The sequence below is a fragment of the Bradyrhizobium sp. th-b2 genome, assembly GCF_000426785.1.
GTDB lineage: Bacteria > Pseudomonadota > Alphaproteobacteria > Rhizobiales > Xanthobacteraceae > Bradyrhizobium > Bradyrhizobium septentrionale.
This window is the reverse complement of the sequence record NZ_AUGA01000022.1, coordinates 1-113581: the sequence shown is the minus strand read 5'-3', so window position 1 is coordinate 113581 and position 113581 is coordinate 1. Positions and strand designations below refer to the sequence as shown.

Annotated in this window: 108 protein-coding genes, 1 tRNA gene and 1 pseudogene (1 of these 110 cut by a window edge); 54 read left to right on the top strand and 56 right to left on the bottom strand. The window is 63.3% G+C overall.

Annotated elements, in window-relative coordinates; genetic code table 11:
• Positions 1–688, top strand: partial view of an AEC family transporter gene (locus tag K359_RS0125665; protein WP_029081877.1) — the 3' portion only. It extends 266 nt beyond the left edge of the window; the window shows 688 of its 954 coding nt (coding positions 267–954); its start codon lies off the left edge, out of view; the stop codon is at positions 686–688.
• A 63-nt stretch (positions 689–751) separates the two neighbouring features.
• Here K359_RS0125665 and K359_RS0125660 read toward each other — a convergent pair whose 3' ends face one another.
• A complete protein-coding gene (locus K359_RS0125660) occupies positions 752–1936 on the bottom strand; it encodes a UbiH/UbiF family hydroxylase (RefSeq protein ID WP_029081876.1) in 1185 nt (394 codons plus the stop codon).
• A gap of 133 nt (positions 1937–2069) precedes the next feature.
• Here K359_RS0125660 and pcsA point away from each other — a divergent pair, with 133 nt between their 5' ends.
• The 3 genes from pcsA to K359_RS0125645 are packed head-to-tail and all read left to right on the top strand — an operon-like array spanning position 2070 to position 4575.
• Positions 2070–2798 (top strand): phosphatidylcholine synthase, encoded by a 729-nt coding sequence (gene pcsA / locus K359_RS0125655; protein WP_029081875.1) that lies wholly within the window; start codon positions 2070–2072, stop codon positions 2796–2798.
• Entirely contained in the window at positions 2795–3541 is a 747-nt protein-coding gene (locus K359_RS0125650; protein WP_029081874.1) for a TerC family protein, read from the top strand. The genes pcsA and K359_RS0125650 overlap by 4 nt, the downstream gene beginning before the upstream one ends.
• Before the next feature lie 59 nt (positions 3542–3600).
• Positions 3601–4575, top strand: coding sequence for a quinone oxidoreductase (locus K359_RS0125645; RefSeq protein WP_029081873.1), 975 nt, complete (start codon positions 3601–3603; stop codon positions 4573–4575).
• A 101-nt stretch (positions 4576–4676) separates the two neighbouring features.
• On the opposite strand, the gene K359_RS0125640 is transcribed toward K359_RS0125645, so the two are convergent.
• The 3 genes from K359_RS0125640 to rimO all read right to left on the bottom strand — a co-directional run bounded on the left by K359_RS0125640 (position 4677) and on the right by rimO (position 8839).
• Positions 4677–5873: an acetylornithine transaminase gene (locus K359_RS0125640; RefSeq protein ID WP_029081872.1), complete on the bottom strand. Its 1197-nt coding sequence runs from the start codon at positions 5871–5873 to the stop codon at positions 4677–4679.
• Positions 5874–6121: 248 nt separating this feature from the next.
• Complete coding sequence (locus tag K359_RS0125630; RefSeq protein ID WP_029081871.1) at positions 6122–7372, bottom strand: tetratricopeptide repeat protein; 1251 nt, start codon at positions 7370–7372, stop codon at positions 6122–6124.
• 141 nt (positions 7373–7513) lie between these two features.
• Positions 7514–8839: a 30S ribosomal protein S12 methylthiotransferase RimO gene (rimO, locus tag K359_RS0125625; RefSeq protein WP_029081870.1), complete on the bottom strand. Its 1326-nt coding sequence runs from the start codon at positions 8837–8839 to the stop codon at positions 7514–7516.
• Positions 8840–8959: 120 nt separating this feature from the next.
• Here rimO and K359_RS0125620 point away from each other — a divergent pair, with 120 nt between their 5' ends.
• The 3 genes from K359_RS0125620 to K359_RS61530 all read left to right on the top strand — a co-directional run bounded on the left by K359_RS0125620 (position 8960) and on the right by K359_RS61530 (position 11187).
• Positions 8960–9550, top strand: coding sequence for an ANTAR domain-containing response regulator (locus K359_RS0125620; RefSeq protein WP_029081869.1), 591 nt, complete (start codon positions 8960–8962; stop codon positions 9548–9550).
• Positions 9547–10704, top strand: coding sequence for a CmpA/NrtA family ABC transporter substrate-binding protein (locus K359_RS0125615; RefSeq protein ID WP_029081868.1), 1158 nt, complete (start codon positions 9547–9549; stop codon positions 10702–10704). Before K359_RS0125620 ends, K359_RS0125615 begins: the two co-directional genes overlap by 4 nt.
• A 330-nt stretch (positions 10705–11034) precedes the next feature.
• Entirely contained in the window at positions 11035–11187 is a 153-nt protein-coding gene (locus K359_RS61530; protein WP_165123581.1) for a hypothetical protein, read from the top strand.
• Between the two features lie 74 nt (positions 11188–11261).
• On the opposite strand, the gene K359_RS0125605 is transcribed toward K359_RS61530, so the two are convergent.
• The 4 genes from K359_RS0125605 to pxpB all read right to left on the bottom strand — a co-directional run bounded on the left by K359_RS0125605 (position 11262) and on the right by pxpB (position 14408).
• A complete protein-coding gene (locus tag K359_RS0125605) occupies positions 11262–11690 on the bottom strand; it encodes a hypothetical protein (RefSeq protein ID WP_029081867.1) in 429 nt (142 codons plus the stop codon).
• A 151-nt stretch (positions 11691–11841) separates the two neighbouring features.
• Positions 11842–12615, bottom strand: coding sequence for a LamB/YcsF family protein (locus K359_RS0125600; protein ID WP_029081866.1), 774 nt, complete (start codon positions 12613–12615; stop codon positions 11842–11844).
• A 30-nt stretch (positions 12616–12645) separates the two neighbouring features.
• Complete coding sequence (locus K359_RS0125595; RefSeq protein WP_029081865.1) at positions 12646–13680, bottom strand: biotin-dependent carboxyltransferase family protein; 1035 nt, start codon at positions 13678–13680, stop codon at positions 12646–12648.
• Complete coding sequence (gene pxpB, locus K359_RS0125590; protein ID WP_029081864.1) at positions 13677–14408, bottom strand: 5-oxoprolinase subunit PxpB; 732 nt, start codon at positions 14406–14408, stop codon at positions 13677–13679. Before pxpB ends, K359_RS0125595 begins: the two co-directional genes overlap by 4 nt.
• Before the next feature lie 212 nt (positions 14409–14620).
• On the opposite strand from pxpB, the gene K359_RS0125585 reads away from it, so the two are divergent.
• Complete coding sequence (locus tag K359_RS0125585) at positions 14621–15319, top strand: ribonuclease activity regulator RraA (protein WP_029081863.1); 699 nt, start codon at positions 14621–14623, stop codon at positions 15317–15319.
• A 40-nt stretch (positions 15320–15359) separates the two neighbouring features.
• Entirely contained in the window at positions 15360–15764 is a 405-nt protein-coding gene (locus K359_RS0125580) for a cupin domain-containing protein (protein ID WP_029081862.1), read from the top strand.
• A gap of 69 nt (positions 15765–15833) precedes the next feature.
• Here the strand turns inward: K359_RS0125580 and K359_RS0125575 are convergent, their stop codons facing one another.
• Together K359_RS0125575 and K359_RS0125570 are read right to left on the bottom strand one after the other, a co-directional pair.
• Positions 15834–16679 (bottom strand): DUF2147 domain-containing protein, encoded by an 846-nt coding sequence (locus K359_RS0125575; protein ID WP_029081861.1) that lies wholly within the window; start codon positions 16677–16679, stop codon positions 15834–15836.
• Between the two features lie 187 nt (positions 16680–16866).
• A complete protein-coding gene (locus K359_RS0125570) occupies positions 16867–17640 on the bottom strand; it encodes a transporter substrate-binding domain-containing protein (protein ID WP_029081860.1) in 774 nt (257 codons plus the stop codon).
• An 86-nt stretch (positions 17641–17726) separates the two neighbouring features.
• On the opposite strand from K359_RS0125570, the gene K359_RS0125565 reads away from it, so the two are divergent.
• A complete protein-coding gene (locus K359_RS0125565; RefSeq protein WP_029081859.1) occupies positions 17727–18251 on the top strand; it encodes a DUF1993 family protein in 525 nt (174 codons plus the stop codon).
• On the opposite strand, the gene K359_RS53035 is transcribed toward K359_RS0125565, so the two are convergent.
• The 7 genes from K359_RS53035 to K359_RS0125530 all read right to left on the bottom strand — a co-directional run bounded on the left by K359_RS53035 (position 18248) and on the right by K359_RS0125530 (position 26020).
• Positions 18248–18898, bottom strand: coding sequence for a hypothetical protein (locus tag K359_RS53035; RefSeq protein ID WP_051346407.1), 651 nt, complete (start codon positions 18896–18898; stop codon positions 18248–18250). The two genes, K359_RS0125565 and K359_RS53035, sit on opposite strands and share 4 nt — an antisense overlap.
• A gap of 183 nt (positions 18899–19081) precedes the next feature.
• A complete protein-coding gene (locus K359_RS0125555) occupies positions 19082–20506 on the bottom strand; it encodes an amidase (RefSeq protein WP_029081858.1) in 1425 nt (474 codons plus the stop codon).
• 67 nt (positions 20507–20573) lie between these two features.
• Positions 20574–21563, bottom strand: a complete 990-nt coding sequence (locus K359_RS0125550; protein WP_029081857.1) for a hydroxyacid dehydrogenase — start codon at positions 21561–21563, stop codon at positions 20574–20576.
• 29 nt (positions 21564–21592) lie between these two features.
• Positions 21593–22693, bottom strand: coding sequence for an ABC transporter ATP-binding protein (locus tag K359_RS0125545; RefSeq protein ID WP_029081856.1), 1101 nt, complete (start codon positions 22691–22693; stop codon positions 21593–21595).
• 20 nt (positions 22694–22713) lie between these two features.
• The gene (locus K359_RS0125540; protein ID WP_029081855.1) at positions 22714–23625 is read right to left on the bottom strand and encodes a carbohydrate ABC transporter permease; all 912 of its coding nucleotides are present in this window, start codon (positions 23623–23625) and stop codon (positions 22714–22716) included.
• Positions 23625–24563 carry a carbohydrate ABC transporter permease gene (locus K359_RS0125535; RefSeq protein ID WP_029081854.1) on the bottom strand — a complete coding sequence of 313 codons (939 nt, stop codon included), beginning with the start codon at positions 24561–24563 and terminating at the stop codon, positions 23625–23627. The genes K359_RS0125540 and K359_RS0125535 overlap by 1 nt, the downstream gene beginning before the upstream one ends.
• A gap of 116 nt (positions 24564–24679) precedes the next feature.
• The gene (locus K359_RS0125530) at positions 24680–26020 is read right to left on the bottom strand and encodes an ABC transporter substrate-binding protein (RefSeq protein WP_029081853.1); all 1341 of its coding nucleotides are present in this window, start codon (positions 26018–26020) and stop codon (positions 24680–24682) included.
• Positions 26021–26473: 453 nt separating this feature from the next.
• On the opposite strand from K359_RS0125530, the gene K359_RS0125525 reads away from it, so the two are divergent.
• Complete coding sequence (locus tag K359_RS0125525; protein WP_029081852.1) at positions 26474–27232, top strand: Spy/CpxP family protein refolding chaperone; 759 nt, start codon at positions 26474–26476, stop codon at positions 27230–27232.
• 258 nt (positions 27233–27490) lie between these two features.
• Here K359_RS0125525 and K359_RS0125520 read toward each other — a convergent pair whose 3' ends face one another.
• Genes K359_RS0125520 through K359_RS53030 form a run of 3 tightly spaced genes read right to left on the bottom strand, consistent with a single transcriptional unit; the run spans position 27491 to position 30348 of the window.
• Positions 27491–27892, bottom strand: coding sequence for a VOC family protein (locus tag K359_RS0125520; protein ID WP_029081851.1), 402 nt, complete (start codon positions 27890–27892; stop codon positions 27491–27493).
• 24 nt (positions 27893–27916) lie between these two features.
• Positions 27917–29104 carry an acyl-CoA dehydrogenase family protein gene (locus K359_RS0125515; RefSeq protein WP_051346404.1) on the bottom strand — a complete coding sequence of 396 codons (1188 nt, stop codon included), beginning with the start codon at positions 29102–29104 and terminating at the stop codon, positions 27917–27919.
• 11 nt (positions 29105–29115) lie between these two features.
• Positions 29116–30348, bottom strand: coding sequence for an MFS transporter (locus K359_RS53030; protein ID WP_198031183.1), 1233 nt, complete (start codon positions 30346–30348; stop codon positions 29116–29118).
• Between K359_RS53030 and K359_RS63400 the strand changes: the two genes are divergently transcribed.
• From K359_RS63400 to K359_RS0125500, 3 genes are all read left to right on the top strand, one after another.
• Positions 30335–30598 (top strand): hypothetical protein, encoded by a 264-nt coding sequence (locus K359_RS63400; RefSeq protein ID WP_198031182.1) that lies wholly within the window; start codon positions 30335–30337, stop codon positions 30596–30598. The genes K359_RS53030 and K359_RS63400 overlap by 14 nt on opposite strands.
• A gap of 191 nt (positions 30599–30789) precedes the next feature.
• Entirely contained in the window at positions 30790–31041 is a 252-nt protein-coding gene (locus tag K359_RS0125505; RefSeq protein WP_029081849.1) for a PilZ domain-containing protein, read from the top strand.
• Positions 31042–31119: 78 nt separating this feature from the next.
• Positions 31120–31851: an adenylate/guanylate cyclase domain-containing protein gene (locus K359_RS0125500; protein ID WP_035977103.1), complete on the top strand. Its 732-nt coding sequence runs from the start codon at positions 31120–31122 to the stop codon at positions 31849–31851.
• A 149-nt stretch (positions 31852–32000) separates the two neighbouring features.
• Here K359_RS0125500 and K359_RS53025 read toward each other — a convergent pair.
• Positions 32001–34071, bottom strand: a pseudogene (locus K359_RS53025) (ATP-dependent helicase).
• Positions 34072–34183: 112 nt separating this feature from the next.
• Here K359_RS53025 and K359_RS0125490 point away from each other — a divergent pair.
• Complete coding sequence (locus K359_RS0125490; RefSeq protein ID WP_029081847.1) at positions 34184–34441, top strand: hypothetical protein; 258 nt, start codon at positions 34184–34186, stop codon at positions 34439–34441.
• A 173-nt stretch (positions 34442–34614) separates the two neighbouring features.
• Here the strand turns inward: K359_RS0125490 and K359_RS0125485 are convergent, their stop codons facing one another.
• Both K359_RS0125485 and K359_RS53020 read right to left on the bottom strand, forming a co-directional pair.
• Positions 34615–34869, bottom strand: coding sequence for a hypothetical protein (locus K359_RS0125485; protein ID WP_029081846.1), 255 nt, complete (start codon positions 34867–34869; stop codon positions 34615–34617).
• Positions 34870–34987: 118 nt separating this feature from the next.
• Positions 34988–35188 (bottom strand): DUF3072 domain-containing protein, encoded by a 201-nt coding sequence (locus K359_RS53020; protein WP_035977071.1) that lies wholly within the window; start codon positions 35186–35188, stop codon positions 34988–34990.
• 115 nt (positions 35189–35303) lie between these two features.
• Between K359_RS53020 and K359_RS53015 the strand changes: the two genes are divergently transcribed.
• On the top strand, positions 35304–35672 hold the full coding sequence (locus K359_RS53015; RefSeq protein WP_035977070.1) for a hypothetical protein: 369 nt from the start codon (positions 35304–35306) through the stop codon (positions 35670–35672).
• A gap of 29 nt (positions 35673–35701) precedes the next feature.
• Positions 35702–35920, top strand: a complete 219-nt coding sequence (locus K359_RS0125470) for a hypothetical protein (RefSeq protein WP_029081845.1) — start codon at positions 35702–35704, stop codon at positions 35918–35920.
• A gap of 32 nt (positions 35921–35952) precedes the next feature.
• Here K359_RS0125470 and K359_RS53010 read toward each other — a convergent pair whose 3' ends face one another.
• Positions 35953–37941 (bottom strand): PAS domain-containing sensor histidine kinase, encoded by a 1989-nt coding sequence (locus K359_RS53010; RefSeq protein WP_051346418.1) that lies wholly within the window; start codon positions 37939–37941, stop codon positions 35953–35955.
• 284 nt (positions 37942–38225) lie between these two features.
• Between K359_RS53010 and K359_RS0125460 the strand changes: the two genes are divergently transcribed.
• The 3 genes from K359_RS0125460 (at position 38226) to K359_RS0125450 (ending at position 47508) form a co-directional block, all read left to right on the top strand.
• The gene (locus K359_RS0125460; RefSeq protein ID WP_035977066.1) at positions 38226–44516 is read left to right on the top strand and encodes a HAMP domain-containing protein; all 6291 of its coding nucleotides are present in this window, start codon (positions 38226–38228) and stop codon (positions 44514–44516) included.
• A 16-nt stretch (positions 44517–44532) separates the two neighbouring features.
• Positions 44533–46026 carry a sensor histidine kinase gene (locus K359_RS0125455; protein ID WP_035977064.1) on the top strand — a complete coding sequence of 498 codons (1494 nt, stop codon included), beginning with the start codon at positions 44533–44535 and terminating at the stop codon, positions 46024–46026.
• Between the two features lie 138 nt (positions 46027–46164).
• Complete coding sequence (locus K359_RS0125450) at positions 46165–47508, top strand: sorbosone dehydrogenase family protein (RefSeq protein WP_029081842.1); 1344 nt, start codon at positions 46165–46167, stop codon at positions 47506–47508.
• Between the two features lie 37 nt (positions 47509–47545).
• Here the strand turns inward: K359_RS0125450 and K359_RS0125445 are convergent, their stop codons facing one another.
• Positions 47546–47803 carry a hypothetical protein gene (locus tag K359_RS0125445; protein WP_029081841.1) on the bottom strand — a complete coding sequence of 86 codons (258 nt, stop codon included), beginning with the start codon at positions 47801–47803 and terminating at the stop codon, positions 47546–47548.
• Positions 47804–47902: 99 nt separating this feature from the next.
• On the opposite strand from K359_RS0125445, the gene K359_RS0125440 reads away from it, so the two are divergent.
• On the top strand, positions 47903–48097 hold the full coding sequence (locus K359_RS0125440; RefSeq protein WP_371261183.1) for an aminoglycoside phosphotransferase family protein: 195 nt from the start codon (positions 47903–47905) through the stop codon (positions 48095–48097).
• Positions 48098–48110: 13 nt separating this feature from the next.
• On the opposite strand, the gene K359_RS63395 is transcribed toward K359_RS0125440, so the two are convergent.
• From K359_RS63395 to K359_RS63390, 4 genes are all read right to left on the bottom strand, one after another.
• Complete coding sequence (locus K359_RS63395) at positions 48111–48275, bottom strand: hypothetical protein (protein WP_165123591.1); 165 nt, start codon at positions 48273–48275, stop codon at positions 48111–48113.
• 711 nt (positions 48276–48986) lie between these two features.
• Positions 48987–49454 carry a peptidoglycan-binding protein gene (locus K359_RS0125430; RefSeq protein WP_051346402.1) on the bottom strand — a complete coding sequence of 156 codons (468 nt, stop codon included), beginning with the start codon at positions 49452–49454 and terminating at the stop codon, positions 48987–48989.
• 350 nt (positions 49455–49804) lie between these two features.
• The gene (locus tag K359_RS0125425) at positions 49805–50278 is read right to left on the bottom strand and encodes a hypothetical protein (protein WP_156928663.1); all 474 of its coding nucleotides are present in this window, start codon (positions 50276–50278) and stop codon (positions 49805–49807) included.
• Positions 50279–50527: 249 nt separating this feature from the next.
• Positions 50528–50728: a hypothetical protein gene (locus tag K359_RS63390; RefSeq protein ID WP_165123593.1), complete on the bottom strand. Its 201-nt coding sequence runs from the start codon at positions 50726–50728 to the stop codon at positions 50528–50530.
• Between the two features lie 130 nt (positions 50729–50858).
• On the opposite strand from K359_RS63390, the gene K359_RS0125415 reads away from it, so the two are divergent.
• The 3 genes from K359_RS0125415 to K359_RS57390 all read left to right on the top strand — a co-directional run bounded on the left by K359_RS0125415 (position 50859) and on the right by K359_RS57390 (position 54253).
• Complete coding sequence (locus K359_RS0125415; protein WP_029081837.1) at positions 50859–51155, top strand: calcium-binding protein; 297 nt, start codon at positions 50859–50861, stop codon at positions 51153–51155.
• Positions 51156–51373: 218 nt separating this feature from the next.
• Positions 51374–51952 (top strand): calcium-binding protein, encoded by a 579-nt coding sequence (locus tag K359_RS53005; protein WP_051346399.1) that lies wholly within the window; start codon positions 51374–51376, stop codon positions 51950–51952.
• A gap of 261 nt (positions 51953–52213) precedes the next feature.
• Positions 52214–54253, top strand: a complete 2040-nt coding sequence (locus K359_RS57390; protein ID WP_051346398.1) for a hypothetical protein — start codon at positions 52214–52216, stop codon at positions 54251–54253.
• 158 nt (positions 54254–54411) lie between these two features.
• On the opposite strand, the gene K359_RS0125400 is transcribed toward K359_RS57390, so the two are convergent.
• From K359_RS0125400 to K359_RS0125380, 5 genes are all read right to left on the bottom strand, one after another.
• A complete protein-coding gene (locus K359_RS0125400) occupies positions 54412–54861 on the bottom strand; it encodes a BLUF domain-containing protein (RefSeq protein WP_029081836.1) in 450 nt (149 codons plus the stop codon).
• A gap of 360 nt (positions 54862–55221) precedes the next feature.
• Positions 55222–55344 carry a hypothetical protein gene (locus K359_RS65855; RefSeq protein ID WP_256375174.1) on the bottom strand — a complete coding sequence of 41 codons (123 nt, stop codon included), beginning with the start codon at positions 55342–55344 and terminating at the stop codon, positions 55222–55224.
• 102 nt (positions 55345–55446) lie between these two features.
• A complete protein-coding gene (locus K359_RS0125390) occupies positions 55447–56157 on the bottom strand; it encodes a response regulator (RefSeq protein ID WP_029081835.1) in 711 nt (236 codons plus the stop codon).
• A complete protein-coding gene (locus tag K359_RS0125385; RefSeq protein WP_029081834.1) occupies positions 56150–57670 on the bottom strand; it encodes a DUF4118 domain-containing protein in 1521 nt (506 codons plus the stop codon). The genes K359_RS0125390 and K359_RS0125385 overlap by 8 nt, the downstream gene beginning before the upstream one ends.
• 460 nt (positions 57671–58130) lie before the next feature.
• The gene (locus K359_RS0125380) at positions 58131–58736 is read right to left on the bottom strand and encodes a hypothetical protein (RefSeq protein ID WP_029081833.1); all 606 of its coding nucleotides are present in this window, start codon (positions 58734–58736) and stop codon (positions 58131–58133) included.
• Positions 58737–59153: 417 nt separating this feature from the next.
• On the opposite strand from K359_RS0125380, the gene K359_RS52995 reads away from it, so the two are divergent.
• The 8 genes from K359_RS52995 to K359_RS0125335 all read left to right on the top strand — a co-directional run bounded on the left by K359_RS52995 (position 59154) and on the right by K359_RS0125335 (position 69086).
• Entirely contained in the window at positions 59154–60788 is a 1635-nt protein-coding gene (locus tag K359_RS52995; protein ID WP_084518506.1) for an outer membrane beta-barrel protein, read from the top strand.
• Positions 60789–60852: 64 nt separating this feature from the next.
• Positions 60853–61596, top strand: coding sequence for an outer membrane protein (locus tag K359_RS0125370; RefSeq protein WP_029081831.1), 744 nt, complete (start codon positions 60853–60855; stop codon positions 61594–61596).
• A gap of 52 nt (positions 61597–61648) precedes the next feature.
• Positions 61649–61819 carry a hypothetical protein gene (locus K359_RS0125365; protein ID WP_156928662.1) on the top strand — a complete coding sequence of 57 codons (171 nt, stop codon included), beginning with the start codon at positions 61649–61651 and terminating at the stop codon, positions 61817–61819.
• Between the two features lie 376 nt (positions 61820–62195).
• A complete protein-coding gene (locus K359_RS0125355) occupies positions 62196–63386 on the top strand; it encodes an efflux RND transporter periplasmic adaptor subunit (RefSeq protein WP_245284714.1) in 1191 nt (396 codons plus the stop codon).
• Between the two features lie 39 nt (positions 63387–63425).
• The gene (locus K359_RS52990; RefSeq protein WP_051346387.1) at positions 63426–66584 is read left to right on the top strand and encodes an efflux RND transporter permease subunit; all 3159 of its coding nucleotides are present in this window, start codon (positions 63426–63428) and stop codon (positions 66582–66584) included.
• 12 nt (positions 66585–66596) lie between these two features.
• A complete protein-coding gene (locus K359_RS0125345; RefSeq protein ID WP_035977061.1) occupies positions 66597–68015 on the top strand; it encodes a TolC family outer membrane protein in 1419 nt (472 codons plus the stop codon).
• A gap of 22 nt (positions 68016–68037) precedes the next feature.
• Positions 68038–68292, top strand: a complete 255-nt coding sequence (locus K359_RS0125340) for a hypothetical protein (RefSeq protein ID WP_029081826.1) — start codon at positions 68038–68040, stop codon at positions 68290–68292.
• Positions 68293–68324: 32 nt separating this feature from the next.
• Entirely contained in the window at positions 68325–69086 is a 762-nt protein-coding gene (locus K359_RS0125335) for an enoyl-CoA hydratase-related protein (RefSeq protein WP_029081825.1), read from the top strand.
• Positions 69087–69203: 117 nt separating this feature from the next.
• Here the strand turns inward: K359_RS0125335 and K359_RS61515 are convergent, their stop codons facing one another.
• On the bottom strand, positions 69204–69521 hold the full coding sequence (locus K359_RS61515; protein WP_156928661.1) for a hypothetical protein: 318 nt from the start codon (positions 69519–69521) through the stop codon (positions 69204–69206).
• Between the two features lie 320 nt (positions 69522–69841).
• Positions 69842–70135, bottom strand: coding sequence for a hypothetical protein (locus K359_RS0125315; protein WP_156928660.1), 294 nt, complete (start codon positions 70133–70135; stop codon positions 69842–69844).
• Positions 70136–71403: 1268 nt separating this feature from the next.
• Here K359_RS0125315 and K359_RS59055 point away from each other — a divergent pair.
• From K359_RS59055 to K359_RS0125285, 7 genes are all read left to right on the top strand, one after another.
• Positions 71404–71766, top strand: a complete 363-nt coding sequence (locus K359_RS59055) for a hypothetical protein (RefSeq protein WP_084518505.1) — start codon at positions 71404–71406, stop codon at positions 71764–71766.
• A gap of 52 nt (positions 71767–71818) precedes the next feature.
• Positions 71819–72190 (top strand): hypothetical protein, encoded by a 372-nt coding sequence (locus K359_RS61510; protein WP_156928659.1) that lies wholly within the window; start codon positions 71819–71821, stop codon positions 72188–72190.
• A gap of 113 nt (positions 72191–72303) precedes the next feature.
• Positions 72304–72483, top strand: coding sequence for a hypothetical protein (locus K359_RS52985; RefSeq protein ID WP_035977060.1), 180 nt, complete (start codon positions 72304–72306; stop codon positions 72481–72483).
• 585 nt (positions 72484–73068) lie between these two features.
• Positions 73069–74316 carry a site-specific integrase gene (locus K359_RS0125300; protein WP_029081821.1) on the top strand — a complete coding sequence of 416 codons (1248 nt, stop codon included), beginning with the start codon at positions 73069–73071 and terminating at the stop codon, positions 74314–74316.
• A gap of 126 nt (positions 74317–74442) precedes the next feature.
• On the top strand, positions 74443–74829 hold the full coding sequence (locus K359_RS59050) for a response regulator (protein WP_084518504.1): 387 nt from the start codon (positions 74443–74445) through the stop codon (positions 74827–74829).
• Between the two features lie 369 nt (positions 74830–75198).
• Entirely contained in the window at positions 75199–76125 is a 927-nt protein-coding gene (locus tag K359_RS52975) for a formylglycine-generating enzyme family protein (RefSeq protein WP_035977057.1), read from the top strand.
• 200 nt (positions 76126–76325) lie between these two features.
• A complete protein-coding gene (locus K359_RS0125285; protein WP_371261184.1) occupies positions 76326–77939 on the top strand; it encodes an arylsulfatase in 1614 nt (537 codons plus the stop codon).
• A gap of 2165 nt (positions 77940–80104) precedes the next feature.
• Here the strand turns inward: K359_RS0125285 and K359_RS0125275 are convergent.
• Both K359_RS0125275 and K359_RS52965 read right to left on the bottom strand, forming a co-directional pair.
• Positions 80105–81472 carry a HEPN domain-containing protein gene (locus tag K359_RS0125275; RefSeq protein ID WP_156928657.1) on the bottom strand — a complete coding sequence of 456 codons (1368 nt, stop codon included), beginning with the start codon at positions 81470–81472 and terminating at the stop codon, positions 80105–80107.
• Between the two features lie 142 nt (positions 81473–81614).
• Positions 81615–81875 carry an excisionase family DNA-binding protein gene (locus K359_RS52965; RefSeq protein ID WP_198031180.1) on the bottom strand — a complete coding sequence of 87 codons (261 nt, stop codon included), beginning with the start codon at positions 81873–81875 and terminating at the stop codon, positions 81615–81617.
• A 187-nt stretch (positions 81876–82062) separates the two neighbouring features.
• On the opposite strand from K359_RS52965, the gene K359_RS0125265 reads away from it, so the two are divergent.
• Positions 82063–82851, top strand: a complete 789-nt coding sequence (locus tag K359_RS0125265) for a hypothetical protein (RefSeq protein WP_029081818.1) — start codon at positions 82063–82065, stop codon at positions 82849–82851.
• Positions 82852–82870: 19 nt separating this feature from the next.
• On the opposite strand, the gene K359_RS52960 is transcribed toward K359_RS0125265, so the two are convergent.
• The 4 genes from K359_RS52960 to K359_RS61495 all read right to left on the bottom strand — a co-directional run bounded on the left by K359_RS52960 (position 82871) and on the right by K359_RS61495 (position 85552).
• On the bottom strand, positions 82871–84604 hold the full coding sequence (locus tag K359_RS52960) for a P-loop NTPase fold protein (RefSeq protein ID WP_051346382.1): 1734 nt from the start codon (positions 84602–84604) through the stop codon (positions 82871–82873).
• 215 nt (positions 84605–84819) lie between these two features.
• Positions 84820–84909: transfer RNA gene (locus tag K359_RS0125255), tRNA-Ser, on the bottom strand.
• Positions 84910–85058: 149 nt separating this feature from the next.
• Positions 85059–85229 carry a hypothetical protein gene (locus K359_RS52955; protein ID WP_156928655.1) on the bottom strand — a complete coding sequence of 57 codons (171 nt, stop codon included), beginning with the start codon at positions 85227–85229 and terminating at the stop codon, positions 85059–85061.
• A gap of 59 nt (positions 85230–85288) precedes the next feature.
• On the bottom strand, positions 85289–85552 hold the full coding sequence (locus K359_RS61495; protein ID WP_156928654.1) for a hypothetical protein: 264 nt from the start codon (positions 85550–85552) through the stop codon (positions 85289–85291).
• A 467-nt stretch (positions 85553–86019) separates the two neighbouring features.
• Between K359_RS61495 and K359_RS63385 the strand changes: the two genes are divergently transcribed.
• The gene (locus K359_RS63385) at positions 86020–86196 is read left to right on the top strand and encodes a hypothetical protein (RefSeq protein WP_198031179.1); all 177 of its coding nucleotides are present in this window, start codon (positions 86020–86022) and stop codon (positions 86194–86196) included.
• Between the two features lie 177 nt (positions 86197–86373).
• Here K359_RS63385 and K359_RS59045 read toward each other — a convergent pair whose 3' ends face one another.
• On the bottom strand, positions 86374–86592 hold the full coding sequence (locus K359_RS59045; RefSeq protein WP_245284713.1) for a hypothetical protein: 219 nt from the start codon (positions 86590–86592) through the stop codon (positions 86374–86376).
• 797 nt (positions 86593–87389) lie between these two features.
• Here K359_RS59045 and K359_RS52945 point away from each other — a divergent pair.
• Entirely contained in the window at positions 87390–87797 is a 408-nt protein-coding gene (locus tag K359_RS52945; protein ID WP_084518514.1) for a low molecular weight phosphatase family protein, read from the top strand.
• Between the two features lie 26 nt (positions 87798–87823).
• Here K359_RS52945 and K359_RS65850 read toward each other — a convergent pair whose 3' ends face one another.
• Together K359_RS65850 and K359_RS59040 are read right to left on the bottom strand one after the other, a co-directional pair.
• Positions 87824–87949: a hypothetical protein gene (locus tag K359_RS65850; protein WP_256375173.1), complete on the bottom strand. Its 126-nt coding sequence runs from the start codon at positions 87947–87949 to the stop codon at positions 87824–87826.
• On the bottom strand, positions 87946–88254 hold the full coding sequence (locus K359_RS59040; RefSeq protein ID WP_084518502.1) for an NUDIX domain-containing protein: 309 nt from the start codon (positions 88252–88254) through the stop codon (positions 87946–87948). Before K359_RS59040 ends, K359_RS65850 begins: the two co-directional genes overlap by 4 nt.
• Positions 88255–88899: 645 nt before the next feature.
• Here K359_RS59040 and K359_RS0125215 point away from each other — a divergent pair.
• Entirely contained in the window at positions 88900–89832 is a 933-nt protein-coding gene (locus K359_RS0125215) for a septal ring lytic transglycosylase RlpA family protein (RefSeq protein WP_084518501.1), read from the top strand.
• Between the two features lie 33 nt (positions 89833–89865).
• Here the strand turns inward: K359_RS0125215 and K359_RS0125210 are convergent, their stop codons facing one another.
• A complete protein-coding gene (locus K359_RS0125210) occupies positions 89866–90801 on the bottom strand; it encodes an alpha/beta fold hydrolase (protein ID WP_029081816.1) in 936 nt (311 codons plus the stop codon).
• 161 nt (positions 90802–90962) lie between these two features.
• Between K359_RS0125210 and K359_RS0125205 the strand changes: the two genes are divergently transcribed.
• The 8 genes from K359_RS0125205 to K359_RS52935 all read left to right on the top strand — a co-directional run bounded on the left by K359_RS0125205 (position 90963) and on the right by K359_RS52935 (position 99058).
• Positions 90963–92222: a D-alanyl-D-alanine carboxypeptidase family protein gene (locus K359_RS0125205; RefSeq protein WP_198031178.1), complete on the top strand. Its 1260-nt coding sequence runs from the start codon at positions 90963–90965 to the stop codon at positions 92220–92222.
• A gap of 1 nt (position 92223) precedes the next feature.
• Complete coding sequence (tmk, locus tag K359_RS0125200) at positions 92224–92910, top strand: dTMP kinase (RefSeq protein ID WP_029081814.1); 687 nt, start codon at positions 92224–92226, stop codon at positions 92908–92910.
• Positions 92907–93947 (top strand): DNA polymerase III subunit delta', encoded by a 1041-nt coding sequence (locus K359_RS0125195; protein WP_029081813.1) that lies wholly within the window; start codon positions 92907–92909, stop codon positions 93945–93947. Before tmk ends, K359_RS0125195 begins: the two co-directional genes overlap by 4 nt.
• A 72-nt stretch (positions 93948–94019) precedes the next feature.
• Positions 94020–95987 (top strand): methionine--tRNA ligase, encoded by a 1968-nt coding sequence (gene metG, locus K359_RS0125190; protein WP_084518513.1) that lies wholly within the window; start codon positions 94020–94022, stop codon positions 95985–95987.
• A 14-nt stretch (positions 95988–96001) separates the two neighbouring features.
• Positions 96002–96796, top strand: a complete 795-nt coding sequence (locus K359_RS0125185) for a TatD family hydrolase (protein ID WP_029081811.1) — start codon at positions 96002–96004, stop codon at positions 96794–96796.
• Positions 96793–97599: an MBL fold metallo-hydrolase gene (locus K359_RS0125180; RefSeq protein WP_029081810.1), complete on the top strand. Its 807-nt coding sequence runs from the start codon at positions 96793–96795 to the stop codon at positions 97597–97599. The genes K359_RS0125185 and K359_RS0125180 overlap by 4 nt, the downstream gene beginning before the upstream one ends.
• Before the next feature lie 252 nt (positions 97600–97851).
• Positions 97852–98610 carry a nitroreductase family protein gene (locus K359_RS0125175; RefSeq protein ID WP_029081809.1) on the top strand — a complete coding sequence of 253 codons (759 nt, stop codon included), beginning with the start codon at positions 97852–97854 and terminating at the stop codon, positions 98608–98610.
• Positions 98591–99058: a MarR family winged helix-turn-helix transcriptional regulator gene (locus tag K359_RS52935; protein ID WP_051346380.1), complete on the top strand. Its 468-nt coding sequence runs from the start codon at positions 98591–98593 to the stop codon at positions 99056–99058. Before K359_RS0125175 ends, K359_RS52935 begins: the two co-directional genes overlap by 20 nt.
• Before the next feature lie 10 nt (positions 99059–99068).
• Here the strand turns inward: K359_RS52935 and K359_RS0125165 are convergent, their stop codons facing one another.
• From K359_RS0125165 to K359_RS0125125, 9 genes are all read right to left on the bottom strand, one after another.
• Positions 99069–100718 (bottom strand): acyl-CoA synthetase, encoded by a 1650-nt coding sequence (locus K359_RS0125165; RefSeq protein WP_029081808.1) that lies wholly within the window; start codon positions 100716–100718, stop codon positions 99069–99071.
• A gap of 24 nt (positions 100719–100742) precedes the next feature.
• Positions 100743–102629, bottom strand: a complete 1887-nt coding sequence (locus K359_RS0125160) for a TRAP transporter large permease subunit (RefSeq protein WP_029081807.1) — start codon at positions 102627–102629, stop codon at positions 100743–100745.
• 22 nt (positions 102630–102651) lie between these two features.
• A complete protein-coding gene (locus K359_RS0125155; protein ID WP_029081806.1) occupies positions 102652–103671 on the bottom strand; it encodes a TRAP transporter substrate-binding protein in 1020 nt (339 codons plus the stop codon).
• A gap of 430 nt (positions 103672–104101) precedes the next feature.
• Positions 104102–105271 carry an acyl-CoA dehydrogenase family protein gene (locus tag K359_RS0125150; protein WP_051346378.1) on the bottom strand — a complete coding sequence of 390 codons (1170 nt, stop codon included), beginning with the start codon at positions 105269–105271 and terminating at the stop codon, positions 104102–104104.
• Positions 105272–105295: 24 nt separating this feature from the next.
• Positions 105296–107263, bottom strand: a complete 1968-nt coding sequence (locus K359_RS0125145) for an amino acid adenylation domain-containing protein (protein ID WP_035977049.1) — start codon at positions 107261–107263, stop codon at positions 105296–105298.
• A 50-nt stretch (positions 107264–107313) separates the two neighbouring features.
• On the bottom strand, positions 107314–108300 hold the full coding sequence (locus K359_RS0125140; protein ID WP_029081803.1) for a thioesterase domain-containing protein: 987 nt from the start codon (positions 108298–108300) through the stop codon (positions 107314–107316).
• A gap of 57 nt (positions 108301–108357) precedes the next feature.
• A complete protein-coding gene (locus tag K359_RS52930; RefSeq protein ID WP_245284712.1) occupies positions 108358–109032 on the bottom strand; it encodes a 4'-phosphopantetheinyl transferase superfamily protein in 675 nt (224 codons plus the stop codon).
• A 239-nt stretch (positions 109033–109271) separates the two neighbouring features.
• On the bottom strand, positions 109272–110372 hold the full coding sequence (locus K359_RS0125130) for a S1/P1 nuclease (RefSeq protein ID WP_051346376.1): 1101 nt from the start codon (positions 110370–110372) through the stop codon (positions 109272–109274).
• Between the two features lie 74 nt (positions 110373–110446).
• Entirely contained in the window at positions 110447–111253 is an 807-nt protein-coding gene (locus K359_RS0125125) for an enoyl-CoA hydratase/isomerase family protein (RefSeq protein ID WP_029081801.1), read from the bottom strand.
• Positions 111254–111327: 74 nt separating this feature from the next.
• Here K359_RS0125125 and nthA point away from each other — a divergent pair, with 74 nt between their 5' ends.
• Genes nthA through K359_RS0125110 form a run of 3 tightly spaced genes read left to right on the top strand, consistent with a single transcriptional unit; the run spans position 111328 to position 112993 of the window.
• The gene (gene nthA, locus K359_RS0125120) at positions 111328–111960 is read left to right on the top strand and encodes a nitrile hydratase subunit alpha (RefSeq protein ID WP_029081800.1); all 633 of its coding nucleotides are present in this window, start codon (positions 111328–111330) and stop codon (positions 111958–111960) included.
• The gene (gene nthB / locus K359_RS0125115; protein WP_029081799.1) at positions 111957–112616 is read left to right on the top strand and encodes a nitrile hydratase subunit beta; all 660 of its coding nucleotides are present in this window, start codon (positions 111957–111959) and stop codon (positions 112614–112616) included. Before nthA ends, nthB begins: the two co-directional genes overlap by 4 nt.
• Positions 112616–112993, top strand: coding sequence for a nitrile hydratase accessory protein (locus K359_RS0125110; protein WP_029081798.1), 378 nt, complete (start codon positions 112616–112618; stop codon positions 112991–112993). The genes nthB and K359_RS0125110 overlap by 1 nt, the downstream gene beginning before the upstream one ends.
• A 346-nt stretch (positions 112994–113339) precedes the next feature.
• Here K359_RS0125110 and K359_RS0125105 read toward each other — a convergent pair.
• Positions 113340–113581: transposase (locus K359_RS0125105; protein WP_029081797.1), on the bottom strand; the 242-nt coding region annotated here is incomplete at its 5' end.

The following is a 113581-nucleotide window of genomic DNA, read 5'->3' as shown; positions in this document are numbered from 1 at the left end:
GCTCTCGCTGCGCGAGGCGACGCTCGCGGGCCTGTCGGGCGCTTACGGCAATATCGGCTATATGGGCCCTGGCCTCGCGCTCGCCGTGCTCGGCACCAAGGCGGCGGCGCCGACCGCGCTGATCTTCTGCTGCGACAGCATCTTCCTGTTCTCGATCGTGCCGCTCCTGATCGAGCTCACCGACCGCGACCATCCCTCGCTGCTGCACGCCTTCGGCGTGGTGCTGCGGCAGATCGTGCAGAACCCGCTGATCATGTCGGCCGTGTTCGGAGCGCTGGTCGCCGCATTCCATATTCCGCTGCCAGTCGCGCTCGACCGGACCATCCAGTTCCTGGAAAACGCCGCGGCACCAACGGCGCTGTTCGTGCTTGGCATCACCGTGGCGCTGCGGCCGTTCGAGCGGGTGCCGTGGGAGGTGCCCGGCGTGGTTGCGATCAAGCTCCTGATCCACCCCTTGCTGGCATTCGGGCTGATGCTGCTGTTCGGCCCGTTCGCGCAGCCCTGGGCTGCGACCGCGGTGCTGATGGCCTCGCTGCCGCCGGCGCTCAATGTCTTTGTGATCGCACGGCAGAACGACACCTGGATCGAGCCGGCGTCGGTCGCGGTCTTGATCGGCACCTTCGCCTCGGTGGTCACGCTGACCAGCGTGATGTGGTTCATCCAGAGCGGACGGCTGGTGTTTCCTTAAGACTCTTGTTTGACGCGTTTTCTTAACGCGAACCGGTAGCCACTTCGCTTGAAAACGCTTTGGTCAGCGCCGCCATGACGGCGCGAGGCCTTCGCGCATCGCGAGCCGTCGCAGCGGACCGAATGCGCCGATCAGATGCAGGCCGGCAGCGCGGGCCGTCTGCACACCGAGGAAATCGCTCAGCAGCGACCGGTTGGCGATGTCGATCGCCCAGATCCGGCTGGCGACGTCAGGGCGCCGCGCCGCCTGATAGCGCGACAGCACATTTGGCGCGCCGGGATCTTCGCCCCGCGCGATCGCCTGACCGGTGATCTCGGCGATATCGGCGGCGTCGCGCAGTCCCATATTGAGACCCTGCGCGCCGATCGGCGGCAGCACATGCGCAGATTCCCCGACCAGCGCAACACGGTCTTTGGCAAATTGCCGGGGCCGTTCAATGGCGAGCGGAAACACGTGTCGGCCGGGCTGGACCTCGACGCGGCCGAGGATCGAATGCGACTGCCGCTCGGCCGCATCGGACAATTCGCTGTCGCCGAGCGCCATCAGCCGTTCGGCCTCCCTGGGCGCCGAGACCCAGACCACGCTGCTCCTGTTGCCGGCAAGCGGCACAAACACGCAGGGGCCGTGCTCGGTGTGAAACTCGGTCGAGATGTTCCGGTGCGGCCGACTATGGGTGATGTTGAAGGTGAGGGCGGATTGTCCGAGCTCGCGGCTGACCACCTCGATGCCGGCGGCCTCGCGGGACAATGAATTGCGCCCGTCGGCGCCGACCACGAGCCGGGCCCGAAGCGCCTGACCCTGCCGCGTCACCACGGCGACCGCGCCACCATCCGGCTGCACCGAGGCGGCCTCGTCGTCGAACCGCGTCAGCGCGGCCATCTCGCTGGCGCGGTCCTCGAGCGCTGCGACCAGCGAGCGATTGTCGATGTTGAAGCCGAACTGCTCGCGGCCGATCTCCTCGGAGGTGAAGCGCACCTCGGGCGCGCGGATCAGCCGGCCGGTGTCGTCGACGAGGCGCATGGTCTTGAGCGCCGCCGCCTTGTCGCTGCAGCGCCGCCAGACGTCGAGCCGGTCCAGGATCTCGGTCGAGGCGCCGAGCAGCGCGGTGGTCCGGTTGTCGGCATAGGGCACGCGGCGGGCCAGGAGCGCGGTCCGCGCGCCGGTATCCGCCAAGGCGATCGCGGCCGTCAATCCGGCCGGACCGCCGCCTATTACGATAACGTCATAATCCTGCGTGCTGTCGGTCATATCAGGACAATTGACATGGTTGGCCCGATTTTCAAGCCATCGGTAACCACCAAAAGTTTCCAACGGTTTGCGCGGCGGAACGCCGCAAGACTGCATATGCAAAGCGGGCCGATTCCTGATAGCACTTCGGCCGATGGACCACACCAGCGAGGGGGATGCGTTGCGAGAGCGGATGCGGACCGCCGCATTCTCCGTTCATATTTTCACGGCGCTCGGCGCCGGGGTCGCGCTGTTGGCGATGCTGGAAGCCGTGCGCGAGCACTGGGCCAACATGTTCGCCTGGCTCGGGATCGCGCTGATCATCGACGGGATCGACGGCCCGCTGGCGCGCCGGTTCGACGTGGTGCGGCTGCAGCCGAACTGGTCGGGAGAGGTGCTCGACCTGGTGGTTGATTTCGTCACCTATGTGTTCGTGCCGGCCTACGCGATCACCGCGAGCGGCCTGCTGCTGCCGCTGGCCGCGCCGATCCTCGGCATCGGCATCGTGGTGTCGAGCGCGCTGTATTTCGCCGACCGCCGCATGAAGGCCGACGATAACCATTTCCGTGGCTTCCCGGCGCTGTGGAATGCGGCGGCGTTCTATCTGTTCCTGCTGCATTTGCCGCCGGTGCTGTCGACGATCGTGGTCGCGGCGCTGATCGCGCTGACCTTTGCCCCGTTCCATGTGCTGCACCCGCTCCGCGTGGTGCGGCTGCGCTGGCTGACGCTGTGGCTGCTCGGCGCCTGGGCGCTGCTCGGCGCGTACACGCTCGCCAACGATTTCGTGGTCGGAGCCCCGATCACCTTCGGTCTCTGCGCCATTGCCGTCTACATCGTCGGCAGCGATACCGTGATCCGCCGGATGAAAGCCTTCAGAGCATGATGCAATTGATCACCAGCCCGGAAGCCTGGGCTGCGCTGTTGACCTTGACTGCGCTCGAGATCGTGCTCGGCATCGACAACGTCATCTTCCTGTCGGTGATCGTGTCGCGGATCCCGCCCGCGCAGGCCAAGCGCGCGCGGCAGATCGGCCTGATCCTGGCGCTGGTGTTCCGCATCCTGCTGCTCAGCATCCTGGTCTGGCTGATCGGGCTGACGCAGCCGGTGATCACCATCAAGGACGTCGCGCTGTCGTGGCGCGATATCATCCTGATCGGCGGCGGCCTGTTCCTGATCGCCAAGGCGACCCACGAGATCCATGGCGAGGTCGAGGCGCGCGAGGCGGAGGCCGACGACAAGCCGAGCGCCAGCGCGTTCTTCTGGGTGATCGTGCAGATCATCATCATCGACCTGGTGTTCTCGCTGGATTCGATCATCACCGCGATCGGCATGGCGCAGGATATCGAGATCATGATCGCGGCGGTCGTGATCGCCTGCGCCATCATGTACATCTCGTCCGGGCCGGTGGCGCGGTTCGTCGCGCAGCACCCGACCACCAAGATGCTGGCGCTGGCGTTCCTGGTGCTGATCGGCGTGGCGCTGGTGGCCGACGGCTTCCAATTCCACATTCCTCGCGGCTACATCTATTTCGCGATCGTATTCTCGGTCGCGGTCGAGATGTTCAACGTGCTGGCCAAGCGCAACCGCAGGAAGGCGGCGCGCCAGGGTTCCGGGCCGCTTGGTTGACAAGCCGGCGCCGATGGCATTCGCTCGCGTGACGCTGATATCTGAGGGGAGCGACCGACATGACCAAGGCTGTGCGCGTGCACAAGGTGGGGGGCCCGGAAGTCCTGACCTATGAGGACGTCGAGGTCGGCCCGCCGGGGACGGGCGAAGTCCGGATCCGCCAGCACGCGGTCGGGCTGAACTTCATCGACGTCTATTTCCGCACCGGCCTCTACAAGGCGCCGGGCCTGCCGTTCATCGCCGGCAACGAGGCCGCGGGCGAGGTTTTGGCGGTCGGCCCCGGGGTGACCAATTTCCATGTCGGCGACCGCGTCGCCTATTACTACAACCTCGGCGGCTATGCCTCCGAGCGCGTCATCCCGGCGGACAAGCTCGTCAAGCTGCCCGACCACATTACGTACGAGCAGGGCGCCGTGCTGATGCTCAAGGGGCTCACGGTCTGGTATCTGCTGCACAAGACCTTCAAGGTCGAGCAGGGCCATCGGGTGCTGATCCACGCCGCGGCCGGCGGCATCGGCCTGCTGGCCTGCCAGTGGGCGCACGCGCTCGGCGCCAATGTTATCGGTACCGTCGGCTCCAAGGCGAAGGCCGACATCGCGCTCGCCAATGGCTGTGACCACGTCATCCTCTACAACGAGGAAAATTTCGTCGAACGCGTCAAGCAGATCAGCCGCGGCGAGCTCTGCGACGTCGTCTATGACGGCGTCGGCAAGACCACCTTCCCGGGATCGCTGGCCTGCCTCAGGCCGCGCGGCCTGTTCGTCTCGTTCGGCAATGCCTCCGGTCCGGTGCCGCCGTTCGCGCTCGCGGAGCTCAACAACCACGGCTCGCTGTTCGCGACGCGGCCCAAGCTCAACGATTATGTCGGCACCCGCAAGGAACTGCTCGAAGGCGCCGACACGCTGTTCGCGGCCGTCATCAACGGCAAGCTGCACGTGCCGATCAATCACGCCTATGCGCTGAAGGATGCCGCGAAGGCGCATATCGAGCTGGAGAGCCGGGCGACCACGGGCGCGGCGATCCTGCGGCCGTAGTTTTCGTCATTGCGAGCGTAGCGAAGCAATCCATGTCTCCACTCGGGGATATATGGATTGCTTCGTCGCTTCGCTCCTCGCAATGACGAGCGTAGTGGCTGTTAAGCCACCCGTCGTGCCGCGCCCACCTTCGTCAGCACCGTATCCAGGCAGTCGGTCATCGCAAGAATCTCCTCCCGCGTGACGTTGAGCGCCGGCATGAAGCGCAGCGTGTCCGGCTGCGGCGAGTTGATCAGCACGCTGGCGGCAAACGCCTCGGCGACGACGGCCGCGCCGATCGGCATCTTGAGATCGAGCGCGAGCAGGAGGCCACGGCCCCTGATGTCGCCGAGCCCGTGCCGCGCCGACAGCCGCTGCAATTCGCGCTCGAGCAGCAGGCCGGCGTCAACAACCGATTTCAGGAAATCGGGCTGGCCGACCTGATCGAGCACGACAAGGCCGGCGGCGCACATCAGCGGATTGCCGTTGAAGGTGCCGCCCTGATCGCCATGATCGAAACACGAGGCATGCTCGGTCGCGAGCAGCGCCGCCAGCGGCACGCCGCCGCCGATGCCCTTGCCGAGCGTCATGATGTCAGGCGTGATCCCGGCATGCTCGTAACCGAACAGCTTTCCGGTCCGGCCCATGCCGGTCTGGATCTCGTCGACGATCAACAGCAGCCCGCGCTGCTGGGTGAGCGCCCGCAAATCCCTGAGAAACTGATCCGTCGCGGGCCACACGCCGGCTTCGCCCTGGATCGGTTCGAGCATGACCGCAACCGTGGACGACGTGATCAGCTGCCGCACCGACTCGATGTCGTTCAGCTTGGCTTTGCGGAAACCCGAGACCTTCGGCTCGAACAGCGGCTCGAACGCCTTCTTGCCCGAGGCCGACATGGTCGCGAGCGTGCGGCCGTGGAAGCCGCCCTCGAAGGTGATGATCTCGTGCGCGCCGTTCTTGTACTTGGCACCGTATTTGCGCGCGAGCTTGATTGCGCCTTCATTGGCCTCGGCGCCGGAATTGGCGAAGAACACCTGGTCGAAGCAGCTCTTGTCGACCAGCATCTTCGCCAGCTTCAGGCTCTGCTCGTTGTAGAACGCCGGGCTCGGCGTCAGCAGCCGCCTGGCCTGCGCGGCGAGCGCATCGGCAACGATGGTCGGCGAGTGGCCGAGGGGATTCACCGCCCAGCCCTGCACGAAATCGAGAAAGCGGTTGCGGTTGTGGTCCCACAAATACGAGCCGGCGCCGCGCACGAACACGACTTCAGGGCGGGCGGTGATTTCCATCAGCGCGTCGAACGGATGCGTGGCGTTGGTCATGTCGATCTCCTCTGGGGTCGGTGTGGGGATTAAGGGCAGGCCGAAAAGCGAGAAGGCCGCGCTTTGGGGGCGCGGCCTTCTCGAAAACCTTGGCTGATCTAGCTAATCAGCGCTGGCGTCGGACATGGCGCAGCCCATCATCGTCGCGGGTGCGACGACGGCGGATGGCCTGGCGGTGGGTCCGGTTCAGCTTCATGGCGCAGGGCCATACAGCGGGAGGGCAGGCGATGTCAAGCGCCGACAGCGCGTCACTCGACGCCGTAGGGCGCGAATTCCCTGGCGATCTTGGCTTGAATTGCCTGGGCGGCCGCGATGTCGGCCTGTGCCGCGTCGGCGTCGCCCTTCTTGCGCCGTGCGACGCCGCGGCCATAGAGAGAGCTCGGCAGTTTCGGGTTGATCTTCAGCGCCGCATCGAAATCGGCGATCGCGGCGTCAAGCTCGCCGAGCTTCATGCGGCAGATTCCTCGGCTGTCGAGCGTGTAGGGATCGTCCGGCTTCCATTGCAGCGACTGCTCGCAATCCGCGAGCGCCTGCTGCGCCTGGCCCAGGATCACGCGCGTCAGGCAACGCGCGTTGAGTGCTGCCGCGTATTTCGCATTGAACTTGATCGCGTTGCTGAAATCGTCGAATGCGCGCGGGTAATCCTGCCGTCCAAGATGCAAATTGCCACGCGCGTAATAGTCGCGGTAGCCGGCCGGATCGAGCCGCAGCGATTGATCGAGATCGGCCAGTGCCCGATCGATATCGCCACGATCGCGAAACAGCCGGGCGCGGTTGCCGTAAGCCGGCGCATAGCGGGGATCGAGCCGGAGCGACGTGTCGTAGTCGGCCAGCGCGTGTTCGAGATCGTCGCGGCCGCGATAGGCATTGCCGCGATTGAAATAGGCGAGCGCGAATTTCGGATCGAGACGGATGGCGCGATCATAGTCGGCCAGCGCGCGGTCCGGTTGTTTGGCGTCGATGTAGGAGTTGCCGCGATTGTTGTAGTACCAGGCATCCTTCGGGCTGAGGCTGATTGCTTCGTTGTAGTCGGCGATGGCGAGATCAGGTTCGCCACGGTCGCTGTGGGCGATGCCGCGGTTGTAGTATGCGATCGCATCCCTGGGATCGAGCGCGATGGCCCGATCGAGATCGGCGATCGCCGCAGCGACATCGCCCTTGCGGCGATAAGCCTCGCCGCGGTTGGCCAGCCCCTTCGCGCGCATCGGCTCGTACTTGATCACGTCCGTGAAGTCGGCGATCGCGCGGTCGAGATCGTTGCTTTCGAGAAAGGCGCCGCCGCGGTTGAGGGAGGCGCCGGCGCGCTGCTTCTCCCGCAACTTGCGCAGGGCGAGGAGGAAGCTGCAGCCCCCGATGCGCTGTGCGGGATCTTTGTTGCCGAAGCACCAGGCCTGTGCGGTGGCTTCGGATGATGGCTGAGGCTCGGCGAGAGCAGCCGTGGCGGCGAGCCCCGGCGCCAGCCAGATCAGGACGGCGGCCGCCAGTCGGCCGCGTACCAACAGTCGCTTCCATGATCGCCGCAAGACCAGGCTCCGTACGACCGAATGGCCGCCACTGCTTTGTGAGCCCAGGCTGCCGCCGGGTTCACTCGAACGGGCGATGCCCGGCACCCGTGGAGGTCTTGAAGGAATGGCCTGGAGCTAGAATCCGGCGACGCTGCCGTGCAGGTCGTACTGGTCAGAGCGCTCGATCTTCGCGGTGACGATCTCGCCAACCTTGAGCGGCCGGCGGCTGGTGAGATAGACCGCGCCGTCGATCTCGGGCGCATCGGCCCTTGACCGGCCCTTGGCCACGGTCGGGCCGACCTCGTCGATGATCACCTGCTGGCGGGTGCCGACCTTGCGCTTCAGGCGCCGGGCCGAAATCTTCTGCTGCCGCGCCATCAGCGCATTCCAGCGCTCCTGCTTGACCTCGTCGGGCACGGCATTGCCGATCGCGTTCGATGTGGCACCGGCCACCGGCTCGTATTTGAAGCAGCCGAGGCGGTCGATTCCGGCCTCATCGAGCCAGTCGAGCAGATAGGCGAAATCGGCATCGGTCTCGCCGGGGAAGCCGACGATGAAGGTCGAGCGCAGCGTCAGCTCGGGGCACTGCTCACGCCATTTCTGGATCCGCGCCAGCGTCTTCTCCTGCGCGGCCGGCCGCTTCATGGCGCGCAGCACGTCGGGGCTCGCATGCTGGAAGGGGATGTCGAGATAGGGCAGCACCTTGCCCTCGGTCATCAGGCCGATGACCTCGTCGACATGCGGGTAGGGGTAGACATATTGCAGCCGCACCCAGGCGCCGAGCTCGCCGAGCTCTTTTGCGAGGTCGAAGAACTTGGCGCGGACGCTGCGATCCTGCCAGGGGCTCTCGGCGTATTTCAGGTCGACGCCATAGGCCGAGGTGTCCTGCGAGATGACGAGCAATTCCTTGACGCCGGCCTTCACCAGCCGCTCGGCCTCGCGCAGCACGTCATTGGCCGGCCGCGACACCAAATCGCCGCGCAGCTTCGGGATGATGCAGAAGCTGCAACGGTTGTTGCAGCCTTCGGAAATCTTCAAGTACGCGTAGTGCCGGGGCGTCAGTTTGACGCCCTGCGGCGGCACCAGGTCGAGGTGCGGATTGTGCGCCGGCGGCAGCGCGCGGTGCACGGCGTCCAGCACGCTCTCATATTGCTGCGGCCCCGTGATCGAGAGCACGCCGGGATAGGCGCTCTCGATCTGCTCCGGCTCGGCGCCCATGCAGCCGGTGACGATGACCTTGCCGTTCTCGGCCATGGCCTCGCCGATCGCGGCCAGCGATTCCTGCTTAGCGCTGTCGAGGAAGCCGCAGGTATTGACGATGACGATGTCGGCGCCGTCATGCTTGCGCGCGAGCTCATAGCCTTCCGCGCGCAGCCGGGTGATGATGCGCTCGGAATCGACCAGCGCCTTGGGGCACCCCAAGGACACAAAGCTCACTTTCGGCGCGGCCGCCTCTTGCATATCTACCCAAATCTGCCTGATTGATGGGCAGGAGCTAGTCCCAATTGCCGAGAATTACAACCCTTTCCAGGGGCTTCCGGCATGTTATGGATGGCTTTGCCGGGTCCTTAAGAGTCGTCGATGAGCGCTGAGTCGTCTCCCAAGATCGTCATAGTCGACGAGAGCCCGATCCGCGCAGCCATCCTTGAGGAGGGGCTGCGGGAGGCCGGCTATACCGACGTCGTCCATATCAGCGAGATGCAGAGCCTGCTCTCGCGGATCTACGCGCTCGACCCCGACATCATTGTCATCGACCTTGAGAACCCCAGCCGCGACGTGCTGGAACAGATGTTCCAGGTCAGCCGGGCCGTGCGCCGGCCGATCGCGATGTTCGTCGACCAGAGTGACGCCGCCTCGATCCAGGCGTCGGTGGAGGCGGGCGTCTCGGCCTATATCGTCGACGGCCTCAAAAAAGAACGCATGAAGCCGATCCTCGATCTCTGCGTCTCCCGCTTCAATGCCTTCTCCAAGCTGCAGGACGAGCTCGACCGGACCAAGCATGCGCTGGAGGAGCGCAAGGTGATCGACCGCGCCAAGGGCATCCTGATGAAGGTGAAGGGGCTGACCGAGGAGGAGGCCTATGTGCTGATGCGCTCGACCGCGATGCGCGAGAAGAAGAAGATCGGGGAGATCGCGCAATCGATCCTGACGGCGTCGGAGCTGCTGAAATGACCACACCCTTGCGCATCGGATTCATTCCGCTGGTGGACGCTGCCGCGCTGATCGTAGCTGTCGACAAGGGTTTTGCCGCGGCGGAAGGCCTCGACGTCACGCTGGTGCGCGAAGTGTCGTGGTCGAACGTCCGCGACAAGCTCAACATCGGCCTGTTCGACGCAGCCCATCTGCTGGCGCCGGTGGCGATCGCCTCGAGTCTCGGGCTTGGCCACGTCAAGGTGCCGATCGCGGCGCCGTTCAATCTCGGGCTCAACGGCAACGCCATCACGGTATCGCCGGCGCTGCATGCAGCACTGATGGAAGAGATCGACGGCGACCACTTCGACCCGATGGCGACCTCGCAGGCGCTTGCCCGTGTGGTGGCGAAGCGGCGGAAGAGCGGGGCGGAGCCGTTGACCTTCGGCATGACCTTCCCGTTCTCGACCCACAATTATCAGCTGCGGTTCTGGATGGCGGCCGGTGGTGTCGATCCGGACGAGGACGTCCAGCTCGTGGTGCTGCCGCCGCCCTATATGGTGGACAGTCTCGCCAACGGCCATGTCGATGCGTTCTGCGTCGGCGCGCCCTGGAATTCGGTCGCGGTCGATCTCGGCATCGGCCATATCCTGCACTTCGTCTCCGACATCCTGCTCAGTGCGGTCGAGAAGGTGCTGGCGGTCCGCCAGGCCTGGTCGGAGAAGCATCCCGACGCCGTGGCGTCGCTGGTGCGCGCGCATCTGCGCGCCGCGGAATTCATCGAGCGGCCCGAGAACCGATCCGAGGTGGCGCGTATCCTCGCCCAGCCGGAGCGGATCGGCGTCGACGCCAGCGTCATCCAGCGCACGTTCGATGGCCGGCTGAAGATCGCGCCTGATGGCACCATGCGCGAGAGCAACCGCTACCTCCTGGTCGGGCGCGAAGCGGCTGCGCGGCCGGACCCGGGGCAGGCGGCATGGCTCTACGCCCAGATGGTTCGCTGGGGCCAGACGCCATATCGGCCGGAGGCGCTGAAGTCCGCCATGGCCGTGTTCAGGCCCGACCTCTTTGACGCCGCGTCCGGCCGCCCGACAGGAGCCCCCAACTTGATCGGCGCGTTCGCCGGTCCACCGTTCGATCCGAGCGACGTTCCGGGCCACCTGGCGGCGTTCAAGATCGGGCGCTGGAAGCCCTGAGCGCGACGCAACGGCGGCTCCGCCGGGACGCGCGGCCGGTACTTTTGTTGCTGGGCAAGGATGAGCAACAGACGCGGCAGCGGCTCAGCTATCCACCTCCGGCTACTTTGCATGGGGTTGTTTTCGAGATTTTCGGTTATTGCGGGACTGGCGCTGGTTCCCAACGCCTCGAATTGCAACGAATAAGATTCTCGGGGGAAACCACGAGGAAGAATATTCCACTCGGAACCCAGTTCCCCGAGGTGGCGGCATCGCTATTTTCGCCGCCCGCTTGAATCCCGGAGCGAACGCTATTCCATATGCCCGAGAATGGGGCGTTGGAGATCGACCATGCGCGAGCTATCGGCGGAAGCCCGCCTGCACTTTTACGCGCGACAAGTTTCAAGGAAGTCCGGAAGCGGAATTCATACCGCGGCGCTCTACAGCGCCTTTGCGGTGATCGCGGCCATCGTGTTCGGCACGCTGTCCGTCCATCCGTTCTGACGTCTTCAGAAAATTCAAAAGCCGCCGTCTGATGTCCTCAGGCGGCGGCTTTGTGTTGGCGGGATGCTGATCGTTCAGTATCCGGAGCCGTATCCATATCCGTAACCGTAACCGTAACCGCCGCCACCGCCGCAGGTGTTGCAGGTCGGCTGCACCGGCGCGTAGTAGGAATAGCCCGGCGACACCATCTGGGTGCGCTCCTGGGTGGCGTATTGCGGCGCGATGCGCTCATAGGCGACGCCCCCCGGCGCGACCATCACCGTCCTTGGTACCATCACGGTCCGATACTGCGCCGGCGTGCGATGCGCGATCACGCGGCCCGGCGCCACCATCACGGTTTCCTGCACCGTGCGATATTGCGGCGGCACGCTCTGCACCTGATAGCAGGTCGTGCAGGGTTGGGGCGGCGGCGTGTAGCAGCTGGAGCAGCCGGCGGATGCTGCGCTGGTGAAGGCGGCCGTGGCAACCGCGGCAACTGCGAGGGAGAGGCTGGTGCGGAACATGCTTTCGTACCCAATTTTCCTGAGAGGACAATCAAAGGCTCGGAAGCTGCACCTAACAATCAAACGGCAAGTTTGGGTTTAAGAAGACTCTTAACGGAATCTAAAAGGGCCGGCGCGACGGCCGGCCCTTGTCAGTCGATGCGATGGTGGCTCAGTGCGCGGTCTTGAAGGGCGCTACCGTGATGCCGGCCTTGCTCAGCGCCTCGCGCAGGCCGCGCGCGATCTCGACGGCGCCATGCGTGTCACCATGGATGCAGACGGTATCGGTCTGCATCTTGATCACCTTGCCGGTGACCGACACCACTGCGCCATCCTGCACCATCCGCACCACGCGCTCGGCGATCGCCTTGGGATCGTGCAGCACCGCGCCGGGCTTCTTGCGCGACACCAGATTGCCGTCGTCCTCATAGGCGCGGTCGGCGAACACCTCATGCGCCATCCTGAGATTGGCGGCTTCGCCGGCGCGCACCAGCTTCGAGTTCGCCAGCACCACGAAGATGAGATTGGGGTCGACCGCCTTGATCGCATTGGCGATCGCCCGTGCGGTCATGTCGTCCTCGCAGGCAACGTTGGAAATCGCGCCGTGCGCCTTCACATGGGTGACCTTGTGGCCGGCCGCGGTCGCGATCGCCTGCAAGGCGCCGATCTGGTAGGCGATCAGGTTCTCGATCTCCGAGGAACTCAGTCCCGGCATCGGGCGGCGGCCGAAGCCGTGCAGATCGCGATAGCCGGGATGGGCGCCGACGCTGACGCCGCGCGCCTTCGCCAGCTCGACCGTCTTGCGCATGATGTCGGCATCGCCGGCATGGAAGCCGCAGGCGACGTTGACCGAGGTCGCAAGCTCGATCATCGCGGCATCATTGCCCATTTCCCAGGGCCCAAAACTTTCGCCGAGATCGCAATTGAGGTCGATGGTTGAGGTCATGACGATCGATCCGTTGTTGTTGGTTTGATTCTACGGGACGGCGACCTGCCAGGTCGCGGCGTCGATGGCGCTGACCGCCTGGCCCGCGACGTTAGCATCTCTCAGCGCCTCGATGTTGAGGCCAAAGTCCTCAATGCCGCGGAGCCGGTCGGGCAGGGACCGCAGCAGCTGATGGAACTTGATCGCCTCGGCCTGCGCTTCGGCCATTGTCACCGCCTTGAAGCGGAACGGCCGGCCAGCGGAGATTTGCGCGAAGCGGCCGAAATCGGCCGAGATCACGGTCGCGATCTTCGGATAGCCGCCGCTGGTGCCGCGGTCCGGCATCAGCACGATCGGCTGCCCGTTGCCGGGCACCTGAATGCTGCCGTTCACGGTGCCGTCGGAAACGATGTTGTGGCCGTCGAGGTGTTTTATCACCGGGCCTTCGAGGCGGTAGCCCATCCGGTCGCTGGTGGCCGAGATCTTCCACTCGCTGTCGGTGAACAGCTTCTTGTTTTCTTCGGCGAACTCGTCGTCCTGCGGGCCGAACACGATGCGGATCGGCGCATCGGTGGCGGCCGGCAATTCGATGCGGCGCTCGGGTGCACTGCTGGCGGCCTGCGTCTTCAGTTCGTCGCCGCTCTGCAGCGGCCGCGGATACGGGCTGCCGAGCCCGGCGCGGGCGTTGACGGCGAGGCTGCCGAACATCGGCTCACCCTCGATGCCGTGCTCGATCGCGAGATAGCTGAACGAGCCGCCGCGTGCGAACCCGAGATTGAGCGTCTCGCCCTCGGCGAGGGTGGCCGTACTGTCGAAGGCAACCGCGCGGCCGCCGATATCGGCATTGCGCGGCGCGCCGGCGAGCCCGACGCGCACGGCGCCGCCACGCGCGGTCAAGGCCGCGCCGAACGGGCCGATCTCGATTGCGGCGGCGAGCTGGTCATTGCCGACCAGCGTGTTGGCGGCAGCGAGCGAAAGCCGGTCCATCGCGCCGCTCGGTGTCAGGCCGTAGCGCTGCGAGCCCGGACGCCCGCCGTCCTGCACCGAGCTTGCCGGGCCAATCGAGCTGACGACGAGTTTGCTCATGGCGTCACCAGTTCTGCGACGAACTCGCCGGCCTCGGCGGCGCGATCCTGTTCGGCAAAGGTCTTGGCATCGACCGCCGCGAAGGTGATGGCATCGCCCGGCTCCAGCAGGAAGGTCGGATCGCGATGCAATTGATAGGTGCGCACGGGGGTGCGGCCGAGCAGGTGCCAGCCGCTCGGGCCAGCCAGGCACTGCACGCCGGTCTGGATGCCGCCGATCGAGATGGTGCCGGCCGGGGTCAGCAGCCGCGGGTCCTTGCGCCGGGGCATGTGCAGGAATTTCTCCAGCCCGCTGAGATAGGACCAGCCGGGCGTGAAGCCGATCATGGCGACGCGATAGTCGCCGGCGACATGGCGGGCCACGATCTCATCCGGCGTGGTCTTTAGCGCCTTCGCCACATCCTCGAGATCGATGCCGTGCTCGCCGCCATAGGTGACCGGGATGCGCCAGCGTCGCGTTCCGGTTTCGCTCGGCGGCGCCTTGGCGGCGCGCGCGAGCAGTTGCTCGCCGAGCACATCGAAGGTGATCTGCACGGGATCGTAATGCACCAGCAGCGAGCGGTAGGTCGGCACGGTTTCGGTGATGCCTGTGATCGGCTCGGCTGCGATCAGGCGGTCGAGCGCGAGCACGCGCCGGTTGGCGGCGTCGTCGATGGTGCGGCTGAATTCCACCGTGATGGCGCTGTCGCCACTCGGCAAAAGGCGGGGAGGAGCTAGCGTTTCGGCCATTGGATCAAACGGACTCGTTGGCTATCAAGCTAGCGTGTTTTGCAGCGAAACGGAATTCGTCTCGTGCAAAAAGATACAGCAACTTCAATAAATTAATCGGCATGCCAGCGATAAATGCAGATGATCGCAGCATTTTCGCGCAGCCCTTGACGCAACGCCTTTGCCCGGCAACATGCGCCGGTCTCTTCCTCCCATCGGAGCAACCTTTCCAGATGTCACTGTCCGCCGAAGCGATCGCGACGCTGTCGCACGTGTCCACCGCCACCATCACCACCGTCCTGCTCAAGAAGGGCCTGCGCAACATCTGGATGCGCGGCACCAAGCCGCTGAAGCCGGGACAGAAGCGGCTGGTCGGACCCGCCTTCACGCTGCGCTTCGTGCCGGCCCGCGAGGATCTGGCGACGCCGGAATCCTGGTCGTCGCCGATCTCGACCCGCACCGCGATCGAGGCGATGCCGGCGGGCTGCATTGCCGTGATCGATGCCATGGGCATCACCGACGCCGGCGTTTTCGGAGACATCCTCTGCGCGCGCATGGTCAAGCGCGGGGTGACGGCGCTGATCACCGACGGCGTGGTGCGCGACGTCGAGGGCGTGCTCGGCACCGGCCTGCCGGTGTGGTGCGACGGCTACGCCGCGCCACCGTCGGTCGCAGGCCTGACCTTCGTCGGCTGGGGTGAACCGATCGCCTGTGGCGGCGTTGCCGTGTTTCCGAACGACGTGGTGGTGGCCGACCAGGACGGCGCCGTGCTGATCCCGCAAGCCTTCCTCGATCATGTACTGGCCGAAGGGCCGGAGCAGGAGCGGATGGAAGCCTGGATCGTCAACGAGGTGAACAACGGCGCGCAGCTGCCGGGCCTGTATCCGATGAACGCCGAGACCAAGGCGCGCTACGCCGCAAGCAAGAAATAACGTCAAGCAAGAAATAACTTCAAGAGAGGGAGGTAACCCCATGGATATCCACGTTTCCGGCTCGCGGCCGACCCGCCGCGCGCCGAAGGAGAACTTCACCGGCAGCGTGCTGCAGGACCCGATAAACATGGCACCCGCACCGGCGCGCCTGAACGCATCGCGCGTGTCGTTTGAGCCCGGCGCCCGCACGGCCTGGCACACCCATCCGCTCGGACAAACGCTCTACGTGATATCAGGCATCGGCCGGGTGCAGGCCAAGGGCGGCCCGATCAGGGAAATCCGCCCCGGCGACGTCGTCTGGATTCCGCCGAACGAGAAGCACTGGCATGGCGCGTCCCCCGGCAACAGCATGACCCACATTGCCATGCAGGAGGCGCTCGACGGCGTGTTTTCGACCTGGATGGAGCACGTCACCGACGAGGAGTACAACGGCAAGCTCGGCTGATACGTCGCAGCCAGCCAAGAGAAAAGCCCCGCTCATGAAGCGGGGCTTTTGCTTTTCCAATGGAGGCGATCAATTCACCCGCGTCCAGGTCTGGCCGCCGCAGAACATGCCGCCGAACGCGCAACCCTGGACGCGCAGTGTATCGGAGCTCTTCAACGCGATCGTGGAATCGTAGGTGCTGCCGCTGTTGGGGTCGAAGATGCGGCCGCTCCACTTGTCCTTGCCGGGCTTCATGTTGATCAGAATCTGTTCGCCGTTAGCGTTCGACTTCTTGTCGACGGCGTAGCCGCAGAGATTGGCGCCGCATTGCTCGATGCGGACCTTTCCTTCCTTCTCTTCGGTCAGCCAGACGCCGAGCGGTGAATTGGCGGTCAGCACGGGATTCGCTGCCGACCTGGGCGCCGCGGCCGGAGGTTGCGCGACGGCGCCGACCGTAGACGCCGCGGCGGGCCTTGCCGCCGGCGCAACGCTTTGCTGCACAACTGGCGGAGCGGGTGGCGGCGGGGGCGTGGTCGCTGCCGCAGCCGGAGGCGGCGTGGCCGCGACGCTTGTCTTGGCTGGCTCCGTAGCTGTCGCTGGCGTGGGCGCCGCCGGGGCAGTTGCCTGATCAACGGCAGGCGGGGCGGGCGCTGCAGCCGCAGGCGGCGCGCCGGGCGCGGGCTGGGGATTTGTCGTGGGAGCTATCTTGGCGTCAGTCTTGGCTTCCGTCGGAGCCGGCTTGCGCTTCTGCCCGGTGTCCTCGCCCTTGGTGCGCTTGGTGCGGCGGGGGGTATTGTCGTAGACGCCGGGAATCGAAACCGTTCCGCGATCCGGATCGATCCGGATGGTACGGCCGTCATAGTCGAAGGTGTATTGCGCCTGCGCTGCCGCCGTGCCCGCCAACAAAAGCGTGGCGATCGCGAGAAGCTTCCTCATCTCGACCTCCAGTGCAGGGAATTATTCCCAAGGCTACGTGGCGACCCGCTCCGTTGAACGTGCCCCAATCACGGTCAAAACATGAGTCGTGTCCTCGGGACTTTGGTTCAAGTCACTGGATTGCGGCCTGGTTTCAGGCCGAGCGCGTCAACTTTGTGGGCGCTCAAACAGGCGCGTTTGCCGCAAGCTACTCGAACCACGCAGCATAGATTTTCGCGTAGCTGCCATCCTCGCGCGCGATATGGAGCCACTGGTCGACGAACGCTTTCAAGGCGACGTCGCGCTGTATCCAGTAGGCCTTCTCCGCGAAGTCGAACGGCTTGTCGGGGTGCACGGCGCAGAGCACGCCGGGATGCAGCTTCTGCTGATAGCGCGTCTCGGACGCATCGGTCATCATCAGGTCGGCGTCGCCCGTGGCGATCTCGTCGAAGATTTTTGTATTGTCGTTGAAGACGCGGATCTCGGCGGTCTTCACATTGGCGCGGGCAAAGCGCTCATTGGTGCCGCCGGGATTGACGATGACGCGGGTGCCCGGCTTGTCGATCTCGGCGATCGTCTCGAACTTGTCCTTGTCCGCGCAGCGCGCGATCGGGGTCTTACCCTCGCGCATGATCGGGGTCGAGAACAGGCCCTTCTTCTGCCGGTCGAAAGTGATGGAGACGCCGCCCATCGCGATGTCGAAACTGTCGGCCTCGAAATCCTTCATCATCTGCGGCCACGATGTCGGCACGAACTCGACCTTGACGCCGAGCGCCTTGCCGAGCGACTGCGCCATGTCGACGTCGAAACCGCGGAACGTCTTCGTTTCCTTGTCGAGCGCGGTGAAGGGCAGGTAGTCGCCGGTCATGCCGACGCGCAAGGTGCCGCGCTTGACGATCTCGTCGAGCCGCGACGGCGCCTGCTGCGCATGCGCGGCAGACAGGAGCAAAGCGAGAGCGAGGCCGGCCAGCGCGCGAAACATCTGATGTCTCCGTCAATTCCCATGACATGTCGCTGCGGAGCATTTAGACCAGATGGGACGATCGAGCCAGCAAAGCGGGCGCAAAAGTGACCATCTCGCTCCATGAAGCGTCCGTCGGTGTCTATGTGCCGTATCTGCGCAATCTTTCCGCGCTGCTCGATCGCGCGGAGGCCCACGCCAGGGCTCGCAACATCGATCCTGACGTGCTGCTGGCGACGCGGCTTTCGCCTGATATGTACAGCCTTCGCCAGCCGGTCGGAGAGGCGAACCGGCATGTCGTCCTGAGCTGCGCGTTGCTGGCGGGCTGCGCGCCGCCGGCCTTCGCCGAGGCGGAGCCCGACATCGCCGAGCTGAAAGCACGCATTGCGGCCACGATCGATTTTGCGCGGAGCCTGCCGCAGGCGACGATCGACGCCGCTGGCGACAAGGACGTGGTCTTCACATTCCGGAGCGGCGCGACCAGGCCCTTCACCGGCAAATCCCTGATTCTGACCTTCAGCGTTCCGCAGTTCTTCTTCCACGTCGCAACGGCCTACGACATCCTGCGCCATGCCGGCGTCAATCTTGCGAAGAAGGACTTTCTGGGACCACCAAGGCCGCCGCAGGGCTAGCCCTCGTTGCTGTCCTTGCTCGCCCGAAGCGTGGTCGCGCTACGGCTGATCATCTCGTGCTTGAAGTGCTCGAAGCGCCGCCGCGCTTCGGCCTCGCGTTCGTCGACAAACTTGATCGCGGCGTCGCCGTCCATCGGGCCGTTGACGTGAGGGCTCGATCCTTCGCCGACGGTCTCGTCGACATAGTAGCGGCCGTCATCCTCGCGCACCGTCCAGCGGAAGCGCAGCGCGGCCATCGGGCCTGGGCCCGACTTGGAATAGCCGTTGGCCTCGATCGGTCGCGGTGGTTGGTCGGGCTCCGGCTTGCTCGGCTCCGGTTCGACTGACTCTGCTTCGACTGACTTCGGTTCGATTGACTCCGGTTCGACCGGCTCGGGCTGCTCGATCGGCGGCGGCTCGACGGGCGCGACCTCGACGGACACGGCTTCGATGGAGACGACCACGGATTCGATGGAGACGACTCCGACGGACGATGGCAAGGGCGGTGGCATCGCCACGGAGACCGGCGGCTCCTCGACGGCCTCGGCTGCCTTGTCCGCAGTCTTGTCGGACGACTTGTCGGCCGATTTGGCCGTCTCGGGAGGCGTCGTCGTTTGATCGAGAATACTCGCGATTGCGGCGAGCGCATTGTCGGTCGGGTCGCTCACGGTTCGGTCTCCTAGGCAGGACGCCGGCGGAATCGTGCCGGCGCCCTTCCTATCTACCTGATCGGACTACCCTTTGTCAGCCTGGAGCTTCGGCTCTGATTGAATCAGAGCCGAAGCTCCAGGTTTCTTTATCGGACGCGTTTTCTTGACGCGAACCGGGAGCCACTTCGCTCGAAAACGCTATTAGGCCGAGACCGGCGGGCGGCGGTCCTTCCAGGGGCGGACCTGTTCGAGCTGGCTGGCCAGCCGGAACAGCAGACCTTCCTGGCCGAGCTTGGCCGCGAACATCATGCCGAGCGGCAATCCGGCCTTGTTCCAGGCCAGCGGCACCGACATCGCCGGTTGCCCGGACATATTGAACATCGAGGTGCCAGGCATGTAGCGGCGCAGCACCGGTGCGATGTGGGTCAGATCCTCGGACATCGTGTTCAGCTCGCCAAGGCGGAGCGGCGGCGCGCACAGTGTCGGGCTGAGGAAGATGTCGCAGCCTTCGAAGAAGGTCGCGAGGGCGCGCGAGATCTGGAATGCCGCAAGCTGCGCGGCGACGTAGTCGACCGGTGTCAGCTTGACCGAATTCTCCGCGCTCGCCAGCGTCAGGCGCTCGACGTCATCGGAGGTCAGCTTGCGCCCAACGCGCTGCTCGAGCAGGCGGATCGTCAGCGCCGTGTTGCCGCCGACGATCGTCGTCATGGTCACTGCCGGATCGGCCGCAAGCGGCGGCGCGCGCTCCTCGACATGATGGCCGAGGCCCGCCAGCAGCTTGGCAATGTCGCGGACCGCCGCGGCGATCTCGGAATCGATGGCGTCGCCATAGGGCGACTTGCCGGTGAAGCTGATGCGCAAATGGCCGGGATCGCGGCCGACCTCCTGGGAGAACGGCCGCTCCGGCGCCGGCGCGACGTAGAGGCTCGACGGCTCCGGGCCATGGATCGCATCCATCATCACCGCGCTGTCGCGGACGCTGATGCTGAGCACATGACCAACGGAAAAGCCGCCCCAGCCTTCGCCGCGGTCGGGACCACACGGGTTGCGGGCGCGCGTCGGCTTCACGCCGAACACGCCGGAGGCCGAAGCGGGGATCCGGATCGACCCGCCGCCATCGCTGGCGTGTGCGACGGGCAGGATGCGTGCCGCGACCGCAGCCCCCGCGCCGCCGGACGATCCGCCGGAGGAATGGTCGAGATTCCAGGGATTGCGGGTCGGGCCGAACAGGCGGGATTCCGTCGTCGGCATCAGGCCGAACTCGGGGCTCGCGCTCTTGCCGAAGATCGTGAGGCCGGCATCGAGGAAGCGCTGGGCCAGCGTGCCGTTGTGATCGGCGACGAAATCTTTCAACAGGCTCGCGCCCGACGTGGTGCGCGTGCCCTCGAGCAGGTCGAGGTCCTTGAGCAGGAACGGCACGCCGGTGAAGGGACCGTCAGGCAATCCCTTGGCAATCTGGCGTTCGGCGTAGTCGTAATGCTTGACGACGACCGCGTTGATCTTCGGATCGACGGCGGCTGTGCGCGCGATCGCCTCGTCGAGCAGCTCCTTTGCCGTCACGTCCTTGTTGCGGACGAGCTCGGCCAGACCGACTGCATCGTAGTTGCCGAATTCCTTGAAGGCCATGTGGGTGCTCCGCATCGCCGGGCCGATCGCAAGGATCGGCCGCGGCGCAAAGAGGAAGGCTGAGCGCTCAGCCGAGGACGTCCTGGTTGATCACATTCTGGCGCAGCGGATTGCCGTCCAGCACGCTCAGGATATTGCGCGCGGTCTGCTCGCTCATGCGATCGACGGCCTCGACGGTGACACCCGCAACATGCGGCGCCATGATCACGTTGGGCAAAGCGTGCAGCGGCTGACCAACCGGCGGCGGCTCGACCTCGAACACGTCGAGGCCCGCGCCGGCGATCTTGCCCGATACCAGCGCGTCGTGCAGCGCCGTCTCATCGACGATGCCGCCGCGGGCGGTGTTGATGAGATAGGCGGTCGGCTTCATCAGCCTGATCCGCGCCGCGTTGAACATGCCGACGGTCTCGGGCGATTTAGGGCAGTGGATCGTGACGAAATCCGCCTGCGGCAATGCCGCCTCTAAGCTCGGCACCGCCTCGCAACCGGCCGCCGTGATCTCGCTGGCGGGCTTGTAGGGATCATAGACCAGCACGTTCATTTCCATCGCAAGGCAGCGCTTGGCGGTGCGGGTGCCGATGCGGCCGAAGCCCACGATCAGCGCCGTCTTGCCGTAGAGATCGAACGGCAGCACGCCGAGCCGGCTCGCCCAGGTACCGTCCTTGACCATCGCGTGCATTTCGTTCGCGCGCTTGGCCAGCGTCAGCATCATGAACAATGCCTGCTCGGCGACGGAGGGCGAGTTCGCGGTGCCTGCGACCATCAGCGGCACCTTGCGGCGGGACAGCGCCGGCACGTCGACGGCGTCGTAACCGACGCCGATCCGGGTCACCACCATCATGCCCTTGGAGGCTTCCAGCTCTGCCTCGCCGAACCGGGTGGCGCCGAGCGCCACGCCATGGACCGGCGCATGCTGCTCCAGCATGGACTGGAAGTCCTTGGCCGAGATCAGGTTGGGAAATTCGATCAGTTCGACGTCGTCCCGCTCGTTGAGGAGCACCCGTGCCCCCGGTGACAAAGTCTGGGTGATGAAAATCTTCTTCTTGTTGGTGGCCATTTCCTGCCCTTGAGGTTTCTTGTACGCCGTCAAAGGACGACGCCGGTCACCTCATTTAGCAAATGCATATTGTTGAGGTCCACAGCCAATCGGAGCGGGCTGCCATCTTGCGCGCCGGCATTGGGATTGACCCGGCCGCAGAGCTGGGAGCCCTCGAGCGTGAAATAGACCAGCGTCTCCATCCCCATCGGCTCGGTGACGTCGAGCACCGCATCGAACGGCTCGATACCGGGCTCGGCATGCGGGCGGGCCTCCATGACATGCTCGGGCCGGAGGCCCAGCAACAACTTGTCGGTGCGGGAAAGCGCCTGGTAGCGGGCGGCGCGCGCCGGCGGCAGCGGGAAGGTGAGGCGATCGGTCAGCCGCACGTTGAGCTTACCGCCGACATCCTCGAGCCGGCACGGCACGAAGTTCATCGCGGGCGAGCCGATGAAGCTGGCGACGAACTTGGTCGCCGGCTTGTGATAGAGCTCGTTGGGCGTGCCGATCTGCTCGATCCTGCCGTGGTTCATCACCACCACGCGGTCGGCCAGCGTCATCGCCTCGACCTGGTCATGGGTCACGTAGACGGTCGTGGTGCGGACCTTCTGGTGCACCTTCTTGATCTCGATCCGCATCTGCACGCGCAGCTTGGCGTCGAGGTTGGACAGCGGCTCGTCGAACAGGAATACCTTCGGGTTGCGCACGATGGCGCGTCCCATCGCGACCCGCTGGCGCTGGCCGCCGGAGAGCTGCTTGGGCTTGCGGTCGATCAGGTCGGTGATGTCGAGCATGCGGGCGGCTTCGGTGACCCGGCTCTTGATCTCGGCCTTGGGATAGTGCTTCAGCCGCAGCCCGAACGACATGTTCTCGGCGACCGTCATGTGCGGGTACAGCGCGTAGTTCTGGAACACCATCGCAATGTCGCGGTCCTTCGGCGGCACGTCGTTGACCACATCGCCGCCGATCATGATGTCGCCGTCGGAGATATCCTCGAGGCCGGCGATCATCCGCAAGGTCGTCGACTTGCCACAGCCGCTTGGGCCCACCAGCACCACGAACTCATGGTCGGCGATATCGAGGTCGATGCCGCGCACCGCCTCGACCTCGTCGTAACGCTTCACCACCTTACGCAAACTGACGTCAGCCATGAGTCCTACCTTTGTCGCGTTCAACCCTTTGTCGCACCGGCGGTCAGGCCGGCAATGTAGTAGTCCATCAGGAAGGCGTAGATGATCAGCGGCGGCGCAGCGCCGAGCAGGGCGCCGGTCATGATCTGTCCCCAGTTGAAGACGTCGCCCTTGATCAGGGTCGTGATGATGCCGACCGGCAGCACCAGCTGATCGGTCGAGGTCGTGAACACCAGCGGATAGAGGAACTGGGCCCACGACACGGTGAAGGCAAAGATCGTCGCCGCGATCAGGCCGGGCAGGGCGACCGGGATGAAGATCCGCGTCAACGTCTGGAACCAGCTCGCGCCGTCGATGATCGCGGCCTCGTCGAGCTCCTTCGGGATCGAGGCGAAATAGCCGATCATGATCCAGGTGCAGAACGGCACCGTCAGCGTCGGATAGATGAACAGCAGGACGTACCAGCGATTGATGAGCTGGATGCCGGTCCAGTCGCCGATCACCGCGAACATCTTGAACAGGGGGATGAACAGCAGGCTGTCCGGAATAAGATAGGTCAGGAACACTCCGGTCGCGAGCGTCGCCGAGCCCCAGAACTTCATCCGCGCCAGCGCAAAGGCCGCCGGCACGCTGATCAGCATCGTGATGGTGACCACGATGATCGAGACCCACGCCGAATTCCAGAAGAAGCGGAGGAACTGGTTCGAGGTCAGCAACTCAGCGTAGTTGGAGAGCGTCGGATGATATACCCACCACGGGTTGGTCGCCGCGGAAATCTCCGCACTGCTCTTCAGCGAGGTGATCAGCATGTAGAGCGGCGGCACCAGCGAGAAGATCGCAAACAGCGTGAGAAAGAAATAGGACCAGCGCAGCGCCCAGGTCCGATCGCGGCTCATGCTGCCGTATTTGACCTTGCGGGTCGGTCCGGACTTGTCGATCGTCATCGTGCTCATCAGGATTCGTTCCCGCGTTTGGTGATGTCGCGCAGGATGAAGATCGCCGCGACCGCGAGGATCGGCACCATGAACAGCGAGACGCTGGCGCCGAGCGGAATGTCACTGCCCTCGATGCCGACGCGGAACGCCCAGGTCGCAAAGATGTGGGTGTGGTCGAGCGGCCCGCCGGCGGTCAGGATGCGCACGATGTCGAAATTGGCGAAGGTCACGATCAGCGAGAACAGCGTCGTGATCGCAATGATGTTGCGCATCATCGGCAAGGTCACATACCAGATGCGCTGCCACCAATTGGCGCCGTCGATCGCGGCCGCCTCATAGAGCTGCTCGGGCACCGATTTCAGCGCCGCCAGATACATGATCATGAAGAACGGCGCACCGTACCAGACGTTGACCAGGATCACCGAGAAACGGGCCCACATGGCGTCGCCGGTCCACGGGATCGGCCCGATGCCGAAGAACGAGAGCGTGTAGTTGAAGGCGCTGTAGGACGGATCGAACAGCCACAGCCAGGCCAGCGTGCTCATGGCCGGCGGGATCACCCATGGCACCAGCAGCATGCCGCGCCATTTGCGCTGCTTGTTGGCCGGCACGTTGTGCACGAAATGCGCGACGATGAAGCCGATCAGCGCTTTGAAGACCACTGCCGAGATCGCGAAAATGCAGGACTGCTTGACCACCAGCCAGAAGGTCTCGCGCTTGAACAGGAACTCGAAGTTGCCAAGGCCGACGAACTTGGTCATCGCCTTGTTCAGCGTCGCCAGATGCAGCGAGTAGATGGCCGGATAGATCACCAGCACGCCGATCAGGAGGATCAACGGCAGCGCCATCAGGAACGCGGACATCGATTTGCGCCGCAGCGCATTGCGCAGACCGGTGCGCCGTCGCCCGCTCGGAGCTGCGGCTGTGCGGTTGGATTGGAATGCGACGTCAACCATAACGCAGGTCCCTCGCGCGGGTTGGTTGCACGGCTCGCCGGTTCGGCGGTCGGGATGTGAAGACGAGACCTCGCGCGGCCGGCACTACGGGCGGTCGCGCGAAAGCTCGCTTGTCGTCAGCTTCGCATGAAGCCTTCACACTCGCCCTCGGCCCAGGCGAGCGTCTTTTCCATGCTTTCACCCTGGTAGTAGCGCAGGCACATCTTGGTCAGGGTGGCCTGGAAGTAGATCTGCTGCGCGACCTTGGGCGGCGCAGGCGAGGCCGCCATCGACAGCGTCTGGTGTTTGAAGGGGTTCGGGTAGTGGTAGAGCGTGCCCTTGGGCGGCCCTACCTCTTCCCAGATCTTCAACGTCGTGAGCTTTTCGTAGGCCGGCAGGTCGTAGCCGCCGCTCGCGACCACCATCTTCTCGATCGATGCCGGTTGCGACAGATGGGACAGCAGGCTCTTGGCCGCTTCCTTGTTCTTCGAGAACGACCAGATCGACCAGAAGAACGGCAGATAGGGCGCGAAGCGTCCCTTGGGTCCGGCCGGGAAGCCGTGGGTCCAGCATTGCTCCGCGACTTGCGGGGCATCGCGCTTGGCGACCGCCCACGCGCTCGGCGGGTTCATGATCATCGCGCCCTTGCCAGCGACCAACCACTTGTTGTTGGAGGCATCGTCCCATGCGGAGACGTCGGGCGGCAGGAAAGCGAGCAGCTTCTTGTAGAACTCGAGCGATTGGCGCACCGCATCGGTCTTGACGGTGAGGTTCCCCTTGGCGTCGACCAGCTGCGCGCCGAACGAGTTGAAGATCGCGCCGGCGGTGTCGACATTGTCGCTGGTTTCGCCGAGACCGATGCCGAACGGGAAGCCGGCCTTGTGGCAGGCCTCGGCCGCCTTGAGGAACGTATCGAGGGTCCAGTTGTCCGCCTTCGGCGGGCTTCCGGCCGGGTACATTTCCTGGACGTCGATGTTGGCGTGCTTCTTCATCAGATCGATGCGCGAGCAGGGGCCCTTGATCTGGCTGCCGACGCTGGCGGGAACACCGAGCCATTTGCCGTCGGCCTGGCCGAGATATTTCACCGTGCCGTTGACGTCGCCGTTCAGCTTGATGAGCGGGTCCATGATGTCGTTGACCGGCTCGAGCAGCTCGGCATTGGCCTGTGGCCACCAGGTCGGCATCTGGAAGATATCGTGACCGGATTTCGCCTGCGCCTCGGCGGCGATGGTGACGATGTTCTTGTTGCCCTGGCTGGTGATGTAGTCGATCTGGACCTCGACCTTTTCCTTGGCGGCCCATTCATTGACCAGCTCGGTGGAGGCACTGTTCGCGCCCGGCACCCAGTGATCCCAGAAGCCCATCGAGAGCTTGCCGGCTGCGTAGGCGCCACGCACGTAGGGGGCTGTAATGAGCGCCGCCGATGACAGCGCTGTCGCTGCAACGAATTCTCGGCGCGAAAGCTTCTTCCGTGACATGGCATTCCCTCCCTGGTAGCCAACGGACAAAAGACTTTTTGAATCCCGATGTTCTTTTTTGTGCGTCGCGTTCGCGCGACATCGCGGGATTTCGTTGCACCAATCAGAACAGAATTGCCGGCCGCTGTCGAGAAACGTAATGCCTGTGCCACGTAGAACTAACGTTGTGGTCAAATCGCGGGCAGTGTCGTCAGCCTCACTGCAATTTCCGGCGGTTTGCTGCACGCCTTGCGATCATGTTGCGACGCACGCACGAGTTGCCACTGATACATTCACGGACGGTGCGCCGTTGCGCCGCAGGCTTCCGGTCAAGCCTGATCGAGCCGTGTTCCGTCATGTTGATGCCCCGCGCGAGCAATAGACTTGCCGAAGCTGGAAACGATAAAGTCCGGATTCGTCGAACCTACCCCCGCGTCAGTTCTGCAATCCACCATCGATCACGGAGACCCGATCATGCTCAACCCGGTAGCGAAGCTGCGAGCGCAATGGCGATTGTGCGCCGCGGTTGGGGCCGCCACCGTCATGCTGCTTGCAGTGCCTCGTATCGGCGATGCGCAGATCGTGCAGGGCGTCGAGAAGGGCGCGCGCGAGGGCAACAAGGCCGCCGGACCGGTTGGCGGCGTTCTGGGCGGTGCGATCGGCGGCGTCGTCGGGGTGGTGACCGGCGTGACCGGGGTGTTCACCGGCAACAATGCCAACAACCCCAGCCCCAATGCTGGCGGCGGCAAGAATGCACAGGCTCCGGCCCCCAGTGACAAGCAGGGCGCCAAGGGCACCAAATCGGCCAAGGCCGCCGCCAAGGACAAGGGCGCGAAACAGCAGACGGCCGTGCTAACCCAGGATGGGGCGCCGCAGCTCACGGCTGAGCAGATGGTCGCCAACAGCGACGCCAACATCGAGCGGATCAAGACGGAGCTGAATCTAACGCCGGAGCAGGAGAAACACTGGTCCGGTTTCAACAGCGCGATGCACTATCTCGGCCACAACGGCGCCGACCGCCTCAACCTGCGCATTGCGCGCGCACAACGCGATCCGCCTGACGACATCATCGAGCAGATGCGCAATGAGGCCCAGTTCCTCAACGACCGCGCGGTCGATCAGCGCAGCGTCGCCGACGCCGCGGAGCCGCTCTTTGCGAGCCTCGACGACAAGCAGAAACAGATCTTCATCAGCGAAATGGTCCGCCTCAGCCACGAACGCGGGCTCGACTAAAGATCCATCGTCGGCGAAGTGGGGACGAATAGCCGGGCCACCAAGCCCTGGGGTAGGTTAAAGGCGCAGCACCCGGCTATTCTGCCGCAGCGGCGCGGCTCGGTTAATTCGTCATTCAATGTTGAAGAAAAACGGACCGGATCGCGCCCGAGTGATGGCCGAGTCAGGGCCTTGTCGGGAACCGCTTGCGCGACATGAAAATTGGCCGACGCACGCGCCGGCCAATTGTTGAGCAGGGGTGATCCGGCGAAGGCCGGTTCAGCTCTTCAGGAAGTTCAGTTCCACCCCGACGCCGTCGGGATCGTAGAGGAAAATCTGAGTGTCGCCGGTGCGCGGCACGATCTGCTCGCGGAACGTGACGTTCCTCGACTGCAGGCGCTTGCGCACGGCTTCGACGTCGGTGGCGGCAAAGGCGATATGGTCGAGGCGGCCGGTGTCCTCATATTTCTTCTCGGTGCCGCGCACCACGATGCCGTCGCGCGGCTTGCGGGTGCCCATTAAATGGACGGTAGCCTGGCCGCCCGAATAGAGCCAGTAGCCGGGGAAATCGAGCGGCGGCCGGTCGCCGTTCTCGAGCCCGAGCACGTCGCAATAGAACTGCTTGGTGCGCTCGAGATCCTGCGGCTCTATGGTGTAATGCTGTAGTCCGCCCAATGGCATGGTTCTTCTCCTTGAGAAATCGGGTTAAACGAAGCTGAGGTCGGCATCGACGCCGAGCATCCAGGCGCCGACGGTCTCGAAATGGCTGAACCGGCCCTGTAATTGCTGGGTCACGGTGTGGATGTCGCGGAAGCGCCGCTCCAGCGGATGGCCGTCGAAGATCGCGGTGGCGCCGGCGGCATTGTAGGCGAAGTCGACCGCCTCCCGCGCCTTGTGGATGGCATGTGTGGCCGCCATCCGGATCGTCATGCGCTGCGCGACCGTGATGCTGTTGCCGGCAACCAGGTCCTTCCAGATGTCGGCCATCGATTGCAGCAGGAACGCGCGGGCGGCGCGCAGATTGACCTCGGCCTGTGCGAGGCCGGATTGCACGACCGCGTTGTCCCGCAACGTCTTCTTCATGCCGCGCGGCACCTTGTTGCGAGCGACGTCGACGAAATTGTCCAGCGCGCTGCGGGCAATGCCGCAGGCGACCCCGGCAAAGCCGATCTGGTAGCAGGTGTGGTTGCTCATCCGGTAGAGCGGGCCGTGCTCGCGGCATTCGCGGTCGAACTCACGGGTGATCGAATGGTCCGAACGGACGAAGAGATCGTTGAGCGCGAACTGGTCGCTGGCGGTGCCGCGCAGCCCGACCGTGTTCCAGATGTCGGTCCATTCGACGTCTTCGGTGCGCACCAGCATGGTGCGTTCGACCTGCTCGCCATTGGCGTCGCGGCGCGGCGAGTCGTCCGCGGTGTAAACCGGGCAGTGGGCGCCGAGCCAGGTGGCATGCCGCCCGCCGGAGGCAAACGACCAGACCCCGGTGACGCGGTAGCCGCCTTCGCACTCGATCGCCCTGACCTTCGGGCCGGGACCCCAGGCGAGCACCGCGCGTGGGTCGGCAAACACCTCCTGCGCAACCGGCAGGTCGAGATAGGCGGCCGACATCGCGCAGCCGCCGGCCTGGCTCAGGCACCACGCCGTCGAGGCATCGCCTTTGGCGATGGTCTCAATGACATGGAAGAAGGTGACGGGATCGGTCTCGATCCCGTTGGTCGACCGCGGCAGCAGCAGGCGGAACAGCCGCGCCTCATGCAGCCGGTCGAGCAGGTCGGGCGGCAGGCGGCGCGTCATCTCGATATCGTTGGAGGCGGCCGCGACCGCTTCCCTGATCGCCTCGGCGAGCGCGATCACGTCGCGATCGCCCGCAAGATCGGCAGAAGTCACGCTCATCTTCGTCTCCCTCAGGCGCGCCGGATCGTTGCGGACGCCGCGACGTCAGCCGTCGCGTTGAGCTCCTTGTCGATCTGCTCGATCGACTTGCCCCGGGTCTCGAGCCCGAAGAACAGATAGACGGCGCCCGCCATCAGGAACCAGCAGCCGAGATAAACGAAGGCGGTCGGGATCTGGGTTAGCGGCACGTCCGGCTTGAGATAGTTGTTCGAGCCGACGATCAGGGCAAGCCCGACCGGCCCGATGATCTTGCCGATGCCGCCGAAGCCATAGGCCGAACCCATGCCCGTGGTGCGCAGATGCGACGGCCAGACCTCGGCCGCATAGGGTCCGACGATCGCAAAGCCGCCGTCGGCGAAGAAGAAGGCGGCAGCGAGCAGCAGCCAGAACGCCGACATCCCGAACAGCGTCACGTCGTAGTGATAGCCGGCAATGATCGTCAGCGCCCCGGCCCCCAAGCCGAGCAGGCCGCCGGCGACGCGCCGTCCCAGCAGTTCCGAGAACCAGGAGAACGAGATGCGGCCGAGGAAACCGGTGACGCTGAGCAGGATCATCATCTTGGCGGCCTCCTGCGGCGTCACCTTCAGGAGCAGCACGAACAGCGCGGGCGCCCAGAGTGTGATGCCGTAGACGCCGGTCTGCGCGCCGGCATTGCCGAGCCAGGAGACGATCAGGCTGCGCGGATATTTGAACAGGTCGAACCAGCTCGTCTTGACGATCGGACCGGCGTCGGCTGCGCTCGGCAATGGCAGCTCCGACGGCGACATCTGCAGGGCCCAGGCCAGCGATTTGCGGGCTTCGTCATAGCGTCCCTGTCGGCACAGCCAGCGCGGCGATTCCGGAACCCAGAGCCGGACCAGCAGCACCAGGACCGCCGGCAGCACGCCGATCGCAAACAACAGCCGCCACTGGTCGGTGCCCATGATCGCTCCCAGCACCGCGCCGAGGCCGACGCCGAGCGGGATCACGCAGGTCACGAGCCCGCCGACCCAGCCGCGCTTGTGCGAAGGCATGAACTCCTGCACCAGCGGCAGGTCGACACAATAGAGACCGCCGACGCCGACACCGACGAAGAAGCGCAGGATTGCGAGATAGACCCAGCCATTGTCGGGTGTGAAATAGAGCAGGCCGGTCGCGATCGAGAAGTTCAGAACGGTGCCGATGAAGACGATGCGGCGGCCGATCCGGTCGGCGAGCCAGCCCCAGAGATAGGCGCCGATGATGGCGCCGATGCCGGAACTCATCAGCACGGTGGCCGACTGGCCAAAGGTGAGTTTCCACGGTCCGATCAGGAACGCGAAGCACAAAGCCGATCAGAAAGTAGTCGAAGAATTCCAGCGCATCGCCGATGATGGCCGCCGCAAGGATCTTGATCTGGTTGCCGGTCAGAGTCGTCCGGCGATCGAGAATCTCGAACATGGCGCGTTTTCCCCATGGCGCCTGTTCATTGTTATCAGGAGCGTGCGTCGCGCCAGCGCTTCGCCCATAAGGTGAGGCTATCCTCGCGCCATCGCGAACGACAAGCCCGCGCTGACGCGGGGCTCATCTGCACTGACGCGATAAGCAATTCGGCCTACCGCTGCGCACAAATCGTGGTGCGAAAGCCCGATCCGGCCTGTCGGAGCCGTTGACTTCGGCAATGCCGATCGCCCACGCTTGTGTGAAGGAAATTGGGGGGAGGCTGGGTGGACGAAAAGCGCAGGCATCCGCGAACCGAGGTCAATGAACCCGGCTACGTCTCATCGGGCGGTTCGGTCATGCATTGCACGATCGTGAACATTTCGCCGGAGGGAGCCGCGATCGAGGTCGAGAATCCGGCCTTCGTCCCGCATCGCTTCCGCCTGGTGATGGCCAAGGACGCCTCTGTTGTCTACGAGTGCCAGGTGGTCTGGAGCAAGAAGACGCGGATCGGACTGAGCTTCGTGACGCCGACCTGAGCGCGGTGCGCTGCAAATCCCGGCCCCGACGTCCTGGATCGCCCGGGTTTCGTTGCTGGAACAACTGGTGGTGTGCCGATGACTCCGGAACCTGCAACGATCTGCCTCGGCTGCTGGCAAAACCTGCATATGCCGATTCCGCTGCGCGGCCCGTTGTCGGCGCCGTTCCGCCTGTTTGGCGTCAAGCCGAGCCGCATGAACCCGAACACCTGCACGCTCTGCGAGATGGCCTTCTCGAAGATCATGAAGGCGCGCGCCGTGACCATCGACGCCACCATCCTGTTCGCCGATCTGCGCGGCTACACCACGCTGACGCAGACCATCGCGCCGGACGGACTGACATCGCTGCTGGATGCGTTCTACGATGACTGCGCCGCAGCGATCTGGCGCTATGACGGCATTCTCAACAAGACGATCGGCGATGCCGTGTTCGCGATCTTCAATTTTCCGGTGCGGCGGGACGACCATGCGGTGCAGGCCTTGCTGGCCGCGCGCGACATCCAGCGCCGCTTCCAGGAAAGGCACGACGCGCTGGTGCGGACGATCGGCGCCGGCGACATCGAGATCGGCATCGGAATCGGGATGGACAGCGGGGACACCAATTTCGGTGAATTCGGCCAGACCCATCGCGACCTGACGGCGGTCGGCACCGTCGTGAACCGCGCCGCGCGCGCCCAGGCGGCGGCGAAATCCGGCGAGATCCTGGTCACGACGGCGGTGCGGGAACGAACCGGCGACATGATCACGGCAACCGGTTCCGATTACGCGCTGAAGGGCTTCGACCAGCCCGTCAGATTGTTTCCTGCGTGAATTGACGCGGCGCAAAAAAAACGACGGCTCCAGCGCGAAACTCCGCGCCGAAGCCGTCGGGGATGGTCGCTTGCCGATTACGAACGCGGCTTCAACGCGAGGCCGGCGGCTTCGTTCCAGGCCGTCTGAAAAATCTTTCGCAACCGGCGTCAGCGCCACATGCCGCGCATCCGGGCTCCGATGTCGATCGGCGGCGCGCGGCTGGCGGACGCGGTCTGCGCGGCGGCGGCGCGCGGCCAGGTGGTCCGCTCGAACATCGGCAGCAGCCGTTCCGGGATGAAACGGGTGCGCGAGGCGTACATGTGGCGGTCGCCCTTGGCAGCCTGGCCGTGGACGAAAAAGCGCTGCGGCACCAACAGGTGCAGATCGTCCTTGGCGCGGGTCATGGCGACATAGAGCAGGCGGCGCTCCTCCTCGAGTTCCGCCGATGTGCCGGCGCCGAGATCGGAGGGCATGCAGCCATCGACGACATTGAGCACGTAGACCGACTTCCATTCCTGCCCCTTGGCGGAGTGGATCGTCGACAGGATCAGGTAATCCTCGTCGAGCAGCGGCACGCCGGCCTGGTCGCTGGTTGCGTCCGGCGGATCGAGTGTGAGTTCGGTGAGGAAGCGTTCGCGTGACGGATAGCCGGCGGCGATCTGCTCTAGCTGGATGAGGTCGGCGCGGCGGACCTCGCTGTCCTCGTGGATGCGGTCGAGATGCGGCTCGTACCAGTGGCGCGCGCGTTCGATGTCAACAGGCCATTCCGAATAGCGGAGGTTCTCGATGGCCTCGACGAACAGCCGCCAGTCGGCACCGGCGCGGGGCGGGGCGGGCAGTGCTGCGAGCGCTGCGATCGGATCGGCGGCCTCGGCCATGCGGTCGAGCACGCGCTGCGCCGAGGCCGGCCCGACGCCGGGCAACAGATGCAGGATCCGAAAGCCAGCGACCCGGTCGCGCGGATTGGCGGTGAAGCGCAGCAGCGCCAGCATGTCCTTGACATGCGCTGCGTCGAGGAATTTGAGGCCGCCGAATTTCACGAACGGAATATTGCGGCGGGTCAGCTCGACCTCCAGCGGTCCGCTATGCGAGGAGGTACGGAACAACACCGCCTGGTGCTTGAGCAGCGCGCCTTCTTCGCGGTTGGCCAGCACCTGCTCGACGATGTAGCGCGCCTGATCGGCCTCGTCGCGGATCGTGACGAGCAGCGGCTTGCGGGTCGAGGTGCGGTCGGTCCACAGGTTCTTGGTGAAGCGTTCCTTGGCGAGCGAGATCACGCCATTGGCGGCCGACAGGATCGGCTGCGTCGAGCGATAGTTGCGGTCGAGCGTGACGATCTCGGCAGCCGGGCTGAACTGCGACGGGAAGTCGAGGATGTTGCGCACGGTGGCGGCACGGAACGAATAGATCGACTGCGCATCGTCGCCAACCACGGTGAGCCCGTGCCCCCCAGGCTTGAGCGCAAGCAGGATGGAGGACTGCAGGCGGTTGGTGTCCTGATATTCGTCGACCATCACATGGTCGAAGCGGCCGCCGATCTCCTCGGCCAGCGCCGTGTCCGTCACCATCTGCGCCCAATAGAGCAGGAGGTCATCGTAATCGAGCACGTTCTGCCGTTGCTTGGCTTCGACATAGGCCGCGAACAACTGCTTCAATTCGCTGGCCCAGCCTGCGCACCAGGGGAAGAACTGACCGAGCACGGTCTCGATCGGCATCTCTGCGTTCAAGCAGCGCGAATAGATCGCAAGGCAGGTACCCTTGGTGGGAAACCGGCCTTCGGTGCGGGAGAAACCGAGGTCGTGGCGGACCAGGTTCATCAAATCGGCGGAGTCCTCACGATCATGGATCGTGAAGGCCGGCTCGAGGGCGATGCGTTCGGCGAATTCCCGCAGCAGCCGCGCGCCGATGCCGTGGAACGTGCCGGCCCAGCTTAGCGCATCGGTCATGATGGAGGCGCGATCGCCGAGCACGCGCCGAGCGATGCGCTCGACGCGGGCCGGCCATCTCTGAGGCGGCGCGCCGCGAAAAGGTCATCAGCAGGATGCGGCGGGGATCGGCGCCCGCGACGATCAGATGCGCGACGCGATGGGCGAGCGTGTTGGTCTTGCCGGAGCCCGCGCCCGCGATCACCAGCAGCGGGGCGCCGACGATGCAATCCTTGCCGACCCCGTGCTCGACCGCACGGCGCTGCTCGGAATTGAGCGCATCGAGATAGGCTGTGTTGGCAAGTTCAGGCACGAATCACCCCCACAAAACGCTAACAGACATTGCGATTCAGTGGAGCCGATGCACCGGGGCGGATGCAGAGAAATTAGATTGACATTAACGCGGCGCGGCGCACAACCGCGCCATGGGTGACGTATCCAAATCCGACACGCCGCTGAAGGCGACGTTCAAGGTGCGGCTGAACGGCGAGACGGTGACGCTTGCGACCGTCGGTCAGGCCTACCGCTTCATCAGCAATCTCAGCGCCGTCGAATGGATGGAATTCCGCTCGCTGCATGACGAGGCTTTGGTTGCGCTGGAGAGGGCGGCCGGGAACGCCATGCTGACGGTGCAAGCAACCAACGCGTTGCGGACGCTGTTCGTCCGCGCAAAATTGCTTTGAAAGAAAATGGGCCGCCTTGGCCTTCCTTTGGCCTTCCGAGGCGGCCCTAGATTAGCGGCCGTAGCGCAATCCGCATCCGGCCGTCGCGTGTACCGCCGTTACCTTGTTTGCGGCCATAACGAACAGCGACTTACGAGACCACCGCCGATTCGGCTGTAGCCGCCGCACCACAATCAGGGGCCGACGTCGTCGACGAGGCGGTCATACACCAGGGCGGACCGCAGGTTCATGGTCGCGATCTTCAGATAGCCCGGTTCGCGCATGGCGTTGTTGAACATCATGATCGCCGTCTTCCAGTAACCCCGCTCGCGCTGATCGATATTCAGCGTCGACAAATAGTCCGCGGCGTCGCCGACGGTCGCGAGCGTTCGCCCGTTTTTCAGCGCGATCGGGAACGCTAGTGGCGATCGCTTCTCCAGCTCCAGCACGTAAGGCTCCCCCAAGCAAAGCAGCGATAAAGACAAAGCAGCAACGACAGAAACAGAACTAGCTGCGCCGCTATATCAAAGCCTTAAGGGGGTGTCCGGCCCGGTCGGGATGGGCAGCTCAGAAAGAGTCCGCCAGCGCGATCTCGGCCCTGAGGGCATCGATGCGCCGTTCGGCTTCCTCGGACGTCAGGTCGCGCGCGTACTGGTTCGGCTGATACGCCTCCTCGGCAAGGTTCCTCAGCCGCAGCGCCTGGGCACGGGTCATCAGCCCGCCAAGGCGCTCCGCAACCCCGCCAAACCTTACCGCTGCCATGCTCATTGCCTACCTCGTTTGCTGGATCGTGACTTGACAGTATGTTCTATTTTTGTTCTAACAAGCCATGGACAACTAGATCAATGAAATTCGTCGGAGGATCAGCACCTTGCGGGCTGAAATGACCCTGATCGAGGCGTCGATCCGGGATCAGATCAACCGCGACCTCGATTGCAGCGAGGCGTCATGCCGGCTGATGGCGATGCGGGCCGAAGTGGCTGAGCTCATTGGTCGATGGAAAGCCTCCGGCGGCGGCGACCGCCTCCCGACAGTGCGGGAGCGGCTGAGCCGAAGCTTTGCGGACCGCCCTGTTGCGACCAGTCAAGCCGACCCCCGTCAACTCGAAGAAGGGCACGCCCAAGCCGGCCCACAGCAACGCGAAGGTTTGATCGACCTGCCCGAGCTGGAGGGCGCGCCTCAGACCGGCTTGAGCCCAAATCTGGTTTCGAGGCGGGAACCGGAGCCACGGATGGGCATTTTCTTGTGGTGAGAGCCAATTCCATAGCATCGTCCAGCGCCATGATCGCCGATCCGACCGCGCCACCGCGGGCATCGATGAATGACGATCGCAGCCCGTTGCTGACGCTGATTTCCTGTATCAGCTGCATCAGGACGATGCGGCTTGAGAGCAGCCACCCGGGCACCGAGGGCAGGGATATTCTCCAGTACCGCTGCGAGCAGTGCAGCCGCATCGAGCGGGTGCAATTGGTGCGGCGAAGCTGGCCGGCAGAACGCTAGCCCTTGGTTTTTTGAGCTATTGGATTTTCGAACTAGGAGTGCGCTTTTGCCTTTGGTCTGAGCGCAACGTCCCGCGCGGCGGAATCGAACTCCTCCACAGCGCCTGCGGACGGGTTGCCCATGACGCCGCCCGAGCCTTGTCCGGTCAGTTTCGAGAGTTCGCGGCTGAGATCATGGATGCGGTACGGCTTGCGCAGGACGGGAAAGTCGGACCTCACGTCGCGTGCACTCTTGTTGTAACCGGTCGTCAGCAGGATCGGCAGCTCGGGCTTCCTGTCCCGGATCGCGCGCGCCAGCTTCAGCCCATCCATCCTGCCGGGCATCACGATGTCGCTGAACACCACATCGACCCCGTTGGCGTCGATTTCCGATAGGGCAGCTTCTGCGTTCGACGCCCAGCGCACGGTGTAGCCGAGCTGTTCGAGGAGGCCCGTGCTCGCATCGGCGACAGCGGGATTGTCCTCGATCAGCAGGACGATTGCGGAGCCGCGCACGCTGTGGTCCGCGGTCGTACGCTTTGCGGCAGCGGTCCCGCGGGGCAGGTAGATGCTGACCGTCGTGCCCTTGCCGAGCGTGCTTGCGATCTCGACCCGGCCGTCGGCCTGGTGCGCAAAACCGTGGACCTGGGACAGTCCGAGGCCGGTCCCTTTGCCGACCGGCTTGGTGGTGAAGAACGGGTCGAAGACCTTGCTCAGCACGTCCCCGGGAATGCCTTCGCCGGTATCGGCCACGCTGACGGCGACCTCGACGGTCTCGGGTACGTTGCGGGCCGAAACGGTCAGCGTACCGCCATTAGCCATCGCGTCCCGTGCATTGACCACAAGGTTGATCAGCGCGGTCTCAAACTCGTTCGGGTCGACGAACACCGTCCAGAGATCCGCCTGGATCTCCATGTTCAGCTTGATCGCGCCGCCGAGCGCGCTGCTCAGGACCTCGCGCACCGCGGCGATCCTGTCGGCGACGTCGACGGTCTGCGGATTGACGCTCTGACGGCGCGCGAAGGTGAGCAGCTGGCTGGTCAGGGAGGCGGCACGCTCGGAGGCGGTGTCGATCGCGCTGAGCGCGAGCTGGCCGCGCTCGCTCGTCACCTCGCGCTTGATCCGGTGCAGATTGCCCGAAATGATCATCAGCAGGTTGTTGAAATCGTGCGCGACGCCGCCGGTCAATTGACCGAGCGCATCCATCTTCTGCGACTCCGCCAGCTGGCGCTGCACCAGTTCGAGCTTCTGTTGCGCCTCACGCCGCTCGGAAATGTCCCGTGTGATCTTGGCAAAGCCGACCAGGCTGCCGTCGCTGTCGCGGATCGGATCGATCACGACGCTGGCCCAGAAGAACGAGCCGTCCTTGCGGACCCGCCAGCCATCCTCCTCGTAGTGCCCGGTGTCTTCCGCGATCTTGAGCGCGCGGGCCGGCTTGCCCGCCGCCTGGTCGGCCGGCGTATAGAACCGCGAGAAGCTCTTGCCGATGATCTCGTCTGGCGAATAGCCCTTGATGCGCTCGCCGCCGGCGTTCCAGTTGGCGACGATGCCGGCCGGCGTCAGCATGTACAGGGCGTAGTCGGTGACGTTGCTCACCAGCAGGCGGAACTGGCTTTCGCTGGCATCGAGATCCGCGCGCGCTTGCTGCCGCTCGGTGATGTCGCGGGTGACCATGGCGTAGCCGACCAGCTTGCGCTTCTCGTAAATCGGGTCGATGACGACAGAGGCGTGGAATTGCGATCCGTCCTTGCGAACGCACCAGCCCTCCGCCGCGGCATGCTTTTCCGTCCGCGCCATCTGCAGGGCCTTGGCGGGAAGGCCGCATGCGCGATCCTCAGCGGGATAGAGGACCGAGAAGTGCTTGCCGAGGATGGCTTTGGCCGAATAGCCCGTGATGCGCGCGGCGCCCTTATTCCAGTTGGTCACCCGTCCATCGGGAGCGAGCATGCAGATCGCGTAGTCGATCACGCCTCCGGCTAACAGCCGAACGTCGCGCTCGCTGTCGAAAATGCCGCGCTTGAGTCGATCCGATTTCTTAACCATCACAAATCCTGCCATCGGCCGGAACGTTTCGGAGAGGCGAATGTTCCAATGCGATCACATGCGACCGTGAGGACCAGGCAATACGAACGGCTTACGCCGCTTTGCGAAGAAGTTCCAATCCGCGTTGGAACTTTAGGTTCCATTAGCGATTAAGCTACTCGCTTTGCGTCACAAATGGCGGTTTTGGCGTTTTCCCGCTTGAATTGAACACGGGCAGTCATTCTTATGGTCACACTGGCTTTTCCGAGTCTCTCGACAGGGGGCCAGCGCGTAGGGGAAATTCCATGACCGATCTCGGTTCGCCGCCTCGTCCCCGTGCCGATACCCGCCGCGCCCAATCATCCAACGGAAGCCTCGATTCCTCGCACGACCTGCTGCAATCCCTGCAGGCGATGCGCGGCGGCGACTTCTCGGTTCGGATGCGTGGCGACTATCTCGGGATCGACGGCAAGATCGCCGACGCCTTCAACGAAATCGCCGCGGCGAACGAGCGCATGGCGCAGCAATTGGCGCGCGTCGGACAGGTCGTGGGCCGCGAGGGGCAGACCCGCCAGCGCGTCAATTTCGGCCTCGCCAGCGGCGCCTGGGCCGATATGGAAAGCTCGGTCAATACGCTGATCGACGATCTCTTGTGGCCGACCCGCGAGGTCACGCGGGCGGTCGCCGCGGTGGCGCAGGGCGACCTGCTGCAGACCGTGCAGCTCGACGTCGAGGGCAGGCCGCTGCGCGGCGAATTCCTGCAGTCGGCGAACATCGTCAACACGATGATCAAGCAACTCTCGGTATTCACCTCGGAGGTCACGCGCGTGGCCCGCGAAGTCGGCACCGAGGGCAAGCTCGGCGGCCAGGCCCAGGTGCCGGAAGTGACCGGCGTCTGGAAGGACCTGACCGAGAGCGTCAACTCGATGGCCAACAATTTGACCGGCCAGGTCCGCAACATCGCCGAGGTGACGATCGCGGTCGCCAATGGCGACCTGTCCAAGAAGATCACGGTCGACGTCCGCGGCGAGATCCTGCAGCTGAAGGAAGCCATCAACACGATGGTCGATCAGCTCCGCTCGTTTGCCTCGGAAGTGACGCGCGTGGCGCGCGAGGTCGGCACCGACGGCAAGCTCGGCGGCCAGGCCATCGTGCCCGGCGTCGCCGGCACCTGGAAGGATTTGACCGACTCGGTGAACGCGATGTGCGGCAACCTGACCGCCCAGGTCCGCAACATCGCCAACGTGACCACGGCGGTGGCGCGCGGCGACCTGTCACGCAAGATCACGGTCGACGTCAGCGGCGAGATCCTCGAGCTGAAGGACACCATCAACACGATGGTGGACCAGCTCAACTCGTTCGCCTCGGAAGTGACGCGCGTGGCGCGCGAGGTCGGCACCGAAGGCAAGCTCGGCGGCCAGGCGCAGGTGCCCGGCGTCGCCGGCACCTGGAAGGACCTGACCGACAACGTCAACTTCATGGCGTCGAACCTGACCGCGCAGGTCCGCAACATCGCCGACGTCGCGACCGCGATCGCCGGCGGCGACCTGTCGAAGAAGATCACGGTGAACGTGTCGGGCGAGATCCTTCAGCTGAAGGAAACCCTCAACACGATGGTCGACCAGCTCAACGCCTTCGCGTCGGAAGTGACGCGCGTGGCGCGCGAGGTCGGTACCGAAGGCAAGCTCGGCGGCCAGGCCAACGTGCTCGGCGTCGCCGGCACCTGGAAGGACCTGACCGACAACGTCAACTTCATGGCGTCGAACTTGACCGCGCAGGTACGCAACATCGCCGGCGTCACCACCGCGGTCGCCAATGGCGACCTGTCGAAGAAGATCACGGTGGACGTGCGCGGCGAAATCCTCGAGCTGAAGGACACCATCAACACGATGGTGGACCAGCTCAACGCCTTCGCCGGCGAAGTGACGCGCGTGGCGCGCGAGGTCGGCACCGAAGGCAAGCTCGGCGGCCAGGCCGAGGTGCGCGGCGTTGCTGGCACCTGGAAGGATCTGACCGACAGTGTCAACTCGATGGCCTCGAACCTGACCGCGCAGGTCCGCAACATCGCGGAGGTTGCGACCGCGGTCGCGAAGGGCGACCTGTCTAAGAAGATCACGGTGAACGTGTCGGGCGAAATCCTTCAGCTGAAGGAAACGCTCAACACCATGGTCGACCAGCTCAACGCCTTCGCCGGCGAAGTGACGCGCGTGGCGCGCGAGGTCGGCACTGACGGCAAGCTCGGCGGCCAGGCCGAAGTGCCCGGCGTCGCCGGCACCTGGAAGGATCTGACCGACAGCGTCAACTCGATGGCCGGTAACCTCACGGCACAGGTCCGCAACATCGCCGAGGTCGCGACCGCGATCGCCGGCGGCGACCTGTCGCGCAAGATCACGGTCGACGTGCGCGGCGAGATTCTTCAGCTGAAGGAAACGCTGAACACGATGGTCGACCAGCTCAACCGCTTCGCGGGCGAGGTGACGCGCGTGGCGCGCGAGGTCGGCACCGACGGCAGCCTTGGCGGCCAGGCCAACGTGCCCGGCGTCGCCGGTACCTGGAAGGATCTGACCGACAGCGTCAACTCGATGGCCGGCAATCTCACGGCGCAAGTCCGCAACATCGCGGAAGTGACGACCGCCGTGGCGCGCGGCGACCTGTCACGCAAGATCACGGTCGACGTGAAGGGCGAAATCCTCGAGCTGAAGAACACCATCAACACGATGGTCGACCAGCTCAACGCCTTCGCCGGCGAAGTGACGCGCGTGGCGCGCGAAGTCGGCACCGAGGGCAAGCTCGGCGGCCAGGCTGAAGTGCCCGGCGTCGCCGGCACCTGGAAGGACCTGACCGACAACGTCAACTTCATGGCGTCGAACCTGACCGCGCAGGTCCGCAACATCGCCGAGGTCGCGACCGCGATTGCCGGCGGCGACCTGTCGAAGAAGATCACGGTGGACGTGCGCGGCGAGATCCTGCTGCTCAAGGACACCCTGAACACGATGGTCGAGCAGCTGCGCTCCTTCGCCGCCGAAGTGACGCGCGTGGCGCGCGAGGTCGGCACCGAGGGACGGCTGGGCGGCCAGGCCGTGGTGCCCGGCGTCGGCGGCACCTGGAAGGACCTCACCGACAACGTCAACCTGCTGGCCGCGAACCTGACCACGCAGGTCCGCAACATCGCCGAGGTGACCACCGCTGTGGCGCGCGGCGACCTGTCGCGCAAGATCACGGTCGACGTGAAGGGCGAGATCCTCGAGCTGAAGAACACCATCAACACGATGGTCGACCAGCTCAACGCCTTCGCCGGCGAGGTGACACGCGTGGCGCGCGAAGTCGGCACCGAGGGCAAGCTCGGCGGCCAGGCCGAGGTGCGCGGCGTCGCCGGCACCTGGAAGGATCTCACCGACACCGTCAACGTCATGGCGGCGAACCTGACCGAGCAGGTGCGCGGCATCGTCAAGGTGGTGACCGCGGTCGCCAACGGCGACCTGAAGCAGAACCTGACGGTGAAGTCGAAGGGCGAGGTGGCCGCGCTCGCCGACACCATCAACAACATGACCGAGACGCTCGCGACCTTCGCCGAGCAGGTCACCAGCGTGGCGCGCGAGGTCGGCGTCGAGGGACGGCTCGGCGGTCAGGCCAACGTGCCCGGCACCGCCGGCACCTGGAAGGATCTGACCGGCAACGTCAACCTGCTGGCGGCGAACCTGACCTCCCAGGTGCGCGCGATCGCGGAAGTAGCGACCGCCGTGACCAAGGGCGACTTGACGCGCTCGATCCAGGTCGACGTACGCGGCGAGGTCGCCGAGCTCAAGGACAACATCAACACAATGATCGGCAACCTCCGTCTCACCACGGAGCGCAACACCGAGCAGGACTGGCTGAAGACCAATCTGGCGCGCTTCACCAACATGCTGCAGGGCCAGCGCGATCTTGCGACCGTCGGCCGTCTGCTGCTGACGGAGCTGGCGCCGCTGATCAACGCGCATATGGGCGTGATCTACCAGGTCGACAATCCCGAGAATGCGCAGCTGCGGCTGTTGTCGGCCTATGCCAGCGACAGCAGCAACCCGCATCCGCAAATCGTCCAGTTCGGCGAGGGATTGATCGGTCAGTGCGCGCTCGACAAGCGGCAGCGCTTTGTCTCCGATATTCCCGGCGATGCGGTGCCGATCAATTCGGCGTTGATGCGGGTCATGCCGAAGAACCTCGTCGTGTTCCCGGTGCTGTTCGAGAACCAGGTCAAGGCGGTGATCGAGCTGTCCTCGATCTCCTCGTTCACGACGTCGCAGATCACCTTCCTCGAACAGCTCACCGACAGCATCGGCATCGTGCTCAACAGCATCGAGGCGACGATGCAGACCGAGGCGCTGCTCAAGCAGTCGCAACAGCTCGCCGGCGAGCTGCAGACCCAGCAGAAGGAATTGCAGCAGACCAACGATCAGCTCGAGCAGAAGGCCCAGCAGCTCGCCGAGCGCAACGTCGACGTCGAGCGCAAGAACCAGGAAATCGAGCAGGCGCGGCGCGCGCTGGAAGAGAAGGCGACCGAGCTGTCGCTGACCTCGAAGTACAAGTCCGAATTCCTCGCCAACATGTCGCACGAGCTGCGGACGCCGCTGAACTCGATCCTGATCCTTGGCCAGCAACTCACCGAGAATCCAGACGGCAATCTGACCGGCAAGCAGGTCGAGTTCGCCCGCACCATTCATGGTGCCGGCACCGACCTGTTGAACCTGATCAGCGACATCCTCGATCTCTCCAAGATCGAGTCCGGCACGGTGACAGTCGATGCCGAGGAAATTCTGACGTCGAGCCTGCTTGAGACGGTAGGACGGCCGTTCCGGCACGAGGCGGAGAACCGGCATCTCGCCTTCAGCATCGATGTCGACGCCAATCTTGCGCGCAGCATGGTCACCGACTCCAAGCGGCTGCAGCAGGTGCTGAAGAACCTGCTCTCGAACGCGTTCAAGTTCACCGCGGAGGGCGGTGTCAGCCTGACGGTGTCGGCCGCGCTCGGCGGCTGGAGCGCCGAGCATCCGATCCTCAACGCGGCGCCCGCCGTCGTTGCGTTCGAGGTGTCGGATACCGGCATCGGCATTCCCCAGGAGAAGCAGAAGCTGATCTTCGAGGCGTTCCAGCAGGCCGACGCCGGCACCAGCCGCAAATATGGCGGCACCGGTCTTGGCCTTGCCATCAGCCGCGAGCTGGCGGGCCTGCTTGGCGGCGAGATCCATCTGCGCAGCGCACCAGGCAAGGGCTCGACCTTCACGCTCTATCTGCCGCTCAAATATGCCGGACCGTCGGCCGGGCTGCGCCCGCAGGCTCAGCCGCTACAGATGCCGCACACCACGGCACCGTCGCTGCAGGCAGCGGGCACGCAGGAGCGTGTGATCGAGCAGCTTCCGGATGACCGGCTCAATCTCGAGCCCGGCGACACCATCCTTTTGATCGTCGAGGACGATCCGCATTACGCGCGCGTCCTGATCGATCTGGCGCGCGACAAGGGCTTCAAGGTTCTGGTCGCAGCCCGCGGCGCCGAGGCGCTCGATCTCGCCAAGCAGTTCCAGCCGAGCGCGGTCTCGCTCGACGTCTTCCTGCCGGACATGCTGGGCTGGACCGTGCTGAGCCAGCTCAAGCACAATCCACTGACCCGTCACATTCCGGTCCAGATCATTACGCTCGACGAGGACCGGCAACACGCGCTGGCCCGCGGCGCCTTCTCCTTCGTCAACAAGCCGACCACGACCGAAGGCGTCAGCGCAGCGCTGTCGCAGATCAAGGAATACGCGAGACCCCGCCGCAAGCGCCTGCTGATCGTGGAGGATAATGCGGCGGAACAGCTCAGCATCACCGAGCTGCTCGGGCACGAGGATATCGAGATCGTGACCAGCGGCACCGGGGCAGGGGCGCTCTCGACGCTGCGCGAAAATCCGTGCGACTGCGTCGTGCTCGATCTACGGCTGCCCGACATGAGCGGTTTTGAGGTGCTGGATCAGATCCGCCAGGACGAAATGCTCTCCAATATTCCCGTTGTCGTGTTTACGGGCCGGGAACTTTCGGCCGAGGAAGACGCGGAACTGCACACGATGGCGCGCAGCATCGTCGTCAAGGGTGTGGAATCGCCGGAACGGCTGCTCGATGAAACGTCACTGTTCCTGCACCGTGTGATCACGGAATTGCCCGTCGAAAAACAGAGAATGCTGGAGAAGCTCAACAGTTCCGATGAGGATCTGATTGGCAAGACGGCGCTGCTGGTCGACGACGACGCCCGCAACATCTTCGCGCTGTCGAGCGTGCTGGAACGGCGCGGTATGAAGGTGTTGACCGCGACAACGGGTCATGAGGCGATCTCGCTGGTCGAATCCAACCCGAAGATCGCGATCGTGCTGATGGACATCATGATGCCGCAGATGGACGGTTACCAGACCATCGGCGCTATCAGGCAAAATCCCGCCTTTTTGCGGTTGCCGATCATTGCGCTGACCGCGAAGGCGATGAAGGGCGACCGCGAGAAATGCCTGGAGGCAGGCGCGTCCGACTATCTGGCGAAACCCGTCAACACCGAGCAACTGCTGCTGGCGATCCGCATGTGGCTGCACCGCTGATCGGCGATCGAATATGATGGACCATGAAAAGGTAAACATCCTTCTGGTCGATGACCAGCCGGCCAAGCTGCTGGCTTATGAGGTGATCCTGAAGGAGCTCGGCGAAACGCTTGTCGCCGCATCGTCGGGCCGCGAAGCGCTCGAATTCCTGCTCAAGAACGAAGTCGCGGTCATCCTGGTCGACGTCTGCATGCCCGAGCTCGACGGCTTCGAGCTCGCAGCGATGATCCGCGAGCATCCGCGTTTCCAGAAGACCGCGATGATCTTCATCTCGGCGATCCAGGTCAGCGATATCGACCGGCTGCGCGGCTACGAGATGGGCGCGGTCGATTACGTGCCGGTGCCCGTCGTGCCCGAGGTGCTGCGGGCGAAGATCCGCGTGTTCGCCGAGCTCTACCGCAAGACCCGCCAGCTCGAACGCCTCAATTCCGAGCTCGAGGACCGTGTGCGCGCGCGCACCGCCGAGCTCGAGCAGTCGACCACGCGGCTGGTCGAAAGCGAGGCGCGCCGCAGCATGGCGATTGCCGCCGGCAAGATGGGCTCGTGGGACTGGGATTGGGTCAACGGCGACTGGATGTGGGACGAGGGGCAATACAAGATCTTCGGCGTTGACCCGAAATCCTTCGCGCTGACCTCCGACAATATCCAGGCGCTGTTTCACCCCGACGATGTCGAAGAACTACGGCAAGCCTGGGCCGGGTTCGGTGACGGGCAGACGTCGTATGAAGCCGAATTCCGCGTCATGCGGCCGGACGGCGAGGTGCGCTGGTGTGTCGGCACGGCTGCGGCGACCAGCGACAGGAATGGCAGGGTGGTGCGGGTCAGCGGCGTCACCGTCGACATCACCGATCGCAAGAAGGCCGAGGAACGGCAGACCCTCCTGACCCGCGAGGTCGACCATCGCGCCAAGAACGCCCTCGCGCTGGCGCAATCGATCGTGCGGCTGACGCGCGCGCAGAACGTCACCGCCTATGTGCGGGCGGTCGAGGGCCGCATCACGGCGCTGGCGCGCGTCCATACTGTGTTGTCGCTGTCGAGCTGGCAGGGCGCCGAAGTCCGCCGGCTAGTGACCGAGGAGATCGCGCCCTATTCCGAGGCCGGCCAGATCCAGATCGCCGGCGGCGAGGTGCAGTTGCAGCCCGCGACCGCACAGACGCTGGCGTTGGCGCTGCATGAGCTCGTCACCAACTCCGCGAAATACGGCAGCCTGTCGGTGTTGTCGGGCCGGCTCGCGATCACCTGGGAAGTGCACGACGAGACGCTGATCCTGGCTTGGGTGGAATCCGGCGGGCCGCTGGTGACCAAACCGAAGCAGAAAGGTTTCGGCACGCGAAGCGTGATCGCCAGCATCGAGACCCAGCTCGGCGGACGGGCCGACTTCGACTGGCGCGCCGAAGGCCTAATATGCCGGCTCACGGTTCCTCTCAAGCCGCCGCTTGGAGAGACGCCGGCGTTTCGCGAGCCGTCGGCAGCCGAGCGCAAGCCTGTGGTCATTTCCAGAGCCGTGTAGCGCAACTCGCGAAGCGCGCGTCGATTGATGTGACGACGTCTCCCCAACGGACATTGATGCGACGACATTGTGAACGCGGCCGGCGGTCGAATTGCGCTATGAGCAGCACGACTGACAGGGACATCGCGCGAGGAGCTTATGCGTAAGGCCAATCTTGCCGGCGTCAGCGTTGCCGCCGTTATCCTCGCAGCCATCAGCATCACGCGATCGGGCGCCGAACCCGTGCTCAGAGGTGCCGAGGCCTTTGGCGACTGGCAGCGCGACAAGCCCGGCACGGTGCGCCTGATCACACCGCAGGACCTGCCCAGGCCGGGCGCAACGGCCTCCAGCAGCAATTCGTCGCGCGTCGTGCAGCGACCCACCTCGGCGGTGCTGCAGGTGCCGGGAGGGTTCAAGATCGAGTTGTTTGCAAGCGGGCTGAACGGGCCGCGGATCATCCGGACTGCGCCCAATGGCGATATCTTTGTCGTGGAGACCAGCTCCGGCCGCATTCGTATCCTGCGCGGCGCCGACGGCGCCACCAAGCCTGCGACCAATGACGTCTACGCAACCGGATTGAACCGGCCGTTTGGCATCGCGTTCTTTCCAAGCGGCGACAATCCGCAATGGCTCTATGTCGCCAATACCGACAGCGTCGTGCGCTTTGCCTACCGCAACGGTGACCTCAAGGCGTCGGGAAAGCCCGAGACCATCGTCGCAAATCTTCCGCACGGCTACGACCATTTCACGCGCGACATCGTGTTCACGCCCGACGACAAGCGGATGCTGGTATCGGTCGGCTCTGCCGGCAACGCAGGCGAGGGTCTTGGCCGGCCTCCGGATGGCATCGAGGCCTGGAGCCGCGACCACGCACTTGGCGCGGCCTGGGGGGCCGAGACCGACCGCGCCGCGGTGCTCGCCTTTGATCCTAACGGCAAGAACCAGAAGCTGTTCGCCACGGGAATCCGCAACTGCGTGGGCCTCGCTATCCAGCCCGGAAGCGGCACGCCGTGGTGCTCGACCAACGAGCGCGACGGCCGCGGCGATAACCTCGTTCCCGACTATGTAACGCGGGTCCGCGAGGGCGCGTTCTATGGCTGGCCGTGGTACTACATCGGCGCCAATGAAGACCCGGCGCATGCCGGCGCGCGACCCGACCTCAAGGACAAGGTGACGGTGCCCGACGTCCTGCTGCAGGCCCACTCGGCCTCGCTCGGCTTGACCTTCTACACCGGCAGCAGCTTTCCGCCTGAATATCGCGGCGATGCCTTTGCGGCCGAACACGGTTCGTGGAATCGGTCGAAGCGTACCGGCTACAAGGTCATCCGCATCAGGCTGAAGGACGGGGTGCCGACCGGCGAGTACGAGGATTTCGTCACAGGCTTTGTCATCGGCGACAATCAGGTCTGGGGCCGACCGGTCGGGGTGACCGTGGCGCGTGACGGCGCGCTGCTGGTCTCGGAAGACGGCAACGGCACGATCTGGCGCGTTAGCCACGAATAGCGGTTCGATAGTCAGTCAGCCGCTGCGGCACCGGCAGCTATCCCAGTCCATCCTTGAGGCCGTATTCCTCGTAGATGGTCAGCGGATCGGTATCCGGAAACAACCGGCACTTGGCCTGCGCAAGATGCAGCGTGACGGCGCCGGCTTCACATCTCGAGGTCAGGATTTTCCGGACATCCTCCATATGCGCGCGCGGCTGATGTTTCGACGGCAGCTGCTCGAGCGCGACCAGCGCCGTGGCCAGGGCCTCCGTGACCACCCAATCGTCGTGTCCGGTAATTCCCTTTCGCGGCATCACCACACCCTCCGTAGCACCGGCTGCGACATTGTAGCGCGAGATGGGTGGGGGCTGTCATCAGCCAACATGGGCAGGCGGCGGGGGAACCGGTTCGAGTTGGGCCTGCGCTTTGCGCGGCGTCTCGACATCGTCGTGGAGGCCGCACGGCTCGATCGCCGGCGCCTGCTGTCATGGATCGTCGCCTGGACCGGCTTGTCGGCGGCCTGGTTTCTCGGTGACGGCGATCCGTTGGCCGAGATCGACCTTGCGATCGCACCGCTTGCCGCCGCCGAACTCGACCGAACAGGCTAGCGTTTGTGGAAGCTTACGCGGCCATCGCGGCGGTGGTCAGTGAAACACTGAGAATCCGCCACTTCGAGGTGTCGAAGAAGTAGGCGGCCTTGATGTGCGCGGAGGCTGAATCAGGGGCCTGAATCACCGTGTGGAATTTCCGCGTCCCATCACTCAGCGAAATCCGGAATGTCTGCATTGGTCATACCTCCACGCGCGGATGCTGCGGCAAGGAGGGTTAATATCCGGTTGCCATTGACGGAGCGTGCGCATCGCGCTCGCTTCCTACGCGGTTGCTTTCCTAAGTCGACGCCGATGTCGGGCATTGCCGCTTCAAGGATGCCCCCGAGGCTGTCGCGAGGCGGATCGCGGAGTTCATCCGCGAGACATGATCGCGCGTGTGCTAGGCCGAGGGCAGGCTCGCGATTTCGCTGAGGCGACTTTCAGCTTCGCCAAGTCTGGCTCGCGATCGCGGCAACTGAGAGCACAACGGGAAGGGACGGCCGTAGGTCACGTGACGTCACCGGCCGTCAGAACGGCAGCCGCCGCGAAACCGATCTCGACGCCCGCAAATCTGAGGTGATGAGACAGTCGCGTGGAACATGAGATGGTCGTCTGATGGAAAGAGAGTGGCTTCATTGCCGAACAATACAGCGACGACATTGAAATTCCTGGCACCGTCGGAGCAGCTAGCCGCAAATGGTCGCCGTTTCAACGGCTCTATGGCCGAACGAATTTCGTAAAATGCCGGGCGCCAACAGGATGACGAAGAGAGCGCTATGATCTCCATGTGTGTGCGCAAGGCGCACACACATGGATCGGATCGGCCTTAAGCGATCCCGCTATCTTTGCAAAAGCTGCATGATATGGAGCATCGCGAGGAGGCCGAGCCGAGGTTTCGCATGCTTGATCAACTCCAGAGTGCGGTCCACGTCTTCGGACCGACGATGCCGTCGACCTTCAAGGGGTTACCATCGAAATCAACACCGAATCCCTGGAACGCTTTCACCGCGGCCTCAGTGAGCGGGCCGAAATCGCCGTCAACGGGCCCAGGATCAAGATTGGGGTCCGAGAAGGATTTGAGTATATCCTGCAGGAGTCTCACGCCACTACCCTTCGAGCCCTTCTTGACCGTGTCGGGCGTTAGCCTGTGCCAAGTTTGCTGACCCACGATGCCGTCAATGACCAGGGGAAATGAGAAGGCGTTGAAATGCCCCACGGAGCGATCATTCTGATAACTCCTGACGGCAAAGTCGGTCACATGACCAAAGATGCCGTCGTCTGTTCCGACGGCGAGGTAATATCTTTCGATCAAGGCTTTCTGTGCCTTCTTAACCGCATCACCTTTCGAGCCTAACTTGATGATAGGATCGGCCATAGCAATCACTCCATTGGTTACAGGTGCAATGATTGGTATTTTAGCCAACTTAAGCGCGTATAATACGCGTCTACTATCTTAGCGTGGGGACGAACGATCTACAACCTTCAGCTAACGGGCCGATCGCAAGCACATGGTGGTGTGCCGAATCTAGACGCCGGTTTGTGGGTGAGGGAAGAAATGGCGAGCTCTGATCCAACAAGACAGTCTCCTGCCCAAACGGTCTGCTGCCCATGTTGGCACCTGCGCACATCGAGAGGCGACGCACGAGTGCGGACGGCTTCAGATGTGCGAAGTGCGCCGCCGCCTATCGGCTAGTTGTGGCGAACGGAGACGTAAACTAGACGACCCTAAGAATTCACGACCTGGCTGGAAGCACAGCCATATGTCTCTCGCAACCGTTGAAGCAGCACGCCCTCCGTTTGGCGCTGTTCGAATTCATCACCTGCAAGCCACTCATCAATCGTTCGCACGCGCCCGAACTGAGCACGGAAGCCCGACTCATGCTCCCAAATGGTGCCCCACATAGAGATCGTGCCGATTGCAAGAGCTACTGCACTTCGCTGGTCGGCGGACGGAAGCAGCGGAGGCGACCGCCACATCCTGGCGAGCTCTCTTCGTGCTGATGCGCTCGCAAGGAAGCTATTGACCAAGTCCTTGGTCTTGAGCGCAAACACACCGGCATGACCGCCACGGCTCAAATTGCCACCGGACATCGGTTCTTCAGGGTGCCAATGGCGCCAGCTGTGGGGGCCAAACAGGTTCCCGCCCCAAGAGACAACCCAATACCGGTGGCCTACAATCTCGCCGACAGCAAAGCTCATGCAGGTTCCTTTTCTGGAACTTTCGTCGGGGCCGCAGGGACACCCGGCGGTTCAGGGTTGATCACGGGCTCATTCAAAGGGACGACTTCATGTCGCCGAAGAGGTTCACCGATATCGGGTTCCATCGCTATTGCCTACTTGTTCCGCTAATGCGGAAAAAGTTGTCAAACTGGGTTGGTTCTTAAAAATTACTCCGCAAATCTCGTGCCAAATATGTTGTATTAAATGGTAACGATTTGAGGCGATAGGTCAAGCAGTGACGCCATCCGCGGCATGCCGGTGCTTGCGATCTGGGGCGAAGCCGATGGCACGTTGCACGCCGAACAATTCCTGCCGCCGTTTTCCGCGATCTTCCCCGCGGCGCGGGTCCAGCCTCTCGCGGGCGTCGGGTATTGCTGCTTCGACCTGATCGTGGAGTTCATCCGGCAGACCTGACAGCACGTCGATCAACGAGGGCACGGAGTTCCACGAGAGCACGGACGACAACTCCGGAGCCCGGTTGTGCCTCGGACGACACTCGCGTCGAGGCCATCTCGCTGCTAACCTTTCGGCATTACTTTCAGCTCCGGAAGGAGATTTTGTGACCACCTACATTGGAACGCTCGGCGACGACAACCACACGGCCGCTGCTGGTGAGGACGTCCTTTACGGTCTGGACGGCAACGATACGCTCGCCGCGACGATGACCGGGAGCGTTGTCTATGGCGGCAATGGCAACGACAGTCTCAGTTCGAGTTCTTTTCATAACGACACTGTCTATGGTGGCGAAGGCAATGACACGCTTTCCGGCTACGACGCCACCTTAACGGGAGATGGCGGCGACGACTCGATCCAGGCGTCGGGGGCATCGCCTACGGTGGCGAAGGCAATGATATAATCTCAACGGGCTGGGATGGTTTTTTCGACACGGGTCGCGCTTATGGCGGCCTCGGTAACGACACCATCACTGGACACGGCTCCGCGATCGACGGCGGTGGCGGCGACGACACGATCGGTGACGGGCCCATCGGCCTAAGCGGCCTCATTGTCATCCAGGGTGGCGACGGAAACGACGCGATCATCATCAGCGGGTCTGGGTCATCCAACGAAACCGTGATGGCCTACGGAGGACAGGGCAACGACAGCATCTACGGCGGACAATCTGCGGACATCCTCATCGGTGATCAGGGCGTCGACCTCCTCGAAGGCAATGCGGGCAACGATTATCTCTACATGCCTTCCGGCGGCGGCACCGCCTATGGCGGCGACGGCAACGACGTCGCCGTCGGCTCCAACGCCTACGACGTTCTGATTGGCGATGCCGGCGACGATACCGCCTACGGCTACGAAGGTAACGACTACCTCTACGGCGGGGCCGGCAACGACGTGATGTATGGCGGCGCCGGCGTGAATTACTATTTCGGCGGAAACGGCGGCGGTCCGGGCACCGGCGTGGGCAACGACACCTTCGTTGTCACCGACGTTCCCGGGGTGCAGGTCGTGCAGGACTGGACGCCGGGCTTGGACGTCGTGCAATTGAACGGCTCCGGCTTCGCGTCCTTCGCCGACGTGCTCTCGCACTCATATCAGAACGGCGCTTACTTCGTGGTCCAGATTGATGCCGACACCGCGATCTGGCTGAACGGTGCAACGGCAGCTACGGTCACGGCGGCGAACTTCAACATCGTGAGCTAGCGGACCGCTGATCGATCACGCCAACAACAGGATCACGTTGCATCTGGCCGAGAGCTCACCGGCGCGTTGGCGTTGTGCCGGCCGGCGCCTCCTGCTGCGCTGATACTCGCCGGCGACCACCGGACATCGGCGACGACCCGGCCATCATTCGGAGCAGTGCGATCCGGCCCTGGCTTTTCTCCCCAGCCGCCGGGATCGCGCTTGCGAAGCAGGGGGCCCGATGAAATAGTACGCATTTTAAGGTTGCATTCGGGGGTATTTATGACGGTTGTCAGCGACTTCACCGCAATTTTGTCCGGCAACTCATGGTGGGGCAATTCGGTTTCGGGAGCGTCGCTTCCTGGCAGGCCTGCATTCGTCAGCTTTTCGTTCGACACAACCATTTCGGCGGCCGAGCTTGCTTCGTCAGATACCCAGGCCTTCAAGAACAGCCTTCGACCCTTTACCGAGGACGAGAAGGCCGTCGCGCGGGCGGCGTTGCAACAATGGGCGGCCGCAAGCGGTCTGGTTTTTCTCGAGGTGCCCGCAGGTCTCGGCGATATCCGATTCACGACGGCAGATTTCTCTACCGACCCCAAATACGCCATTTACAGCGGATTTGGGTATTACCCGAACGTATCGATCAACTACGACTACGACAATCAAATCGGCGGCGACGTGTTCGTCCAGTATGGCCGCGTCGCTATCGGGCTAATGCTGCATGAAATCGGACACGCGATCGGCTTCAAGCATCCGTTTGATGGCGATCCGACGCTGACGCCGAGTCTCGACGATAAATCCCAGACGGTGATGAGCTATACCGGTACGCAACCGACGCACCTCGGACCGCTGGACCTTCAAGCGGTTGCATACCTGTACAATGGACCAGGCACCGGCGGATCCCAGGATTCAGCCTGGCAATGGACCGGCTACGCCACACTCATTCAGGTCGGGACGGGCGGTAACGACATCTTTCGCGGCTTCAACACGGGTGACGTTATCTCGGGAGCCGCTGGCGACGACGTTGCCATGCTCAACGACGGCAACGATCAGATGTTCGGTGGCCTCGGCAACGACAGCATCCACGGTGATGCGGGCAACGACCTGCTGTCGGGCGACGACGGCAACGATACTCTGTTCGGCGATGCCGGGAATGACGCATTGCGGGGCGGGGCGGGAGCCGACGTGCTCTACGGAGGCGACGGCCTCGATGTGATCGACGCCGGATCGGGCAACGATGTCGTCTATGGCGGTGCAGGTGACGACACACTCACGGGCGGCGACGGAAACGATGTCCTCCAGGGCGACGCCGGCACCGACTTTTTCAATTTCTCCGCGCCCCGGGCGGCCTACAGCATTTCGATCTATGGTGGCACCACCGTGGTCGTCGATGGCGTCGACGGCACGGATACGGTCTACAGCGGGGAGTATCTGAATTTCGCTGACGGCAATTATGCCGTCGGCGGCCTGGTGGCCAACACGCTGTTTTCCCCGGTCGATCCCTCGGGGCCGGCAACGAACGACCTTCTCTACGGCGGCGCGGGCAACGACACCCTGGCAGGCGGGGCTGGAGCTGACGTTCTGGTCGGGCTGGCCGGCAACGACACGGCTTACGGCGGCACCAGCAACGACTACTTCTACGGCGGCGACGGCAACGACGTGTTCTCCGGCGGCGCCGGGGTCGACGTCCTTGTGGCCGGCAACGGCAATGACGTCGCCTATGGTGGCGACGATCAGGACTACCTCTATGGCGGCGCCGGTAACGATGTTCTGGTTGGCGGCGGCGGCGTCGACGTGCTGCTTGGCGAAACCGGCGACGACTACCTATACGGCGGAGACGGTGGTGACTATTTCTACGGTGACGTCGGCAACGACACCGGCTTCGGCGGAGGCGGCAACAACATCTTCGTGATGGCGGCAGGCAACGACGTCGCGACCGGTGAAGATGGTCAGGACTATTTTTACATGGGAGACGGCGACGACATCATGTACGGCGGCGCCGGCGTTGACGTCCTGCTCGGCGAGGCCGGAAACGACACATTCGATGGAGGCGCCGGAACTGACTACCTGTTCCTTGGCCCCGGCGGGAATGACAAGGTGCTGTTCAATGCGAATTCGGGCGTCGATGTCGTGAATGACTTCGAGGTCGCAAACGACCTGATCGCGCTTCAAGGAACGATGCTGACGAGCTTTGATCAAGTGCTCGCCGCTACGACGGACTACGGTTCGTTCTCCATTGTTACGGCCGACGCGAACACGGCCATTTGGCTGATCGGCGTGAACAAGAGCCAGCTCCTGGCAACGGACTTTACGTTCTCCTAGGGCGTTTTCGAGCGAAGTGGCTACCGGTTCGCGTGAAGAAAACGCGTCAAAACAAGAATCTGGAGCCTCGTTCCGATTCCATCGGAACAGGGAAAATGCCTCTACAGGGGCGGAATGCGGAAGCGCGTCATGCGCGCGCTCTCGCAGCGACAACCCGTCTAAGGGCCATCGATCTCCTGCTGTCTGACCAGATCTGTCATCAAGACGAGCAATTCACGGCCGAAACGATCGCCATCGATCGCCGATGGGTTGGCAAGCAGACCTTCCATCTTGTGGGTCCAATCCGGGCCGGCAGAGAAGCCGGCATAGGCCATCGACCAATCCGGGAAGCGCCGCGGTGTCGAAGGCCTGAAGGTCAGAAGGGTGATGTCCCGGTGCCTGACATCGCATTCGATCGCGTTGAAGATTTCCTCGACAGCAGCCCGCTCACCTTCGAGGACCTGGCAAAAATAACCCTCGCTGAAGAGCAGTGCGCCGGTCACGCCGAGCCTGGCATTCTTCGAGCGCGACTGCGCGAGTATGCTGCGAATGATCTCGCTCGCGGAACTGTCGCGCACATTGCTGTTGCTGCGACTGACATAGATTAACGCATGCTCGGATTGCGACATCGATAGGTGCCTCCGGAGGATTCGCGGCTCACATGAAAAGCGGCTGCGTCACGCCGGCGCACCGTACGGAAATCTGAAACAGTCGATCTTGATGGAAACCAACCGCTGACTTTTTGGCTGTTAGCGCGTTTCAACACCAAAATGGATTCCGGGGAACCACGGGGGAGTGGCGGAAGGGGGGGCCGGTCAACCGATTTGACATCGCAGTTCTTTTTGTCACAGCTGGATCAAAATCCACGGTCCCGGCTACGGACGCGCAACTGGCACCACGTGATTCGATGAGAATTTAGCCGCCCCAAGCCTTTCAACGTGTGCAACGCGCGCGCTGACGCAAAGCATCGCACTTCAGCCGCAAGGGGACTAGACGCGATCCCGTGTCGCCCAGACGAACAGCACAAACGCGACGACCACGCCCACCACGATCAACATCCAGTTCTGGCCTTCGAACCCAAGGATGTGGAATGGCTGTATTAGAAATTGCACCGGACGCCCCTTTTTAGGGCACAGTACGGTCTTTTAAGCCGGAAATATACTATTTGTGTATTTCTGTTCGAGCGAACGATCCTGCCTGTATTACTATGCCGCTCAATTCACCTCGGTCTCCAACCGGTTCTCGAGTCGATAGCCAACCCCCGATTCGGTGACCAGCAGGCGCGGCTGGTTGGGATCGGTCTCGATCTTCTGGCGCAGCTTGCGTACCAGGATACGCAGGTACTGAATGTTGTCCCGCTGATTGCCCGTCCATATCTCCTTAAGCAACTGGTCGTGCGTGACCACCAGACCGACATGCGTCGCAAGTACGTGAAGCAGCCGGTACTCCTTACGCGTCAGTTTGATTCTGGCAGTATTGAGCTCGACGGTCCGGCTAACGAGATCGACGGAGAGCGGCCCGACCACAACGACGGGATTCTCCGTCGCGCTCTTGAAGTAGCGGCGCAAGGCGGCGTCACTGCGCGCAAGCAGTTCAGCCATGCCGAACGGCTTGACGACGTAGTCGTCCGCGCCTGCCTGCAGCAGGCGGACCTTTTCAGTTTCGTCGGCTTCGACGGAGAGTACGATCACCGGGACGTTTGACCACGAGCGCAGCCGTTCCAGCGTTTCGCTGCCGTGCAGGTCGGGCAGAGCCAGGTCGAGGATCACGAGGTCGGGCGCGTTGAATGTCGCGATCTTCAGCCCCTCGGCGGCGTTCTCGGCCTCGGCCACGGAGAAGCCGTGGATCTCGAAGCCCGCACGCAGGAAGCGCCGGATCTTGGGCTCGTCGTCGATCAGCAGGACGAGATTCCGAGAATTACTCATCGTCGTAGGTCGCCAGTTCCCGGTCCGAGGTCTGCAACGCCGGTAGCAAGATCGATGCCGTCGTCCCTAGACCCTGGCCGCGACTCATCAATTCAACGCTACCGCCATGCGCCCTGATGAAGGTCGATGCGATCCAGAAGCCGAGTCCCGAGCCGGGGACGCTTGTCTGATGGCGTGGGCTTCGGAACGACTTGCGGCCGAGCTGGAGCTGCTCGTCGGGCGTGACGCCGATCCCCTGGTCGATGATCGACATCACGACGCGCCCGGAGGCATGCCGGGTCTGCACGGAAATTGTCGACCCGGACGGAGAGTATTTGGCGGCGTTTTCCAGCAGCTGGCCGCAGGCCTCCTCGATCAGACCGGTATCGACATTGAGCAGCGGGAGGTCGTCGTCGAATCCGATCTCGATCCGGTGCGCCGCCAGCCGCCGCGCACGGGTCTTGAGTGCGGCGTTGACGATGTCGCTTGGGTCGGACCATTCGAGACGGGGCGTCAGCCCGCCGGCCGTCACGCGCGTTGCGTTCAGCAGATTGCGGATGTAGCCGTCGAGCCGGGCGACCTCGTCGGTGACAGCTTCGACCAGCGAGCCGAGCCGATCGTCGGTAGCGACGGCCGGCATCGCGCTCATGACGCTGACCGATCCCTGAATGGCGGCAAGCGGCGAGCACAGCTCGTGCGAGAGCGTGCCGTGGAAGGCGTCCCGCAACAGTTCGGCCTGCAGATGCAGCCGGGCATCGTCCATCGCCTTGCCGATATCGAGCCGCTGCAGCGTCAGCGAGACCTCCTCGAGCACCGCCTCGATCCTTGCGGTTCGGCTTCCGATCGCATCGCGCGGGCTGCGCCCGACATTGATGGCGATGACGCCGTGCACCACCGTGTTCGAGCCGATGGCGCGCAGCAGCCAGACATCCTGTGTCGGCTCATCGACGATATTGCCCGCCGTCTTGGTGGCGGTGGCCGTCATGGCCGCGACAGCTTCCTGGACCGCGGGCGGGGTGAGCCCCGACTCCGGCAAGGATTCGAAATGCCCGTCGGAAGATGCGACGAACAGTGCCGCGCGCTGACCGAGCGTGTTCGATAAATAGTGGCTGATAGCGTCGATCAGATCGGAGATGGTGAAACAGGCGGCGAGTCGCTTCGAGAGTTCATAGAGGTGCTGGATTTCCCGCTCGCGACGCCGCAGCCGCTCGGTCTCCTGGCGCAGGCGCGATGCCAAATTGCTGCTTGCCAGTGCGACGACGAGGAAGACGAGGAGGTCGATGGCTTCCTGCGGATTGTCGACCCGAAGGCTGTAAAGCGGGGCGAAAAAAAAGAAATCCGCCGCGGCGATCGCCATCAGCGACGCCAGCGTGCCCGACCAGACGCCCCACCGGGTCGCCGCAAAGATGACCGGGATCAGATAGGCGATCGGGACCAGATTTGCCGCAACCGGCCCCTCCAGCACGAACATGACTGCCGTGACCGCGCCGATCAATCCGGTCGACCAGAGCAGAGGCAGGAAATCCCGCCGCATCACCGACGATGGTCGTTCATCGGATTTCGATACGAATGGTAGCCCGGCTTCGCCCGGGCGCGCGCTAACGTCTGCGAGCCGTTGAAGCAGGGGCAGGGAATCAATCAAGGATTTCGCCTTCGTAGAGAAAGACACCGGAAGATCCTCGCAATGGCCTTCCCGGCCAGCACGAAATCCACCCCGGCAACATCCGACAGAAACGTGGGGGCGAGGGCGTTGCGCCGTCAAAACGGCCGGGGCCCGCACACAATATCCAACGCTTGACTGTCGGTTGCTGCCCCGATGTCGCTAACTACCCAGCGATCGGAGCATCCTCCGGAACGAGGTAGAAAAGCTATGCTGTTCGAGGGCGCAGGAAATATAAAAGTAATAGCCGCGGCCCGGCGTTCGTGGCCGGCCGCGGCGGATTGGACGGGGGCACCCCCTGGCACGGTGGCGACAACGGCGCGAGGCGGCGGCTTCAACGCTGGTGAAGCAGGGGCGAGGCATCATCCGACTTCTGGAGTATCGCGTTGACATAGCTGAGGGCCAACCGCACCCCCGCAAGCTCCGGCTTCGACGCCTGGTACAGGCCGGCCTCGCCGGTCTGGCTGGCCCGGGGCGGCGTCAATTTGCTGATCGCCGCCGAGCTGATGTATTTCGGCGGATAGAGATAGAAGTCCATCAGCGGGGTCAGCGAGCAACCTGACTGCCGCTTCAGGATTGCGAGGGCCCGCGCACCGGCGTCGGGATAGAGCGCACTCCAGCCGGCAAAACTGCTCGCCAATATCTCCAGCGCCAGGATCGCGGTCGCGATTTCGACAAAGCCCTGGTTGGATTTCTTGGCGCTTCGGGTGGTCGAAGCCTTCCGCAGCCATTGCCGGAATTCGCGATGCCGTTCGATGAACGGCCCGAGCCGCGCTCGCCACAGCATGTCGGGCAGGCAGGCGTAGCCATGAACGTCGTGATAGCTCTCGATCAGATTGCGGCACTGCGCCGTGAGATTGGCCGGCAGAAAGCCAAGATCGACGTCGTTGACCTCGTCGGCGAGAGCGACGTCGTTCGCACCATTCGTAACGTTCGCCACGACGCGGAGCGCTCCATTGCACTCGATGCGAAAGATTCGCTCGATGCCGGGAGATTAGCCACGGGGCGCGTATATCTTCGATCTCCATTCAGGGCGATCTGCATAGCAATAAAATAGCGCACGGATCGGATGCGGACCGAGCTATGGCGGAAATGACACAGAGTTCTGGAAATCTATCGCAATGCAACCAGCGAATGTCACAAAACAGCAAGATATTCGCCGAGTTCTTGAGCAAGCGCGCGAGCAACTGATGTTTCTGCGAGCAAACGACGCGACGAGAAGTGTTTCGGATATTTTATCTTAATGAAAGCGCGGGGAGACCCGTATCGCCTTTTTCTCAGCGCCCTACGAATGATTACGCAGACGTTACACGCGACAGCGTTCCAAGCGTCGGTAGCAATATCTTGGGGCAAAATCATGAAGAGACTCTTTTTGGCGGGCGTATCGTTGACGGCGGTGAGCCTGTTCAACGCGGCTCATGCAGCCGACGCCAATCCGCCGTTGTTGAAGGCGCCGGCCTCCACGTGCGATCCCTACAAGAATTACTCCTGCCTCGACAGCTATCTCGGCAGCGACTTCTTTACGCGGTTCGTCAACTATTACCGGCTGGAATGGGGCCACGATGCCGCGCCGTCGGATCCGAAGGCGCCGCCGTCCCGCCGCGCCTACTGGCCGACGACGCCGCAGAGCACGCCGCCGATGCCGTTCGCAGACTGGCCGTATGGTGGCTCGACGAACATCGGCGACACCCGGCCAAGCTCGGTCGACAGCCCCCTGATGGCGGCGCTCGGCAACACGCCCGCAGGTCAGTGGATGAACGATGCGCACATCCAGGTCTATGGCTGGGTCAATGCCGGCGGCAACCTCAGCAACAACACGGTCAAGGGCGGCAATTCGCCGGCGGCTTATGACTACAACCCGAACACGGTCCAGCTCGACCAGGCGGTGGTCTACATCGAACGCCTGCCGGACACCGTCCAGAAGGATCATGTCGACTGGGGCTTCCGTCTCGCGCCGATCTACGGCGAGAACTATCGCTACACGACCGCCTATGGTCTCTGGAGCAATCAGCTTCTGAACCAGAACAAGAACTACGGCTACGACCTGCCGATGGCCTACGGCGAGGTGTTCGTTCCGCAGGTGCTGGAAGGCCTGATGTTCCGCTTCGGCCGATACATCTCCATTCCCGACATCGAGGCGCAGCTCGCGCCCAACAACTACATGTATACGCACTCGATGACGTATACGTTCGACAACTATACGAACACCGGCATCAACACGACGCTCGCGGTGACCAAGAACTGGATGCTCCAGCTCGGTCTCACCGTCGGCACCGAGGCAATGCCGTGGCACGTCGGCCAGAAGATCGACAACCCGGCGCCGAATCCGCTGTTTCCGTACAGCACGATGCTGAAGGATCCCGGCGCGCAGCCCAGCGTCAGCGTGGGTGTCCGCTATACGACCGACAGCGGCAATGACGGCGTCTATGTCGTCGCCAACGGCATCAACAACGGCACCTGGGGTTACAATAACCTGCAGTGGTACGGCCTGACCTACTATCACAAGTTCAACGACCAGTGGCACATCTCGTTCGAGACCTACAACGAGCACCAGAACAATGTGCTGAATGCGAATAATCCAGCGGCATTGGCGTCCTTCCTCGCGGGAGGCACTCCGTTCTCGCCGCAGGTGATGCCCTTTAATTCGCCGTTCCTCGCACAGTGCAGCAATGCTGCGGTGTTCTCCTGCACGGCCTCGGTCCAGACCTTCCTGACCTACATCAGCTACAAGCCGACGCCGCTCGACAACATCTCGTATCGCCTCGAATGGTTCGACGACCAGCAGGGGCAGCGGACGGGCGTCAAGACCCGCTATGTCGAGACCGGCATCGGCTGGCAGCACTGGTTCTCGCCGCAGATCGAGATCCGGCCCGAAGTTTCCTACTACAGGGCACTCGACGCGGCGGCGTTCAACGGCAACTCGAATCTCGGAATTGCGCCCAACAAGAAGGACGCTCTGATCGGTTCGGCAGACATCATCATTCACTTCTGATCCAGAGGCGACGCCACGTCGACCAGATCGCGTGGCGTCCCCATCAGAAACTAGGGGATTAACAATGAAGCACGTTTTCTTCACCACCGCAGCGCTCGGAGCGCTGTTGCTTGCCTCGCCGGCGATGAGCGCAGACCTGCCGCTCTATACCAAGGCGCCGGCGATCGCTGCACCGGCATACGACTGGTCCGGCTTCTATGTCGGCGTGTTCGGCGGCGGGGGCTTCGGCAATCACAACCTCAACAATGCACTCGGACCGGCGGGCGCAGCCAACTACACCATCAACTATTCCTCGAACGGTGGAATTGCCGGTGGCGAGATCGGCTACAATGTGCAGAGCGGAAGCATCGTGGTCGGCGTGGAAGCCGACGGCTTCTGGTCCGGGATCAAGGGCAGCGACGCCTCGCAGTTCAATGCCGGAACGCTGCCGATCGGCTCCATGGATGCGACCAGTCTCCGCGACGGCTTCACCGTCCGCGCCCGCGGCGGTATCGCGGTCGACCGGTTGCTGCTGTTCTTCACCGGCGGCTGGGCCTATGGCGAATTCCAGCACACCAACACCGATCCGGTCTTCGGCATCGATCAGTTCAACGCGAACAGGAGTGGTCTGACGGCGGGCGGCGGCATTGCCTATGCGCTCACCAACAACCTGATCGGCAAGTTCGAGTACCGCTACTACGACTTCGGTCGGTACGACCGTGCAGCGCCGGCCAACGGCCAGCTCCCGTATACCGTCGACAACACGCTTTCCGTCGTGACGCTGGGCCTCGACTACAAGTTCGGCGGTCCCGTGGTTGCGAAGTACTGATCGGCGACGCGACGTGACGCCGCTGCAGACCGCAGCCGGAAGGGAGGACGGGGTGATGAGCTCGACACTGAAACGCGTGGTGTTGCGTGTCGTCGCGGTCGCGGGCCTGTGCGCCGCGGCCGCCGGCTGCGCCAGCGATGTGGCGGTGCCTGCGGGGGACGGCTCGGTCCCCCACATGCGCTATTACGGCGGCCCGAAATCGCCGATGTGGCCAGGCCAGTAGAGATCCGATGCGTGCGCGTCGCTTTCATGCAGCAGGACGTTCCGGCACCAGGCTGATGGTTCATCTTGGCGTACTGCTGTTGATTGGCTCCTGCGGCGATGCATCGGCGAAATCGACCCGTCGGCATTGGCACGCCCGCAGGCCGCATTCGCAGACGATGCTCGTAGCCTGGTCTCCGGCGCCGACGCAGCGACCGCTTCGGCTTGGACCGATGCGGTATTACGGCGGTCCGAAGTCGCCGATGTGGCGCGCGCCGGCCGAGAATTGACGGTGGAAAATCGCCGGGTTGGCCCGATGGACGGGCGTGGCACACGCGTAATCGCGGGGGTGCGGCTTTGAGATGATGATGATTGCGAACTGGACTAGGCGGTCTGCCATGCTGCTCGGCGCGGTTGCGCTGGGAGCTGCAGGATTGTTTGGCGCAAGCCGGATGTTGGTTCCGCATGCCAAATCGACCGAGACGTCGAGCCAGGCGAGAGCCAAATTGCCGCGCTATGTGCCCACCGCCGCCGAATGGGCGACGCTGTCGATCGAGCCGGTATCGGACCATGTCTTCCGCGCCGAGCACATCACCGAGGGCAAGATCGCGGTCAACGATGAGAGTTCGACCCCAGTGTTCTCGCCCTATGCCGGTCGCGTCACCAAGCTGCTGGTCAAGCCGAGCGATACGGTCGAGCGCGGCCAGGCCCTGTTCGTCGTCGAAGCTACCGACAGCGTCCAGGCGCTGAACGATTTCGTTGCGACGCTCAGCACGCTCAACACGGCGCGTTCGAAGCTCAAGCTGGCCGAGATCGTGGAGAAGCGGGCCAACGATCTCTATGCCGGCAAGGCCGTCCCGCTGAAGGATTGGCAGCAGGCGCAGGCCGATCTGACCGGCGCGCAGAACGACCTGCGTTCGGCCGAGACCGCGCTGGAAGCGACGCACAACCGGCTGCGGATCCTTGGCCGCTCCGAAGACCAGATCGCGACGTTCGAGCAGACCCGGCAGATCAGCGCCGACACGCCGATCTATTCGCCGATCGGCGGCACCGTCGTGCAGCGCAAGGTCGGTCCCGGCCAGTTCATCAGCACCGGTGCCAGCGATCCGGTGTTCGTGATCGGCGATCTCTCGACTGTCTGGCTGACTGCGTTCGTTCGCGAGAGCGAGGCCGCTGACGTCGCCGTCGGGCAGGAGATCACCTTCTCGGTCCTGGCACTGCCCGGCAAGCAGTTCAAGGCCAGGCTCGATTATGTCGCGGCGGCGATCGATCCCGCGACACGCCGGCTCCTGGTGCGCGCCACCCTCGACAACAAGGACGGCCAGCTCAAGCCCGAGATGTTCGCCAGTGTCACGATCTACAGCGGGGGCGGCCGCCCTTCGATCGGCGTACCCAGGCAGGCGTTGATCTATGAAGGCGAACACGTGCGCCTGTGGGTCGCGCGCGAAGACAAGTCGATCGAGCTGCGCGAGATCGAGCCGGGTCTCGTCAACGGAAACCTGGTCGAGGTCCGCGGCAATCTGAAGACGGGCGAGCAGGTCGTGACCCGCGGCAGCCTGTTCATCGATCGGGCGGCGTCAGGCAGCTGATCCAGTCATCCGTCCTTGTAAAAATGAAGATCTGATCGAATGGATCGCATCGTAGCTTTCGCAGTCAGCCGCCGCTATCTGATGGTGGGCCTGTTTGCCGCCGTCCTGATCGGCGGACTGGTTGCGTTCCAGCAACTGAACATCGAGGCCTATCCCGATCCGACCCCGCCGATGGTCGATATCGTCACGCAAAGCCCCGGCCTGTCGGCCGAGGAGATCGAGCGCTACATCACGATCCCGCTGGAGGCCCAGGTCGCGGGCCTCAGGAATCTGAAGGTGATCCGGACGATCTCGCTCTATGGCCTGTCGGACGTGAAGCTGCAGTTCTCGTTCGATTACACCTATGACCAGGCCCAGCAGCAGGTGCTGAACCGGCTGTCCCAGCTGGCGCCGCTGCTCAACAACGCCCAGCCGCAAATCTCGCCGCTCAGCCCGATCGGCGAGATCTACCGCTACCGTCTGGTCGGGCCGCCGAACTATTCGGTGCTCGACCTGAAGACATTGCAGGACTGGGTGCTGCAGCGCCGCTTTCGCACCGTGCCAGGTGTGATCGACGTGACCGGCTGGGGCGGCAAGACCAAGACCTACGAGCTCCAGGTCGATTTCAACAAGCTCGTCGCCAACGGCCTGACGCTGCCGCAGTTGCTGCAGGCCGTCAGCAATGCCAATGTCAACGTCGGCGGCAACACCGTCGACATCGGGCCGCAGTCCGCGGTGGTGCGCGGCGTCGGCCTGATCCGCTCGATCGACGGGCTCGCCAGCACCATGGTATCCGGCAGCGGCAGCACGCCCGTCCTCGTCAGGGACGTCGCGACCGTCACGGTCGGCGAGCAGCCGCGGCTCGGCATCGCCGGCCAGAACGAAGCCGACGACATCGTTCAGGGCATCGTGCTGATGCGCCGCGGCGAGCAGAGCTCGCCGACGATCTCCCGGGTCGAGCAGCTGGTCAGCCAGATCAACAATTCGTCGATCCTGCCGCCGGGCGTGCGGATCGAGCGCATCTATGATCGCAAGGACCTGATCGAGACCACCACGCATACCGTGCTGGAGAACATGGTGGTCGGCATCGCGCTGATCGTGTTCCTGCAATGGGTGTTTCTCGGCGATCTGCGCAGCGCATTCATCGTCGGCGCGACGATACCGTTCGCGCTGTTCTTCGCGGTCGGCATCCTGGTGCTGCGCGGCGAATCGGCCAATCTGCTGTCGGTCGGCGCGATCGACTTCGGCCTGATCGTCGACGCCACGGTCATCATGGTGGAGGCGATCTTCCGGCGGTTGTCGCACACGGTGCGGCTGTCCGCGCAGGAGCAGGCGACGATCTCCGCGAGCACGATCGCGGACATGAAGCATCATGCGATCCTGACCGCGTCCGCCGACGTGTCACGCTCGATCTTTTTCGCCGCAGCCATCATCATCGCGGCGTTCCTGCCGCTGTTCACGCTGAGCGGCGTCGAAGGCAACATCTTCGGCCCGATGGCGCGTACCTATGCCTATGCGCTGGCCGGCGGCCTGCTTGCGACCTTCACGGTGACGCCGGCGCTCAGCGCGATCATCCTGCCGGCGCATGTCGAGGAGACCGAAACGTTCGTGATGCGTTTGCTGCATCGGCTTTACATGCCGGTCCTCGCCCGCTCGCTGGCGCATCGCCGGGTGGTGTTGGTGGCGGGAGCCGGCCTGATCCTGATGACCGCACTCGCGGTCCGGCTGCTCGGGCTCGAATTCCTGCCGAAGCTCGAGGAGGGCAATCTGTGGATCCGTGCGACCTTGCCGCCGACGATTTCGCTGCAGGAGGGCAATGCCTATGTCAACGAGATGCGCAAGCTGATCGCGCAGCGGCCGGAGGTCGAGTCGGTGGTCTCGCAGCATGGCCGCCCCGATGACGGCACCGACGCCGCGGGCTTCTTCAACGCCGAGTTCTTCGCGCCGCTGAAGCCGGCCAAGGAGTGGCCGGAGCGTGAGGGCAAGGACGAACTGACCGCCAAGCTGCTCGCCGACCTGCAGGAGCGCTTTCCCGGCGTCGAGTTCAACTTCTCGCAATACCTCCAGGACAACGTCTCGGAGGCGGTGTCGGGCGTCAAGGGCGAGAACTCGATCAAGCTGTACGGCAACGATCTGCAGGCGCTGACCGACACCGCCAACAAGATCAAGTCGGTGCTGTCGACGGTACAGGGCGTCACCGATCTTGCGGTGTTCACCTCGCTCGGCCAGCCCACCGTGCAGATCGACATCGATCGGGCACGGGCGGCTCGCTACGGGCTGTCGCCGGGCGACATCAACACCACGATCAGGACCGCGATCGGCGGCGATAGCGCCGGCGACCTCTACGAGCCCGGCAGCGACCGCCACTTTCCGATCATCGTCCGCCTGGCGCCGCAATACCGGCGCAGCGCGGAGGCGATCCAGAACCTGCGCATTGGCGCCCAGGGCCCCAACGGCATCACCCAGGTGCCGCTCAGCGAGGTCGCGACCGTCAAACTGGTGTCGGGTGCGGCCTATATCTACCGCGAGCAGCAGGAGCGATATCTGCCGATCAAGTTCTCGGTCCGCGAGCGCGATCTCGGCAGTGCGATCCAGGAGGCGCAGGACAAGGTCGCGGCGCAGGTTCAATTGCCGCCGGGCTCGCATGTCGAATGGGTCGGCGAGTTCGGCAATCTGCAGGATGCGATCAAGCGCCTCTCCATCGTGGTGCCGATCAGCCTCGCGCTGATCGCGATGCTGATCTGGTTCAATTTCGGCTCGCTGATCGATACCGCGCTCACCATGAGCGTGATTCCGATGGCCGTGTTCGGTGGGATTCTCGGGCTGCTGCTGACCGGAATCCCGTTCAGCGTCTCGGCGGCGATCGGATTCATCGCGCTGTTCGGCATCTCGGTGATGGACGGCATCATCATTCTCTCGCAGTACAACCAGCTGATCGACGAGGGCATGGAGCGCGGCGCGGCGATCCTGCGCACCGGCGAGCTGCAGCTCCGTCCGGTGCTGATGACCTGTGTCGTCGCGGGGATCGGCCTGCTGCCGGCGGCGCTGTCGTCGGGAATCGGATCCCAGGTGCAAAAGCCGCTGGCGATCGTCGTGGTCGCCGGCATGTCGCTGGCGCCGCTCGTGATCCTGATCACCTTGCCGGCGCTGATCTCGATGTTCTCGCGGCGAACCCGGCCGGGTCTCGCGCCGACGCGCCAGCTTGCGCCGGCGGAATGATGGACCGGAACGATGCGTGACCGAGTGAGGCGTCAAAGCGGTTCGGGGCAGGGGGGGCGACGGCCTCGCAGGGCGATCATCGCGCTCGCCGTATTGGTGGCGCAGGCCGCGCCGTCGTCGGCCGAGACGCTGACCGAGGCGCTGGTGCAGGCCTACCAATCCAGCCTGCAGCTCAATGCGGAGCGCGCGCGTCAGCGCGGCACCGATGAGAACGTGCCGCAGGCGCTGGCCGGTTATCGGCCGCAGATCATGGGCAGCCTCAGCGCCGGCCTGCAGGCGGTGCGTAATACGCTGCCCGACAATACCATCCAGAGCGCCACGCTGCGGCCATGGACGATCGGCGTGACCGTGAGCCAGGTGCTGTTCAACGGCTTCAAGACCGCGAACAGCGTCAGGGTAGCCGAATTTCAGGTGCTGTCCGGGCGCGAGGCGTTGCGCAACACCGGGCAGGGCGTGCTGCTCGACGCGGTCACCGCCTTCATGAACGTGCTCGCCAACCAGGCGCTGCTCGAGGCGCAGCGCACCAATGTCGCGGTGCTGCGCGAGATCCAGGCCACGACCATCCGACGGCTTAGCGCCGGCGACGTCACGCCGACCGATACCGCGCAGGCCGAAGCGCGGCTGAACCGCGGGCTGGCCGATCTGAACGCCGCGGACGTGACGCTGGCCATCAGCAAGGCGACCTATGCGCAGGTGATCGGCCGGCCGCCGTCCCAGCTTGCCGCGGCCACCCCAGTCGATCGGCTGTCGCCGGTCTCGATGGCGGCGGCGGTCGAGACCGCCAATCACGAACATCCCGCGGTGCTCGGCGCCGGCTACGACGTCGACGTCGCCCAGACCACGATCAAGGTGGCCGAGAGCACGTTGCTGCCGACCGTGGCGGTCCAGGCGAGTGCCAGCCGGTCCCTGCAATCGGATTCGACGCTCAGCACGTCCGCCACGGACCAGGCCTCGGTGCTCGGTCAGATCAACGTGCCGATCTATGACGGCGGCACGGCGGCGTCGCAGACCCGGCAGGCCAAGGAAGTTACCTCGCAGAGCCGCCTGGTGCTTGAGCAGGTGCGCAACCAGTCACGCACCGCCGTGGTCAGCGCCTGGGTGTCCAATGAAGGCACCAAGGTGGCGCTGTCGGCCGCAGAGTCGGAGGTGCATGCGGCCGATGTTGCGCTGCAAGGCGTCAAACGCGAAGCGCAGGGCGGCCAGCGCACGACGATCGACGTGCTCAATGCGCAGCAGGACCTGACCAACGCCCGCTCGCGTCAGATCCTGGCGCAGCGCGATCGGGTCATCGCGTCCTACACGCTGCTCAGCGCAGTCGGACGGCTCGACGTCCATAACCTTGGGCTCAACACGCCCGACTACCTGCCCGAGGTTCACTACCACCAGGTTCGCGACGCCTGGCATGGCGTCCGCACTCCGTCGGGACAATAGGGATCAATCAGGAGATCGCGTCATGGATCAAGTCGCTGCTCTCAGGCTCTTCACCATCACGATGGCGTTGGCGGCGCTGCTGGTCGCTCCGGCTTTGTCGCAACAATTTCATTCCAAGCCGCCGGGATCGGGCTATCCTGTCGAGAACAAGCCCAAGGTTGACGAAAAGGCCTACAAGGCGGCGCTCGATCGCATCCCCGTTCCCGACAAGGCCTACGATCCCTGGGGCGGCGCGCACGCGGCGGAGGCGCCGCGCAGCGGCAGGAAGCCGAACTGAGCCTCTGATGTCGCAAGGGAGCCCGGCCGACCATGAGCGAACATGTCATCGTCAACGACGAGGAGATGGTGCGCATCATCACGATGCGGCGCCCGGAGAAGAAGAACACGCTGACCCAGGACATGTATCTGGCGATGAGCGATGCGATCGAGACCGCGCAGCGCGATCCGGCGATCCGATGCCTGATCCTGACCGGGCGGTCCGGTGTGTTCACAGCCGGCAACGATATCGGCGACTATCTGCAGGCCGCGACGGCGACGCACGAGATCGCCCGGCCGCGCAACTCGGTGATCTTCCTGCAGTCGCTCGTCCACAACGCAAAGCCGATCATCGCCGCCGTTGACGGCATTGCGATCGGCATCGGCACGACGATGGTGTTCCATTGCGACTATGTCGTCGCCAGCACCACGGCGAGCTTCTCGTCGCCGTTCATCCAGTATGGCCTGGTCCCGGAAGGCGCCACCAGCCTTCTCGTTCCCAGCATGGTTGGGCACCAGCGTGCCTTCGCAATGCTGGTGCTCGGACGGGCGATGAGCGCTGCCGACGGCCGCGAGGCGGGATTCGTCAACCAGATCGTTCCTCCCGGACATGCCGTCGTCGAGGCGAAGAAGGTCGCGCGCGAAATCTGCGCTTTGCCGGCGGAAGCGGTCGCGATGTCGCGAAAGCTGCTCAGGCTGCCGACCGAGGATCTGGTCCGCCGGATCGGTGAGGAGGATCGCAAGTTCGGCGAACGCATGCGCTCACCGGAGGCGATCGCGGCCTTCCAGCGGTTCTTCGCGCGCAAGAAGAGCTGAGCCGCTCCTCGCCGTCGGCACGAACGTGCCATCGCTTTGCCCGCTCGTGATCCGCGTTGCACCGCAGCGCGCCGGCAACATCGATTGCTCTTTTTCTTGATCGACACGGCCGACTGTCTAAATTGTCGGCATCTGCTGATTATTGTTGCGATCGGTCCGGATTGAGATCAGCATCGCCTCATTGCCAACAAGACGCCGAGCAGAGGCGCCAATCGGAAACGCCTGCGCCTGTTCGGTTGAATTCGAACCCATGGAGGGTGCGATGCTGAAATCTCTTGCCACCCTGATCGGTGCCGTTGCCGTTACGGCGCTGCTCGCTCCAGCCGCCTGGGCCGGCGCTTCCGCAAGCGCGCCATCGAAATACACCCGGGTCATGCAGCCGGCGGCGAGCACGCATTTCGTTCGCCAGGCGAAGCGGATCAATGCCCCGGACACTGACGTCTCGGCATCGGCAAGGACTGCACCGTTCCACCGCTGAAGCCAGACACCGAGATCGCCTTTGGTGCAGCAGGCGATCTCAGCCGTGGGTGGAGGCGGCGGGACCGATACTCAGGTGGTTCAATTCAAAGCCCCCCGCGAGATCGTATCGATTACGCCCCTTGGAAAGGTAGCAGATAGCGGCGGCCAGATCGCCCCGTTGATCCCGTTGCACAACGACAACGGGCGCAGGAAGAGGCCGCGGCCGCCGGCGGGGCGAGGAATTAAGCAAGATCGCCTCAGCAATCTCATGAAACGAAATGAAAGAATCGCGCGTGCTATGACTTGAGGGTCATCGGGGGACGCTCCCCCGACAACATAGGAACTGGCCCCGGCTTCTTGCTGGGGCCATTTTTTGTCCGAACCCGAGCCAGCTCAACAAGTTTGAAATCGTGCGCGCTGTTGTCAACGCGCTTCTTCTCGCGCTTCAGCTCCAAACGATCGACGCGCTCATCCATCAGTCGATTCAATTCCCTATCCTGTTGCGTATCCCTTCTATAGAGGGCGCCATGCAGGCCATAGGCGACCAGGATCAGGACGAACGAGATGACCAATAGATAGGTCCAGTTCATAGGGGTCTCCCTTGACGCCTCCATCATGACAGCAAAGGCAATGACTGTCCGTCAGTCGGAGCTTCGTGCCTTGGAGCTATGCAGGTCGACTAGAAACGAGATCGCTGGTCTCTAGAAAAAATTATGCGGTCAAACGATCTCGAGGATGCGCAGAAGGCGTAAGCCCTACGCGCTCTCCAACGTGAAGAGCGCCGCATCGAGCGAAGCGAACGGGCTGATCATAGTAAAATCCGTCAATGCGTTCAAATGATCAGTGCTCGCGCGGTCAGTTGCGTAGCGCACCCTGAGGAAGAAGTGGCAGCTGTTTCTGGGAGTAAGTTGCAATCATTGTCGGGAAAAACAGGCAATAGATGCAGCTCGGAGATCACCGAAAGTGTGTCGCGTTCGCAACGTCACAACAGATCCAATTGTGGATAGACCTCTCCCTACTTCACGGCGTTGCGAATTCATCGTCTAATCATGACGGACCTTCGGCGGCGATTTTATTTCCAAGATGTTCATTTTTGATCGGGTCCAAGAGGCCGCTGTCAGCGGCCAGCGGCCTCTTCATTTCTATTTTGATTGCAATGAAATTGTCCGACGCCAAGCGGCGTCAAATTCATGCTGTATAGTCATGGAGACAAAAATGATTGAAGGACTCAAACCTTACGTAGCATTCGGAGTCGATCCTGCTGGCGTCGCACGCGCAACGTATGAACTTCGTTGCAGTGACGACGAAGAGGCGAAGCGTCGGGCTAAGGATTATTTGGACGCACGAAATCATCGAGTTGTGGATCGACTACAAGAGGATCGCTCGTCTGAAGCGTGGGTAAGCTCGAGGTGTGCCGGCCGAGTTGTTTCCGACCAAGATCGCATCAACTCGAAAACTTGAAGTAAGTCGGCGAGCCGGAGCTTTGTGCCCTTCGGCAAGTGCCGCAGGAGCAGATGCCGGGTATTGGCCGCCGGATCCCGTCGCGCTTGATCGGATCGGGCTCGGCGTGGAAGGCTCGCATATCGGCAGCGAACCACCTGGCGACTTCCGGCGGGATCTCGATCGGCTTTCGCTTGATGGACATATAATCCAATAGCGAGCGGATAGGGGGAAGGCCGGGCCCTGGCGCAAAGGTGGTAGCGCGCCGCAGCAATCGCGGTTCGTGGTGGATGGAAATCAGAAAAGGGGCGCAATGTAACGTCGTGGGCGGAGGTTGGCCGCTACAGCCTTCGAAGCCGCGTCAGCCCCAGCTCAATCCCCTTCGAGCTGGGGCACGCCGGACGGGGAGGACGATCTTATGAAGGCAGCACTCTTGGGATTATTGCTCGTTAGCCAGCCGCCCGTACAAATATCAGACAGTGTTCCCAACTTCGATATCAAGGCGCTTTGCGCGGATGTTTCCGCTGACGATAAAGCGTCGGGACTTCCCCAGGATGCGAGTAAGTGCATGAGTGACGAGACGGATGCGCGGCAACAGCTAAACTCGATCTGGCTAACTGTCCCGGCAGGACCGCGTGAAAGTTGCGAACTCTTGGCGGGGTCAGGGCAAGTACAAAGCTATGTCGAACTCCTCATTTGCCTGAAAATGAATGACTGGGATTCGCCATCGACGGTGCCCCCGCAAAGGCGCAAGCAGGATTCAAAAACGCCAGGTAATTAAGGATTTCCGGGCCCCATCCGCAAAGTGCCCAAACGCGTCGAGGAGTTTTTGCGTGCGAGTCATACGAAATGGATTTCTATCGCTTCTGGCCTTAGGAGCGTTGACCCTGGAAGGTCACGCGCAAACTCTCGTCGCAGCATTGGAGTGCGATTTTCCGCTCGCTTCAACTGACGATTGGAGCGTGGCCGCGTCGACCCTGCAATACTACATCGATACAGCAGGAGGTTGGAGAGTGAACCAAGATTCCTTCTCCTTCGATGGCCCGATAAAAATTACTATCGGTGGAAAGGATACCGCAGCTTCGCTTTCGATCACTATTTCCCGACAGTCAGGCAAAGCTACCAAAACCCTGTCGTCGGAAGGGAAATCCCTTACAGTCAGCGGGGAATGCAAAAAAATGGAATCCTCCGGACGTAAATTCTAAGCGCCTCGAGTCGTTAGCGAGCTTTCAGCCACCGAGTGGTTGCCTCATCGATAGTTGGTGGGAGGTCGGTTCTGACATATGGCAGTTGATGGTCGCGCACGCGTGCGTTGAGAGTGTCTGAGCTGCAAATCCTGAACATGCCGGCCAAGACGCTGGAGGGCTTAAGGGCGAAGATCCGGTGTGCCGAGGCATGGTCGGGCGGAAAGATCGACAGCATCGATGGTTGCGCCGAAGAGATGGCGCTCTCGATCATCGAGGGGATCGAGAACATGGCCGCGGCCGGCACCAGTTAGATGCGCGAAACTACGCCGCCGGGCTCGAAATACGTTGTCCCGGCGGCGTCATTGTTTTCCAGCGCTGGGCCCTGAATTCCCAGTGCCGTCAATTTAGCAGGTACGTGGGCAAATGACTGTTGCAGTGCATACACAGACTTTGAGAAAGAGGAGCCGGCAGGCGGGACAGCGCGCCAGCTCCTCCGAAACGGTGACCGCAAGGCGTTCCGAAATCGGTCCCGTCCCTCCGGGAAGCCTGCGCCGACCTGCTTGCTGATTTGCTAACGGCTTCGGTTGGTCAGATGGAGAATAGATATCGTTTTCCGGCGAGGCTCGGCGGGCCCGCCCCGCGGGGATCGCTCTCGTTGTGCAGTCATTTGTGCGCTAGAAGCGCAACATCAATTATTGTTCAGTATTTTCAATTTGATATGACGGAAGGGGTGTCCTCCGAACTACCCGCGTCTAACGTCCTCCATTGTACGTCATTGTTCTGAGAGGTGCTTATTTCGCAGGGTTTTCTTGCGTAATCGATGCTCCCGTGTTCTCCATTGTCCGTCACTATCCAGCGCGAGCGCTGGGGCAGGTTGATAGGGCAGGGAAAAAACGATGGCTCGGGCAATCCACAGACTGAACGCAACATCGGCGGCAAACATCGCCAAACACGGCCGGCATGCTGACGGCGGCGGCCTCTACCTCTCGATCTCGCCGAATGGTGGCCGGCGATGGACGTTCCTCTATCGCTGGCGCGGCAAGACCATCGAGCTAGGATTCGGATCGGCGCCCAAAAAAGGAGCCGTCTCTGCGCATGTGACGCTGGCCGACGCTAGAAAGCTTGCAGCCGCGGCACGGGAAATGATTGCGAAGGGCATCAACCCGAAGGATGCGAAAAAGCCCGCGGCCGGCGCCACATTCGGCGAGTGCGCTGAACGCTTCATTGAGAACAAGGCGCCTGGCTGGCGCAACGAGAAGCACGGGGCTCAATGGCGAATGACACTGCTAGGTGTGAAGCCTGATCGCAAGGCGGCAGAGCGGGATTACTGCGCTAGGATCCGCCCGATACACGTCGACAAGATCACCACCGATGACGTGTTGGATGTGCTGCGGCCTATTTGGCAGAGCAAGCCGGAAACCGCGTCGCGCCTCCGCGGCCGGATCGAGGCCGTGTTGGATGCTGCCAAGGTTGCTGGACATCGCAGCGGCGAGAATCCGGCGCGATGGCGCGGACACTTGGAGCACAGTCTGTCAAAGCGCCAGCATCTGACGCGTGGCCATCATGCGGCAATGACCTATAACGACGTCCCGCCCTTCCTGATCGACCTGCGGGCTCGCGAGGCTGTCTCTGCGAGCGCTCTCGAATTTCTGATCCTCACCGCGGCGCGCACCGGGGAAGCGATCGGCGCACGGTGGACTGAGTTCGATCTCGATCGCGGCGTGTGGACTGTGCCGCCGCAGCGGATGAAGGCCGGTCGCGAACACCGGGTGCCGCTGGCGGCGAGGGCACTGGAGATCGTGCGGAAGATGCACGAGGTGCGAATCGGAGAGTACGTGTTCCCCGGTCAGGGCGAGAATAAGCCGCTGTCGACGATGGCTCTCGACATGGTGCTCCGGCGCATGAAGATCGAGAATGCGACGGTGCACGGCTTCCGCAGTTCGTTCAGAGATTGGGCCGGCGAGTGCACCAGCTTCCCGCGCGAGCTTGCCGAAACCGCTTTGGCGCACGTCATCGGCGATAAGGCCGAGCAGGCTTACCGGCGCGGTGACGCATTGGAGAAGCGGCGCGTGCTGATGGAAAGCTGGGCCTCGTACTGCCAGAACACGACAAACGTCGTGCAACTCCGGAGTGCGCAGCAATGAAGGGATCGAGGGCGGCGGCGCCGGCCTGCGACAAGACGGTCGGCACGTCGCGCGGCTTGTTCGGAAGGAACTGCCTGATGGCAGTCCACTCAAGGTCCGTTAGTTCTTATCTCATGATTCGAGGCCCTGGTTCGGGGGCTTGAATCATGCCTATCTCGGTGTTCGCAACGCACTCGACAGGCAACCGAACCCGAGGGCACAATCGCTCATGACGATGGCCTCTCCCCAGATTGCCGTTGTGTTGACGATGATCCAGCCGTGCTCAAGTCTTTGAGCAGACTACTGCGGTCTCGGAGCTTCCATGTTCATACATATGGATCGGGGCAGGAATTTCTCGCTTCATTAGCCAACGGTCTTCCGGGATGCCTGATTGTCGATTTCCAGATGCCCGAGATGAACGGTTTGGAGCTTCAACAGCATCTGCTCAGCAACGGCATAAAAATTCCGACGATCTTCATCACTGCGCATGGCGACGCTGTGTGCTTAAAGGATTCGGCGAAGGTGACCTTGTAGCCAGTCTCCGAAAACCTGTGCAGGACAGAGCGTTGTTCTCGGCTATCGACAGAGCGGTCGACGGCCCCGCTCAAATCTAGATGACAGGCACCTGAACATTGCCGCACCGCTCCACCGCCGCGCGAACGATTACGAGCGGATAAAGCGCAGCCTGGGCTTTTAACAGAATTGTCACAATCAGACGCGTTGATTTAGATCAAGACGGCCGATTTCCCCCCGTGTGCAGTTGCCTCATGCTCGCAGGAATGGTCCTTGACCAGCATCCCGCGATGATCACAGGGGGTGATACGTGACATGACGGCGCTCTTCTCTGCCTCCACTGCTAAGGCTGATGTCACGGTTGATGACTGCCCCTCGCAGCCTGACGGGATGATCTGGATACCCGGTGGCACATTCCGCATGGGTTCGGACAAGCATTATCCCGAAGAAGCCCCGGCGCATCGCGTCACCGTGGACGGCTTCTGGATGGACCGTCATCCCGTGACAAACCGGCAATTCAGGGAGTTTGTGAAGGCTACCGGCCACGTCACCGTCGCCGAGATTGCGCCCGATCCGAAGGACTATCCCGGAATGCTCCCGCACATGGTTTACGCGGGTTCGCTGATGTTCTCGCCGCCCAACCATCCGGTCAGTCTCCGGGACTTCAGCCAGTGGTGGACCTTCGCCAAGGGCGCGCAATGGCGGCATCCCTATGGACCCGGAAGCAACATCCGTGGGCTGGACGATCATCCCGTCGTGCATGTGGCCTTCCGCGATGCGCTCGCCTACACGACATGGGCGGGCAATGACCTGCCGACCGAAGCGGAATGGGAATTTGCGGCACGCGGCGGGCTCGACGCTACCGAATTTGCCTGGGGCGATGAATTCACGCCGGCCGGCCGCCACATGGCAAATACCTGGCAGGGCGAATTCCCCCGCCAGAACGCCAACGCGGACGGCTTCGAGCGCACCTCGCCGGTCAGCGCATTCCCGCCAAACGGGTACGGCCTGTACGACATGATCGGCAACGTCTGGGAATGGACGGACGACTGGTATTCGCCAAAGCATCAGGCGGATGCGCCGAAGGCTTGCTGCATTCCAGCAAACCCGCGTGGCGGCCGCGAAGCCGACAGCTATGACCCCCGAACGACCAACGTGAAGATTCCACGGAAGGTCATCAAAGGCGGCTCGCATTTGTGCGCGCCGAACTACTGCCGACGCTACCGGCCGGCAGCGCGCCATGCGGAGCCGGTCGATACTTCCACCAGTCACCTTGGCTTTCGATGCATCAAGCGGGGAGTCCCCGATGCATCATAAAAAGGGAGAGCGTAGCCATGTTGAGTACCATCTTGCCTGACAAGCCGCCCTTTATTGCAACACCGCCACGCAAGACGCCTGGCTTGCGGTCCTGCGCCGCGTTGCTCGGCGCGACGACGCTGGTGTCGCTGTCGCTGTCCGGACCGGCCACCACACCGGCGGTAGCGCAAACACCGCAGAAACCAAACATTCTCTTCATTATGGGCGACGACATCGGCTGGATGCAGCCGCGCATCTACCATCAAGGGCTGATGGTCGGCGAGACGCCCAACATCGACCGCATCGGACAAGAGGGCGCCAAGTTCATGCACTACTACGCCGAGCAGAGCTGCACGGCCGGGCGCAACGCCTTCTTCACCGGCATGAACCCGCTGCGCACGGGGATGATCCCGCCTCAGCTGCCCGGCAGCCCAACCTACCTGCTGCCCGGGACGCCCTCGATCGCATGGTTCTTGCGCGACCTCGGCTACAACACCGGCGAGTTCGGCAAAAATCACCTGGGTGACCACACCGACGCGTTGCCGACCGCCCACGGCTTCCACGAGTTCTGGGGCTATCTGTACCACCTCGATGCGATGCAGGGCGTGAGCTTCTTGGACATTAACAAGACCCCGACCCAGCAGACCGTCGCCCCACCCTGTAGGAACACACCGATCCCGGGTATTGCGGAAGTGCCAGGCGCGGTGGATCCGAAGATGGTAACGAAGACAAAGACCTGCCTGACGCCGCCCCGTCCGGTTCTCTGGTGCAAGTCCTCCGACGGAACGGCGAAGAACCAGACCTGCCAGGACCAGGGCCCGCTGACCCTTGAGCGTTCGAAGGGGGTGGACGAGGAAATTTCGGCCAAGGTCATCGACTTCCTCGACCGCAACGATCCCAAGAAAACCAACAAGCCGTTCTTCGTCTGGTACAACCCGGCGCGCATGCACGTCACGACCGTTCTGAACGACAAGTACATGGCCATGGTCGGCGAACCCGGCGGCAAGGACTGGGGCGTCAACGAAGCCGGCATGAAGCAGATGGATGACAATATCGGCTACGTGCTGCAGAAGCTGCAGGAGATGGGCCAGCTCGACAACACCATCGTGGTCTTCACCACCGACAACGGCGCCGAGACCTTCACCTTCCCCGACGGCGGCGTCACGCCGTTCAAGGGCTCGAAGATGACCACCTGGGAAGGCGGCATGCGTGCGCCGTGCGTTATCCGCTGGCCGGGCGTCATCAAGCCGGGCACGGTGAAGGACGAGATCTTCGCCTCGCTCGACTGGCTGCCCACGTTCGTCGACATCGCCGGTGGCCCCAAGGGCGACGGCCTCAAGGCGCAGATCGAGGCCGGCAGCTACCCGGGCATCGTCAAGACCACGCTCGACGGCTTCAATCAGCGCGACTACCTGGAGGGAAAGACCGAGAAGTCCGCGCGCGACGTCTTCTTCTACTATTCCAGCGCCCATCCTTCGGCGGTGCGCTACAAGAATTGGAAGATGTATTTCGCGATCGCGCCCGAGAACGCGACGGGTTTCGTGAACCCGGGAGTCCAGACCCAGTTCGTGGCCGGCATGGTAAACCTGAAGCGGGATCCATTCGAGATGTCGTGGGGCGATGAGAAAAAGGCTGCTTTCTGGTTCAGCGGCGCGCTCGCCGGACCGGCCACGGCTTATATATACGACTGGAACCTGCTGCCCATCGGCCAGGCGCTCTGGCTCGCGGAGCTGGAGACCTACAAGACGTTCCCGCCGATGCAGGATCCGGCGAGCTACAACTTGGATCAGGTCATGAATCAGCTCAAGAAGGGTCAGGGCCACCCGAGTCAATAGCCGACCGCGCGTAACACGACCACGCGGCGCCCCTACGGGGGCGCCCGCACACGACAGATGAAGCGAATGCGCATCCGTTGCAATCGTTGGCCAGATACGGCCAACCGCACCCATGCGTTTGGGTGGTGCTCTTGACCATGAAGAACCGATGACCATGAAGAATCGAACTGGCTGCATAATCATCGCCCTCCTGCTATGCGGGGCGGCACCGGCGCTGGCCCAGACCACACCTTCGACGCTGCAGCACGAGCTGCTCAAGACAAATCGCGGCTCTGTTACCTTGGCACGCGCTCAGACCGCCAAGCAGCAATGCACGAACACCTGTCGTGCACGTTATCGCGACTGTCGTCGTCTGAACCAATTGCCGTCGTTCGAGTGTCGGGGTGTCTACCAGGACTGCACCCGATACACTTGTACTGGTCTAGGACCAGGATGAGTACCTATTTCCGCCGTAAGCGGCAACGCCAGCCCGACCTCTCCATCACTCCAAAACTGCTGACCGCGTCGACGATCTGGCCGAATGATGCTGCGCTGCATGAGTCCGGATGTGGCCCTTTTCGGACGTGCCGGACCTGAAGGCGATGTCCGGTTTGAGTCTGCAACCCGAGCGCCAGCCAACGCATCGGCGGTCCCTCTCGGCCTCGGAAGAGGGCGTTCAAGCGCGTCCTCTCAATAGGGCGGTGCGGTCCATTGCTGCCAGGAGCGTTGGCCGGACCGCCGTGACCGCGCCGGGGGTGGTTGGTGGCGTGCCCGCTTGATCGCCCGCGCTGCATCGGCGGGGTCATCGAAGAGGCCCACGTGACGGCGCTTTGATCCGATCGTGATCTTGGCGGCCCACTTGTTGCGTTGCCCGTTCCAAGAGACGCCACGAAATCCCGATTTCTCGGGCCTCCTCAACGATTGCCCGGTCATCCGCCCGGTGTATTCGAGGAATCGCAGGGCCAATTGCTGGAAAGGCCGCGTCGCCATCCTTTGGTCCCCTTGCGCCCCTTGTCGGATTCACCGTCCGCCACATGTGGGCCCGGCGCTGCCGGATTCTCAAAGGTTTGGCGATCATGCCAAGACGCATGCCCCAGCCGCTGCCCTTATCATCGCCATCGTCTTCTCCTGAGTGTTGGTCGGTGTCGTTGCTTGATGGTGGAGGGTTCGTGACCCGGACAGACCAGACCATTCCACGCGGTGAAGCGTGGTTGGCGGTCGTCCGGGGGTCTCTTGCTCGACGGAGCCTGGGACGCTTACCGGAGGCGCTGGCTGCGGATTGCGCCAGCTACCGAAGGACTTGTTCGCTCAATCCGAGCGTGATCAGGGGCACCCTTCTTTCGACCAGACCCCGTACGGCGCTGTGATCCACTCCCATCCATCGCGCCATTGTCCACGCACCCCGGACCGGTTTCCGCATGAGGGTGCATGCTCGCCTTTGCGCGGCCGGTTGACTGGGAGGGGGTGCGAGGAAAGTCCGCGCAGCTTCACAGGCAACCGAACGCGATGGTTCGATCGAGCCCGATGACGATTTTGCTGTTGCGGAGGAGACGGACGTTGACAGAGAGCCGGATGATTCCTAACTGTCTGTCGTGTCCGATACTCAGCCTGCGAAGCTTCATCGGGCAGTCTAATACCCGGTGCCGCCTGCAAAGCAGCATCGAGAACTAGGAAACCGCGTCGGCAGCCTGTGAAACTGCCGGCGCGGTTTTCATTTGGGGCAAGCAATCGATCGCCGCAAGCCCCACAGCCTCACTCTGCACAGAGTTGCGCTTGTTCCGCGTGAGAAAAACTTGGTTACCCATCGCGGAAAAATTATCCTGCTACGTGCCATTAGAGCAGGTGTCGCAGAAGTGCCCATTTTATGCGGGTTATTGCAATTAGCGGTTTCCACGCGCCGCAGATATCTTCGCTTGTTACCCGTGAGAGACAATCATGAAGTTTATTTTTGGTCCGCGAATGTGCAGACGTGCAAAGCAAGTTGTTACCGCGTTGCCACCGCAACGATGACGCGATACACACATGCATGCCGATTGACTGCGGGTTCTCCTCTCGCGGTCTTTTGGTTCGGTGACGGTGTTGTGATGTGACGCCTTCTTCGCTCCGGCTCCGAAAGATCGGCCCGCCAGCCCTGTCGCGGGCCGGTTTTCGTTTCAGGCGCGGATCATATTCGCGACGGCGGCGTTTCAGGCGCGAGAATCGTCGGGCGCGGCACGCTTTTGTGCAAATGAGACCAGACCGTCAAACCCTTCGGCCATTTGCCTGTTCGTCAATTCGCGGTCGAAGAGCCCGTGCGCTTCAAACAGACCCAATCCCCAACAGATCACCTGTTCGATGCGGTGCAGGCAGACCGGCGCGAAGGCGCTTACTTCGGGATCGAAGGGCGATAGAGAGCCGTGGGCAAGGCGCGACCGCATCACGTAAGCTTCCGCCAGCTCGCTTTCCACTTCTTCAAACGACTTGGTGTCGGCTGGGGCATACCGGATCGCCGCACCACGCTGGCTGACCGTCTTTTTGATGCCTTCATGCTCCGAGGTTAGCACCAGCCGTTCGAGCGCCGTTACCGCCTTGATGATTTGCGCGGCAGGGGACTCCTCGCGAACCGCATCACCGAACCACGCAGCTGAGTCCAACAAGCGTGATCCAAGCGTCCGCTTGATCGCTGGGTTGACGACCGTTTCCAGCGCTTTGTTGACGGCGCGAAGTAGGACCGCCATATCCTCGCCTTCGAGAAACTTTACCCAATCATCCCCGAAACCCACCGCCGAAGTCGATGCGCTGGAGCATGAGATATAGAGGCCGTTTTTTTGATCGAGTGACATATGCGCCCGGCGGTCAGTTTCGAGGCGCGGTCCACCGATATCCATTCGGCGCGTGTGATACGACCCGAACAGAATATGCACGAGGTTGACCGCCCCGGTCACCGCCATCCGGGCACGCTCAAGCGAGGTGCCGCCGTCACAATTCAGTATGCTGACCTCGCCGACCCAGGTGAAGCCGTCATAGTAATGCCTCGCGCTGGCAAGCAATCGCTCGTTCGACTCCTTTTTCGAATCCTTGTCGCCGCGCCGTGCGAGGTCTTCGTAATGGGGAGCCATCAGTTCGTTGAAGCGTTCGAGCGTGTAGAACGTAACAGGGCCGATAGCGAAGCTGGGAGGCTCCTTGGTGCGCATCAGTCGGCAGGGGAAATAATGTGTTCGGTTCATCCGGGCTTTTTTGGCCTCTTTAACTGCCGAAGAGAGAGCACGTTCCGCCTGCTGTTCATCGAGCGGTCGACGCTCGACCGCAAAGCGCTGGACCAGGATCTTGCCGAGCGCGTTGTGCACCGGCGCGATTTCGATGGTGCCCATGGCGTCGCTGAATTTTATCGCCTGTTCGGCCAGCCGCCAAACCCGCAGATCGGCCGCGCGCCCGCACATCAGCGATCCCTTACCATCCGGACGAGGTAGGTCGCCCCACATGTCCTGTTTCGGAAGGTCCCGCAAACTGACCGCAGCCGAGAACGCCTTTTGAATCCGCTCGCATTCGGCGAACACAAACTCGATATCGGTCACCCATCCGGCATTTCGATTCGTTGCCATGAGACAATTAGATACGAAAAACACGCTCTTAGGGCAATTTCGCAAAGCGGACGTCAGTCTCGCCACTGGTTGATCCGTCCACCGGCGATGATGCGATCGTTGATACGCATGACGATCACGTCGCCTGCTGCCGCGCGAGCCAATCGGGCTTGCGATCGCCCGCGGCCAGGCGCGGCTTTGGTCTAAAGGCCGGCGGGAGGTCCCGCAACCACTGCTCAAGATCAGCGCGCAGGATACGAACGTGGCGGCCGCATTTTTTTGCTGGTAGCTCGCCGGCCTGCATGGCGCGATACAGGTAGGTCCGACCGACGTTCGCGGCCGCGCAGGCTTCGCGGATTGAAAGCGCGAGGGGCTGTTGCTGTGGTGAATCGTCCATGTGATGCATCGCTCCGCCCGGCCGAAACCGGGATTGCTCGTGATGGCAGCGCACTTCTGGACGACGTCCGAATAACCGGAAACAGTGGCGGACAGCAAGAGCTATCTCGCGGACGGTGGCGGACGGCAAGAGGCCGTTCCTGCTACTTCAACGTGGACGGCTTCAATGGTTCCGTTATCGTCGGGCGATGTCAGATGAGCAAGACGATCTACGCGCCGAGCTTTACGGCAAATACCTAGCAGCGTTGCCGCAGGTGCCCGTTGAGGGAAGAATGATGCCCTACGAGTGGGGGCGGTTGCCGAAGTCGCTGCCCTTCCCGTGGGTGATTTACGGCCAGATGTTCACGGAATACGCGATCGAGATCGCGAACGCGGTGAACAACTTAACCAACCATCTCGCTCGAATTCGAGCGTGGGACTTGGTAATGCCGTCGCTGAATGATGATGATCGGATGGAGGCATTGCTTGAATTCATCCAGCCAATCGCCACCGATGCGCTCTCCTTGCCTTACGCCATTCGATCCCGGTTTATTTTTGCCATTGCGCATCTCTCCCACCAGGCCAATCAGGCGTTGCCCAATTTCCACTGGAGTGACGACTTGCCGGAGGATGAGAAAATCGGCTTCAAGGAGGCGAAGAGGTGCGGGCAGCATTGGTTGGCTTACCCTGGCTGCAAGGACGCTTTTGAGAAGATATTCAAGGGTGACTTCGAGGCCGAGACGCTCGATTTTCGTCACAGCCACAACCATCGCTTCGCGCCCCACGTCATGATGGGGCTCTCCCAGTTCATCACCCGGAAGAAGGATGCCGAGGGCAACTTGCAGTATGTCATGGGCTACACGCAGCCCCTTGAGCTGAAGCGCATCGCGGACGCCATCGTTCCGCAGTGCCACCATTGTTATGATGCTTTCGAAGCGTTTCAGGCGCTGGTAGCAGAGCATGAGACAGCCATCATGAAGATACTGCGCAGCTCGTGATTCAGGGCAACATCTGTGCTCACGCCGTCGCGCTCGTGTCTATCCCGGCGCCCGCTGGGTTGGCTTGAGGAGTCAACTCCGCCCCGAGGTTGACCTCGTCGAAGAGGCGTTTGACAAGAGATCCGAGCCGTCCGGAGTGGGGGTCATTCACGATGTTCCGGCACGCTTCCACAAAATGATCCGCGGCCGATCCAAAGTGAGCGATGTATGATTCTCGCTGAAGTCGTATCTCCAGCATGCGTCGCACGAAAACCGCGAAATCATCGACCGCCAAGCCTTTGATCGTTGACTCGAAATCCTCAACGGTCGCGTTCTTCATTACAACCTCTTGCAAGGTGCCCCATCCACTGTGCTTGATGATGTGTATGCAGGCATCGAACACCGTAGTTTTAGCTTGGGTACGAGTTTTGATCGCCGAGATCGCGTTTATGATGTCTGGGTGGACTGGTCTGCGGTAAGGGGCGTCATGGTCGATTTCTGGCTGTCCCGCGAGGAAAGCAGCTATCCAGGTTTGCACGATTTTCTGCCCGATCGCACCACCGCCGGCCAGTTGGGTGAGAGCCTTGTCCAAATCGGTGACGGTGTAGGCGTGGAGCAGGTGTGCAACGGATACCAGCTTTTCAGCCTGTGCGACCAAATCAGCTTCCTCCGCGCGATGGTCCCAGTAAAGACGGTCTAGCAACTTATTAGCTTTGTGGTGGGCTTCCATCTTGTCGGTTTCAGCGACGTAGTGATCGATAATCGCGGTCACCTTGCTTGCGTCGAATTGGCCTGATTCCAGAAATTGCACCACCAACGTTTCGAACTCGTCGCAGCGGGTGATATTCAACTCCCGGAGCAAGAGCCGCCACCGTGCTCTACGGTTGTCCTCGGCAGTAGGCTTCTTGTCCTTGTTCGGTATGAGGTCAGCGATGTCGCTCGCGGAGCCAATGGCCAAGACAAACTGAAAGTCAGGGCCGTCATCGATGCCCTTGTAGTTGATCGCGGTGAGCAATACGATCGACGGCACAACGCGCACGAGTATTGCATCCGCGAGATTGCGCTCACCCAGTATCCGGTTCACGGACCGGATCACGCGTTGAACGACGCGAATGTTGGTCAGCCCGCAGGTGCCCGCAGCCTTCTTTATCTGGGCAGAGTAAGGGGATGGCGCGATCTTAATTGCAATTTCGAAAGCCTCTTCAGGAGTTGTGAGCAGACGGATCTCCTGATCAATCACTTTTTCCCGCAGGGTGTCCCAGACTGGTCTTTGCGCAAGCTGATCACTGTTCAAGATCAGTACGAATCGTGAGCCGTATTGCTGGCTGTACTGGTCGATGAAACCCATGACCTCATCGACACTGAGCTTTTCGTGCTTGCGCTCGATGTCGTCGATCACGATCATCTTTTCGCGCAGCATGGCGGGAGCCAACAATAGGCTCAAATCGGAAAGGGCCCCGAATCCCTTGTGAAACGATTCCAGAACCTTGATGCCAGAGTTCATCGTTCGCTTGGCGCCATCCCATAAACCTGGATGAGATTCAGCAACAGGGACCACGGACTCGATGAGCTTCCTCTTCAATTGGTCGATGTCGGACAGCCCAAACAGAGACACATACAGTGCGCCCTTCGTCGTTTCGTCGGTGGAGGCGGCCTGGACCTCGCGCCACAGATGACTTTTGCCCGTACCCCATTTTCCAGATAGCGCGATGACCTTGTTGTCCGGATCGGCGAGTAGCTGGATCAGATGATCCTTTGTTTCTTGCAGTGACATCGCTGGTACCTGTCTCTTGCCCAAGGTAGGTGGCCGCATGGCGCACCGATTCGGTCGATTCTAATTTGCGTAACCGGCCAATCTTGGGGGACGGTAAACGAGCCGACAGCGCGTCTCGAATTGACCGTCCACCTTGGCGCAACCGGGCAGCCGCTAGGGCACGGCTTGGATGACGAATAAATCTGTAGCAAATTCAATGCGATGGCGGGGTGAGCTGGCGGAAGGGGTGGGATTCGAACCCACGGTACCCTTGCGGGCACGCCGGTTTTCAAGACCGGTGCCTTAAACCACTCGGCCACCCTTCCAAACCTTGAAATAGTTAGGCTTTTTGTCGGCGTCGGCAGCACAGATCTTGAACTGTGCTACCAGCTTGCTACCAACGGTCGTCGCTTTCTATGCAGCAAGTGCTCAAACGTCAACGCGCTGTACCCCGCGCGCGTACAGGGGGGGTGGGCTAATCTTCCTTCTTTGGGCGCTCCAGGTCCAGCCGCTCGATGCGCTCATCGATCAGCCGGTTCAGCTTCTCATCCTTCCGTGTATCCCTCCTGTAGAGGCTACCATGCAGGCCAAAGGCAACGAGGGGCAGGACAACAGCAAGGACCAGGAGATAGTAGAACCAGTCCATCTCGGGCAGCTTCTCTGCACGGCCAATTGGGAGAGAGTAGGCCAATCTGCGGTGAATTTTCACGGCTTTCCGATGTCGAGCTCAAGATAGCTTTGATGAAGGCTGACCGGCGTTTTCATGCCGTCAAAGAGCACGCGAACAGCTAATTTGCTTGCCTTGCCCGCGCCCACGACCGATCCGGTCGTATAGAGGGCTCTCTTCATTCGACTAGCGCCGAGTTCGCTCAGGTGGACCCGATCGCCGATTTGAAAAATTGGCTGTTCGGTTGGCAAATGATTGAAGCCGCGCAATTGAAAAACCTCGATCCGGAATTCCCTCTCCATCTTGTTTGGTGAGGTGGGCGGGACCGTCGCTCCGTGGCCCGGAGCGGCGATCCCTTATCGCGCGATGGTCGGGGTGTGGTGTGGATGTCGGCCAATCCGCACGACTAGGGATACAGTAAATCTGCAAATGCTCGTGGCAATTGCCATTCTGAACTAGCCCCAACCAGCGGCGCGATAGTCTGGCCCGTGGCGCAAAGGTGGTAGCGCGCTGCAGCAACCGCGAATCCTGATGGATGAAATTGGAAAGAGTCGTAACGTCATGGCCGGAGGTTGGCCGCTTCAGCCTCCGGTGTCGCCGTTAGCCCCAGCTCACCCCCTGAGCTGGGGCTCGCCGCATCACTGCTTCTCGAATTTTCTCCTCGAATATTCGGATCGTATCCAGGCTCGTTGGGATCGGTGATCGCAATTTCAATTGGGAACTATCCGCCCCCCGAATGATTAACCGAGTTAATCTTGGAGACTCGAGAATGTCGGATGAAGACATCGCTCTGCAGGCCGTAAGCGCCGCCCAGGAAATTCTTGAAGAGTATCTCGAACCTCGGCCGCGCACCAATGAACGGCTGATCCTTGACCGACTGGTTGAGGTACTTGAACAGCCCAGTCTTATCGTTGCAGTAAATCGGATGCAGCACGGCTATCGCTGAGCGTGCAGTCTGTGAGTGAGTTGGGCTGCGCGAGCGCTAGCCAATCTCTGGCCAACGCAAGCCATGCGATGCGATCGTCGGCATGCCGCGCTTCCGAAGCGCGCCTTTCACAATGCGCGGCCAACTCGTGTAAACGAGCCAGATCGTCGCGTAGAACGGGGCCAGCGTAGCGCGGCATCATGGTACGCGCTCTGGATTGGATCGGGATACCTGCGCAACGAGGGATTCCGTCAGCGTTTGCTTGACGTATTCGGCCTGCTCCTTCGTTAGCTTCTCGGCGAATGGGCCGTCTTTTTTGAGTTGCGCTGGCCCCTTGAGTTCCCGATCATAAACCATCCAGTCAGCGCTTCCCCTCCGAACCAGGAACCTGGCTTGTTGATGTGCTGTGTAATGCAACGATACCTCCCAAATGGCGGTCCGCCGGTCCTAAGAATACACACCAGGTGACCGCTTATTCCCGAACCGGGACACTGAAATTCCCGGCAGCCAATCATTTGCACAGTTCATGCCACTCCAATGCGGTTAGCTTGACCACCCCAGTCACAATCTTGGCGGTTGGAAAGTCGGGTTAAACGACGTCTTGCGCAAGAAACAGCCCCGTGCGCCAGTTGTCGCAGATTGTGACCCGCACCAGGGAGCGCATTAAACGCGCGAAACCGGCGCAGCGCACATCGCTGCGCGCCGGGTCAAGTCGATGCTGCGCCCTAGCGCGCGCAAGGTGTTCGGGAACTGAGCGACCTGTCGGTCGGAATAACCCATAGGCGAAGATCAGCCAACGCGGTATTCATGTTTCAGACGGAAACATGAGGGGCCGACACATCCATCTTCAATGGGTGTGGATGGCGTCGTAGACGTGGGCGCTAAAGATAGCCGCGCTCAAAAGCAGCAGCCCGATGACTGTGGCTTCGATCATGACACTTCCCCTTATCTTTTGCCGACGGTTTACAGACCAAATGTTTCAGGCCGGTTTCGCGGGCCGGTCAAAATGGTTTCACGGGAAGACCTGATGTCTGGGAATAGGCTGGGTGCTGCGGCCGACTGCGCGCCGTGGGGATGGACAGAATGTGCCCAAGTGCAGCCGAAATGGCCGGCATGCTGGCGAACGCCATTCTGCCGGCGTCACCGAACCCGGGCTGCGGCTCATTGCGACATGCACGCAACGGCGTTGACCGCGCGCGCCTAGCTTGGCCATCATGATGTTTATGAAGCGAGTCCTCTTCCTTTGCACCGGCAACTACTATCGCAGTCGATACGCCGAGGAGCTGTTCAATCACCTTGCGAGTGGCGAACGCCTGGCGTGGCGCGCATTTTCCAGAGGCGCGGCCGAACGCGGATCGCCCGACAATGTCGGGCCGATATCAGGCTTTGCCGACGAGCGTCTCCGCGCAACGGGCATCATACCGGCGGGCGCGGCGCGCTATCCGCAGCCATGTTCACTGGCTGACTTTGGCGATGCGGACCTGGTGATCGCGCTCAAGGAGGCGGAGCATCGTCCGCTCATTGAGCGCCGGTTCCCCGAGGCTGCCGGCAGGGTGACCTATTGGCATGTCGACGATATCGACTTTGCGCTTCCCCTCGGTTGCGCTGGCCATGATCGATGACCGCGTCCGCGAACTGGTTTCAGCCCTCAGGTAATCGGTTTCCGTTTCAGGAAGATCGCCAGCGCATACTCCGCGGGGGCCGCCAGCGTACCGCTGAGACGTTCGAGCTCGTCGATGGCGACGATCGCAAGGCGGCCTTCGGTGACGGTCAACCTCTCGGCGGGCACGTCCCGCGCGAGAAACACCTCACCGCGAAGGCTGCGGTCTGGCGTTGAATAATCCGGTCCGGAATACCGGCCGATGAGCTCAAAACGCTCGAGCCGATCTCCTCGTGGACTTCGCGTACCACGCATTCCAGGAAGGTCTCGGTGCCTTCCCGGCGTCCGCCGAAAAGGCTGATCTTTCCCGGATCGGAGATGTAGGGAAGGTCGTCGCGCCGCTGCATCAGAAGGCGGCCATCCGTGCTGATGAGGAGGGCGGATGTTCCCTCTCTTACTCCTCCGCCCGCGGCGTCCAATGGGTCAGCCGAAAGCGAAGGCCAGCAGGCTCGAGCACAGCAGCACAAGGCTTGCTGCGGTCAGGGTCAGAAACCCGTCGGAGACCAAATCGTGATTACGCATGATACACCTGCCTTGATGTGATGCTCATCCGAATTGATTAAAGCTTTCCGAACATTCGCTCCAGGAAAGGGTGACGCGTCTTTCCGCCGTCCAACGGACCGTCAGGCCCGGTACCGATAGCCTTCCACGGCATGCGCCAAGAAGATCACCGCACTCACCAAGCCCATCACCGCTGTAACCGTCTCGATCATCGCAAACTTCCTTTGCGCCCCACGCCCGGGAGAAAACGATTGCAGCCTTGCACAGTCAAAAAGATTCAATTGTTGGAATCGAAGATGCGCCCCAACTGATGATTTGCTGCAACAGTGTGTCTGATCGCGGGACAGGCGAGGGCGCTTTGGACGGCGCAGGCTCCGTAGAACAACTGAGGAGGCGCAACAGGCAATTTACCAAGGTGCCATAGCCTCGCGGCTCACCGCATTTCCGCCGTGTTCCGGTTGCGATATTGTCGAGCGCTGGTGCGGAGGTGGGCCGCATCGTGACGAAAACGATCCCGACGCCTCGGAGTAGGCGAGGGTCCGGCAGAATGGTACTTGGGGCAGATGGGGACTAGACGGCCAGATTCGATGATCCGGACGGCGCGCGGCGCCGTTGCGGTGGCGACGTGCCTCGTCCTCGCCAATTGCGCCTCCTCGAACCAGTTCGCGAGCCGCGTCGATCCCAAATACGGCGTGTCGTCGAGCCCGCGCGTCGTCGCGCTCGGCGATCCCGTGCCGAAGGGTGGCGGCACCTACCGCGTGGGCAAGCCCTATGTCGTGGCCGGCCGCACCTATGTGCCGGAGGAGAACGAGAACTACCGCGCCGAGGGCATGGCGTCCTGGTATGGCGACGATTTCCATGGCCGCCTGACCGCCAATGGCGAGGTGTTCGACATGGGCTCGCTCACAGCCGCCCATCCGACCTTGCCGATGCCGAGCTACGCGCGCGTCACCAATCTGAGCAACGGCAAATCGCTCGTCGTTCGCGTCAATGACCGCGGGCCGTACCACGGCAACCGCCTCATAGACGTCTCGAACAAAGCCGCCGAACTACTTGAATTCAAAGGCAATGGCGTCGCCCTCGTCCGCGTCGAATATGTCGGCCGGGCGCCGCTCGAAGGGTCCGACGACCGCCAGCTGATGGCGACCTTGCGGACCGGTACGCCGGCGCCGTCACCGTCCATGGTGCGGGTCGCCTCGGCCCGGCCGTTCGTGCCGGAAATGACCTCCGCGGCAGGCCGTATCCGCGGCGATGTCCCGGTGCCAGAGGGACGGCCGTACAGCCTCGGCAACACCCAGGCCGACTATGCCTCGGTGAACGCCACCTCCGAAATGTCGGCCTCGAGCCGGTCGCATCGCCGCGCCCTGAACAATCCGCGCGAGGTCTCCTACGAGGGTGACGCGCGCTATGCCGCGACCCCAAGCCCGGCGGCAGCCTATGTGCCGATCGACGCGCGCGGACCGGCCGAAGTCCTGAGCGGACGCGGGCTCTACTGAATCAAGCTCTTGTGAATCGAGCTTTTGGCCTGATCATTTCAGAAACGCGATCAGCGCCGAATTGACCTCGTCAGGGCGCTCCTGCTGGATCCAGTGGCCGGCGCCCTCGATGATCAGCTTCTGCCGCAGGTTCGGCAGCACGCGCTCCATGTCGGCAACCCGCTTGGCGCCGATCAGCCCGGTAATCACCGAATCATTCGAGCCGGCGATGAACAGCGACGGCTGATGGATCTGCGCATCCTGCCAGGGCGCGGTCAGCTCCCAGTTGCGGTCGAGATTGCGGTACCAGTTGAGGCCACCGCGGAAGCCGGACTGCCGGTAGGCCTCGGCGAACTCGGCGATGTCGGCCTCGGTCAGCCAGGCCGGCAGCGGCATTCCGGTCGGCAGCTTGCCGAGAAAGCCCTTGGCCTCATCGACGAACATCGAGCTCGGATCGGAGACACCGCGCCCCAGCACCAGCCGCATGGTGTGGGCGATGTCGCGCTCGAACTCGGCCTCCGCCACGCCGGGCGGCTGGAAATACTGCCAATAGAAATTGGTGACGCCGCTCTCGCGCAGCGTCTCGAGCGGACGACCACGCCCGCGGAACGGCGGCGGCACGCTGAGGCCGGCGACCTTGGTGAAGATATCCGGCCGGAACAGGGCCGCGTGCCAGGCCACCGGCGCACCCCAGTCGTGGCCGACGATCATCGCGTGCTTCTCGCCGAGCGCGGCCACCAGCGCGACCATGTCGCCGACGGTATCGAAGATCGCGTAGGCGCCAATGTCAGCCGGTGCACTGGTGCGGCCGAAGCCGCGCATGTCAGGGGCTGCGACCCGAAAGCCGGCCGCGGCGAGCGCTGCGATCTGGTGCCGCCATGAGTAGGACAGTTCCGGCCAGCCATGACAGAGCACGACCAGCGGGCCTTGCCCGGCCTCGCGCACGAACATGTCGATGCCGTTGGCGGAGATGGTGCGGGAGGGTGACATCGCGTTTCCGCCTTGTTTGCCGGTTCTGGTGTCGTGAGCTGGTTCGAAGGATATGGGTGTTCGGTACAGCCGGCAATCCGACCGGCGGTGCACAAGCGCAGAAACCTCAGTTGTTTGCGATACTTCCACCTGTTAGAACGCAGCCTTTCAGGACATCGCCGATGGCAACCCTAACCGCAGTTCCCAGCACGTCCCTAGCTCGCGCCGGGCGCGGCTGGCGTGGGCTGGTCGCGGCTCTGGTTGCGCTGGCGATCGGCTGCGGCGGGGTCGTCTACGCCGCCAACAACAGCGTCCAGGGCGCCAAGAAGGACGAGGGCGGGTTCGACGGCGATGCGCCGACCGCGATCCTGGTCGAGGCCTCCTCGGGCAGCGTGCTGTTCGAGAAGAACGCCGACGAGCTGCGCGCGCCCTCCAGCATGATGAAGCTGATGACGGCCGAGGTGGTGTTCGACGCCATCAGGAAAGGCGACATCAAGCTCACTGACGAGTACCGGATCAGCGAAAATGCCTGGCGGCGGGGTGGCGCGCCGTCGGGGACCTCGACGATGTTCGCGGCAATCAACAGCAAGGTCTCGGTCGACGATCTCCTGCACGGCGCGATCATCCCGAGCGGCAACGACGCCTGCATCGCGCTCGCCGAAGGCATCGCCGGCAACGAGCATACATTCGCGACCGACTTCATGACCAAGCGCGCCCGCGAGCTCGGCATGACGAAGTCGACCTTCGGCAATTCCAACGGGCTGCCCGATCCCGCCAACAAGATGACGGTGCGGGAACTCGCGCTGCTGGCGCGGCACATCATCCTGACCTACCCGGACAGGTACAAGCTGTTTGGCGAGAAGGAATTCGCCTGGAACAAGATCCGCCAGCAGAACCGCAATCCGCTGCTCAACGCCTTGCCCGGCGCCGACGGATTGAAGACCGGCTACACCAAGGAAGGCGGCTACGGCATGGTCGGCTCGGCCGTGCAGAACGACACAAGGCTGATCGTCGTGGTCAATGGTCTTGAGGATTCCGAAGACCGCGCGACCGAAGCCAAGAAGATGCTGGAATGGGGGTTCCGCAGCTTCGAGACCCGGGTCCTGATCGCGGCCAATCAGCCGGTCGGCTACGCCCGAGTGTTCGGCGGCGAGAGCCGCTCGGTCAAGCTCGTCAGCCCCGATCCGATCAAGGTGATGGTCTCGAAGAACGGCAACGACAAGCTGCTGGCGCGTGTCGTCTATAACGGCCCCGTGAAGGCGCCAGTCGCAGCCGGCCAGAAGATCGGCGTCGTCCGGGTCTGGCGCGGCGGCAATGTCGCGATGGAGACGCCGGTGTTCGCGGCGGAGGCCGTCGGCACCGGATCGACGATGCGCCGCGCGCTCGACGGCGCCCAGGAGCTCGTCATCGGCATGTTCCGCGCCGGCGTCGAGAAGCTCTGACATGACGGAAGCAGCAGCCGAACGGCCGAGCTTGCGCGGTCGCTTCATCACCTTTGAGGGCGGCGAGGGGTCGGGCAAATCCACCCAGATCCGCAAGCTCGCCGAACGCCTCGATGCCGCCAAGCTGCGCGCGATCGTGACTCGCGAGCCCGGTGGCTCGCCGGGAGCGGAGATCATCCGCCATCTCGTCCTGTCGGGGATGGGCAAGCTGCTCGGGCCGGACGCCGAGACGCTGCTGTTTGCCGCCGCCCGCGACGATCATGTCCGCACTGTGATCCTGCCGGCGCTCAATCAGGGCATCTGGGTATTGTGCGATCGCTTCTTCGATTCCACGCGCGCCTATCAGGGCCAGCTCGGGCAGGTGCTGCCCGGCCTCGTCAACGCCATGCAGCGCGTCACCATCGGCGATCTCAAGCCTGACCTGACCTTCATCCTCGACGTGCCGGTCGAGGTCGGGCTGCAACGCGCCGCCGCGCGCCGCGGCGATGCGACGGCCGATCGCTTCGAGGCCGAGGGAATCAAGTTCCATCAGGATTTGCGCGAGGCGTACCAAAGGATCGCGGCTGAAGACCCGCAGCGCTGCGTTCTGATCGATGCCACGGCCGACCCTGATACGGTCGCGGCCAGGATATGGGCCGCGCTGCGCGAACATTTGCGCGCGACGTTCACGGCGGACAGTCCCGCATGAGCGCGCGCAAGGTCGAACAGGAGATTGCGGCGCGGCATCCGCGCGAAACGCCCGATCTGTTCGGGCATCGCGAGGCGGAGACCGCCTTGCTCGATGCCTATCGCAGCGGACGAATTCCGCATGCCTGGCTGATCGGCGGCGCGCAAGGCATCGGCAAGGCGACGCTGGCCTATCGCATGGCGCGGTTCGTGCTTGCATTCCGCAATCCGAAGTCATCCCAGGTTCAGGCGGCGCCGACGTTGCGGGTCGATCCCGCCGATCCGGTGGCGCGCCAGATCACCGCCGGTGCGCATGGCGGGCTGCTGGTGCTGGAGCGGGGCCTCAATGACCGCGGCGTGATGCGAACCGTGATCACGGTCGACGAGACACGGGAGACGATCCCATTCTTCGGCTCGACCGCCGCAGTCGATGGCTGGCGTGTCTGCATCGTCGACACCGTCGACGAGCTCAATCCCAACGCCGCGAACGCGCTGCTGAAGATCCTCGAGGAGCCGCCGCAGCAGTCGCTGTTCCTCCTGGTCAGCCACGCGCCGTCCCGGGTGCTGCCGACCATCCTGTCCCGCTGCCGCAAATTGCTGCTGCGGCCGCTGGAGACGGGCGACGTGGTGCGCGCGGCCTCGGCCGCAACCGACATGGCAGCCGACGATCCTGCGCTGGCTGAAGCCGCGGCAGCCTCCGAGGGCAGCGTCGGGCGGGCGCGGGCGCTGCTCGGCGGCGACGCGCTCAAGCTGCAGCAGCGCACGGCTGCGCTGCTCGCGACGCTGCCGAGCGTCGATCCGCGCGAGCTGCATGCGCTTGGCGATGCACTCGGTACCAGCGACCGCGTCGCGCTCGCCGCTTTCATCGACAGCATCGATCGCTGGATGAGCGAGCGTATGCGCAGTGGCGATGTCAATGCCAATCTGCCGCGCCTTGCACGGCTGGCGGAGGTATGGGAAAAGATCGTCCGCGCCGCACGCGATACCGAAGCCTACAATCTGGAGCGCAAGCCGCTGGTTTTCTCGGTGTTTTCGATGCTCGCGGAAGCGACCCGATAGGCGCCCCGTCTGAAGACACACCTGTCTGACAACACTCCCGAAAATCTCGTTCGATCTGCAAAGGATTCCGTGGTGGCGACCGCTAAGAAGAAATCGTCGAAGAAGGCCAAGAAGACGAAGAAGGCATCGCCAGTTCGTGGGTCGAAGAAGAAGGCCGCAGCGAAGTCGCGTGCCGCCAAGAAGGGTGGGCGCGTCACCAAGAAGGTGAAGAAGGCGGTCAAGGCCAAGACGGGAGCCAAGAAGCCGGCGACGAAGAAAGCCGCTAAAAGGACCGTCAAGAAGGCCGCGAAAAAGACAACCAAGAAGGCTGCCGCGAAGGCCACCAAGGCTCCGCCAAAAAAGGCAGCCGCGGCGGCCGTGGCACCGGCTGCAAACAAGCCAGTTCCTCCGAAGCCCCCGGCTGCCGAGAAGGCCCCGAAAGCGGCAACGGTTCGCGCGCCGAAGCAACCCAAACCGGCTGCGGCTCCGGCGCCTGCATCCGTCTCGGCGCCCGCCGCGGACCGCGGCAACGCTTTCTACATCACGACCGCGATCGCCTATCCGAACGGCCAGCCGCATATCGGCCACGCCTATGAGGCGATCGCGACTGACGCACTGGCACGCTTCCAGCGGCTCGACGGCAAGGATGTATTCTTCCTGACCGGCACCGACGAGCACGGACAGAAGATGATCCAGACCGCGCAGGGCGAGGGGATGACCCCGTACGATCTCGCGACCCGCAACGCCGCGCGCTTCAAGGAAATGGACGAGCGGCTCAATGTCTCGTTCGACCGTTTCATCCGCACATCTGAACCTGCTCACCACAAGTCGGTGCAGGAAATCTGGCGCCGCATGCAGGACAATGGCGACATCTATATCGACGCCTATGCCGGCTGGTATTCGGTGCGCGACGAGGCCTATTACGCCGAGGATGAGACCACTGTCGGTGAGGACAACGTCCGCCGCGGCCCGCAGGGCACGCCGGTCGAATGGGTCGAGGAGAAGAGCTACTTCTTCAAGCTCTCGGCCTACCAGGACAAGCTCTTGCACCTTTATGAGAGCCAGCCCGATTTCATCGGCCCGGATTCCCGTCGTAACGAAGTGATGAGCTTCGTGCGGGGCGGGCTGAAGGACCTCTCGATCTCGCGCACCACCTTCGACTGGGGCGTCAAGGTCCCCAACGATCCCGAGCACGTCATGTACGTCTGGGTCGACGCGCTGACCAACTACATCACCGGCGTCGGCTACCCCGACGAGAGCGACAAGCGCTGGCGCTACTGGCCGGCCGACGTGCACATCATCGGCAAGGACATCATCCGCTTCCACGCGGTGTACTGGCCGGCCTTCCTGATGTCGGCCGGCATCCCGTTGCAGAAGCGGGTCTATGCGCACGGCTTCCTGTTCAACAGGGGCGAGAAGATGTCGAAGTCGGTCGGCAACGTGGTCGATCCCTTCAATCTGGCAAACCAGTACGGCGTCGACCAGGTGCGCTACTTCTTCCTGCGTGAGGTGCCGTTCGGCCAGGACGGCAACTACAACCACGAGGCCATCGTCGCGCGCATCAATGCCGACCTCGCTAACGATTTCGGCAATCTGGCGCAGCGCTCGTTGTCGATGATCGCAAAGCAGCTCGGCGGCGTGCTGCCGGAGCCCGGCGAGTTCAGCCACAACGACAAGGCGATGCTGGCGCAGGCCGACGCCATGCTGGAGACGTCGCGGACCGCGATGGCGACGCAGCAGATCCATCAATGGCTCAACACGGTCTGGGCCGTGGTCGCCGAGGCCAATCGCTACTTTGCCGGCGAGGCGCCGTGGGCGCTGGCGAAGACCGATCCTGCGCGCCAGAAGACGGTGCTCTATGTCACCGCCGAAGTCGTGCGGCAGATCGCGATCATGGCGCAGGCCGTGATGCCCGAATCCTGCGCCAAGATGCTCGACAGCCTCGGCATCCCCGCGGATGCGCGTAGCTTTGCCGCGATCGCCGAGCGGATCAGGCCGGGTACGGTTCTGCCGGCGCCGGTCGGCGTGTTCCCGCGCTACGTGGAACCGACGACCGAGTGAGCGGTTCGAAATTCATGCTGGTCGACAGTCACTGCCATCTCGATTTCCCTGACTTCGCCGACGATCTCGACGGGATCGTCGGACGCGCCGAGGCCGCCGGCATCGGCCGCATCGTCACGATCTCGACCCGGGTCAAGCGGCTCGGCGGCCTGCTTGCGATCACGGAGCGCTTTCCCGACGTCTACTGCTCGGTGGGCACCCATCCGCATCACGCCGATGAGGAAGACGGCATTCCGGCCAGCGACCTGATCGAGCTGACCAAGCATCCGAAGGTCGTCGCGCTCGGCGAGGCGGGGCTCGACTATTTCTATGAGCATGGTTCGCGCGAGGCGCAGGCGCGCGGCTTCCGCGCCCACATCGCCGCGGCGCGCGAAACCGGCCTGCCGCTCGTCATCCATACAAGGGAGGCCGACGAGGATTGCGGCCGTATCCTTGAGGAGGAGGTCGCGAAGGGCCCGTTCAAGGCCGTGCTGCACTGCTACACCGGTGGCAGCGAGCTCGCGATGAAGGCGATCGCGCTCGGGCTGTCGATCTCGTTCACGGGCATCCTGACCTTCAAGAAGTCGGACACCCTGCGCGCGCTGGCGGCCGAGTTGCCGGCCGACCGCATCATGGTCGAGACCGACGCGCCGTATCTTGCGCCCGGAAAATTCCGCGGCAAGCGCAACGAGCCGTCCTATGTCGTCGAGGTCGCCAAGGTGCTCGCGGAAACCCGCGGCGTCTCGCTTGAGGAGATCTCGCGGCAGACCACCGAAAACTTCTTCCGGCTGTTCTCCAAGGTGCCGGCGCCGCCGAAGGTTGCCGCATGACGCTGACACTGACCATCCTGGGCTGCGGCTCATCCGCCGGCGTGCCGCGCCCGGCGCTCGGCTGGGGCGCCTGCGATCCGAACAATCCCAAGAATCGTCGCCGCCGCTGCTCGATCATGGCCGAACGCACCATGGAGCACGGCACCACGCGTGTCGTGATCGATACCTCGCCCGATCTGCGCGAGCAGCTGATCGACGGCAATGTCGAGCACATCGACGCGGTGTTCCTGACGCATGAGCATGCCGACCAGACCCACGGCATCGACGATTTGCGCTCGGTGGTGCTGCATCAGCGCCGCCGCATCCCGGTCTACTTCAACCAGTCGACCGCCAAGGACATCATGGCGCGGTTCTCCTATTGCTTCATCTCGCCGGAAGGCAGCGACTATCCGCCGATCCTGACGCGGCATTCGATCGAACACGGCGAGAGCCATACGGTGCAGGGGAAGGGCGGCCCGCTGAAGCTCGAGGCCTTCCTGGTGCAGCACGGCCGAATCCCGGCGCTCGGCTACCGCATTGGCGACGCCGCCTACACGCCCGATCTGCACGACATCCCTAAGGAGAGCTGGCCGGCGCTTGAGGGTCTCGACCTCTGGATCGTCGACGCCTTGCGCTATGCACCTCATCCGAGCCATTTCAGCTTGGCCGATGCCTTGTCATGGATCGAGCGCTTCAAGCCGAAGCAGGCCGTCCTCACCAACCTGCATTCCGACCTCGATTACGAGGTGCTGCGGCAGAGCCTGCCGGCGGGCGTGATCCCGGCCTATGACGGCATGCGCCTGACGCTCGATCGGGCGGGCTGAAAACCTCGACAATCCCAGGCTAGAGCATCGGTTCTGTTGAATCAGAACCGATGCTCTAGCTTCTTGTTTTGACGCGTTTTCTTCACGCGAACCGGCGTCCACTTTCGCTCGAAAACGCTCTAGCCGGACGTCGCGCGTTGACCAAGGTCACGCGCGCTTCCGCTCGAGTTGATCGCACGACCTCGCAGCCGGGTATTGACCTCTTGCGCATTTTCGATATCGTTATGATCATAACAATATCGGGAGGCTCCCATGCCGGAAGCTCTGGCTGTGCAGGACTACACCGACCGCACGCGCTATGACGCCCTGATGGACGTCGTGAGGAACCGCCTGACGACGCGAGCCTTCGATTCCAGCTACGTGATGCCGCCAGAGCATTACGACATGATCCTGGAGGCGGCGCGGCACGCGCCTTCGGGCGCCAATGCCCAGCCCTGGCACTTCATCGTGGTCACGGACCAGGACCTGAAGAACCAGATCACGGAGTATTTCCGCGAGGAGCAGGTGGCGCGCGCCCGGCTCAAGATGAAGTTTCCAACGCCTGACTATCGCGGCCTCGCGTCGGCTCCGGGCTTCATCGTGGTCGCCAGCGACTTCCGCTGGGTGAAGGCGTTTCCCGTGCTCAACGACGGCTCCGAGCTCGACATGATGTACAAGGAGAATGCCGAGCGCATCCTGCTGCAGAGCGTGGCGGCTGCGACGATGTCGGCACACCTCGCGGCAGCGGCGCTCGGCTATAACGTCTGGTGGGTGACCGCGATCGGGCAGGAGAAGGCCCAGCAGGCGATGAAGCCGCTGCTCGGCATCCCCGAAGAATTGTCCGTGCTCGACATCATGTGCTTCGGCCCGCCGGCCAAGCCGCCCTACAAGCGCTGGAAGAAGAGCCTCGCGGACATCAGCAACCGGAACCGGTTCGATGCTTCCCATTTCATGACCGAAGCTGAGATCGACGAATGGGTTTCAACCACGCGTCACAAGGTGATGTACCGGGATGCAGCGAACGTCGACTAAAGCAGCGGCGCCGGTCCGCCGCCTCGCGTCGGACTACAGGCTCGAGGATCAGGTCGGCTTCCTGCTGCGCCGGGCCTATCAGCGCGCCTCGTCCAACCTTGTCGAGCGGATCGGGTCCTACGACCTGACGGCACCGCAATATGCGACGCTGGCCCGGCTTTACGAGCGCGGGGCGCTGTCGCAGAACCTGCTCGGCCGGCTCGTCGCGATGGAGCCGGCGAATATCCGCGACGTCGTGCTGCGGCTGAAGAAGCGCCGCCTCGTCGCAACGCGGCGCGACCCGACCGACAAGCGGCTGATCCTGATCGATCTGACCGTGGCTGGCGTCGCGCTGGTCGAGCAGTTGATTCCGATCGAGCTCGAGTGCACCGCGATGACGTTGGCGCCGCTGAAAGCGGGCCAGAAGGCTTTGCTGTACGAACTGCTCGGCCGTCTCACCGAGGATTGAGCGCGGCCGCTCAGGCCGAGATCGCCTTCGCGGAGCCGACCGCGTTGCGCAGCAGGAATTTCTGGATCTTGCCGGTCGAGGTCTTCGGGATCACGCCGAACACGACTGACTTCGGCGTCTTGAAGCCCGACATGTGCTCGCGGCAATAGGCGATGATCTCGGCCTCGGTCGCCTTGGCGCCGTCCTTCAGCTCGATGAAGGCGCAGGGCACTTCGCCCCATTTCGGGTCGGGCTTGGCGACAACGGCCGCGAACAGCACGGCCGGGTGCTTGTAGAGGACGTCCTCGACCTCGACCGAGGAGACGTTCTCGCCGCCGGAGATGATGATGTCCTTGGAGCGATCCTTGATGATGACGTAGCCGTGCTCGTCGAGCACGCCGAGATCGCCGGTGTGAAACCAGCCGCCGGCGAAGGCTTCCTGCGTCGCCTTCTCGTTCTTCAGGTAGCCCTTCATCACGATGTTGCCGCGGAACATGACTTCGCCGATGGTCTCGCCGTCGCGCGGCACCTCGCGCATGGTCTCGGGATCGAGCACCGTGACGCCTTCCTGCAGCGGATAGGACACGCCCTGGCGCCGCTTCAGCTGCGCGCGCGCATCAGCCGACAATTCGTCCCAGCCCGGCTGCTCGGCGCAGACGGAGGCGGGGCCATAGACTTCGGTGAGACCGTAAACATGAGTGAGCTTGATGCCGATGCGCTCGGCGCCTTCGAGCACTGCAACCGGCGGCGCCGCGCCCGCGATCAGGCCGACGACCGGCTTAGCCTTGCCGCCCGTGGGCGCACCCGGCGCGTTGATCAGCGTGTTGTAGACGATCGGCGCACCGCACATGTGGGTGACGCCGTGCTCCGGGATCAGTTCGAAGATCTTAGCCGGATCGACCTTGCGCAGGCAGACATTGACGCCGGCGGTCGCCGCGATCGTCCAGGGGAAGCACCAGCCGTTGCAGTGGAACATCGGCAGCGTCCAGAGATAGACCGGATGCTGGCCGAGATTGCCGGCAAGGATATTGCTGACGGCGTTGAGATAGGCCCCGCGGTAATGGGTGACGACGCCCTTCGGATTGCCCGTCGTGCCCGACGTATAGCTCAGCGCGATCGCATCCCATTCGTCGGCCGGCGGCCGCTCCACGAACGCGGGATCGCCTGAGGCGACCGCCGCCTCATACTCGATCTCGCCGATCCGCTTGCCGCCGGGGAACGCGGCGTCATCAACGTCGATCACGAACGGCTTCGGGCCCTTCATCAGGGTCAAGGCTTCCGCGATCACGCCGGAGAATTCGGGATCGACCAGGATGATCTTTGCGCTGCCATGGTCGAGCTGGAACGCGATCGACGCCGCGTCGAGGCGGATGTTGAGCGCGTTCAGCACCGCGCCGGTCATCGGCACCGCGAAATGCAGCTCGTTCATCGCCGGGATGTTCGGCAGCATCGCCGCAACCGTGTCGCCATGGCCGATGCCGTGGCCCGCGAGATAGGATGCAAAGCGCTTGCAGCGCTCGTAGGTCTCTTTCCAGGTGAAGCTGCGGCCCTCATAGACCGCGCTGACATGGTCGGGATAGACCGCGGCCGAGCGCGCCAGGAAGCTCAGCGGCGTCAGCGGCACGTAGTTGGCAGGCGTCTTGTCCAACCCGATCGTGTACTGGTTTTGAGCTGCACTCATGGCTCTATCCCGTCCGCAAGGTGCTTAGAGGAAACCGATCGATATCCAGGGGAAGACGGCGACGATGATCAGGCCGATCAACAGCGCCAGCATGTAGCCCCAGATCGGCCGGATACCCTCGGCCGGATCGACGCGCCCGATGGCGCAGGCGGCATAATAGCCGACGCCGAACGGCGGCGCGAACAATCCGATGCCCATCGCCAGGATGATGACCATGGCGTAGTGCACCTCGTGGACGCCGACCTGGCGCGCGATCGGAAACAGCAGCGGTCCGAACAGCACGATCGCCGGAATACCCTCAAGCACGCTGCCGAGGATCACGAAGGCCAGGATCGAGACCGCGATGAAGGTCGCCGAACCGCCGGGCAGCCCGGCCATCGACGCCGCCAGCGCCCGCGAGAAGCCGGACTGGGTCAGGCCCCAGGCCATGCCGGTCGCGGTGCCGATGATGAAGAGGATCGCGCCCGACAGGCAGGCCGTGTCGATCAGCATCGGCAACAGCCGCCGCCAGTTGAACTTGCGGTAGATCAGAAGGCCGATGGCGAAGGCGTAGACGATGCCGATGGTCGAGACTTCGGTCGCGGTCGCGATGCCTTCGACCACGGCGTAACGGATCACGAAGGGCAGGGCCAATGCAGGCAGGGCGAACACCAGCGCCTTGCCGATCTCGCTGCCGGTGGCGCGCTGGACGTGGCTGAGGTCCTCGCCGCGGTAGCGCCACCACACAAGCCCGGACAGCGTGATTGCCAGCACCACGCCCGGCAGCAGGCCGCCGGTGAACAGCGCCGAGATCGAGACGCCGGTGACCGAGCCGATCGTGATCAGCACCAGGCTCGGCGGAATGGTTTCGGTCTGCGCGCCGGTGGCCGCGAGCAGGGCGACCAGATCGCCCGGCTTGGCGCCGCGCTCCTTCATTTCCGGGAACAGCACGGGTGCGACGGCTGCCATGTCGGCGGCCTTCGATCCGGAGATGCCCGAGACCAGGTACATCGCGCCGACCAGCACGTAATGCAGGCCGCCGCGGACATGGCCGAGCAGGCTCGCCAGGAACGCCACCATCGCGCGCGCCATGCCGGTCATCTCGATCAGGAGGCCGAGGAAGACGAACAGCGGCACCGACAGCAGGATCAGGTGGCTCATGCCCTCGTCCATCCGGCCGACCAGTACCATCAGCGGCGTCCGCGTGGTCAGCGCCAGATAGCCGAAGATCGCCATGCCGAAGGCAAAGCCGATCGGCACGCCGGCGAACACGCAGAAGCCGACCACGCCGACGAAGAAGATGATCAGGTTGAGGTTGCCGAGCGGCCGCAGCATCGGCTGCGCCAGCCAGAACACCCCGATCAACGCCGCCACAGTGAGCGCGGCCAGCAGAAAGGTCTTGAACTCGCCGACCCGCGCCAGCCGCAGCAGCGCGAACAGCGCCATCAGGCAGGTGCCGACCGGCAGCGCTGCGGCGCGCCAGGTGTTGGAGATCTGCAGCGCCGGCGTCGTGATGAAGCTTTCCTCGTAGGCGTATTCATAGGCCGGCCGCACGATCAGGATCAGGAAGGCAAGCGCGGCGCAGGTCGCGACCACGTCCAGATAGGCCCACAGCCGCGGTCCGGCGCTCGCGACCAGCGCCGTCATCCGCATGTGCTCGCCGCGGCGGAACGCCACCGCCGAGCCCAGCATGGCAAGCCACAGGAACAGGATCGACGCCAGCTCGTCCGACCAGATCAGCGGCGCATGGAGCACGTAGCGCGCCACCACGCCCGCGAACAGGATGACGACCTCGGCGACCACAAGGATCGCCGCCGGGACTTCGACCAGAAACCCGAGGGCGGCCTCGATGGAACCGAGAACGGAGCGGCGGCGAGGGGGCTCCGACGCCGCCTCGCCGCCCACGGCCGGCGTCATCTCGACATGAGCCATGGCAAGCCTCCCGCTTGATCGCTCAGGACAGTTTGCCGACCGACTTCTCGAGCAGGTCCCAGGCCTTGTCGCCGTACTTGCCCTTCCACTCGGCGTAGAAGCCGGCGGCGCGCAGCTTGTCGCGGAACGGCCCGACCTCGGGCTGGTTGAACACGAGCCCCTTGCCCGCGAGCTCCTGCTTCACGGTGGCGTTGAGCTTCTCGGTGTCCTCGCGCTCCTTGACCGCCGCCGCATTGACGTTCTTGGCGACGATGCTCTTGATATCGTCAGGCAGCGCCGCCCAGGCGCGACGGTTCATCAGGAACCAGAAGCCGTCCCACATGTGGTTGGTCAGCGAGCAATACTTCTGCACCTCGTACAGCTTCGCCGCCGAGATCAGCGCCAACGGGTTCTCCTGACCCTCGACGATCTTGGTCTGCAACGCCGAATAGACCTCGCTGAAATTGATCGAGGCGGGCGACGCATCGAACGCCTTGAACATCGAGGTCCACAGCGGCGACACCGGCACGCGGATTTTGAAGCCCTTGAGATCATCAGGACCGTTGATCGCCTTGGTCGACGACGTGGTTTGGCGAAAGCCGTTGTCCCAGATCTTGTCCATGACCTCGAGGCCGGCCTTGTTGATCTCGCCGCGCACATAGGCGCCGAGGTCGCCGTCCATCGCCTTCCAGACCGTGGGATAGTCCGGGAACGCGAAGCCGATGCCGTTGATCGAGGCCGCCGGCACCAGGGTTGCCAGGATCAGGCCGGACAGCGTGAAGAACTCGACGCCGCCGGAGCGCACCTGGCTCAGCATGTCGGTATCGGAACCGAGCTGGCTGTTCGGGAACACCTGCAGGTCGAACCGGCCGTTGGTCTCGGTCTTGATCGCCGCGGCCATCTCCCGGGCGCGCGCCACGAACGGATGCGACTCCGGCAGGTTGTTGGCGAACTTGTAAGAGAACTCGGCCGACTGGGCGCGCGCGACATGGGGCGCGCCAATCCCGCCCAGGACGGCGGAAGCGGCGGAGACCTTCAGCAGCGTGCGTCGTGAAAAGCTCATTGGTTTCTCCCAAGAGAGGCTTGTTGTTGTTCTGAGATGCCATCCTATACGCGAACCTGATGCCGCGGGGTCACCAGCGATCTCTGCACAGCTGGGGCTTATTGCAGCGTCCGTACGCCGCGGCAATATCGGCTTTCAGACGAGACGCGCGGACGTCGATCGCCGCGGCCTGGGAGCAAGCCCAACGGATCGTCGGATGGGCCTCGGGACGGCGCTAACTTGCGGACTGGTGCGAAGATTTCCCACTAAATATCTGATCTAATTGTAGATATAAATATTCCATAATATACCTTATGCGAATTACGGATATGGGCGTTTGCACCGAGGCTGAAGCCGAACAGCGCCTGACCATGGCATTGGCCGTTTGACGAAGAGCCGCGGCCGGACGCCCTCCGCGACCTCTCCCGATCGCCTCACTGCCACACGAGGTTCACGACGTCGACGCGATCACCTCGAGCATCACCTCCGTCGCGCCGCCGGCAATCGGCAGGATGCGCGCGTCACGCGCGATGCGCTCGATCGGGCTCTCGCGCATGACGCCCATAGCGCCGTGGAACTGCACGCAGGCATACGCGACCTCGTTGACGAGTTCGGCGCAGATGGCCTTCAGCATCGAGATCTCGCGCAGGCAATCGTCGTCGGCCGCCATACGCCAGGCGGTGGCATAGAGAAACGCGCGGTTTGCCTCCACCTTCGCGGAGAGTATCGCCAGACGTTGGCGGATCGCCTGCATGTCCCACAGGACGCCGCCGAAGGCGCGGCGGGTCTTCACATAGGTGAGGGTCATGTCGATCGCCGCCTCGGCCATCCCGATCGCCATGGCGGAGAGGACCAGGCGCTCGTTCTGGAAGTTGCGCATGATGGAATAGAAGCCCTGCCCCTCCGCGCCGAGCACGTTCTCGGCGGGGATCCGGCAACCGTCGAAGACGAGTTCCGCGGTATCGGAGGAGCGCCAGCCCTGCTTGTCCAGCACGCGTCCGACGCTGAAGCCCGGCGTGCCTTTCTCGACCAGGAACATCGTGATCCCGTTGCCTCCTGCCGCGGGATTGGTCTTGGCGGCGACGCAGTAGAGATCGGCGTGGACGCCGTTCGTGATGTAGAGTTTGGTGCCGTTGAGGACGTAGGAGTCACCCTCCCGCACCGCGCGCGTGCGGATGGCCTTCACGTCCGAGCCGGCATCCGGCTCCGTGATAGCGACCGCGGTGATCACCTCGCCGCTGACAATGCCCGGCATCCAGCGGATCCGCTGGGCTTTGGTCCCGTCGTGAAAGACATATACCGACGCCATGTCGGCCTGGACCAGCATCGCGTCGGCAACGCCGCCATAGGTCGAGCGCCCGAGTTCCTCGGCGAAGACCGTTGACGCGACCGCGTCCATCTCGGCACCGCCATATTCGGCCGGGTAACGGATGCCGAAGAAGCCGAGTTCGCCCATGCGGCGCAGGACCGGACGGGGAATGAACCCCTCCTCTTCCCAGCGATCCGCACAAGGCTTGATCTCCTCCTCGACGAACCGGCGGACCTGATCCCGCAACAGCTCATACTCCGCCGCCATCCAAGGCAGTCCCGGTCCTTGCGGGGGCACCCAAGCTTTGTCCATCGTGTTCGTCCGCTCTGCTAGCAGCTAGAGTTCGATTTCCTCCCTCGGCCCTGCCGAGGGTGCAGCGGCTTCGGAATCGGCCACCCAGCGCATTCCGTCGATCACTTCCGCAAGCTCGGCCAGTGTCGGGCGCTCGAACAGGTTGCGCAGCTGCACGTCGACGCCGAAGGTCTTTCGCATGCGCGCCACCGTCCGGACCACCAGCAGCGACTCGCCGCCCAGATCGAAGAAGTTGTCGTGGCGTCCGATCGACCTGACCTTCAGGAGATCGCACCACAGCGCGGCCAGCGTCTTCTCGGTCTCTGTCGAGGGAGCGACGAATTCCTGCGCTGGCTGGATGTTTTCCGCCGTCGGCTCGGGAAGCGAGGCGCGGTCGACCTTGCCGTTGGGCGTAAGCGGCATCCGTTCGAGACGAACATAATGCGTCGGAATCATCGCCTCCAACAGCTCTTCGGCGAGGTGGGCGCGCAGATCCGCCACCGTCAGAGGTTTCGACGAGACATAGTAGGCCGCAAGTCGTGCGATGCCGCCTTCGGCCGCTGACGGTTCGATGACAGCGACGGCGCATTCCTGCACCTGCGGGTGCTTGAGAAGCCGCGCTTCGATCTCGCCCAGCTCGATACGCGCGCCGCCGACCTTCACCTGATGATCGGCGCGGCCGAGAAATTCCAGTCGCCCTTCCGGGCTCCAGCGGGCGAGATCGCCCGTCTTGTAGAGGCGCAGCTTCGAATATCCGTCTCGAGGATCGATGGCGGTACGGAAGCGCTCGTCGGTCAGGTCAGGGCGATTGAAATAACCTCTCGCGAGACCGTCGCCGGCAATGAACATCTCGCCGATGATGCCGGTGCCGGTGGGCTGATAGGTTTCGCTGAGGACGTAGATTCCCGCGTTGGCGGCCGGCACGCCGATCGGCACCGATGCGGATTGATCGCGCTCGATGTCGAAACGGTGAATCATGCAGCCCACCGTGGCTTCGGTTGGTCCGTACTCGTTGTAGATCTCGACCGGATGTGGGATGGCTTTCGTGATGTCGCGAGCCAACTCGGTCTTGAAGTCCTCGCCGCCCACGATGAACTTGCGAAGTCTTGTGGTCTCGAGATCGCGGTCGCGGATCATCGCGAGATGCGCCGGCGTCAGCTTCATGATGTCGACCGCATTGTCGTCGACCACCTTGAGCGCGACCATGTTCTGCACGCCGGGATCGCCAAGATAGACCACGATGCGGCCACCGGTGATGAGTGGCGTGAAGAGCGTTGTGACGGTCAGGTCGAAAGCGAGCGATGAGAACAGAGGCCAGGCGAGGCGTTCGCCGGCGCTGTACACCTGATCACCCCACCAGATGTAGTTCACCAGGCTGCGGTGCGCGATCTCGACGCCCTTGGGGGTGCCGGTCGAGCCGGAGGTGAAGATGATATAGGCGGTACCGTCCGGCGTGGCAGCGGACGGCCGGGCTGAGTCCGGCTGATTCAAAATCGAACCGAAATCGGCGTCGAGCACAAAAATATCGGCGAGATCGGGGGAAATGACGGATTGCAGGCGCGCTTGCGTGATTGCCACCGGCGCCCGCCCGTCGGTGCCGTTGGAGATGTCCTTCAGGATTGTTGCGATGCGCCCCTTCGGCGTCGCCGCATCCACCGGCACATAGGCTGCGCCGGACTTCAGCACGCCCAGGATCGCGACAACGACCTCAATGGAGTGTTCCATGAACACAACGGCAATCCGGCCCGGCCCCACGCCGGTCGAGCTCAAATGCGCGGCAATCTGATTGGAGCGTTGGTCGAGCTGCCGGTAGGTCAGCGCTACATCGCCGAAGCGGATCGCTTCAGCGTCAGGGCTGCGCGTCACCTGGTCCCGAAAGAGATCGATGATCGTCCGGTCTGACGGGTAGTGCGCCGCCGTGGCGTTGTACTCGACAACCAGCGCCTGATGATCGGCATCCTTCGGCAGGGGAAGCGCTACGCCCTCCTCCACAATGGGCAGGACTTCATTCATGACTACGCTCCAATCGGGCAAATCAAATAATCAAATCACACGTCAATCGTTCAAATCTTGGCCTGGCGATAAAGCTCTGCGATGGCTGGCGCTTCAGGGTCCTCGAGCATGGAGGCTGCGTGACAGCCCTCGGGCCCAAAATAAAATTCGGCATGAGGCACCACGCGAAGCCATCGGCGCGGTCCTGCGCCCGATCGCAGCCAGGCCTTGTTCGGAAGGAATATGCAGACCCGACCCGAATACGGAGTGGGATCGTACCGCTGAAAAGCCGCGAGCGCCGTCGATTTGAGCCGAGCTCTGCTCGCCAGCACCGGATCTGTCGCGACCGGTTGTTTGCTTCCGAGGGCGCGGAAACGCTCGCGAACGCGGCTGCCGAAATATCGCAGACGAGCGCTCAATGTCGGCAGCTTTGCCATCTCTCGCAGCAACGCTTCGGCTGTTTCCCTGGCTGAGAAATACAGCCAACGCGGCAGTTCCTGATAGGTGGTGGGATGAAGCGGGCCAAACAGCGCAATGCATGGCACCTCTGCGCCGCGGCGTCCTAGGATCTTCGCCAGTTCGAAAGCCGTTGGAGCGCCGGAGCAATAACCGGCGATGATGTACGGACCGGTCGGCTGATATTCGACCATCTGGCGGGCGAAGTCCTCGGCGATATCTTCGACGCGGTCCATCGGCTCGCTCTGCCCATCGTAGCCGGTCGGTTGGAGTGCGTAGAATGGTTGATCGCCGCCCAGGTGCTTCGACAGGTCCGAGAATGTGAAGGGGGCGCCGACATGCCCGGGCACGGCGTAGATCGGCGTGCGTGTTCCGCGCGACTGCAGCGGAATGATTGCAGGCTGCTGCGTGGCCGCTGCCGTGGCCATGTTCAGGAACGCGATGATCTCGCCCTTCCGGTCCTGCAGCTGCCCGCGAAGCTCCGCCGTCAGTGCGCCAGCCGGGGCGTTGCAGCGCAGCCGGTCGCCTTCCACCCAGACCTTGATGTCCTTGACCGCCAGGTCTGCGAGAAGCTCCGAAAACTGCATCAAGTGCGCTGACATAGGGCCGTCCTGAATGAACTCCCGTGCAGTCCAATGGACTTCGCTGAGACACTTCGTTTAGTGCGTCGTGACATCGCGCGAACGCCAGTTCCGGATGACCACGCTCCCGATATACCCCCTTCGAGGTACGAATCTTCGAACAAGCCAATCCTTTTCATCCCAGGAAATGGGCTGTCCCAGGCCGCACCCCAACGCCTTGGAGACAGCTTCCAGCCGGGTCCAACGCCGGAAGAAACCTTCCAGGCGGTCTTCCGGACCAAGGGCGATGTAGGACCCATAATCGGCGGCGGAAAAGCAGAGCGCTGCGATCTCGTCCGCTTCGGGCACTGGAAGCACTGCCTCGACGTCCACCCCGACCTCTTGTGTGGTCGAGAGGGCGATGACCCCCACATCTCCGGAACGCGACGTGCTGAAGCGCAAATCGAAGGCGGGCATGCGGTGCGAGAGCTGAGGTTTGCCCAGTGGTCCATATTCGAACTCGACGTCGGACGGCGAGAGTCCCAGTCTGGAAGCGAGGACCCGGCGCAGCTGGCCGCGGGCCACAACAAAGCGGCGGCGGTCCCGCTCCAGCCTCAACCCCGCGGCGCGCCGACGCTCCTCGTCGTTGAGGCAAACGCCTGTCGCGCGAACGACATCCGGCTCCGCATCGAGCGCGAAGGCCAGAACCTCCAGGCCATCACTCACGAGAACCGGCATGATGATCCCGGCTCGCAGCTCGACAGCCTTGTCCAAATAGCGCGGAGTCCGCACTGCTGGCTCCCTGCCCGCGCCGGAAGCTTGGCCAAAGTCGAGCTCAGGGCAGCAGTCAGACGTCATACCTGCATTCCGATCGCAGAAGCGCTCATGCGCACAAGTCTATCGCATCCGACGAACAGCAGCGCCGTTCGCGCGGATTTCCTCGATTAAGCAATCGCATAGGCGCGAAAGCAAGGAGCGCCGGTGGCTATTCGGATGTATGGTTGGGCTACCCCTCACGGCCATATTGCATTCAGCAGCTCGGCCAATCTCGCTCCGCCCCTGGCGAGTTGCCGGCGCTTGATCGCGTCGGCGGCCTGCAGATAGGCCATGTGGCTGTCGAAATTGACGATCCATTTGGACTGCACCGGCGGCGACGTCGGGCCGAAGCTCAGGCCCTTGAACGCGTGATGCGCGACCAGCAGCGTGTCGGTCGCCCAGGCCGCCGGCCAACCGTCCGGCGTACCCGGGCTCGCCGGGGCCGCCTTCGCCGCGTCGATCAGTTCACCCGTCGCGGCATCGCCGAGGTCGGTCGGGATGTCGTCCCATTCATGGTGCAGGTTGATGGTCTGGAACGGGACCGCGACGCCATCCTGGATCGCATTGCCGCCGATCGTATCGGTCCCGGGATCGACCTGGTGACTAACGTCCGGGTCGACCGGCTGGCCGTTGGGATCGAGATAGACCGAGCCGACATGCAGCGGCTGGTGCAGGTCGCCGATCAGATGCGCGAGCAGCAGCAGCGCCTCCTTCTTGTCCTTGATCGAGAACGGGAACGGCGGCGGGATCGGCTTGTCCTGAAGTACTGCGATGGCGGCGCTGATCGCCGCGACCAGATCGTGCGGATTGGTCCCCTGCAAGCTGCGGTCGAAGGCGCTGCGCTGGATCGCGACATCGACGAAATGGAAGGTGTTGTGACAACCGCGCTCGAAGCCGTCGGGCTTGTAGGAACAGGTCGACCAGTTGCGGGCGACATAATCCACCATGCGCGCCCTCTCCCGCGCCGAGTTGAACGGCGTGCAGGGCACCTCGTAGTCGAGATGTTCGGGGTCGACCTCGTAATGAAACCGGCCGTCGTCGTGCCGGGCGACGCTCTTCACGCAATCCAGCCAGGGTCCGGACTTGCGCAGGTCGATGCCATGCGTATCGCCCTCGTTGAGGAGTTGCTGGACCTTCGCCTTCGCGGCGGGCTTGAGCAATTGGTCGGCGATCGCACCGACGACGCGATGGCCCTCATAGCCCCAGGCCGACGCCGCGGTCGGATAAAGCGCAATGGCGCCAAGCCAGCCCAACAAGGCGCCCAGGAACCAGCCCGACGCAACGATCGTTCTCGACATCGCGCGACCTCGCAATTGTGCCAAACTTCCTGTGGTTGTCCGATACTGGCGCAACAATCGTACGACAATGCGCGTCAGCGTCCCCTGAAGCGGGGCGTCCGCCGTCCAAGGAACGCCGCGACGCCCTCCTTGTGATCTTCGGTCAGGCTCGCCAGCGCGAACTGGTCGAGATCCATGTGGCTGGCGAGATCGTCGAGCGCATGCGCCAGCCGGTTGACCGTCAGCTTGGTCATCGCCACCGAAATCGGCGGCTGGGCGGCGACCTTGGCCGCGAGCGCCATCGCAGCGTCATAGGATTTGCCGGGATCGGTCACCTGCTCCACCAGGCCCCATTCATAGGCCTGGTCGGCCGAGATGCGGTCGTCGGCCAGGATCACCGCCTGCTTGGTGCGCGCCGGGCCCATCAGATGCAGCATGCGCGGCACGCTCTGCCAGCTCATGTTCATGCCGAGCGCAATCTCCGGCACGCGCAGATGCGCATCGCGCTCCATGACGCGGAAATCCAGCGCGACCGCGAGCGCCACGCCGCCGCCGACGCAGAAGCCCTCGATCGCGCCGATCGTGACCTGCTCCATGTCCTGCCAGGCGCGCGTCAGCCTCGGCCCGAGCTTGAGGTGACGGCGCAGCGTGCCCATGTCCATGGTCTGGCGCGAACGTCCCTCGGCGTCTTTCAGGTCGAAGCCGGCGCTGAACGATTTGGCGCCGCCGGTCAGCACGACCACCGAGGTTCCGCCATCGTCCTCGAAACTGCGTGCGGCATCGGTCAGCTGCCGCAGCGCTTCCGGAGACAGCGCGTTGATACCGTCGCCGCGGTCGAACCGCACCACAGCGATGCGGCCCTCCGGTCCGAGGCCCTTCTCGATCGTTACATAGTCAACCACGCATACCTCCCTGCTCGCATTGTTGTGTACTGCTTGCCTCGACATAGCACGGCCGTTTCGCCTATTCTGTGGGCATGAGCGAACATGATCACCACCACCACCACGATCACGACCATTCCGACCTGTCGGAGACCGAACTGCGCGTCCGCGCGCTGGAATCGATCCTGACCGAGAAGGGCTATGTCGAGCCCGCCGCGCTCGATGCCATTGTGCAGGCCTATGAGACGAGGATTGGCCCGCATAACGGCGCCCGGGTCGTCGCCAAGGCCTGGACCGATCCCGCCTTCAAGAAGGCGCTGCTCGAGGACGCCACCAAGGCGGTCGGCACCCTCGGCCATGTCAGCCGGGTCGGCGACCATCTGGTCGCGATCGAGAACACGCCTGGCCGTCACAACATGGTCGTCTGCACGCTCTGCTCCTGTTACCCTTGGGAAATGCTCGGGCTGCCGCCGGTCTGGTACAAGGCCTCGCCGTATCGTTCTCGCGCGGTCAAGGATCCGCGCGGCGTGCTCGCCGATTTCGGCGTCAGCCTGCCGAAGGACATCGAGATCCGGGTGTGGGATTCGACCGCGGAGACGCGCTTCCTGGTGCTGCCGATGCGGCCCGACGGCACCGAGGGCTGGAGCGAACAACAGCTCGCCGAACTCGTGACGAGGGATTCCATGATCGGCACGGGATTCCCGAAAACGCCGGGAGCCCCGTCGTGAACGGCGTCCACGACATGGGCGGCATGGACGGGTTCGGCAAGGTCGAGCCCGAGCCGAACGAGCCGATGTTCCATGAGGAATGGGAGTCGCGGGTACTCGCGATGGTCCGCGCGATGGGCGCCGCCGGCGCCTTCAACATCGACGCATCGCGGTTCTATCGCGAGACCCTGCCCCCCCAGGTCTATCTTTCGAGCTCCTATTACAGGAAATGGCTGCTCGGGCTCGAGGCCCTGCTGCTCGACAAGGGCTTCATCTCGCAGGACGACGTCGCCGCCGGACATTCCGTCGCGCCGGCGAAGCCGCTCAAGCACGGCAAGTTCTCGATGGCCGATGTCGAGCGCATCATGGTGCGCGGCAAGTTCGGCCGCGCGGCACCGGCAGCTGCGAAGTTCAAGGCCGGCGATCGGGTGCGGGCCAAGAACATCCATCCCGCCACCCACACGCGGCTGCCGCGCTATGTGCGCGGTCATGTCGGGGTGATCGAACGCGATCATGGCTGTCACGTGTTTCCCGATACGGTTGCGAACGATGCCGGCGAGCATCCGCAATGGCTGTACACCGTCGTGTTCGATGGACGCGAGCTGTGGGGAGCTGACTCCGATCCGACCCTCAAGGTGTCGATCGACGCGTTCGAGCCGTATCTGGAGGCGGTGTGATGGATGCGACCGCCGCAGCCCGCGCCACCAGCGCCGTATCCAGCATTCCCCGCGACCAGGACGGTCCGGTGTTCCGCGCGCCCTGGGAAGCCCAGGCGTTTGCGATGGCGTTGAGCCTGCATGACCGCGGCGTGTTCACATGGAGCGAATGGGCCGCGGCGCTCGCCGATCAGATCAAGCGGGCGCAGGCCGCCGGCGATCCCGACACCGGGGAGACCTATTACCAGCATTGGCTGGCGACGCTCGAACACCTCGTCGCCGCCAAGGGCGTCACGACACCAGAGACCCTGCACCGCTACCGCGACGCCTGGGACCGCGCCGCCGACCGCACCCCGCACGGCAAGCCGATCGCGCTGACGCCGGCGGATTTTGAGTAGCGGCGTACTCGCCTCGTTGTCATTTGCACGCTCAAACAGCTTGCTCGATGTCATCACCCGCGCATGCGGGTGATCCAGTATTCCAGAGACGTCGGTGCTTGAGCCGAGAGGCCGCGGCGTACTGAATCTCCCGGTCCAGCCGGGCGATGACAATGCGGGTGCCTCACACACGATCGTCGTCCTGGCCTAGTGCGCAATTGCGCACGGGAGCCAGGACCCATAGCCACCGCATTTGATGATGAACGGGATCGTGGCCCCAGCGTCGTGCGACAATCGAAATTCGGGGTAATGGGTCCTGGCTTTCGCCAGGACGACACCGAATATGTGGCGCTAGAGCATTTTCCGATCACGTTGCGTCGTAACCAGCCGCGACGAGATAATTTTGGCATTCCTCGGGTGAGAAGCGCTTGAGAGCGTTGGCGATTGCTTGCCAGAGATCGGGCATGGTGCGCGCTGCGGCGGCCCGCAACAGGGCTTTCAGTTTAGAGAAGGCCATTTCGATCGGGTTGAAGTCTGGACTGTAGGGCGGAAGATAGAGCAGGCTTGCTCCGACCGCCCGGATGGCCTCTCGAACGCCATGGACCTTGT

Excerpts from the sequence above, each read along its gene's own strand:
- K359_RS0125555 (WP_029081858.1), bottom strand. The coding sequence starts at position 20,506 with ATGGCCTTCAAGGAATTCGGCAACTACGATGCAGTCGGTCTGGCCGAG.
- K359_RS52935 (WP_051346380.1), top strand. The coding sequence starts at position 98,591 with ATGCAGCGAACGTCGACTAAAGCAGCGGCGCCGGTCCGCCGCCTCGCG.
- K359_RS52955 (WP_156928655.1), bottom strand. The coding sequence starts at position 85,229 with ATGGACTGGTTCTACTATCTCCTGGTCCTTGCTGTTGTCCTGCCCCTC.
- K359_RS0125390 (WP_029081835.1), bottom strand. The coding sequence starts at position 56,157 with ATGAGTAATTCTCGGAATCTCGTCCTGCTGATCGACGACGAGCCCAAG.
- K359_RS0125450 (WP_029081842.1), top strand. The coding sequence starts at position 46,165 with ATGCGTAAGGCCAATCTTGCCGGCGTCAGCGTTGCCGCCGTTATCCTC.
- K359_RS0125515 (WP_051346404.1), bottom strand. The coding sequence starts at position 29,104 with ATGAGCGTGACTTCTGCCGATCTTGCGGGCGATCGCGACGTGATCGCG.
- K359_RS52975 (WP_035977057.1), top strand. The coding sequence starts at position 75,199 with ATGATCTGGATACCCGGTGGCACATTCCGCATGGGTTCGGACAAGCAT.
- K359_RS0125345 (WP_035977061.1), top strand. The coding sequence starts at position 66,597 with ATGCGTGACCGAGTGAGGCGTCAAAGCGGTTCGGGGCAGGGGGGGCGA.
- K359_RS0125455 (WP_035977064.1), top strand. The coding sequence starts at position 44,533 with ATGGACCATGAAAAGGTAAACATCCTTCTGGTCGATGACCAGCCGGCC.
- K359_RS0125130 (WP_051346376.1), bottom strand. The coding sequence starts at position 110,372 with ATGTCGAGAACGATCGTTGCGTCGGGCTGGTTCCTGGGCGCCTTGTTG.
- nthA (WP_029081800.1), top strand. The coding sequence starts at position 111,328 with ATGAGCGAACATGATCACCACCACCACCACGATCACGACCATTCCGAC.
- K359_RS0125215 (WP_084518501.1), top strand. The coding sequence starts at position 88,900 with ATGGGGACTAGACGGCCAGATTCGATGATCCGGACGGCGCGCGGCGCC.
- K359_RS63385 (WP_198031179.1), top strand. The coding sequence starts at position 86,020 with ATGTCGGATGAAGACATCGCTCTGCAGGCCGTAAGCGCCGCCCAGGAA.
- K359_RS0125140 (WP_029081803.1), bottom strand. The coding sequence starts at position 108,300 with ATGTCAGCGCACTTGATGCAGTTTTCGGAGCTTCTCGCAGACCTGGCG.
- K359_RS0125385 (WP_029081834.1), bottom strand. The coding sequence starts at position 57,670 with ATGCGGCGGGATTTCCTGCCTCTGCTCTGGTCGACCGGATTGATCGGC.
- K359_RS52960 (WP_051346382.1), bottom strand. The coding sequence starts at position 84,604 with ATGTCACTGCAAGAAACAAAGGATCATCTGATCCAGCTACTCGCCGAT.
- K359_RS0125650 (WP_029081874.1), top strand. The coding sequence starts at position 2,795 with ATGATGCAATTGATCACCAGCCCGGAAGCCTGGGCTGCGCTGTTGACC.
- K359_RS0125180 (WP_029081810.1), top strand. The coding sequence starts at position 96,793 with ATGACGCTGACACTGACCATCCTGGGCTGCGGCTCATCCGCCGGCGTG.
- K359_RS57390 (WP_051346398.1), top strand. The coding sequence starts at position 52,214 with ATGACGGTTGTCAGCGACTTCACCGCAATTTTGTCCGGCAACTCATGG.
- K359_RS0125520 (WP_029081851.1), bottom strand. The coding sequence starts at position 27,892 with ATGCCATTGGGCGGACTACAGCATTACACCATAGAGCCGCAGGATCTC.
- K359_RS63395 (WP_165123591.1), bottom strand. The coding sequence starts at position 48,275 with ATGCAGACATTCCGGATTTCGCTGAGTGATGGGACGCGGAAATTCCAC.
- K359_RS0125585 (WP_029081863.1), top strand. The coding sequence starts at position 14,621 with ATGTCACTGTCCGCCGAAGCGATCGCGACGCTGTCGCACGTGTCCACC.
- K359_RS0125335 (WP_029081825.1), top strand. The coding sequence starts at position 68,325 with ATGAGCGAACATGTCATCGTCAACGACGAGGAGATGGTGCGCATCATC.
- K359_RS0125500 (WP_035977103.1), top strand. The coding sequence starts at position 31,120 with ATGACTCCGGAACCTGCAACGATCTGCCTCGGCTGCTGGCAAAACCTG.
- rimO (WP_029081870.1), bottom strand. The coding sequence starts at position 8,839 with ATGCAAGAGGCGGCCGCGCCGAAAGTGAGCTTTGTGTCCTTGGGGTGC.
- K359_RS0125530 (WP_029081853.1), bottom strand. The coding sequence starts at position 26,020 with ATGTCACGGAAGAAGCTTTCGCGCCGAGAATTCGTTGCAGCGACAGCG.
- K359_RS61495 (WP_156928654.1), bottom strand. The coding sequence starts at position 85,552 with ATGGAGAGGGAATTCCGGATCGAGGTTTTTCAATTGCGCGGCTTCAAT.
- K359_RS52990 (WP_051346387.1), top strand. The coding sequence starts at position 63,426 with ATGGATCGCATCGTAGCTTTCGCAGTCAGCCGCCGCTATCTGATGGTG.
- K359_RS53030 (WP_198031183.1), bottom strand. The coding sequence starts at position 30,348 with ATGAGTTCCGGCATCGGCGCCATCATCGGCGCCTATCTCTGGGGCTGG.
- K359_RS0125545 (WP_029081856.1), bottom strand. The coding sequence starts at position 22,693 with ATGGCTGACGTCAGTTTGCGTAAGGTGGTGAAGCGTTACGACGAGGTC.
- K359_RS0125575 (WP_029081861.1), bottom strand. The coding sequence starts at position 16,679 with ATGAGGAAGCTTCTCGCGATCGCCACGCTTTTGTTGGCGGGCACGGCG.
- K359_RS0125210 (WP_029081816.1), bottom strand. The coding sequence starts at position 90,801 with ATGTCACCCTCCCGCACCATCTCCGCCAACGGCATCGACATGTTCGTG.
- K359_RS0125205 (WP_198031178.1), top strand. The coding sequence starts at position 90,963 with ATGGCAACCCTAACCGCAGTTCCCAGCACGTCCCTAGCTCGCGCCGGG.
- K359_RS0125490 (WP_029081847.1), top strand. The coding sequence starts at position 34,184 with ATGGGTGACGTATCCAAATCCGACACGCCGCTGAAGGCGACGTTCAAG.
- K359_RS0125605 (WP_029081867.1), bottom strand. The coding sequence starts at position 11,690 with ATGTTCCGCACCAGCCTCTCCCTCGCAGTTGCCGCGGTTGCCACGGCC.
- K359_RS0125620 (WP_029081869.1), top strand. The coding sequence starts at position 8,960 with ATGAGCGCTGAGTCGTCTCCCAAGATCGTCATAGTCGACGAGAGCCCG.
- K359_RS0125175 (WP_029081809.1), top strand. The coding sequence starts at position 97,852 with ATGCCGGAAGCTCTGGCTGTGCAGGACTACACCGACCGCACGCGCTAT.
- K359_RS0125195 (WP_029081813.1), top strand. The coding sequence starts at position 92,907 with ATGAGCGCGCGCAAGGTCGAACAGGAGATTGCGGCGCGGCATCCGCGC.
- K359_RS52945 (WP_084518514.1), top strand. The coding sequence starts at position 87,390 with ATGATGTTTATGAAGCGAGTCCTCTTCCTTTGCACCGGCAACTACTAT.
- K359_RS0125110 (WP_029081798.1), top strand. The coding sequence starts at position 112,616 with ATGGATGCGACCGCCGCAGCCCGCGCCACCAGCGCCGTATCCAGCATT.
- K359_RS0125150 (WP_051346378.1), bottom strand. The coding sequence starts at position 105,271 with ATGGACAAAGCTTGGGTGCCCCCGCAAGGACCGGGACTGCCTTGGATG.
- K359_RS52965 (WP_198031180.1), bottom strand. The coding sequence starts at position 81,875 with ATGGACGATTCACCACAGCAACAGCCCCTCGCGCTTTCAATCCGCGAA.
- K359_RS0125430 (WP_051346402.1), bottom strand. The coding sequence starts at position 49,454 with ATGGCCGATCCTATCATCAAGTTAGGCTCGAAAGGTGATGCGGTTAAG.
- K359_RS0125535 (WP_029081854.1), bottom strand. The coding sequence starts at position 24,563 with ATGGTTGACGTCGCATTCCAATCCAACCGCACAGCCGCAGCTCCGAGC.
- K359_RS53020 (WP_035977071.1), bottom strand. The coding sequence starts at position 35,188 with ATGAGCATGGCAGCGGTAAGGTTTGGCGGGGTTGCGGAGCGCCTTGGC.
- K359_RS53005 (WP_051346399.1), top strand. The coding sequence starts at position 51,374 with ATGGCCTACGGAGGACAGGGCAACGACAGCATCTACGGCGGACAATCT.
- K359_RS0125640 (WP_029081872.1), bottom strand. The coding sequence starts at position 5,873 with ATGACCAACGCCACGCATCCGTTCGACGCGCTGATGGAAATCACCGCC.
- K359_RS0125300 (WP_029081821.1), top strand. The coding sequence starts at position 73,069 with ATGGCTCGGGCAATCCACAGACTGAACGCAACATCGGCGGCAAACATC.
- K359_RS0125160 (WP_029081807.1), bottom strand. The coding sequence starts at position 102,629 with ATGGCTCATGTCGAGATGACGCCGGCCGTGGGCGGCGAGGCGGCGTCG.
- K359_RS0125185 (WP_029081811.1), top strand. The coding sequence starts at position 96,002 with ATGCTGGTCGACAGTCACTGCCATCTCGATTTCCCTGACTTCGCCGAC.
- K359_RS0125425 (WP_156928663.1), bottom strand. The coding sequence starts at position 50,278 with ATGAGCTTTGCTGTCGGCGAGATTGTAGGCCACCGGTATTGGGTTGTC.
- K359_RS0125580 (WP_029081862.1), top strand. The coding sequence starts at position 15,360 with ATGGATATCCACGTTTCCGGCTCGCGGCCGACCCGCCGCGCGCCGAAG.
- K359_RS0125165 (WP_029081808.1), bottom strand. The coding sequence starts at position 100,718 with ATGAGTGCAGCTCAAAACCAGTACACGATCGGGTTGGACAAGACGCCT.
- K359_RS53015 (WP_035977070.1), top strand. The coding sequence starts at position 35,304 with ATGACCCTGATCGAGGCGTCGATCCGGGATCAGATCAACCGCGACCTC.
- K359_RS63400 (WP_198031182.1), top strand. The coding sequence starts at position 30,335 with ATGCCGGAACTCATCAGCACGGTGGCCGACTGGCCAAAGGTGAGTTTC.
- K359_RS0125285 (WP_371261184.1), top strand. The coding sequence starts at position 76,326 with ATGGGCGACGACATCGGCTGGATGCAGCCGCGCATCTACCATCAAGGG.
- K359_RS59055 (WP_084518505.1), top strand. The coding sequence starts at position 71,404 with ATGAAGGCAGCACTCTTGGGATTATTGCTCGTTAGCCAGCCGCCCGTA.
- K359_RS0125550 (WP_029081857.1), bottom strand. The coding sequence starts at position 21,563 with ATGGCCACCAACAAGAAGAAGATTTTCATCACCCAGACTTTGTCACCG.
- K359_RS0125470 (WP_029081845.1), top strand. The coding sequence starts at position 35,702 with ATGATCGCCGATCCGACCGCGCCACCGCGGGCATCGATGAATGACGAT.
- K359_RS0125355 (WP_245284714.1), top strand. The coding sequence starts at position 62,196 with ATGCTGCTCGGCGCGGTTGCGCTGGGAGCTGCAGGATTGTTTGGCGCA.
- K359_RS53010 (WP_051346418.1), bottom strand. The coding sequence starts at position 37,941 with ATGGTTAAGAAATCGGATCGACTCAAGCGCGGCATTTTCGACAGCGAG.
- K359_RS61530 (WP_165123581.1), top strand. The coding sequence starts at position 11,035 with ATGCGCGAGCTATCGGCGGAAGCCCGCCTGCACTTTTACGCGCGACAA.
- K359_RS0125155 (WP_029081806.1), bottom strand. The coding sequence starts at position 103,671 with ATGAGCTTTTCACGACGCACGCTGCTGAAGGTCTCCGCCGCTTCCGCC.
- K359_RS0125570 (WP_029081860.1), bottom strand. The coding sequence starts at position 17,640 with ATGTTTCGCGCGCTGGCCGGCCTCGCTCTCGCTTTGCTCCTGTCTGCC.
- K359_RS0125525 (WP_029081852.1), top strand. The coding sequence starts at position 26,474 with ATGCTCAACCCGGTAGCGAAGCTGCGAGCGCAATGGCGATTGTGCGCC.
- K359_RS0125540 (WP_029081855.1), bottom strand. The coding sequence starts at position 23,625 with ATGAGCACGATGACGATCGACAAGTCCGGACCGACCCGCAAGGTCAAA.
- K359_RS0125615 (WP_029081868.1), top strand. The coding sequence starts at position 9,547 with ATGACCACACCCTTGCGCATCGGATTCATTCCGCTGGTGGACGCTGCC.
- K359_RS0125460 (WP_035977066.1), top strand. The coding sequence starts at position 38,226 with ATGACCGATCTCGGTTCGCCGCCTCGTCCCCGTGCCGATACCCGCCGC.
- K359_RS0125595 (WP_029081865.1), bottom strand. The coding sequence starts at position 13,680 with ATGAGCAAACTCGTCGTCAGCTCGATTGGCCCGGCAAGCTCGGTGCAG.
- tmk (WP_029081814.1), top strand. The coding sequence starts at position 92,224 with ATGACGGAAGCAGCAGCCGAACGGCCGAGCTTGCGCGGTCGCTTCATC.
- pcsA (WP_029081875.1), top strand. The coding sequence starts at position 2,070 with ATGGACCACACCAGCGAGGGGGATGCGTTGCGAGAGCGGATGCGGACC.
- K359_RS52995 (WP_084518506.1), top strand. The coding sequence starts at position 59,154 with ATGAAGAGACTCTTTTTGGCGGGCGTATCGTTGACGGCGGTGAGCCTG.
- K359_RS0125370 (WP_029081831.1), top strand. The coding sequence starts at position 60,853 with ATGAAGCACGTTTTCTTCACCACCGCAGCGCTCGGAGCGCTGTTGCTT.
- K359_RS0125600 (WP_029081866.1), bottom strand. The coding sequence starts at position 12,615 with ATGACCTCAACCATCGACCTCAATTGCGATCTCGGCGAAAGTTTTGGG.
- K359_RS0125660 (WP_029081876.1), bottom strand. The coding sequence starts at position 1,936 with ATGACCGACAGCACGCAGGATTATGACGTTATCGTAATAGGCGGCGGT.
- K359_RS0125645 (WP_029081873.1), top strand. The coding sequence starts at position 3,601 with ATGACCAAGGCTGTGCGCGTGCACAAGGTGGGGGGCCCGGAAGTCCTG.
- pxpB (WP_029081864.1), bottom strand. The coding sequence starts at position 14,408 with ATGGCCGAAACGCTAGCTCCTCCCCGCCTTTTGCCGAGTGGCGACAGC.
- K359_RS0125315 (WP_156928660.1), bottom strand. The coding sequence starts at position 70,135 with ATGAACTGGACCTATCTATTGGTCATCTCGTTCGTCCTGATCCTGGTC.
- K359_RS0125445 (WP_029081841.1), bottom strand. The coding sequence starts at position 47,803 with ATGCCGCGAAAGGGAATTACCGGACACGACGATTGGGTGGTCACGGAG.
- K359_RS0125265 (WP_029081818.1), top strand. The coding sequence starts at position 82,063 with ATGTCAGATGAGCAAGACGATCTACGCGCCGAGCTTTACGGCAAATAC.
- K359_RS0125145 (WP_035977049.1), bottom strand. The coding sequence starts at position 107,263 with ATGAATGAAGTCCTGCCCATTGTGGAGGAGGGCGTAGCGCTTCCCCTG.
- K359_RS0125340 (WP_029081826.1), top strand. The coding sequence starts at position 68,038 with ATGGATCAAGTCGCTGCTCTCAGGCTCTTCACCATCACGATGGCGTTG.
- K359_RS0125400 (WP_029081836.1), bottom strand. The coding sequence starts at position 54,861 with ATGTCGCAATCCGAGCATGCGTTAATCTATGTCAGTCGCAGCAACAGC.